Source organism: Cupriavidus sp. 207A1, from assembly GCF_057798955.1.
In genome coordinates, this window is the sequence record NZ_JBYOJO010000014.1 from 1 (window position 1) to 110336 (window position 110336).

102 protein-coding genes and 1 tRNA gene are annotated in these 110336 nt (G+C 68.6%); 46 read left to right on the forward strand and 57 right to left on the reverse strand.

The window, feature by feature from the left end:
* Positions 1 to 105: 105 nt before the first annotated feature.
* Positions 106 to 432 (reverse strand): ElaB/YgaM/YqjD family protein, encoded by a 327-nt coding sequence (locus AC3FMM_RS23405; RefSeq protein WP_010813729.1) that lies wholly within the window; start codon positions 430 to 432, stop codon positions 106 to 108.
* 276 nt (positions 433 to 708) lie between these two features.
* Between AC3FMM_RS23405 and AC3FMM_RS23410 the strand changes: the two genes are divergently transcribed.
* Entirely contained in the window at positions 709 to 1347 is a 639-nt protein-coding gene (locus tag AC3FMM_RS23410; protein ID WP_012353545.1) for a peroxiredoxin, read from the forward strand.
* Between the two features lie 121 nt (positions 1348 to 1468).
* Here the strand turns inward: AC3FMM_RS23410 and AC3FMM_RS23415 are convergent, their stop codons facing one another.
* Complete coding sequence (locus AC3FMM_RS23415; RefSeq protein WP_115704244.1) at positions 1469 to 2662, reverse strand: acyl-CoA dehydrogenase; 1194 nt, start codon at positions 2660 to 2662, stop codon at positions 1469 to 1471.
* 270 nt (positions 2663 to 2932) lie between these two features.
* Between AC3FMM_RS23415 and AC3FMM_RS23420 the strand changes: the two genes are divergently transcribed.
* Positions 2933 to 3763 (forward strand): IclR family transcriptional regulator, encoded by an 831-nt coding sequence (locus AC3FMM_RS23420; protein WP_488687554.1) that lies wholly within the window; start codon positions 2933 to 2935, stop codon positions 3761 to 3763.
* Positions 3764 to 3812: 49 nt separating this feature from the next.
* Here AC3FMM_RS23420 and kynA read toward each other — a convergent pair whose 3' ends face one another.
* The 3 genes from kynA to kynB are packed head-to-tail and all read right to left on the reverse strand — an operon-like array spanning position 3813 to position 6661.
* Complete coding sequence (gene kynA, locus AC3FMM_RS23425) at positions 3813 to 4703, reverse strand: tryptophan 2,3-dioxygenase (RefSeq protein ID WP_488687555.1); 891 nt, start codon at positions 4701 to 4703, stop codon at positions 3813 to 3815.
* A 13-nt stretch (positions 4704 to 4716) separates the two neighbouring features.
* Positions 4717 to 5973, reverse strand: coding sequence for a kynureninase (gene kynU / locus AC3FMM_RS23430; RefSeq protein ID WP_488687556.1), 1257 nt, complete (start codon positions 5971 to 5973; stop codon positions 4717 to 4719).
* A 37-nt stretch (positions 5974 to 6010) separates the two neighbouring features.
* The gene (gene kynB, locus AC3FMM_RS23435) at positions 6011 to 6661 is read right to left on the reverse strand and encodes an arylformamidase (protein ID WP_488687557.1); all 651 of its coding nucleotides are present in this window, start codon (positions 6659 to 6661) and stop codon (positions 6011 to 6013) included.
* 157 nt (positions 6662 to 6818) lie between these two features.
* Between kynB and AC3FMM_RS23440 the strand changes: the two genes are divergently transcribed.
* Positions 6819 to 7301, forward strand: a complete 483-nt coding sequence (locus AC3FMM_RS23440; RefSeq protein ID WP_115710414.1) for an Lrp/AsnC family transcriptional regulator — start codon at positions 6819 to 6821, stop codon at positions 7299 to 7301.
* On the opposite strand, the gene AC3FMM_RS23445 is transcribed toward AC3FMM_RS23440, so the two are convergent.
* A complete protein-coding gene (locus tag AC3FMM_RS23445) occupies positions 7298 to 7756 on the reverse strand; it encodes a MarR family winged helix-turn-helix transcriptional regulator (RefSeq protein ID WP_116312911.1) in 459 nt (152 codons plus the stop codon). The genes AC3FMM_RS23440 and AC3FMM_RS23445 overlap by 4 nt on opposite strands.
* Before the next feature lie 17 nt (positions 7757 to 7773).
* The gene (locus AC3FMM_RS23450) at positions 7774 to 8334 is read right to left on the reverse strand and encodes a flavin reductase family protein (protein ID WP_111519473.1); all 561 of its coding nucleotides are present in this window, start codon (positions 8332 to 8334) and stop codon (positions 7774 to 7776) included.
* Between the two features lie 165 nt (positions 8335 to 8499).
* Here AC3FMM_RS23450 and AC3FMM_RS23455 point away from each other — a divergent pair, with 165 nt between their 5' ends.
* The 5 genes from AC3FMM_RS23455 (at position 8500) to msrA (ending at position 13900) form a co-directional block, all read left to right on the forward strand.
* On the forward strand, positions 8500 to 9570 hold the full coding sequence (locus AC3FMM_RS23455; protein ID WP_116312910.1) for a 2,5-dihydroxypyridine 5,6-dioxygenase NicX family protein: 1071 nt from the start codon (positions 8500 to 8502) through the stop codon (positions 9568 to 9570).
* On the forward strand, positions 9567 to 10388 hold the full coding sequence (locus AC3FMM_RS23460; RefSeq protein WP_326346633.1) for an alpha/beta fold hydrolase: 822 nt from the start codon (positions 9567 to 9569) through the stop codon (positions 10386 to 10388). Before AC3FMM_RS23455 ends, AC3FMM_RS23460 begins: the two co-directional genes overlap by 4 nt.
* 91 nt (positions 10389 to 10479) lie before the next feature.
* Entirely contained in the window at positions 10480 to 11733 is a 1254-nt protein-coding gene (locus AC3FMM_RS23465; RefSeq protein WP_488687558.1) for an acyl-CoA dehydrogenase family protein, read from the forward strand.
* Positions 11730 to 13280: a class I adenylate-forming enzyme family protein gene (locus AC3FMM_RS23470; RefSeq protein ID WP_326346634.1), complete on the forward strand. Its 1551-nt coding sequence runs from the start codon at positions 11730 to 11732 to the stop codon at positions 13278 to 13280. The genes AC3FMM_RS23465 and AC3FMM_RS23470 overlap by 4 nt, the downstream gene beginning before the upstream one ends.
* 77 nt (positions 13281 to 13357) lie before the next feature.
* A complete protein-coding gene (msrA, locus tag AC3FMM_RS23475) occupies positions 13358 to 13900 on the forward strand; it encodes a peptide-methionine (S)-S-oxide reductase MsrA (RefSeq protein WP_326346635.1) in 543 nt (180 codons plus the stop codon).
* A 41-nt stretch (positions 13901 to 13941) separates the two neighbouring features.
* Here the strand turns inward: msrA and AC3FMM_RS23480 are convergent, their stop codons facing one another.
* The 5 genes from AC3FMM_RS23480 to AC3FMM_RS23500 form a co-directional block, all read right to left on the reverse strand.
* The gene (locus tag AC3FMM_RS23480) at positions 13942 to 15018 is read right to left on the reverse strand and encodes a DUF72 domain-containing protein (protein ID WP_488687560.1); all 1077 of its coding nucleotides are present in this window, start codon (positions 15016 to 15018) and stop codon (positions 13942 to 13944) included.
* A gap of 15 nt (positions 15019 to 15033) precedes the next feature.
* Positions 15034 to 16275 carry an SAM-dependent methyltransferase gene (locus AC3FMM_RS23485; protein ID WP_116312904.1) on the reverse strand — a complete coding sequence of 414 codons (1242 nt, stop codon included), beginning with the start codon at positions 16273 to 16275 and terminating at the stop codon, positions 15034 to 15036.
* Between the two features lie 241 nt (positions 16276 to 16516).
* Positions 16517 to 17155 carry a pyridoxamine 5'-phosphate oxidase gene (gene pdxH / locus AC3FMM_RS23490; RefSeq protein WP_115710396.1) on the reverse strand — a complete coding sequence of 213 codons (639 nt, stop codon included), beginning with the start codon at positions 17153 to 17155 and terminating at the stop codon, positions 16517 to 16519.
* Between the two features lie 138 nt (positions 17156 to 17293).
* Positions 17294 to 18505: an MFS transporter gene (locus AC3FMM_RS23495; RefSeq protein ID WP_115710395.1), complete on the reverse strand. Its 1212-nt coding sequence runs from the start codon at positions 18503 to 18505 to the stop codon at positions 17294 to 17296.
* 310 nt (positions 18506 to 18815) lie between these two features.
* Positions 18816 to 21209 (reverse strand): AsmA family protein, encoded by a 2394-nt coding sequence (locus tag AC3FMM_RS23500; RefSeq protein WP_116312901.1) that lies wholly within the window; start codon positions 21207 to 21209, stop codon positions 18816 to 18818.
* Between the two features lie 210 nt (positions 21210 to 21419).
* On the opposite strand from AC3FMM_RS23500, the gene tcdA reads away from it, so the two are divergent.
* Positions 21420 to 22289 (forward strand): tRNA cyclic N6-threonylcarbamoyladenosine(37) synthase TcdA, encoded by an 870-nt coding sequence (gene tcdA, locus AC3FMM_RS23505; protein ID WP_115710392.1) that lies wholly within the window; start codon positions 21420 to 21422, stop codon positions 22287 to 22289.
* A gap of 21 nt (positions 22290 to 22310) precedes the next feature.
* Here the strand turns inward: tcdA and AC3FMM_RS23510 are convergent, their stop codons facing one another.
* Positions 22311 to 22889, reverse strand: a complete 579-nt coding sequence (locus AC3FMM_RS23510) for a P-loop nucleotide/nucleoside kinase family protein (RefSeq protein WP_326346640.1) — start codon at positions 22887 to 22889, stop codon at positions 22311 to 22313.
* Positions 22890 to 23020: 131 nt separating this feature from the next.
* On the opposite strand from AC3FMM_RS23510, the gene AC3FMM_RS23515 reads away from it, so the two are divergent.
* Positions 23021 to 23461, forward strand: a complete 441-nt coding sequence (locus AC3FMM_RS23515) for a bacteriohemerythrin (RefSeq protein WP_488687561.1) — start codon at positions 23021 to 23023, stop codon at positions 23459 to 23461.
* Between the two features lie 18 nt (positions 23462 to 23479).
* On the opposite strand, the gene AC3FMM_RS23520 is transcribed toward AC3FMM_RS23515, so the two are convergent.
* Positions 23480 to 23857, reverse strand: a complete 378-nt coding sequence (locus tag AC3FMM_RS23520) for a cupin domain-containing protein (RefSeq protein ID WP_414247689.1) — start codon at positions 23855 to 23857, stop codon at positions 23480 to 23482.
* 72 nt (positions 23858 to 23929) lie between these two features.
* Entirely contained in the window at positions 23930 to 24775 is an 846-nt protein-coding gene (gene trxA / locus AC3FMM_RS23525) for a thioredoxin (RefSeq protein ID WP_326346642.1), read from the reverse strand.
* Between the two features lie 193 nt (positions 24776 to 24968).
* On the opposite strand from trxA, the gene AC3FMM_RS23530 reads away from it, so the two are divergent.
* Positions 24969 to 26663, forward strand: coding sequence for a long-chain fatty acid--CoA ligase (locus AC3FMM_RS23530; protein ID WP_414247690.1), 1695 nt, complete (start codon positions 24969 to 24971; stop codon positions 26661 to 26663).
* An 85-nt stretch (positions 26664 to 26748) separates the two neighbouring features.
* Here the strand turns inward: AC3FMM_RS23530 and AC3FMM_RS23535 are convergent, their stop codons facing one another.
* Together AC3FMM_RS23535 and AC3FMM_RS23540 are read right to left on the reverse strand one after the other, a co-directional pair.
* Entirely contained in the window at positions 26749 to 27549 is an 801-nt protein-coding gene (locus AC3FMM_RS23535; RefSeq protein WP_488687562.1) for an ankyrin repeat domain-containing protein, read from the reverse strand.
* Positions 27550 to 27566: 17 nt separating this feature from the next.
* Entirely contained in the window at positions 27567 to 28322 is a 756-nt protein-coding gene (locus tag AC3FMM_RS23540; protein ID WP_115710379.1) for a gamma-glutamylcyclotransferase, read from the reverse strand.
* Between the two features lie 267 nt (positions 28323 to 28589).
* Here AC3FMM_RS23540 and AC3FMM_RS23545 point away from each other — a divergent pair, with 267 nt between their 5' ends.
* Positions 28590 to 28910 carry a hypothetical protein gene (locus AC3FMM_RS23545; protein WP_062801360.1) on the forward strand — a complete coding sequence of 107 codons (321 nt, stop codon included), beginning with the start codon at positions 28590 to 28592 and terminating at the stop codon, positions 28908 to 28910.
* Positions 28911 to 28990: 80 nt separating this feature from the next.
* Here the strand turns inward: AC3FMM_RS23545 and AC3FMM_RS23550 are convergent, their stop codons facing one another.
* The 7 genes from AC3FMM_RS23550 to AC3FMM_RS23580 all read right to left on the reverse strand — a co-directional run bounded on the left by AC3FMM_RS23550 (position 28991) and on the right by AC3FMM_RS23580 (position 33510).
* A complete protein-coding gene (locus AC3FMM_RS23550; RefSeq protein WP_018008195.1) occupies positions 28991 to 29338 on the reverse strand; it encodes an FKBP-type peptidyl-prolyl cis-trans isomerase in 348 nt (115 codons plus the stop codon).
* Positions 29339 to 29400: 62 nt separating this feature from the next.
* A complete protein-coding gene (locus tag AC3FMM_RS23555) occupies positions 29401 to 29949 on the reverse strand; it encodes a YaeQ family protein (protein WP_115710377.1) in 549 nt (182 codons plus the stop codon).
* A gap of 97 nt (positions 29950 to 30046) precedes the next feature.
* Positions 30047 to 30355, reverse strand: a complete 309-nt coding sequence (locus tag AC3FMM_RS23560) for a hypothetical protein (protein WP_115680790.1) — start codon at positions 30353 to 30355, stop codon at positions 30047 to 30049.
* Positions 30356 to 30467: 112 nt separating this feature from the next.
* Positions 30468 to 31055 carry a YceI family protein gene (locus tag AC3FMM_RS23565; RefSeq protein WP_115710375.1) on the reverse strand — a complete coding sequence of 196 codons (588 nt, stop codon included), beginning with the start codon at positions 31053 to 31055 and terminating at the stop codon, positions 30468 to 30470.
* A 5-nt stretch (positions 31056 to 31060) separates the two neighbouring features.
* A complete protein-coding gene (locus tag AC3FMM_RS23570) occupies positions 31061 to 31444 on the reverse strand; it encodes an MAPEG family protein (RefSeq protein WP_115680788.1) in 384 nt (127 codons plus the stop codon).
* Positions 31445 to 31510: 66 nt separating this feature from the next.
* Positions 31511 to 31753 (reverse strand): RNA-binding S4 domain-containing protein, encoded by a 243-nt coding sequence (locus tag AC3FMM_RS23575; RefSeq protein ID WP_115680787.1) that lies wholly within the window; start codon positions 31751 to 31753, stop codon positions 31511 to 31513.
* A complete protein-coding gene (locus AC3FMM_RS23580; RefSeq protein WP_488687563.1) occupies positions 31753 to 33510 on the reverse strand; it encodes a glutamine--tRNA ligase/YqeY domain fusion protein in 1758 nt (585 codons plus the stop codon). Before AC3FMM_RS23580 ends, AC3FMM_RS23575 begins: the two co-directional genes overlap by 1 nt.
* Before the next feature lie 222 nt (positions 33511 to 33732).
* Between AC3FMM_RS23580 and AC3FMM_RS23585 the strand changes: the two genes are divergently transcribed.
* Positions 33733 to 35169: a CoA transferase gene (locus AC3FMM_RS23585; protein WP_473704030.1), complete on the forward strand. Its 1437-nt coding sequence runs from the start codon at positions 33733 to 33735 to the stop codon at positions 35167 to 35169.
* Here AC3FMM_RS23585 and AC3FMM_RS23590 read toward each other — a convergent pair.
* The 3 genes from AC3FMM_RS23590 to AC3FMM_RS23600 all read right to left on the reverse strand — a co-directional run bounded on the left by AC3FMM_RS23590 (position 35166) and on the right by AC3FMM_RS23600 (position 38726).
* Positions 35166 to 35783, reverse strand: coding sequence for a pyridoxamine 5'-phosphate oxidase family protein (locus AC3FMM_RS23590; protein WP_115710368.1), 618 nt, complete (start codon positions 35781 to 35783; stop codon positions 35166 to 35168). The genes AC3FMM_RS23585 and AC3FMM_RS23590 overlap by 4 nt on opposite strands.
* 291 nt (positions 35784 to 36074) lie before the next feature.
* The gene (gene ggt / locus AC3FMM_RS23595) at positions 36075 to 37700 is read right to left on the reverse strand and encodes a gamma-glutamyltransferase (RefSeq protein WP_115710364.1); all 1626 of its coding nucleotides are present in this window, start codon (positions 37698 to 37700) and stop codon (positions 36075 to 36077) included.
* A 48-nt stretch (positions 37701 to 37748) separates the two neighbouring features.
* Positions 37749 to 38726, reverse strand: coding sequence for a Bug family tripartite tricarboxylate transporter substrate binding protein (locus tag AC3FMM_RS23600; RefSeq protein WP_115680782.1), 978 nt, complete (start codon positions 38724 to 38726; stop codon positions 37749 to 37751).
* A 160-nt stretch (positions 38727 to 38886) separates the two neighbouring features.
* Between AC3FMM_RS23600 and AC3FMM_RS23605 the strand changes: the two genes are divergently transcribed.
* Positions 38887 to 39771: a LysR substrate-binding domain-containing protein gene (locus AC3FMM_RS23605; RefSeq protein WP_115710362.1), complete on the forward strand. Its 885-nt coding sequence runs from the start codon at positions 38887 to 38889 to the stop codon at positions 39769 to 39771.
* A gap of 95 nt (positions 39772 to 39866) precedes the next feature.
* Here AC3FMM_RS23605 and AC3FMM_RS23610 read toward each other — a convergent pair whose 3' ends face one another.
* Together AC3FMM_RS23610 and AC3FMM_RS23615 are read right to left on the reverse strand one after the other, a co-directional pair.
* Positions 39867 to 41369 (reverse strand): tripartite tricarboxylate transporter permease, encoded by a 1503-nt coding sequence (locus AC3FMM_RS23610; protein ID WP_115680780.1) that lies wholly within the window; start codon positions 41367 to 41369, stop codon positions 39867 to 39869.
* 13 nt (positions 41370 to 41382) lie between these two features.
* On the reverse strand, positions 41383 to 41844 hold the full coding sequence (locus AC3FMM_RS23615) for a tripartite tricarboxylate transporter TctB family protein (RefSeq protein ID WP_115710360.1): 462 nt from the start codon (positions 41842 to 41844) through the stop codon (positions 41383 to 41385).
* Between the two features lie 383 nt (positions 41845 to 42227).
* On the opposite strand from AC3FMM_RS23615, the gene AC3FMM_RS23620 reads away from it, so the two are divergent.
* Entirely contained in the window at positions 42228 to 44009 is a 1782-nt protein-coding gene (locus AC3FMM_RS23620) for a potassium/proton antiporter (RefSeq protein WP_414247696.1), read from the forward strand.
* A gap of 115 nt (positions 44010 to 44124) precedes the next feature.
* On the opposite strand, the gene AC3FMM_RS23625 is transcribed toward AC3FMM_RS23620, so the two are convergent.
* The 3 genes from AC3FMM_RS23625 to AC3FMM_RS23635 all read right to left on the reverse strand — a co-directional run bounded on the left by AC3FMM_RS23625 (position 44125) and on the right by AC3FMM_RS23635 (position 46950).
* Entirely contained in the window at positions 44125 to 45120 is a 996-nt protein-coding gene (locus tag AC3FMM_RS23625) for a tripartite tricarboxylate transporter substrate binding protein (protein WP_115680777.1), read from the reverse strand.
* Between the two features lie 29 nt (positions 45121 to 45149).
* The gene (locus AC3FMM_RS23630; protein ID WP_115680776.1) at positions 45150 to 45605 is read right to left on the reverse strand and encodes a DUF2214 family protein; all 456 of its coding nucleotides are present in this window, start codon (positions 45603 to 45605) and stop codon (positions 45150 to 45152) included.
* 124 nt (positions 45606 to 45729) lie between these two features.
* Positions 45730 to 46950 (reverse strand): CaiB/BaiF CoA transferase family protein, encoded by a 1221-nt coding sequence (locus tag AC3FMM_RS23635; protein WP_115710356.1) that lies wholly within the window; start codon positions 46948 to 46950, stop codon positions 45730 to 45732.
* 292 nt (positions 46951 to 47242) lie between these two features.
* Here AC3FMM_RS23635 and alaS point away from each other — a divergent pair, with 292 nt between their 5' ends.
* Positions 47243 to 49867, forward strand: a complete 2625-nt coding sequence (gene alaS, locus AC3FMM_RS23640; protein ID WP_115710355.1) for an alanine--tRNA ligase — start codon at positions 47243 to 47245, stop codon at positions 49865 to 49867.
* A 110-nt stretch (positions 49868 to 49977) separates the two neighbouring features.
* On the opposite strand, the gene AC3FMM_RS23645 is transcribed toward alaS, so the two are convergent.
* The 3 genes from AC3FMM_RS23645 to AC3FMM_RS23655 form a co-directional block, all read right to left on the reverse strand.
* Complete coding sequence (locus AC3FMM_RS23645) at positions 49978 to 50742, reverse strand: slipin family protein (protein ID WP_115710353.1); 765 nt, start codon at positions 50740 to 50742, stop codon at positions 49978 to 49980.
* A 2-nt stretch (positions 50743 to 50744) separates the two neighbouring features.
* Positions 50745 to 52199: an NfeD family protein gene (locus AC3FMM_RS23650; RefSeq protein WP_488687564.1), complete on the reverse strand. Its 1455-nt coding sequence runs from the start codon at positions 52197 to 52199 to the stop codon at positions 50745 to 50747.
* Between the two features lie 84 nt (positions 52200 to 52283).
* Positions 52284 to 53183: a LysR substrate-binding domain-containing protein gene (locus AC3FMM_RS23655; RefSeq protein ID WP_115680771.1), complete on the reverse strand. Its 900-nt coding sequence runs from the start codon at positions 53181 to 53183 to the stop codon at positions 52284 to 52286.
* Between the two features lie 126 nt (positions 53184 to 53309).
* On the opposite strand from AC3FMM_RS23655, the gene AC3FMM_RS23660 reads away from it, so the two are divergent.
* The 6 genes from AC3FMM_RS23660 (at position 53310) to AC3FMM_RS23685 (ending at position 57733) form a co-directional block, all read left to right on the forward strand.
* Positions 53310 to 54602 carry a YbfB/YjiJ family MFS transporter gene (locus tag AC3FMM_RS23660; protein ID WP_115710349.1) on the forward strand — a complete coding sequence of 431 codons (1293 nt, stop codon included), beginning with the start codon at positions 53310 to 53312 and terminating at the stop codon, positions 54600 to 54602.
* A gap of 134 nt (positions 54603 to 54736) precedes the next feature.
* Positions 54737 to 55510 (forward strand): class II aldolase/adducin family protein, encoded by a 774-nt coding sequence (locus tag AC3FMM_RS23665; protein ID WP_488687565.1) that lies wholly within the window; start codon positions 54737 to 54739, stop codon positions 55508 to 55510.
* Between the two features lie 56 nt (positions 55511 to 55566).
* Positions 55567 to 55755 (forward strand): 4-oxalocrotonate tautomerase, encoded by a 189-nt coding sequence (locus AC3FMM_RS23670; RefSeq protein WP_012353493.1) that lies wholly within the window; start codon positions 55567 to 55569, stop codon positions 55753 to 55755.
* A 28-nt stretch (positions 55756 to 55783) separates the two neighbouring features.
* Complete coding sequence (locus tag AC3FMM_RS23675; protein ID WP_115680769.1) at positions 55784 to 56815, forward strand: threonine aldolase family protein; 1032 nt, start codon at positions 55784 to 55786, stop codon at positions 56813 to 56815.
* Between the two features lie 54 nt (positions 56816 to 56869).
* A complete protein-coding gene (locus AC3FMM_RS23680; RefSeq protein ID WP_488687566.1) occupies positions 56870 to 57454 on the forward strand; it encodes an NUDIX domain-containing protein in 585 nt (194 codons plus the stop codon).
* Between the two features lie 51 nt (positions 57455 to 57505).
* Complete coding sequence (locus AC3FMM_RS23685) at positions 57506 to 57733, forward strand: sulfurtransferase TusA family protein (RefSeq protein ID WP_010813669.1); 228 nt, start codon at positions 57506 to 57508, stop codon at positions 57731 to 57733.
* 105 nt (positions 57734 to 57838) lie between these two features.
* Here AC3FMM_RS23685 and galU read toward each other — a convergent pair whose 3' ends face one another.
* Positions 57839 to 58729 carry a UTP--glucose-1-phosphate uridylyltransferase GalU gene (gene galU, locus AC3FMM_RS23690; RefSeq protein WP_488687567.1) on the reverse strand — a complete coding sequence of 297 codons (891 nt, stop codon included), beginning with the start codon at positions 58727 to 58729 and terminating at the stop codon, positions 57839 to 57841.
* 139 nt (positions 58730 to 58868) lie between these two features.
* Positions 58869 to 61736 (reverse strand): valine--tRNA ligase, encoded by a 2868-nt coding sequence (locus AC3FMM_RS23695; RefSeq protein ID WP_488687568.1) that lies wholly within the window; start codon positions 61734 to 61736, stop codon positions 58869 to 58871.
* Between the two features lie 255 nt (positions 61737 to 61991).
* Between AC3FMM_RS23695 and AC3FMM_RS23700 the strand changes: the two genes are divergently transcribed.
* Positions 61992 to 64340, forward strand: a complete 2349-nt coding sequence (locus tag AC3FMM_RS23700; RefSeq protein ID WP_116312889.1) for a UvrD-helicase domain-containing protein — start codon at positions 61992 to 61994, stop codon at positions 64338 to 64340.
* A gap of 90 nt (positions 64341 to 64430) precedes the next feature.
* On the opposite strand, the gene AC3FMM_RS23705 is transcribed toward AC3FMM_RS23700, so the two are convergent.
* From AC3FMM_RS23705 to AC3FMM_RS23720, 4 genes are all read right to left on the reverse strand, one after another.
* Entirely contained in the window at positions 64431 to 65237 is an 807-nt protein-coding gene (locus AC3FMM_RS23705) for a BPSS1780 family membrane protein (protein WP_092307039.1), read from the reverse strand.
* 5 nt (positions 65238 to 65242) lie between these two features.
* A complete protein-coding gene (locus tag AC3FMM_RS23710; protein ID WP_115680764.1) occupies positions 65243 to 66247 on the reverse strand; it encodes a homoserine kinase in 1005 nt (334 codons plus the stop codon).
* 128 nt (positions 66248 to 66375) lie between these two features.
* The gene (locus AC3FMM_RS23715; RefSeq protein WP_115711702.1) at positions 66376 to 66810 is read right to left on the reverse strand and encodes a hypothetical protein; all 435 of its coding nucleotides are present in this window, start codon (positions 66808 to 66810) and stop codon (positions 66376 to 66378) included.
* A 220-nt stretch (positions 66811 to 67030) separates the two neighbouring features.
* Positions 67031 to 67978: an LOG family protein gene (locus tag AC3FMM_RS23720; protein ID WP_231942137.1), complete on the reverse strand. Its 948-nt coding sequence runs from the start codon at positions 67976 to 67978 to the stop codon at positions 67031 to 67033.
* 4 nt (positions 67979 to 67982) lie between these two features.
* Here AC3FMM_RS23720 and polA point away from each other — a divergent pair, with 4 nt between their 5' ends.
* The 4 genes from polA (at position 67983) to AC3FMM_RS23740 (ending at position 74354) form a co-directional block, all read left to right on the forward strand.
* The gene (gene polA / locus AC3FMM_RS23725) at positions 67983 to 70802 is read left to right on the forward strand and encodes a DNA polymerase I (RefSeq protein ID WP_115710339.1); all 2820 of its coding nucleotides are present in this window, start codon (positions 67983 to 67985) and stop codon (positions 70800 to 70802) included.
* 187 nt (positions 70803 to 70989) lie between these two features.
* Complete coding sequence (locus AC3FMM_RS23730; protein ID WP_116312887.1) at positions 70990 to 72315, forward strand: NAD(P)/FAD-dependent oxidoreductase; 1326 nt, start codon at positions 70990 to 70992, stop codon at positions 72313 to 72315.
* A 133-nt stretch (positions 72316 to 72448) separates the two neighbouring features.
* Positions 72449 to 73327: a dienelactone hydrolase family protein gene (locus AC3FMM_RS23735; protein WP_116312886.1), complete on the forward strand. Its 879-nt coding sequence runs from the start codon at positions 72449 to 72451 to the stop codon at positions 73325 to 73327.
* A 118-nt stretch (positions 73328 to 73445) separates the two neighbouring features.
* Positions 73446 to 74354, forward strand: a complete 909-nt coding sequence (locus AC3FMM_RS23740) for a ZIP family metal transporter (protein WP_473703207.1) — start codon at positions 73446 to 73448, stop codon at positions 74352 to 74354.
* A 5-nt stretch (positions 74355 to 74359) separates the two neighbouring features.
* On the opposite strand, the gene AC3FMM_RS23745 is transcribed toward AC3FMM_RS23740, so the two are convergent.
* The 3 genes from AC3FMM_RS23745 to AC3FMM_RS23755 form a co-directional block, all read right to left on the reverse strand.
* Positions 74360 to 75226 (reverse strand): sulfurtransferase, encoded by an 867-nt coding sequence (locus tag AC3FMM_RS23745; RefSeq protein ID WP_116312885.1) that lies wholly within the window; start codon positions 75224 to 75226, stop codon positions 74360 to 74362.
* A gap of 55 nt (positions 75227 to 75281) precedes the next feature.
* The gene (locus AC3FMM_RS23750; protein ID WP_116312884.1) at positions 75282 to 76205 is read right to left on the reverse strand and encodes a DMT family transporter; all 924 of its coding nucleotides are present in this window, start codon (positions 76203 to 76205) and stop codon (positions 75282 to 75284) included.
* Between the two features lie 205 nt (positions 76206 to 76410).
* A complete protein-coding gene (locus AC3FMM_RS23755) occupies positions 76411 to 77514 on the reverse strand; it encodes an aromatic ring-hydroxylating oxygenase subunit alpha (RefSeq protein WP_115710327.1) in 1104 nt (367 codons plus the stop codon).
* A gap of 375 nt (positions 77515 to 77889) precedes the next feature.
* On the opposite strand from AC3FMM_RS23755, the gene AC3FMM_RS23760 reads away from it, so the two are divergent.
* The 4 genes from AC3FMM_RS23760 to folE2 all read left to right on the forward strand — a co-directional run bounded on the left by AC3FMM_RS23760 (position 77890) and on the right by folE2 (position 82029).
* Positions 77890 to 78195 carry an exodeoxyribonuclease VII small subunit gene (locus tag AC3FMM_RS23760; protein WP_115661532.1) on the forward strand — a complete coding sequence of 102 codons (306 nt, stop codon included), beginning with the start codon at positions 77890 to 77892 and terminating at the stop codon, positions 78193 to 78195.
* Complete coding sequence (locus AC3FMM_RS23765; protein WP_092307059.1) at positions 78192 to 79076, forward strand: polyprenyl synthetase family protein; 885 nt, start codon at positions 78192 to 78194, stop codon at positions 79074 to 79076. The genes AC3FMM_RS23760 and AC3FMM_RS23765 overlap by 4 nt, the downstream gene beginning before the upstream one ends.
* 24 nt (positions 79077 to 79100) lie before the next feature.
* Entirely contained in the window at positions 79101 to 81017 is a 1917-nt protein-coding gene (gene dxs / locus AC3FMM_RS23770) for a 1-deoxy-D-xylulose-5-phosphate synthase (protein ID WP_115710326.1), read from the forward strand.
* Positions 81018 to 81225: 208 nt separating this feature from the next.
* Positions 81226 to 82029, forward strand: a complete 804-nt coding sequence (gene folE2 / locus AC3FMM_RS23775) for a GTP cyclohydrolase FolE2 (RefSeq protein WP_116312883.1) — start codon at positions 81226 to 81228, stop codon at positions 82027 to 82029.
* A gap of 59 nt (positions 82030 to 82088) precedes the next feature.
* On the opposite strand, the gene tsaD is transcribed toward folE2, so the two are convergent.
* Positions 82089 to 83123, reverse strand: coding sequence for a tRNA (adenosine(37)-N6)-threonylcarbamoyltransferase complex transferase subunit TsaD (tsaD, locus tag AC3FMM_RS23780; protein ID WP_115681482.1), 1035 nt, complete (start codon positions 83121 to 83123; stop codon positions 82089 to 82091).
* A gap of 150 nt (positions 83124 to 83273) precedes the next feature.
* Between tsaD and AC3FMM_RS23785 the strand changes: the two genes are divergently transcribed.
* From AC3FMM_RS23785 to dnaG, 4 genes are all read left to right on the forward strand, one after another.
* Positions 83274 to 84533 carry a BaiN/RdsA family NAD(P)/FAD-dependent oxidoreductase gene (locus AC3FMM_RS23785; RefSeq protein WP_488687569.1) on the forward strand — a complete coding sequence of 420 codons (1260 nt, stop codon included), beginning with the start codon at positions 83274 to 83276 and terminating at the stop codon, positions 84531 to 84533.
* 135 nt (positions 84534 to 84668) lie between these two features.
* A complete protein-coding gene (rpsU, locus tag AC3FMM_RS23790; protein ID WP_326346735.1) occupies positions 84669 to 84881 on the forward strand; it encodes a 30S ribosomal protein S21 in 213 nt (70 codons plus the stop codon).
* 125 nt (positions 84882 to 85006) lie between these two features.
* Complete coding sequence (locus tag AC3FMM_RS23795; RefSeq protein ID WP_115681481.1) at positions 85007 to 85456, forward strand: GatB/YqeY domain-containing protein; 450 nt, start codon at positions 85007 to 85009, stop codon at positions 85454 to 85456.
* A gap of 199 nt (positions 85457 to 85655) precedes the next feature.
* Positions 85656 to 87467: a DNA primase gene (gene dnaG / locus AC3FMM_RS23800; RefSeq protein WP_115710321.1), complete on the forward strand. Its 1812-nt coding sequence runs from the start codon at positions 85656 to 85658 to the stop codon at positions 87465 to 87467.
* A gap of 106 nt (positions 87468 to 87573) precedes the next feature.
* On the opposite strand, the gene AC3FMM_RS23805 is transcribed toward dnaG, so the two are convergent.
* The gene (locus AC3FMM_RS23805; RefSeq protein WP_326346655.1) at positions 87574 to 87981 is read right to left on the reverse strand and encodes a hypothetical protein; all 408 of its coding nucleotides are present in this window, start codon (positions 87979 to 87981) and stop codon (positions 87574 to 87576) included.
* On the opposite strand from AC3FMM_RS23805, the gene rpoD reads away from it, so the two are divergent.
* On the forward strand, positions 87971 to 90244 hold the full coding sequence (gene rpoD / locus AC3FMM_RS23810; protein ID WP_172581750.1) for an RNA polymerase sigma factor RpoD: 2274 nt from the start codon (positions 87971 to 87973) through the stop codon (positions 90242 to 90244). The genes AC3FMM_RS23805 and rpoD overlap by 11 nt on opposite strands.
* 10 nt (positions 90245 to 90254) lie before the next feature.
* Positions 90255 to 90333: transfer RNA gene (locus AC3FMM_RS23815), tRNA-Ile, on the forward strand.
* 62 nt (positions 90334 to 90395) lie between these two features.
* Here AC3FMM_RS23815 and AC3FMM_RS23820 read toward each other — a convergent pair.
* The 5 genes from AC3FMM_RS23820 to AC3FMM_RS23840 form a co-directional block, all read right to left on the reverse strand.
* A complete protein-coding gene (locus tag AC3FMM_RS23820) occupies positions 90396 to 90935 on the reverse strand; it encodes a glycoside hydrolase family 19 protein (protein ID WP_115681480.1) in 540 nt (179 codons plus the stop codon).
* Between the two features lie 50 nt (positions 90936 to 90985).
* A complete protein-coding gene (locus AC3FMM_RS23825) occupies positions 90986 to 91816 on the reverse strand; it encodes a bestrophin-like domain (RefSeq protein WP_116312880.1) in 831 nt (276 codons plus the stop codon).
* A gap of 4 nt (positions 91817 to 91820) precedes the next feature.
* Positions 91821 to 92690: a hypothetical protein gene (locus AC3FMM_RS23830; RefSeq protein ID WP_240987684.1), complete on the reverse strand. Its 870-nt coding sequence runs from the start codon at positions 92688 to 92690 to the stop codon at positions 91821 to 91823.
* A 68-nt stretch (positions 92691 to 92758) separates the two neighbouring features.
* The gene (locus AC3FMM_RS23835) at positions 92759 to 94468 is read right to left on the reverse strand and encodes a S8 family serine peptidase (protein WP_326346657.1); all 1710 of its coding nucleotides are present in this window, start codon (positions 94466 to 94468) and stop codon (positions 92759 to 92761) included.
* 118 nt (positions 94469 to 94586) lie between these two features.
* A complete protein-coding gene (locus AC3FMM_RS23840; RefSeq protein WP_115710315.1) occupies positions 94587 to 95342 on the reverse strand; it encodes a hypothetical protein in 756 nt (251 codons plus the stop codon).
* A 507-nt stretch (positions 95343 to 95849) separates the two neighbouring features.
* Between AC3FMM_RS23840 and AC3FMM_RS23845 the strand changes: the two genes are divergently transcribed.
* The 4 genes from AC3FMM_RS23845 (at position 95850) to AC3FMM_RS23860 (ending at position 98150) form a co-directional block, all read left to right on the forward strand.
* Entirely contained in the window at positions 95850 to 96125 is a 276-nt protein-coding gene (locus AC3FMM_RS23845; protein ID WP_115710313.1) for a response regulator transcription factor, read from the forward strand.
* Positions 96122 to 96292, forward strand: a complete 171-nt coding sequence (locus AC3FMM_RS23850) for a LuxR C-terminal-related transcriptional regulator (RefSeq protein ID WP_414247730.1) — start codon at positions 96122 to 96124, stop codon at positions 96290 to 96292. The genes AC3FMM_RS23845 and AC3FMM_RS23850 overlap by 4 nt, the downstream gene beginning before the upstream one ends.
* Positions 96293 to 96450: 158 nt before the next feature.
* The gene (locus AC3FMM_RS23855) at positions 96451 to 97515 is read left to right on the forward strand and encodes an extracellular catalytic domain type 2 short-chain-length polyhydroxyalkanoate depolymerase (RefSeq protein ID WP_488687571.1); all 1065 of its coding nucleotides are present in this window, start codon (positions 96451 to 96453) and stop codon (positions 97513 to 97515) included.
* A 56-nt stretch (positions 97516 to 97571) separates the two neighbouring features.
* Entirely contained in the window at positions 97572 to 98150 is a 579-nt protein-coding gene (locus AC3FMM_RS23860; RefSeq protein ID WP_488687572.1) for a hypothetical protein, read from the forward strand.
* Between the two features lie 37 nt (positions 98151 to 98187).
* Here AC3FMM_RS23860 and AC3FMM_RS23865 read toward each other — a convergent pair whose 3' ends face one another.
* Together AC3FMM_RS23865 and AC3FMM_RS23870 are read right to left on the reverse strand one after the other, a co-directional pair.
* Positions 98188 to 100431 carry a phosphocholine-specific phospholipase C gene (locus AC3FMM_RS23865; protein WP_488687573.1) on the reverse strand — a complete coding sequence of 748 codons (2244 nt, stop codon included), beginning with the start codon at positions 100429 to 100431 and terminating at the stop codon, positions 98188 to 98190.
* Positions 100432 to 100467: 36 nt separating this feature from the next.
* On the reverse strand, positions 100468 to 100671 hold the full coding sequence (locus tag AC3FMM_RS23870; RefSeq protein ID WP_116312873.1) for a hypothetical protein: 204 nt from the start codon (positions 100669 to 100671) through the stop codon (positions 100468 to 100470).
* A gap of 216 nt (positions 100672 to 100887) precedes the next feature.
* On the opposite strand from AC3FMM_RS23870, the gene AC3FMM_RS23875 reads away from it, so the two are divergent.
* On the forward strand, positions 100888 to 101241 hold the full coding sequence (locus tag AC3FMM_RS23875) for a DUF1428 domain-containing protein (protein WP_488687574.1): 354 nt from the start codon (positions 100888 to 100890) through the stop codon (positions 101239 to 101241).
* Positions 101242 to 101761: 520 nt separating this feature from the next.
* On the opposite strand, the gene AC3FMM_RS23880 is transcribed toward AC3FMM_RS23875, so the two are convergent.
* The gene (locus AC3FMM_RS23880) at positions 101762 to 102541 is read right to left on the reverse strand and encodes an IclR family transcriptional regulator domain-containing protein (protein ID WP_116312871.1); all 780 of its coding nucleotides are present in this window, start codon (positions 102539 to 102541) and stop codon (positions 101762 to 101764) included.
* A gap of 191 nt (positions 102542 to 102732) precedes the next feature.
* Here AC3FMM_RS23880 and AC3FMM_RS23885 point away from each other — a divergent pair, with 191 nt between their 5' ends.
* Together AC3FMM_RS23885 and AC3FMM_RS23890 are read left to right on the forward strand one after the other, a co-directional pair.
* Positions 102733 to 104370, forward strand: a complete 1638-nt coding sequence (locus AC3FMM_RS23885; protein ID WP_116312870.1) for an acyl CoA:acetate/3-ketoacid CoA transferase — start codon at positions 102733 to 102735, stop codon at positions 104368 to 104370.
* Positions 104371 to 104543: 173 nt separating this feature from the next.
* Complete coding sequence (locus AC3FMM_RS23890; RefSeq protein WP_326346662.1) at positions 104544 to 105542, forward strand: Bug family tripartite tricarboxylate transporter substrate binding protein; 999 nt, start codon at positions 104544 to 104546, stop codon at positions 105540 to 105542.
* Positions 105543 to 105576: 34 nt separating this feature from the next.
* On the opposite strand, the gene AC3FMM_RS23895 is transcribed toward AC3FMM_RS23890, so the two are convergent.
* Positions 105577 to 105732: a hypothetical protein gene (locus tag AC3FMM_RS23895; RefSeq protein WP_172581749.1), complete on the reverse strand. Its 156-nt coding sequence runs from the start codon at positions 105730 to 105732 to the stop codon at positions 105577 to 105579.
* A gap of 325 nt (positions 105733 to 106057) precedes the next feature.
* Between AC3FMM_RS23895 and AC3FMM_RS23900 the strand changes: the two genes are divergently transcribed.
* Entirely contained in the window at positions 106058 to 107560 is a 1503-nt protein-coding gene (locus AC3FMM_RS23900) for a DEAD/DEAH box helicase (RefSeq protein WP_115680741.1), read from the forward strand.
* A gap of 57 nt (positions 107561 to 107617) precedes the next feature.
* On the opposite strand, the gene gluQRS is transcribed toward AC3FMM_RS23900, so the two are convergent.
* Both gluQRS and AC3FMM_RS23910 read right to left on the reverse strand, forming a co-directional pair.
* Complete coding sequence (gluQRS, locus tag AC3FMM_RS23905) at positions 107618 to 108544, reverse strand: tRNA glutamyl-Q(34) synthetase GluQRS (RefSeq protein WP_488687576.1); 927 nt, start codon at positions 108542 to 108544, stop codon at positions 107618 to 107620.
* A 10-nt stretch (positions 108545 to 108554) separates the two neighbouring features.
* The gene (locus AC3FMM_RS23910; RefSeq protein ID WP_414247708.1) at positions 108555 to 109475 is read right to left on the reverse strand and encodes a LysR family transcriptional regulator; all 921 of its coding nucleotides are present in this window, start codon (positions 109473 to 109475) and stop codon (positions 108555 to 108557) included.
* A gap of 152 nt (positions 109476 to 109627) precedes the next feature.
* Between AC3FMM_RS23910 and AC3FMM_RS23915 the strand changes: the two genes are divergently transcribed.
* On the forward strand, positions 109628 to 110326 hold the full coding sequence (locus AC3FMM_RS23915) for a pirin family protein (protein WP_115680739.1): 699 nt from the start codon (positions 109628 to 109630) through the stop codon (positions 110324 to 110326).
* Positions 110327 to 110336 lie beyond the last annotated feature (10 nt).

The following is a 110336-nucleotide window of genomic DNA, read 5'->3' on the forward strand; positions in this document are numbered from 1 at the left end:
CCGCGACAGCGTTACCGGCACACCGGGCGCCCCGGCCATTGGCAACCCGCCGGGCGGGGTGCCGCGATGGCGCGGCCTTGGCGTGCCGCGCCGGATTTGCAGCGCTTACTTGCGGTTGAGCAGCAGACCGATCAGCAGGCCCACGCCGGCCGCCACGCCCACGGCGCGCCACGGGTGGTCGTGCACGTAGTCGTCGGTGGCGCGCGCGGCGGCCTTGCTCTTGGTTACGACGGCGTCTTGCAGGTCCTGGGCCTTTTCCTTGGCTTGCTTGAGCAGGCCCATGCCACGCTCGCGCAGTTCGGCGGCCTTTTCCCCGGTGGTCGAGGCGGCTTGCTTCAGCAGTTCCTCGGCGTCGGACAGCACGGTCTTGACATCGCTCATCAGTTTCTCCTGTTTGCGGGCGGTTGGTTCGGTTTGTGCGGATTCTGACATTTTCTACGCTCCGAGGCTAACGGCATTTGTCGGTCTGATACTTAGCATATGTGGCGACACGTCGCCCTTTCAAGGCAACGCACCCGGAACGAGGTTCGCTGCAGGGTTGCTGCGGGGTCGGACGTCCAAGTATTGCCAGCATGCACGAAAGCGCGCGTGATGACTGTCAGAGAATGTCTATATGACTACGAGTGATTTTGTAGTGACTTTATATTCGTTTGGGTTGGATATCAATCCAGTTACTCTGGTTCCACCGTGAAATCAGGAGAACAGGACATGGCACTGCGACTTGGCGATATCGCGCCGGACTTCGAGCAGGATTCCAGCGAAGGCCGCATCCGCTTCCATGCGTGGCTTGGCGACAGCTGGGGCGTGCTGTTCTCGCACCCGGCCGACTATACCCCGGTGTGCACCACCGAACTGGGCCTCACCGCACGGCTGAAGGACGAATTCGCGCGCCGCGGCGTCAAGGCGATCGCGCTGTCGGTGGATACCGTCGACTCGCACCGCGGCTGGATCGCGGACATCAACGAGACCCAGTCGACCGAGGTCAACTTCCCGATCCTGGCCGACGCCGACCGCAAGGTGTCGCAGCTCTACGACATGATCCACCCGAACGCGAACGAAACCCTGACGGTGCGCTCGCTGTTCATCATCGACCCGAACAAGAAGGTGCGCCTGATCATCACCTATCCGGCCAGCACCGGACGCAACTTCAACGAGGTGCTGCGCGTGATCGACTCGCTGCAGCTGACCGACAGCCACAGCGTGGCGACGCCGGGCAACTGGCAGGACGGCGACGACGTCGTCATCGTGCCGTCGCTGAAGGATGAAGCCGTGCTGCGCGAGAAATTCCCCAAGGGCTACCAGGCGGTGCGTCCGTACCTGCGCCTGACGCCCCAGCCCAACAAATGAACACGGCCCCGCCAGGGCGGGGCCGTGTGCAAGGCAGCTGTTGTATCGACGGGGGCAGCCTCGTCGTCTCCTTGGTAGTGTGCTTGGCCCGGCTTCATCGCCGGGCTTTTTTATGCTGCGATCAGAAGAAGGCCTGCAGGCCGGTCTGGGCGCGGCCCAGGATCAGCGCGTGGATGTCGTGCGTGCCTTCGTAGGTGTTGACCACCTCCAGGTTGACCACATGGCGGATCACGCCGAACTCGTCCGAGATGCCGTTGCCGCCCAGCATGTCGCGCGCCACGCGGGCGATGTCGAGCGACTTGCCGCACGAATTGCGCTTCATGATCGAGGTGATCTCCACCGCCGCGGTGCCTTCGTCCTTCATGCGGCCCAGGCGCAGGCAGCCCTGCAGGCCCAGCGTGATCTCGGTCTGCATGTCGGCCAGCTTCTTCTGCACCAGCTGCGTCTGGGCCAGCGGGCGGCCGAACTGCTTGCGGTCCAGGGTGTACTGGCGCGCGGTGTGCCAGCAGAATTCGGCGGCGCCCAGCGCGCCCCAGGCGATGCCGTAGCGGGCCGAGTTCAGGCAGGTGAACGGACCCTTCAGGCCCTTCACGCCCGGCATGATGTTCTCTTCCGGCACGAACACCTGGTCGAGCACGATCTCGCCGGTAATCGAGGTGCGCAGGCCGACCTTGCCATGGATGGCCGGGGCGCTCAGACCCTTCCAGCCCTTTTCCAGGATGAAGCCGCGGATGTCTTCCTTGCCGTCTTCGCCCTGCAGCTTGGCCCAGACCACGAACACGTCGGCGATCGGCGAGTTGGTGATCCACATCTTGGCGCCGGTCAGCTCGTAGCCACCGTCGACTTTCTTGGCGCGGGTGACCATCGAGCCGGGGTCGGAGCCGTGGTTCGGCTCGGTCAGGCCGAAGCAGCCGATCCACTCGCCGGTGGCCAGCTTGGGCAGGTACTTCTGCTTCTGCGCCTCGGTGCCGAATTCGTAGATGGGAACCATCACCAGCGACGACTGCACGCTCATCATCGAGCGGTAGCCCGAATCGACGCGCTCGACTTCACGCGCGATCAGCCCGTAGCTGACATAGTTCAGGCCCGGGCCGCCGTATTGCTCGGGGATGGTCGGGCCGAGCAGGCCGAGTTCGCCCATCTCGCGGAAGATCTCGACGTCGGTCTTCTCGTTGCGGAACGACTGCAGCACGCGCGGCATCAGCTTGTCCTGGCAGTACGCCGCGGCGGCGTCGCGCACCATGCGCTCGTCGGCGCTCAGTTGCTGGTCCAGCAGCAGGGGGTCGGCCCAGTGGAATTCGGCGTTGGCAGCCATGCAGGTCTCCTTCGGTAGCGCAGGGGAAGCGCCGGGCGGGCGGCTGGTGTGCCACGGTCCGCGCCGGCGGATTCCGTCATTCGTAACGGGTTTGGTGATCGGTCGGTGATCCGTGCGGAGGATTTTTTCGGGATCCTTGATGTTCCGCATTGCGGAACTGTGTTCCGTTGAATTAGTATATCGCAATGGTCTTGCCACGCAACAGGCAAAACCCTGAACCTCCGCGCCTTTGTGCGATGAACGAACAAGCGCCGACTGGAGCCGCGAACCTTGGCCAACTTCAATCCCAACCCCCAGCCCGATCCGTCGCTTTCCCAGGAGCCTGCCGCGGCACCCGTGCGCGACAGCGACCCGAACTTCGTCACCGCGCTGGCACGCGGCCTGGAACTGCTGCGCTGCTTCCGCACCGGCGAGGCGATGCTGGGCAACCAGGAATTCGTGCGGCGCACCGGCTTTCCCAAGGCCACCGTGAGCCGGCTCGCGGGTACGCTGGTGCAGCTGGGCTACCTGCGCTATGACGAGAGCCTGGGCAAGTACGCGCTCGATGCCGGGGTGCTGGCGCTGGGCTATGCCTACCTGTCGGCGTCGGACGTGGTGTCGCTGGCGCGGCCGCACATGCTGGCGTTCGCGCAGTCGTACGGGGTCTCGGTGTCGCTCGGCAAGCGCGAGCGCATGGAGGTGATCTACCTGGAGTCGATCCGCAACGACGCCGGCGTGATGCTCGGGCTGGGTGTCGGCTCGCGACTGTCGCTGGTGTCGAGTTCGATGGGGCGGGCTTACCTGGCCGCCTTGCCGGCGTCGCGCCGCGAGCGCGTGATGGCCGAGTTCAGCCAGGCCTTCCCGGAGCAATGGAAGCAGCAGGAGGCCGCCACCCGCGCCGCGCTGGCCGAGGCGCAGCAGCGCGGCTATGCCGCGTCGTTTCGCGACTGGCATCCGGCCATCCATGCCTGTGCAGTGGCGTTCCGGCCGGTGGGGGAGAAGGAGCTGCACATGCTGAGCTGCAGCGCTTCCTACGGGGCGGTGGACGAGGCGGTGTTCCACCAGACGCTGGCGCCGGCGCTGCAGACGCTGGCGGCAAGGTTGTCCGAACCGGCGGGCTGAGGCAGCCCGCCGGTCGTAGCACGGTCCCTGCGCACAGGGACCGCGTGGATCAAAGATCGGTCCGCAACTTCCACAATTCCGGAAACAGCACCACGTCCAGCATCTTGCGCAGGTAGCTGACACCCTCGGTGCCCCCGGTGCCGCGCTTGAAGCCGATGACCCGCTCGACCGTGGTCACATGGCGGAAGCGCCATTGCCGGAATGCGTCTTCCAGGTCGACGAACTTCTCGCCCAGTTCATAGAGTTCCCAGTGCGCGCCGGGATTGCGATAGACCTCGAGCCACGCCGCCTCGACCGAGGCGTTGTACGCGGTCGGCTGGGTCCAGTCGCGCTCGACGCAATCCGCGTCGATGGCAAAGCCGCGCCGCGCCATCAGCCGGATCGCCTCGTCGTACAGCGACGGCGTCTTCAGCGCGGTTTCCACCAGCGCCAGATGCTCGGCCCGGTGCGCATGCGGCTTGAGCATGGCCGCGTTCTTGTTGCCCAGGATGAACTCGATCTCGCGGTACTGGTAGGACTGGAAGCCCGACGACATGCCCAGGTAGGGCCGCATCGTCGAATACTCAGGCGGCGTCATGGTGGCCAGCACGTTCCACGCCTGCACCAGCTGGTCCATGATGCGCGACACGCGGGTCAGCATCTTGAACGCAGGCGGCAGGCTGTCGGCCTTGACCGACTCGCGCGCCGCGCGCAGCTCGTGCAGCATCAGCTTCATCCACAGCTCGGTGGTCTGGTGCTGCACGATAAACAGCATCTCGTTGTGGTCCGGCGACAGCGGATGCTGCGCGCTCAGGATCTGGTCCAGGCCGAGGTAGTCGCCATAGCTCATGTCCCGGGCGAAATCCATCTGCGCGCCGTGCCAGCCGTCGCCTTGCGGGGTGGTTGCCGGCGTGGCTGCCGGCGCCGCGCCGGAGAAGGGGCATCCCTTGAAATCGCTCATGATGCGCTCCCGGTCAGGTCACCTGGCCGCGCGTCTGGAAGCGCGCGTCGCGATAGGCGCCGCTGTCCAGCACGTCGCGCAGGATTTCCACAGCATCCCACACCTCGGCGAAGCTGGTGTAGAGCGGCGTGAAGCCGAAGCGGGCGATGCGCGGCTCGCGGTAATCGCCGATCACGCCGCGCTCGATCAGGGCCTGCACCACGGCATAACCGTCCGGATGCTCCAGGCTCACCTGGCTGCCGCGGCGCGCATGCTCGCGCGGAGTCACCAGCGTCAGCGGGTGGTGGCCGCAGCGGGCTTCGAGCAGTTCGATGAACAGGTCGGTCAGCAGCAATGACTTGGCGCGCAGCACCTGCATGCTGGTCTGCGCGAAGATGTCCAGCCCGCACTCGACCATTGACAGCGACGTGACCGGCTGCGTGCCGCACAGGAAGCGGCGCACGCCCTCGACCGGCCGGTACTGCGGGTCCATCGCGAACGGCGCGGCATGGCCCCACCAGCCCGACAGCGGCTGCCAGAAGGCATCGCGCAGCGCGGGCGCGACCCAGACGAAGGCGGGCGAGCCGGGGCCGCCGTTCAGGTACTTGTAGGTGCAGCCGATGGCGTAGTCGGCCCCGGCCGCCTTCAGCTCGACCGGCACGGCGCCGGCCGAATGGCACAGGTCCCACACCGTCAGCGCGCCGCGCGCGTGGGCCAGCTCGGTGAGCCCGGCCATGTCGAGCATCTCGCCGGTCTTGTAGTTGACGTGGGTCAGCATCAGCACCGCGGTGTCGGCGCCAACGGCCGCGTCGATCTCGGCCGGCGAGTCCACCAGCCGCAGCGAATAGCCTTGCTGCAGCAGGTCGGCGAGGCCCTGGGCGATATACAGGTCCGTGGGGAAGTTGCTGGCCTCGGAGACGATCACCTTGCGCGCCGGGTCGCGCGTCTGCTGCACGCGCAGCGCCGCGGCCAGCACCTTGAACAGGTTGATCGAGGTGGTGTCGGTGACCACCACTTCATCGTGGCCCGCGCCGACCAGCGGTGCCAGCTTGTTGCCAAGACGCTGCGGCAGGTCGAACCAGCCGGCGGTGTTCCAGCTGCGGATCAGGCCGTCGCCCCATTCCTCGGCCACCACCTGCGCGGCGCGCGCGGCGGCGGCGCGCGGGCGGGCGCCGAGCGAGTTGCCGTCGAGGTAGATCACGCCCTGGGGCAGCGCGAACTGGTCGCGCAGCGGGCGCAGCGGGTCTTGCTGGTCGAGCCGGATACAGTGCTCGCGGTCAATGGTCGTCATGTCGTGCAGAAAGGCCAGGCGGGTTTCGGGAAAAGGTTCAGTCGAGGCTGCGCAGCACCGCGCGCACCGGGCTGGCATCCAGCGCGGCGAAGCGCAGCGGCAGCGCGATCAGTTCATAGTCGCCGGCATCGACCTGGTCCAGCACGATGCCTTCCAGGATTGCCAGGCCATGGCGGCGCACCGCGTTGTGCGCGTCCATGGTCTTGGAGTCCTGCGGATCGAGCGAGGGCGTGTCGATGCCGACCAGCTGCACGCCGTGCGCGGCCAGCAGCGCGATGGTGTCCGGCGACACCGCGCAAAAGGAGGGGTCCCACTGCGCCTGCGGCGCCTGCCGGTAGGTGCGCAGCAGCACCCGCGGCGGCAGCGCCTCGAGCGCGTGCGCGACATGATGGGGCTGCACCAGCGGGGTTGCGCCGATGCAGTGGATCACGCGGCAGCGGCCCAGGTAGGGCGCCAGCGGCACGGCGCCGATCGGGGCGCCGTCGGCGGTGTAATGCAGCGGTGCGTCCGCATGCGCGCCGGTGTGCGGCGATAGCGTGATGCGGCCGACATTGACCGGGCAATGTGCGTCGATCTGCCAGGCCGGCTGCTGCTGGAACGGCGTGTCGCCGGGCCACACCGGCGTGGCGGGCGACAGCGGCGGGCTGATGTCCCATAGTCGGCGCGGGTCGGGATTGGGGGCGGTCATGGGTTGCGCGGCGCCGTCTGCGGGCGCCGTTTCTGTGTGCGTCGATGTCGGGAATCATAGTCAAAATCGGCGGCAAGAGGCTTGCTAAATGGCCCGTCATCCGGTCTCTCTTTCGCATAGAATGCGAAAAAATGACAAATAATCGAAGGAAATTCGAATGAACCTCGATCCCACCGATCTGCGCATCCTGACCTGCCTGCAGGAGAACGGCCGCATCAGCAACCAGGACCTGGCCGACCGCGTGGCGCTGTCGCCGTCGGCGTGCCTGCGCCGGGTCCGGCTGCTGGAAGAGTCAGGGGTGATCGGCGGCTATCGCGCCTGGTTCGATGCCGAGCAACTGGGGCTGGAGCTGGAGGCGATCGTGCAGGTGTCGATGCGCCATGACGTCGAGGGCTGGCACGACACCTTCATTGCCGCGGTGCAGTCGTGGCCGGAAGTGCTGTCGGCGTACATCATCACCGGCGACAGCAACTACATCCTGCGCGTGCAGGCGCGCAACCTGAAGCACTACTCGGACTTCATCGTGAACCGCCTGTACCGCACCCCGGGCGTGATGGATATCCGCTCGAATATCGTGCTGCAGCGGATCAAGGTGGACAGTTCGCCGCTGGCGATCCTGAAGGTCGCTGAACAAGCCTAGCGCTGCGTGTGCAGCGCGATCAGCTGGCGCAGGGTTTCCTTCAGCTGCGCGCCCTGGCGGGCGCCAAAGTCGTCCAGCACCGCGCGCTCGTGCTGCGCGGCGCGCTCGAGCAGCGGCTGCACCAGCGCCAGGCCGCGCGGCGTGATCGACACCAGCGCCTGGCGGCGGTCGGTCTTGCCGGCGCGGCGCCGGACCAGGCCGTCGTGCGCCATGCGGTCGACCAGCTTGGTCAGCGTAGGCTGCTTGGTCAGCGTGATTTCCGCCAGCGCGCCGACGGTGCAGTCGGGACGGTCGGCCAGCGTCGCCAGCACGCGCCATTCCTGCACCGACAGGCCGCTGGCCTCGACCTCGCGATGGAATTCGCCCGAGATCAGATGGCTGGCGCGGGCCAGCAGGTAGGCCAGGTAGCCGTCGACGAAGGTTTGGGGCGAGGGCACTGCCGGCAGGTCCGCCATGATGGCTCAGTGGGTGTTCAGAGATCGAGCGGGGTGGTGGTGGTGAACTGGCCGCCCTGGAATATCAGCGGGCCGTCCTTGCCATCGAGCACGCCGCAGCGCTCCACCTCGCCGACAAAGATGACGTGGTCGCCCTCGTCGTAGCGGCTGCGGTTGTGGCATTCGAACCAGGCCAGCGCATTCGACAGGATCGGCAGGCCGGTGGCCGAGAGCCGGTAGTCGACACCGGCGAAACGGTCGCCCTTGAGCGTGGCGAAGCGCTGGCACAGGTCCAGCTGCGAGGCCGACAGCACATTGATGATGTAGTGGGTGCCGTCGCGGAACATCGGCAGGCTGTTGGCGCGCGTAGCCATGCTCCACAGCACCAGCGGCGGCTCCAGCGATACCGAGTTGAACGAGCTGGCGGTAATGCCGATAAAGGGCGGCGCGCCGGCCGCAACCGACTCGTTGCTGGCGCGCGTGGTGATCACCGTGACCCCGGTCGCGAACTGCGACAGGGTGCGGCGGAAGTGCATCGCATCGAAGTCCGGGGCGGCGGCTACGCTGGCGATCCGTGGCTGGGCCTCAGGCATGCCCATGGGGGCTCCACTGGAGTTCATGAAATTTCATATATATTATTCGCGCCAGGGGCGGCGAGTTCAAGTCCGGCGCCGCCGGCGCTGGCCGCTGCACAATGCGTGGGCGGCCCGGGCCCCATAGAACAAGAAGCCGATAACAAGCAACAAGCAGCAGGAGACAAGCGCATGCTCATCGAGCAGATCGAACACCGCTGGCTGGCGGCGTTCCGCCGCACGCTGGAACTCTGTGCCCTGCGGCACGGGGATGTCGTGGGAATTGTAACGGAGTCCCAATCCCGCCCTGTCAACGTGGCCTTGGCCGAATTGGCCGTGCAGGGCCTTGGCGCCACGCCGGTTCGGATCCAGGTGCCGAGCCCGGCGCTTGCGGCGCCAGCGCCGGTACGCTCGACCGGTGCCAGCGATGCCTTGCAGAATCTGGCTCCGGTGCTGGCGGCGTTGTCGCGCTGCCAGCTGGTGCTCGACTGCACCGTCGAAGGCCTGCTGCATGCGCCTGAGCTGCCGCAGATCCTGCGCGGCGCCGACGGCGTGGTGCCGCGCATGCTGATGGTCAGCAACGAGCACCCCGAGATCCTGGAGCGCTGCCAGCCCGACCCGTCGCTGGAGACCACTGTGCGCGCGGCGATGAAGCGCCTGCGCGGCGCGCGCGAGATGCGCGTGCATTCGGCCGCCGGCACCGAGCTGCGCATCGGCCTGGCCGAGGCGCGCGTGGGCGGTGTCTGGGGCTTCTGCAACAAGCCCGGCCAGGTCTCGCACTGGCCTGGCGGGCTGTGCCTGGCGTTCCCGGCCGGGCGCCAGGTCAACGGCACGCTGGTGCTGGCGCCGGGCGACGTCAACCTGACCTTCAAGACCTACCTGCGCGACACCGTGGTATGCCATATCGAGGACGACTACATCGTCGCGGTCGAGGGCCAGGGCGTCGACGCCGACATGATGCGCGGCTATTACCAGGCCTGGGCCGACCGCGAAGGCACGCGCGATGCCTATGCGGTCTCGCACGTGGGCTGGGGCCTGAACCGGATGGCGCGCTGGGACGCGATGACGTTCTACGACAAGCGCGATTGCAACGGCACCGAGCTGCGCGCGTTCGCCGGCAACTTCCTGTTCTCGACCGGCGCCAACGAGGTCGCCGGGCGGCATACGCTGGGCCATTTCGACCTGCCGCTGCGACACTGCACGGTTTCGCTCGACGGCCGCAACGAGGTCGAGGCCGGCACGCTGGTGGAGGTGGCCGCATGAGCGCCGCCGCGACGATGCAGCGCCACGCCAACGGCATCGCCACGCTGGCCTGGGGCGACGGGCCGGTGGCGGTGGTGATGCTGCATGGCATCGGCGGCGGCAAGACCGCCTGGCCCGCGCAGGGCGAGGCCCTGGCGCAGGCCGGCTACCGCGCCTTGGCGTGGGACATGCCGGGCTATGGCGACAGTGCCCTGATCGACCCGTATGACTTCGACGGACTGGCGCAGGCGCTGACGCCCGTGCTGCTGTTCGAACGCGACGCCGGCCGGCGTGTGGTGCTGCTGGGCCACAGCATGGGCGGCATGGTGGCGCAGCAGGCTTGCGCGGCCACGCCAGCGCTGGTCGACGGCATGGTGCTGTCCGGCACCTCGCCCGCCTTCGGCAAGGGCGATGGCCCGTGGCAGCGCGAGTTCATCGCCGCGCGCACCGCGCCGCTGGATGCCGGCAAGACCATGGCGCAGATGGCGGCCGGGCTGGTGCGCACCATGGTCGCGCCCGATGCCGACGCGCAGGCCGTGGCCTTCGCCACCGCGGTGATGGCGGCGGTGCCGGCACCGACCTACCGCGCCGCGCTGGGTGCGCTGGTGCGCTTCAACCAGCGCGACGCGCTGGCCCGCATCGCGGTGCCGGTGCTGGCGCTGGCCGGCCAGCACGACACCAACGCCGCGCCCGAGGTGATGCAGCGCATGGCGCAACGCATTGCCGGCGCCGAGTACCGCTGCCTGCCCGACGTGGGCCACCTGGCCTGCATGGAGCGCCCCGAGCTGTTCAACGACGCGGTGCTGGATTTCCTGCGCCGGCACTTTCCCGTGCACTGAAGCGCGCCGCTTTCCGGCCACGCCAACACAACAACCGCCGCGCCGCCCCCGTTCCCCATCCGGCGCGAGCAGGACAAAAAGGAGACGCGACATGCCATCCGGCCAGCTCGACTTCATTCCCGCCGTCGGTACGGCCGACTTCTCGCCGGAACAGGCGCAATGGCTGACGCTGGCCAACCGCCTGGGCCGCGAGCGCTTCGCGCCGCGCGCCGCCACCTGGGACCGTGAGGCCAGCTTCCCGTTCGCCAACTATGACGACCTGCGCGAGGCCGGCCTGCTGGCCTTGTGCGTGCCGCGGGCGTTTGGCGGCGCGGGCGCGGACTTTGCCACCTACTGCATGGTCGGCGCCGAGATCGGCCGCTTCTGCGGCGCCACCGCGCTCACCTACAACATGCATATCTGCTCGACCATGTGGACCGGCGTGCTGTCCGATGGCATCGACATGACCCCGGCACAGCGCGACGAACACCAGGCCCGCCGCGAGCTGCATTTCGCGCGGGTGGTGCGCGACGGCGCGGTCTACGCACAGCCGTTCTCCGAAGGCTCGGCGGCGGCCGCCGGCAAGGCGCCGTTCGGCACCACGGCGCGCAAGGTCGACGGCGGCTGGGTGCTGAACGGTCGCAAGATCTTCGCCTCGCTGTCCGGCGCGGCCGACTACTACGGCATCCTGTGCACCGAGGACCGCGGCGACCAGCATCCCGACATGCGCGACACGCTCTACATCGCCGTGCCCGGAAAGGCGGACGGGCTTACCGTGACCGGCGACTGGGACCCGATGGGCATGCGCGGCACGGTGTCGCGCACGCTGCTGCTCAAGGACGTGTTCGTGCCCGACCACGAGCAGCTGATGCCGCGCGGGGTCTACTACCGCGCCGCGCAGACCTGGCCGGCGATGTTCTTCACGCTGTCGCCGACCTACCTCGGGGTGGCGCAGGCGGCGTACGACTTCACCGTGCAGTACCTGCGCGGCGAGGTGCCGGGACAGCCGCCGGTCAAGCGGCGCATGTATCCAACCAAGCAGATCGCGGTGGCGCAGATGCGCATCCAGCTGGAGACCATGCGCTCGATCTTCTGGCGCGCGATCCACGAAGCGAAGCCCAATCCGTCCAAGGACGAGCGCCTGCGCCTGTACGCCGCGCACTACGCGGTGATGGAAGGCGCCAACGATATCGCCCGGCTGGCGATCCGCACCTGCGGCGGCCAGTCGATGCTCAAGGACCTGCCGCTGGAGCGGCTCTATCGCGATTCGCGCTGCGGCGCGCTGATGCTGCCGTGGACCGCCGAGCTGATCCTCGACCGCATGGGCCGCGAGACCCTGTACGAATCCGGCGAGCGCGACGAATGAGCGCCCCCCGCCGGGCCATCCGCGCCGGTGCCGCTGGCCTGGGCGCGCTGCCGGCCATGCTGCATGGCCATGCCGACGCGGCGCCGGGCCGGCCGGCGTTGCACTACCGGGGCCGGACCTTCACCTACGGCAAGCTGTGGCGGCGCGTGGAGCGCGCCAGCGCCCACCTGGCCGCGACCTGGGGCATCCGCCCCGGCGACCGGGTCGGCACGCTGTGCCTGAACCACGAGCTGCAACTGGTGCTGCTGTTCGCCTGCGCTCGCGTCGGCGCCATCTTTGCGCCGCTGAACTACCGGCTGGCGCCGGCCGAGTTGCGGGCGATCTGCGATCACGCGCAACTGGCCTTGCTGTTCCACGATGCGGACCATGAAGCGCTGGCGCGCGAGGCCTGTGGCGATGCCCGCGTGGCTGACCTCGACCGGCTGGTCGACTGTCCGGCGCCGTCCGGCGTGGTCCATGCCCCCGTGCCGGAGCATGCGCCGCTGCTGCTGGCCTATACCTCCGGCACCACCGGCAAGCCCAAGGGCGCGGTGCATACCCAGGCTGGCTTGCTGGCCAATGCGCGCGCCAGCTGGTGGGCGCACGGCATGAGCGCCGACGACCACGTGCTGTCGGTGCTGCCGCTGTTCCATGTCGGCGGGCTGTGCATCCAGACCCTGCCGGCGCTGCTGGCCGGCGCGCGCGTCACGCTGCATGACCGCTTCGCGCCGCAGGCCTGGCTGGACGCGGTGGCCGGGGCGCGGCCGAGCCTGTCGCTGATGGTGCCGGCGACGCTGCGCGCGGTGCTGGAGCACCCGGGCTGGGCCGATGCCGACCTGACGGCGCTGCGCGGGGTGATGGCCGGATCGTCGACCATCCCGCGCTCGTATATCGACGCCTTCCACGCCCGCGGCGTGCCGCTCGGGCAGGTCTATGGCGCCACCGAGACCGGGCCGGTGTCGGTGGTGCTGAAGCTGGAACAGGCCATGGCGCGTCCAGGCTACGCCGGCTGGCCGCAGCCCGAGGCCGAAGTGCGCCTGGCCGGCCCTGACGGGGCCGAGGTGGCGCAGGGCGCGGTGGGCGAGCTGTGGGTGCGCGGCGCCAACGTCATGGCGGGCTACTGGAACCAGCCCGAGAGTGGGCTGACCGACAACGGGTTGCCGGGGGGCTGGTTCCATTCCGGCGACCTCGGGCACCGCGATGCCGACGGCTGCATCGAGGTGGTGGGCCGCAGCAAGGACATGATCATCTCGGGCGGCGAGAACATCTATCCCGCCGAGATCGAGAACGTGCTGGCCGGCTTGCCCGGCGTGCAGGAATGCGCGGTGGTCGGCGTGGCCGATGCGCGCTGGGGCGAAGTGCCGGTGGCGGTGATCGTGCCGGCGCCGGGCGCGCCGCGCGGCGCGCTGGCGGCCGAGCCGCTGCGCGAGCTGCTGGCCGCGCGCATCGCCCGCTTCAAGCTGCCGCGCGAGGTGGTGCTGATGGAAGACCTGCCGCGCAGCGCGCTGGGCAAGGTGCTCAAGCCGCAATTGCGCGCGCTGCTGGAGGCGCGCCGCGAGCCCGGCTGAATCCGCTGCAAGCGCGTCGATCTGCGCTTATGCTTGAGGCCTGGCAAGACAGACGAATACGCAAGGGAGCGGCGCAAATGGAACATGGATTGGAAACCGCCACGCTGGGCGGCGGATGCTTCTGGTGCCTGGAGGCGGTCTACCAGCAGGTCGAAGGCGTGGTCGCGGTCGAGTCCGGCTATACCGGCGGGCATGTCGACCACCCGACCTACCAGCAGGTCTGCGCAGGCGATACCGGCCACGTCGAAGTGGTGCGCGTCAGCTTCGATCCGTCGGTGATCAGCTACCGCGAGATCCTCGAGATCTTCTTCGCCATCCACGACCCGACCACGCCGGACCGGCAGGGCAACGACGTCGGGCCGCAGTACCGCTCGGCCATCTTCACGCACTCGGAGGCGCAGCGCGCGACGGCCGAATACGTGATGCGCGAGCTGGTCGCCGCCAAGGCGTTCGACGCGCCGATCGTGACCCAGGTCGAGCCGGAGCAGCCGTACTGGCGCGCCGAGGCCGGCCACCAGAACTACTACCAGGACCATCCCAGCCAGGGCTACTGCGCGTTCGTGATCTCGCCCAAGCTGGCGAAATTCCGCAAGCAGTTCGGCGCGAAGGTGCGCAAGTAAGTCGTGCGCAAGTAAAGTCGTGCGCCGGCGCGGCGGCGGGCTCAGCGCTCCAGCCGCGCCACGATGGCCTCCGCCAGCCGCGCACAGCTCAGCGGCGCGCAGCCTTCGGCGTTGTTGCTGACGATGACGATGGCGGGCTGCCCGGCGCGCAGCGTGCGCGCCACCACGTCGGCAATCGCGTCGCGGGTGTCGGGATCGTCGTCGACGATGCGGTCGAACGGCGCATAGCGCTTCTCCGCATAGGCGTAGGGGCGGCCCGCATGCAGCATCCAGCGCAGTACCAGCGGGCCCGCCGCGGCCTCGTCCATCAGCGCCTGCGCCGCCGCCTGGCGCGGCACCGGCGGCAGCCGGTCGCGCGCCGACAGGCAGAAGCGCACGCCATGGTGGCGCAGCAGCCGGATATAGCGCGGCGTCAGCAGGGCCGGGTCGCGCAGCTCGACGGCATAGGCTGCGTGCGGCGTCAGCGCCGGATCGAGCGCCGGCAGTGCGCCGAGGAAGGCGTCGAGCCGCTCCAGGAATACCGCGCTGTCGGCGAGCGGCCCCATCGGCGACAGCTGAAACAGCAACGGCCCGCACTTGTGCCCCAGGCCGCTGGTGGCCGGCACGATGAAGTCGCGCGCCGCGATCTCCGCATCCAGGAAGGCGGCGTTGGCGAGCCGCCCGGCGCCGTCCGGGCCGCGCAGCCACGCGTCGCAGACGCTGGCCGGGGCCTTGACCAGGAAGCGGAAGCCCTCCGGCACCTGCGCCGCGTAGGACAGGTAATCGGCCAGCGGGATCGGGCCGTAGAAGCCGCGGTCGATGCCGGCGGCGCGCAGCAGCGGGTGGCGCGAATAGGCGGCCAGGCCCTTGCGCGACAGCAGGCTGTCGCTGTACTCGCCGTCGTAGACCAGCCCGTTCCAGCCGGGATAGGCCCAGGACGAGGTGCCGAAATACAGGTGGGGCGGCAGTTGCGCAGCAAGCGCCTGCAGCGCTGGCGCGGCCGGAAACGGCTGCACGCTCTTGCCGCGCGCCGGTCTGCCTGGGGAGTCGGGTCGGGCGGCGCCGGCTGGCGTCGCGGGCTGCCCGGGAGGGGCTGCGGGGGCGGGCATGGGCAGCCCGCCGAAGAGGTCTTCAGTCAATCGTTTCGGTTGCCTTCAGTCGTTGCGGCCGATGGGCTGCTCGTAGATATAGCGGCGCGACCACGGCAGCGAGTCGGCCTGCAGCCCGGACTTGTGGCACACCACCTGGTAGATCGACATCTTCTCGGTCTCGAAGGCGTGGGCGCAGCCGGCCAGGTACACGCGCCAGATGCGGTACTTCTTCTCGCCGACCATGCTGCGGATGGTGTCGCCGCGCGCCTCGAAGTTGTCGGCCCAGTGGTGCAGCGTGCGCGCGTAGTGCCGGCGCAGCAGCTCGACATCGAAGGCCTCCAGGCCGCCCTGCTGCAGCGTGCGCAGCACCAGCCCGATATGCGGCAGCTCACCCTGCGGGAACACGTAGCGGTCCATGAATTCGGCGCCGTCCATCGGCGTCGCCCCGTTGTCGGGGTCGGGCGAGGTGATGCCGTGGTTCATGGCAAAGCCGTCGTCGGCCAGCAGTTCGCGGATGCGGCCGAAATAGCCGGCCAGGTTGTTCTTGCCCACGTGCTCGAACATGCCGACGCTGGTGATGCGGTCGAAGGTGCCGGTGGTGTCGCGGTAGTCCTGCAGCCGGATCTCGATGCGGTCGGACAGGCCCGCGGCCCTGACGCGCTCGGTGGCCAGGTCGAACTGGTTCTGCGACAGCGTGATGCCCACGCAGCGCGCGCCGAACTTCTGCGCCGCGCGCAGCACCAGCGCGCCCCAGCCGCAGCCGATGTCGAGCAGGGTCTGGCCCGGCTGCAGCCGGATCTTGGTCAGGATGTGGTCGATCTTCTTGATCTGCGCGGTGGCCAGGTCTTCGTCGCCGTGCTCGAAGTAGGCGCAGGAATAGACCATGTTGGGGTCGAGCCAGAGCTGGTAGAAGTCGTTGGAGACGTCGTAGTGGTACTGGATCGATTCCCTGTCTTCCTGCTTGGAATGCGAGAAGTGCTGCGCCACCTTGTACAGGGCACCGCCGGCGCGGCGCGTGGCGGCGGCCGAGAAGCCGTAGCCCACCTTGATGATGTCCGCGAGCCGGCCGTCGAAATCGATCTTGCCCTGGACGTACGCCTCGCCCAGGTTGTCCAGGCTTGGGGTCAGCAACAGCGGCAGGGCCGCGGCTTCGCGCACGGTTAGCGTCACCACCGGCTTGTCGAATTGCCCCAACGGGTATTCGGTGCCATTCCACAGCCGCAGGCTGACCGGGAGATTGGCGTTCTCGCGCAGGTCGGCGATCCAGTTGTCGAGTTGCTTTTCCAGGGTTTGCTTGAAAAACATGCGCTTTACCTCCCGATGGTTGCGGCACACGCTTCGGCGGACGCATCCGGCAAGGAGAAACACCGCGCAAACCTTGCCCGATCCATCGCGAGCGCTGCAAGAAAAGAGTAGCCAAGCGACGCCTGTCTCACTTTAGTCCAATTCCGCAGCCCGTGCAGCGCACCCCCGGAAGACCCTGCCGTCGTCCCGGGAGAGGCGTAGACGCATCAGCGCGGACGCGCGTGGCGTCCGCCGGCCGGGCTCAGGGCGACAGCCGCACGATCTGCCAGCCCGTGCCCGGCTGAAGCCGGTAGGCGATGCGGTCGTGCAGACGCGACGGCCGCCCCTGCCAGAATTCCAGTGCGGTCGGCACCAGGCGGTAGCCGCCCCAGTAGGGCGGGCGCGGCGGGTTTTCGCCGAACTTGCTGCGGTATTCCTGCTCGCGCTGCTCCAGCACATCGCGGCCGGGAACCTCCCGGCTCTGCGCGGAAGCCCAGGCGCCCACCCGCGAGCCCAGCGGACGCGTGGCGAAATAGGCGTCGCTTTCGTCGTCGGAGACCTTCTCGACGCGGCCTTCGACGCGCACCTGGCGTTCCAGCTGGACCCAGTGGAACAGCAGCGCGGCGCGCGGGTTTGCCGCCAGGTCCAGGCCCTTGCGGCTTTCATAGTTGGTGAAGAAGGTGAAGCCGCGGTCGTCGATGCCCTTGAGCAGCACGATGCGCGCCGAGGGCTGGCCGTCGGCGTCGACCGTGGCCAGGGTCATGGCATTGGGCTCGGGCAGCTTGGCCGTGACCGCTTCGTCGAACCAGCGTCTGAACTGGCTCATGGGGTCGGGGGCCACGTCGGATTCGGACAGCGCGCCCAGCACATAGGTGCGGCGCAGGTCGGCAAGTTGGGTCATGTCGCAATCATCAGGGAATCGGTCCGGAAGCGCGGTGCGCCGGGGGGCGGGAGCGCGGGTCCGGCTGATTCGAGTATAGCGAATGCATCGGGGGCCGCATTTGCGTGGCGACAAGCCCAACCGGCGGTCCCGGGCGCGTCACCCGCCGGCGGTCGGCTGCGCCGGCGGCGCCAGCGCCTTGCGTCCCTGGCGCCGCGAATAGTAGCCGGCCGCGCCCATCGCCCCCGCCATCGACAGGAAGATCGGCAGCATGCCCAGCGCCGTGCCGACCACGCCGAAGGTGAGCGGCCAGACCACCTGGCTGGTGTTCAGCACCGCCGAGCGCAGGCCCAGCGCCTCGCCCGCGCGGCCGTGCGGCGACGCGGCGTGCAGGATGTTCATGACATTGGGCTGCGCGCTGCCCAGCGCCAGGCCCAGCACGAAGGCCAGTGCGCACATCAGCCAGAAGTGCGCGACGAAGGGGTAGGCCAGGTAGGCCAGCGCGCCCACCAGCAGGGCGGCGCGGATGATCTTCCATTCCGACAGCCGGCGCGACACCGCCGGCATCGCCACCCGGATGGCAAAGGTGGCGATGGCGAAAGCGCCCAGCACCCAGCCGATCGACGACGGCGACAGCCCGATGCGCGAGCCCTGGATCGGGATCAGGAACGCGTGCAGGTCCCACGCGGCCGACAGCACGGCGCTGGCGACGAAGACCGCGCGCAATTCGGGATGCTGCAGCAGGTCCAGCGTGGAATGGCGGGTGCCGTCCGCGATGGCGATGCGCCCGGCGTTGCCGCCGCGCGCGGGCAGCCGCGGCCGCACCCATTGCAGGCCGGCCTGACCCGCCAATGCCACCACCACCAGCACGGCGAAGGCGGGGCGGAAGCCCGCATGCTCGATCACGTAGCCCATCGCCACCGGCCCGAGCGTGCCGGACACCGACAGCCCGAGCGCATGCCAGGTGTAGTTGCGCAGCCGGGTGGCATCGGTCGAGACCTGTCCGATCAGCAGCTGCATCGCCACCTGGACCAGCATGAAGCCGACCCCGATCAGCGCGCACGACAGGTACAGCGCATCCAGCTCGTGCCACAGCGCCGGCAGGAGCGTGCCCGCCACCACCATCAGCGAGCCCGCCATCATCGGCTTGCGCGGGCCGATCTGGTCGATGCGCTTGCCGGCGCGGATCGCCAGCAGCATTGGCAGCAGCGCGTACAGCGACATCAGCACGCCCAGCGTGACGGTGGAGGCCTTGAGGGAAATCGCGAACAGCGACACCACCACGCGGCTGGCATTGAAGGCCACGTGGTTGCACACCGTCAGTGCGATCAGCCAGGTGATCGGCGGGACGGCGGCATGCGTCAGCGTCATGGGGCGGGGCGAAGCGTCGGTGAGGCGCGTCCGGTGCCGGCCGGGTGCCGTACCAGAGCGGTGAATCGGAAAATGGCCGCAAAACAGGCAGCAAAAACAAAGGGCGGCCGCAGCCGCACCTTCAAGGATGCCACACGGGCGAGCCCGCGTCGCAGCCAATGCTTGCCATGCTTGAGCTTCTTGTAAATGGCCGTTTAATTATGCGCCTGAGCGCGGCGCGGCACAACGACAACGTGCGTCAACTTGACGCAGCGGCGCCAAGTGTTGCGATTTTGTTTAAACGGCGAGGGGCCCGGTGTGGCGAGTGCATCTATCCGCCCTGGTAGAACGACCGGTCGTTGCCGGGGCGTTGCGGCGCGCGTTCGTTGGCCGGGCGCTGTGGCGGGCGCTGGGCGGCGGGCCGGGCCGGTTCTTGCCGACTGGCGGCGGGCGGCTTGCCGGCACGGGCTTCGGCCGCGGGCTGGCCAGGGCGCCTGGCCGTGGCCTCCGCGCCGGACCGGCTTGTGTCCGTCGCGCCGGTGGCGTCGGCGGGCGCCGCCGCGGCCTTCGGGTCCTTGTAGGTCTTGCCCGGCGGCGGGGCGGTGGGGCGCTTGCGGAGTTCGGCCAGCAATTTGGCGCACTGCGTGTCGTCGCCGCCCGGCGAGAGGTCGAGCAGCGGCAGCACCGCGGTGGCGACCGGCGCCAGCAGCGCCAGCGACAACGCGCCGCCGGCGCGCAGCGCCAGCACGCCGATATCGGGGCTGACGCGCGGGTTCTTCATGGTGCCGCCCACATACAGCGGCGAGCGCAGCGAGAAGACGCGCAGGCCCTTGGAGTCCGGGTGGATGGTCAGCGCCAGCCGCTCGCTGCGCAGGTCGATGCCGCCGGTGGTCTCGATCACCGCGTCCTGGGTGTCGAGCACGAAGGTGCGCGCGCGCGCCACGCCGTCGGTCATGGCGAAGTCGCTGACGCCGCAGTTGATCTGCACCGGCTTGTCGCCGAACAGCTTCGACACCACCAGGCTGCCGACATTGAGGCCGATCGCCTCGAGCAGGAACTTGCTGACCGTGCCGTTCTCGACCAGCAGCCGCGCCTCGCCGTTGGACGAGCCCAGCAGCGCCGCCACCGAATTGCCGGTGGCCGACAGCTTGGCGCTGCCGTTGAGTTCGCCGATGCTGGCGCGCATCAGGTCGATGGTCGGGAACAGCTGCTTGAGCTTCATGCGCCGCGCCTTCAGGTCGACCATCGCGCCCATGGGCTCGCGCTTGCCGTCGAGCCGCACCGTCGACACCAGGTTGCCGCCGGCCACGCCGAAGTTGAGCGGGTCGAGCAGCAGCACGCCGTCCTGCAGCTTCAGGTGCGTGACCAGGTCGGTGATCGGCAGCTCGGCGTCGCGGATGATGCGCTTGCCGGTGAAGTGAACGTCGGCGTCGATCTCGTCCCAGCGCTCGGTGCGGAACGGCGCCACCGGCAGCGCCTTGTCCGCCGGCTGGGCCACCGGGCTGTCCTTGGCCGGGCGGCCGGGCTTGGCGTCGGCGCCGATCAGCGGGGCCAGGTCGACAAAGCGGAGCTGGTTCGACACCAGGTTGCCGGCCAGCAGCGGGCGCGGGTCGCGCTTGGTGAAGGTGAGCGTGCCGGACAGGTCGCTGCCGCCGACGCGGCCGGTGAACTTCTGGTACTCGTAGATCGAGCCTTCCTTGCGCAGCGTCGCCATCAGCCGGCCGCGGGTCTGGTATGGCGGCGTCGACGGCAGCACCACGCCGGTCAGCGCGTAGAGCCTGGCCATGCTGTCGCCGGCCAGGGTCAGGTGCACGTCCAGCGCCGCCAGGTGCGCCGGATTGGTGACCGTGCCTTCGATCTGGGCGCGCGTGGTGCCCACGCGCACATCGGCCTGGATCGGGAACGGCACGTCGGTATTGCGCAGGCTCAGCACCGTGCCGGCCTTGCCGCTGGCGTTGATGGTGGCTTCGTTGTAGCGCCCGGTCGCTTTCCAGCGCACGCCATAGCGGCCGTCGCCGCCATTGGCGGGCGCCGCCGAGGCCGGGCCGCCGGCCCGCGGCGCCGAGGCCGCCTGGGCGGCGCTGCCCGGCGGCCCGGGTGGCACGGCCGAGGCTTGCGGCTCGACCAGCGCGCCATCGCGCGCCTTGTCATAGAGCGGCGCGTTGCCGATGGTGTCGAGTTCCGCCTGCAGCGAGATCTTCTTGAGCTGGTCGGTCAGCGCCAGGTTGCCGCGCGCCAGCACCACCTCGCCGACATCCAGCTGCCATTTCGAGGTGCCATTTTTTTTCGGGCCGGTGTCGAAGGTCCAGTTGTTGCGGCTGTCGGCCAGGCGTTCCAGCCATACCGCGGGGCTGTCGATGACGATGGTCGGCACCGCGATCTCGTTGGCCAGCAGCGGCAGCGGGCGCAGCACGAAGATCAGCTCGCGCACGGTCGCCATATGGGGCTGCGCGGCCCAGTCCGGGTTGCCGACGGTGATGTCGCGCGCCGACAGCCGCGGCCATGGCACCAGCGTGCGCCAGCCTTGCTCGCCCTCGCCGCGGCGCCAGGTCACGGTGAGGTCGCCATTGATGGCAAAGGGGCGGCCGATGGCTTCGGAGACGCGGTCGTTGAGCCAGGGCTTGATCCGGTTCCAGTCGAAGGTCAGGATCACGACCACCAGCAGCGCGATCAGCGCGACCGGTGTCAGGACACTCCACAGAACGACCTTGCGGCGCACGGGCATGAGGCGGGCTCCTGGCTGGCGGGGGCGAGGGCCCGCGGAACCCGCGCGGGGCGGCGCGGCGAACGGACCACTGCAGGTCTATTGTATAGTTGCGCGCTTCCCGTCCTTGTCGGGGACTGGCTGACATCGCCGCCGGAAAATGCCGGATTTTTTGCGCCGGCATTGGCGTGGGTGGCATGGCCACGCGTCCCCGGATCCGCTCCTTTCCGTATGAACGATGCCGCACACGAGCTGGCTGGCCTGCCCGAGCCGCTGACCCACGAAAGCCCGGCCGACGACGACTACCACCGCCGTTTCGGCGGCGTGGCGCGGCTGTACGGCGCCGCCGGGCTGGCGCGGCTGGAGTCGGCCAACGTGTGCGTGGTCGGCATCGGCGGGGTCGGCAGCTGGGCGGCCGAGGCGCTGGCACGCAACGCGGTGGGCCGCATCGCGCTGATCGACCTGGACCATATCGCGCTGTCCAACACCAACCGGCAGATCCATGCGCTGGGCGACGCCTACGGGCGTGCCAAGGTCGAGGCCATGGCCGAGCGCATCGTCGCCATCAACCCGCGTTGCCGCGTGACCCAGGTCGACGACTTTGTTACCGCCGACAACGTGCCGGACCTGCTCGGCGCCGGCTATGACTATGTGATCGACGCCATCGACGCGGTGCGGGTCAAGACCGCCATGCTGGGCTGGGCACGGCGTCAGGGCGTGCCGGTGATCACCTGCGGCGGCGCCGGCGGCCAGCTCGACCCCACGCGCGTGCGCATCGACGACCTCGCGCGCACGATCCAGGACCCGCTGCTGTCCAAGGTGCGCGCCGGCCTGCGCAAGCAGTGGGGCTTTACCCGCGACCCGAAAAAGAAGTTCGGCATCGCCGCAGTCTACTCCGACGAGCCGCTGCAATATCCGGAGCCCGAGCAGCAGGCCTGCGAGATCGACGAGGCGCCGCCGCTGGAGGTGCAGCCGGGCCAGCCCGCCGCGCGCGGGCCGCAAGGGCTGGCCTGCGCCGGCTTCGGCTCGTCGGTGGCGGTGACGGCGGTGTTCGGCTTTGTCGCGGCGTCGGCGGCGATCAGCGCGATCGCGCGCGGCTGAGGACTTGCGCCGCCGCGCCGTTCAGGCGCTCAGCGCGCGCAGCAGCGCGTCGATGTCGGCCTGCTCCGGTGCCCGGTTGTCGAAAAAGATCAGTTCCGGATAGTCGGCGGGCGCCGGCATGAAGCGCCGGGTCCGGTACGCGTCCCAGTGCGCCAGCTTGTAGGCGTCGTTGGGGTTGCCGCGCCGGATGATGCGCGCGTGGGCCTCGTCCTCGGGCAGGTGGACCCAGACCGTGCGCACCGTGGTGCCGGCGGGTACGTGCAGCCAGTCCGGGTCGTTCAGCAGGTGGGCGCGGACCTCGCGCGAAAGCGGCCCGATCACGATCGCGCTGATGCCCAGCGCCAGGTTCTCGCGCGCGGTGTCGAGCAGGCCCTGGTATTCGGGGTCGCGCAGGTGCTCCAGGTAGGCCGGGCTGTCGCGGTCGTTGGGATCGCCGGTGATGGCGGCCATGGCCGCGGCGCTGTAGCGGCCGTACAGCGTGTCCTTGTCGAGCAGGCAGAACGGCTCGCCGGTGGCCTGCATCAGCGGGCCGATCAGGCGGTGGGCCAGGGAGGTCTTGCCGGTGCCGGCATGGCCGCAGAAGAAGATCAGTCGTGGCATGAGCGTAAGACGGTAGGGTGACGGACCGGCCGCATTGCCCACAGCATACCCGCTCGCTTGCGCCAGATCAGGCCCGGGTCGCGCCGATTCGGTATCCTTGCCGTTTTTCTCCACGCTTGCCGCCCCTCCCCATGGACGCCAAAGACCAGCTTTCCTCCGCCGGCCTGCCGGACCACCTGCACCTGGGCGAACCGGTCACCGACGCCACCCACGCCGAGTTCGTGCAGCTGCTGGCGGCGGTCGCCAGCGCCGACGACGACGCCTTCCTGGCGGCGATGGACGCATGGATCGACCATACGCGCCATCATTTCGCCCAGGAGGAACAGTGGATGGAGGCCATGGGGTTCGGCCCGCGCCATTGCCACGCGGGCGAGCACCAGCAGGTGCTGGCGGTGGCGATCGCGGTGCGCGACAAGGTGCACAGCGAGGCGGAGTTCCAGCTTGGCCGCCGGCTGGTGGCCGAACTGTCAGGCTGGTTCGACCATCACGTCAAGTCGATGGACGCGATGATGGTCGAGCATATGCGCGAAAACGGCTTCACGCTGATCGAAGGTCCCGCCACGGCGGCGTGATCGCCGCGGGCCCGGCGCTCAGGCCTGGCGCGCCGCATCGCGGTCGATCACCACGAAGTATTTGCGCACCGGGTCCAGCACCTGGAACACACCGCTAAAGCCGCCCGGGATCACGCAGGCATCGCCGGGGCCGAATTCGCTGGCCTGGCCGCTGTCGTCGCTGATGCGGATGCGGCCGCTGATGACGTGGAAGAATTCTTCCTTTCCCGCCGGGAAGGCGATGCGCCACGCGCCCGGCTCGCACGCCCAGATTCCGCAATCGAAATCGCCATGCTGCGCGCTGTAGTGCGTCCAGGTGGTGCGGTCCGGATTGCCCGCCACCAGCCGGTCGGGGCGCGGCCGGTCGTGGCTGGGGGCGGGTGCGGTCTTGAAGTCGATCAGGCGGGGCGCGGTCATGTCAGCGGGGTGAATCGCGGAGGCGGCGGAACTGAGAATGCGCCAGTTTACCGCGCCGGGCCCGCGTCACCGTCAGTTCAGCGACGTGCTCAGCTGGCGGCGCCAGCGTGACACCACCTCGGGCCGGTCGGCCAGCATCTCGAATACCGACAGCATGGTGCGGCGGCCGATATCGTCGTCGAAGCCGCGGTCGGCGCGCACGATCGCCAGCAGCTGTTCCAGCGCCGGCTCGTATTGCTGCTGCGCGATCATCAGCCGAGCCAGGTCCAGGCGCGCGGCGAGGTCGCGCGGATCGGCTTCGATGCGCCCGGCCAGGGTGGCCGCATCGGGCAGCCCGGCGGCGTTCTCCATCGCATCGATGCGCGTGCGCAGCGCGCCATAGCCATCTTCCTGTTCCGCCCGTGGCGACAGCGCCGCGAACTCGGCCCGGGCCCGGTCGACGGCGTTGCCGTCCAGCAGGAAGCCGATATAGGCGAGGCGCGGGGCATCGGATTCCGGATCGGCTGCGATCGCATCGGCGAACAAGGTCTCGGCGCCGTCGCGGTTGCCGGCGGCCGCGAGTGCCAGCGCGTCGGCCAGCGGCGACCTGGCCTGGCCCGGCGCCAGCCGGCTCAGGAACTCGCGCAGGCCCGATTCCGGCAGCACGCCGGTGAACTGGTCCACCGCCTGGCCGTCGTCGATCGCCACCACATGGGGAATGCTGCGCACGCCGAAGTGCGCGGCCAGCTCCTGGTTCTCGTCGACATTGACCTTGACCAGCTTCCACTGGCCGTTCGCTTCGGCTTCCAGGCGCTCCAGCATCGGGCCCAGCGTGCGGCAGGGGCCGCACCACGGCGCCCAGAAATCGACCAGCACCGGCATCTGGCGCGAGGCGTCGATCACTTCGGTTTCGAAATTCTGCAGGGTGACGTCGCTCATGGGGAATCCTGGTCGGGAGAGAAAGGGGAATCGATACCCCTTATTGTGAGGGCGAAGGCGCCGATTGCAACGCCCGCGGCCGCCCTCGCACGCGCCGTGCGGGAAGTCACCGGTTGAAAATAGAACGATCGTTCGGTTATAGTCCTTGACCATACGACAGACCCGGTCCGCGAGACCGCACAGGAGACCCTTCATGCCGAACCCCGACCGCCCGCATTTCCAGTTCTGGCCAAAGCGCCTGCCGCCCGCCATCGTGCTGCCGGAAACATCGCTGTGGGCCAACCTGGAGGTCTCGGCGCTGCGCTATGCCGACAAGGCCGCGATCCGCTATTTCGGCAACGCCATCAGCTTCCGTGAGCTGCAAGACCAGGCCACCGCGCTGGCCGGCTGGCTGCAGCAGAAGGCGGGTGTGAAGAAGGGCGACCGGGTGCTGCTGTACATGCAGAACTGTCCGCAGTTCATCGTCAGCTACTACGCCATCCTGCGCGCCGACGCGGTGGTGGTGCCGGTCAACCCGATGAACCGCGCCGAGGAATTCAAGCACTACGTCACCGACGCCCAGGCGCGCGTGGCGATCTTCACCGCCGACCTCGCCGCCGGCGTCGAGCAGGCGCAGGCCGAGCTGGAGCCGGCGCAGCGCCTGCAGCACCTGCTGGTCACTCAATACGCCGACGCGCTGCCGCCGGCCCACGAACATCCGGAAGACGCGCCGCCGGCCTGGCTGACCACGCCGCATCCGTTGCCCGCCGGCGCCACCACGTGGGCCGACGCGCTCGGCGCGGGGCTGCAGCCGGGGCCGCATACCGCCGGCCCGGACGACATGGCGGTGATGCCGTACACCTCGGGCACCACCGGCTTCCCCAAGGGCTGCATCCACACCCACCGCTCGGTGATGCACAACATCGTCGGCGGCGCGACCTGGTCGGGCTCGGGCGCGGAGTCGGTGGTGCTGTCGGTGCTGCCGCTGTTCCACGTCACCGGCATGCAGTACGGCATGAACGGCCCGATCTACAGCGGCGCCACCGTGGTGATGCTGCCGCGCTGGGACCGCGAAGTGGCGGGGCGCCTGATCTCGCGCTACCAGGTCACGCACTGGACCAATATCCCGACCATGGTGATCGACTTCCTGGCCAGCCCCAACCTGGCCGAATTCGACCTGTCGAGCCTGCGCTATATCGGCGGCGGCGGCGCGGCCATGCCGCAGGCGGTGGCCGAGCGCCTGCGCGAGCAGTTCGGGCTGAATTACCTGGAGGGCTATGGCCTGTCCGAGACCATGGCGCCGACCCACAGCAACCCGTCGGACCGGCCCAAGCTGCAGTGCCTGGGCGTGCCGACCTTCAACACCGACGCGCGCGTGATCGACCCGGTCACGCTCAAGGAGCTGCCGCCCAACGAGATCGGCGAGATCATCGTCAGCGGCCCGCAGGTGTTCAAGGGCTACTGGGGCAAGGAGGATGCCACCCGCGAGGCCTTCATCGAGTTCGACGGCAAGACCTTCTTCCGCACCGGCGACCTGGGCCGCATGGACGAAGAGGGCTACTACTTCATCACTGACCGGCTCAAGCGCATGATCAATGCGTCGGGCTTCAAGGTGTGGCCGGCCGAGGTCGAGAACCTGCTGTACAAGCACCCGGACGTGCAGGAAGCCTGCATCATCGGCACCCGCGACCCATACCGCGGCGAGACCGTCAAGGCGGTGGTGGTGCTGCGCGCCCATGCCAGGGGCAAGACCACGCCCGAGCAGATCATCGACTGGGCCAAGGACAACATGGCCGCCTACAAGTACCCGCGCGTGGTGGAATTCGTCGAGGCGCTGCCGAAGTCGGGCACCGGCAAGGTGATGTGGCGGCAACTGCAGGAAAGCGAGAACGCACGGGCCGGCGCCTAGGCCAAGAGGCAGAAGGGGGTTCTCCCTCTCCCCTCATGGGGAGAGGGAGTACACAATCGCTGAGCGTGGTGGCGGGTGCGCAGCCTCAATGGCCGCGCACCCGCATCAGCATCTTCACCATGGTCTTGTAGCCGCGCTGGCGCGCATGGCGCGTTGGCGTCACGCCTTCGCGGTCGGCCAGGTTGGCGTCGGCGCCCGCGTCCAGCAGCAGCTGCACCGTATCCTCGTAGCGCGCGCTGCCGTCCCCCAGGATCACCGCCTCCAGCAGCGCGGTCCAGCCCAGGTCGTTGACGTGGTCGACGGCGATGCCGGCCTTGAGCAGCAGCTTCACAACTTCCACGTGGCCCTGCTGGCTGGCCACGATCAGCGCGGTGCCATGGTAGCGGTCGGTGCTGGCGAGGTCGGCGCCGTGCGCCAGCGCCAGCCGCACCATGTCGGCCTGGCCGCTGGCGGCCGCCAGCAGGAACGGGCTGTTGGCATCGGCATCCTTCAGGTTGACGTCGGCGCCGGCCAGCATCAGCGTGCGCGCGACCTCGGTGTGGCGGTTCTGCACGGCCGCCAGCAGCGCGCTGTGGCCACGTTCGTCGGCGGCGCGGGCCGAGGCGCCGGCGGCCAGCAGGCGCGCCACCAAGGCCTGGTCGCCGGCGCTGGCGGCGGTGATCAGGTTGCGGTCGAGCGTGCCGATGGCGTCGCGACGTGGCGGTGCCTGCGTGGCGGGGGCGCGCGGCGGGCGCGCCGCGTGCGGGTTGGCGGTGCCGCCGGCGGGACGCGCCGCCAGGGTCTGGCCGCCCTGCGCCGCCAGCAGGCCGCCGCCCATCAGCAAGCCCACCAGCCCCAGCAACTCATTGAGTGCCTGTCTGCGGGTGCGGGCGGCGGGGCGCGTCATGGCGGCAGCTCCTGGGCTCAGACGGTTTCGTGAGGGCTGGTCGGCAGCGTGGCGTGGTCCGGCACCTGGCCGCCGGCAGGTTCGGCGGCATCGGCGGCATCGCCCGCTTGCAACTGGCGCCAGAGCCGCCCGAGGTAGGGATCGTCGACGCCGTTGGTGGCCAGTCCCAGCAGGGTCTGTTGCAGGTACTCGCGTGCCGGCCCGTAGAGGCCGGTGGCGTGGCGCAGCCGCTCCACCACGCTGGTGTCCGGCAGCCGGCCGGCGTAGGCCTCGTGGGAGCGGTTCATGACGAAGGCCAGCGCGCGCTGCTCCGGCGCGCCGGCGGCGCCAACGCGGATGCGCAGCCAGCGCGGATGGTAGGCGCCGGTCAGCATCTCGCGGCGCCACAGCACGCGGAACTCCTGCTCGACCACATGGCTGGGCACGCGGAAGGCCATGCCGTGGCAGCAGCCGCCGCGGTCGAGGCCCAGCACCAGCCCGGGATTGTCCCAGGTGCCGCGGTTGATACGGGAATAGAGGTAGAAGCCGCGGTGGTAGCCGTGCACCGTGGCGCGCTGGCGCTCGGTGTGCACCACCATCGGGTTCCAGATCAGCGAGCCGTAGCCGAACACCCAGACATCGCCGCCCAGCGCGGGATCGTCGGGGCGGCGCGCCAGCGTATCGGCCAGCGACTGTTCCAGCGCGGCCTCGGGCAACAGCGAGGACGCAACCGGGGTGCTGCACAGCGAGGTGCGCAGCCGGTCGGATTCGAGGTCCTGTCGCGTGATGCCCATGCTGCAAGCATAAATCAAAGCGGCGTCCCGGGCGGGTCGCGGAAATGCCACAAGTGGCACTTTTACTCGGAATTGTCCGAGTCAGCGGTCGCGGTGTGGGCGCCAGACAACGGTCGCGGCCGCGTGTCGCCGTTGCCACGTGCGATGGCGGTGCGGCGGCGCGCCTTGTCGGTGGTCAGGCCGGCGCGAAATGCGGCGCAATGGCGCGCCGCTGGCGCCGCCGAGTCCTTACAATGGGGCCTCAATCCAACCCAGGGGGAACCTGCGATGGCACGTACGCTTACGGTGGTGTTCGGCAGCGGCAAGGAATATGACTTCACGATCGGCACGGACGAGCTGGCCGCGGTCACCGAGGATGCCGCCTGGCGCTGGTTCGACCGGGAATACACCGAGCTGGACTGCCAGGCCTCCAGCCCGGTGGGCAAGGTGCTGGTGATCGACAAGATCCTGAATGTCGCCAAGTTCTCTGGAGAAGCGCGCTTCTCCGGCGATGCTGCCTGGGCGCAGGACTATGCGCGCCATGCGGCGCGGCTGCTGGACCGGGACAAGGTCCGCGTCGATGTCGGCAACGCCGCCATCGGTTTCTGAGAGCGTCCGGGCTGAATGCTTCGGCCGGGACGCCGCTCCTGCTGACGCGGGAGCGGCGGCGCCGGCCTGAATCGCTAGCTTTAAACCGCCAGCAGTTCCACTTCAAACAGCAGCGTCGCGTTCGGCGGAATCACGCCGCCGGCGCCGCGCGCGCCATAGCCCAGGTCGGCCGGGATCACCAGGCGGCGCACGCCGCCGACCTTCATGCCTTGCACGCCCTCGTCCCAGCCGCGGATCACATGGCCGGCACCGAGCGGGAACACGAACGGGTCGTTGCGGTCCTTGCTCGAATCGAACTTGCGGCCGGCCTGGCCGTTCTCGTACAGCCAGCCGGTGTAGTGCACGGTGACGTGCTTGCCGGCGGTGGCTTCGGCGCCGGAGCCGACGGTGGTGTCTTCGTATTGCAGGCCAGAGGGCGTGGTTTGCATGGCGTGGTTTCCTTGCGATGGAAAAGACGTGGACAGGGAAGATGAGCGCAGCGCCGCTGCGCTCAGGCTTGGGCGCGCTGGAGCACTTCCAGCGTCAGTTGTACGTTGCGGTCGTCGTCGGCCACCCAGATATCGCCGTCCTGGATCGTCACCGACAGGCGCATGGCGCGCTGCGCCAGCGCGGCCAGCGCGTCGACGGCCTCCGCCGGGACATTGTAGATGGTCACATTGCGCAGCTTGCCGGCCTTGCCCGCCATGCCCTTCCACCATTCGCGCGCACTCGCGGCATTGTAGGTGTAGACGGTCACGCGCTCGGCGCGCGCCGCGGCGCGTTTCAGGCGGGCTTCGTCGGGCTGGCCCAGTTCGACCCAATGGGCGATGTCGCCGGTCAGGCGCTTGTCCCACAGGTCGGGCTCGTCGGGTTCGTCGAGGCCGCGGGTAAAGGCCAGGGTTTCGCTGGCTTCGCAGGCAAAGGCCAGCAGGCGCACCATCATGCGCGCGTCGTTCTCGGACGGGTGCTGGGCGATGGTCAGGCTGTGGCTGCCGTAGTAGGGCCGGTCCATGTCCGACACGGACAGTTCGGCCTTGAAGATGGTGGATTTGAGCGCCATGAGGTGAGGTAAGCGGCAGGCGCCCCGGGCTGGGGTGCGTACGACGCAAAAGGCCGCATCATACGCGATTCAACCCCGTCGATTCAAAGCCCGCGCCTCAGCGCTTGCGGTATTCCTTCAGGTAGAAGCGCAGCAGCGCCGACACCAGCAGGGTGCCGAGGAAGGCCGCCGCCACCAGCAGTGCCTGGCCCGGCGGGGTGTCGAGCTGGCCGGCCAGGCCGAGGCGAAACAGCCAGGTGCCGACCATCATCGCCAGGAACGGCATCAGCAGCGCGCCGCGCCCGTAGGTGCGTACTGCCCACAGCGGGAAGCGGCGCAGGAAGTCGCCCGGAATGCTGCAGGCCAGGCAGGCCCCGGCAGCCGCCAGCGCGGCGGCCACGATGTCGCCGGAATGAATCTCGAACATGGTCTCTGTCTCGCGTCGCCGCACACGCGGACGGGCGTGGCAGGGATTTTGCAAAGCGCTGATTCTACAAGAGAAATTTGTGGCGCAGGTGACGAGTAGGGTAAGCGCGGAGTCAGCGCGGAAGGCTTGCGGCAGGCGATGCCTCGACCGCCACTTGCAGCGTAACGATGTCGCCGACCTCAGGGAGAAACCGGGTCATGCCAAAGGCACTGCGCGGCACTTCGGCGCGGAAGTCGCCCCCGCAGACTTGGCGGCGCACGCCGAACAGCGTGACCTCGCCGCAGCGGAAACGCTCGGCCGTGAGGCGCACGGGCCGGGTCACGCCGTGCAGCGTCAGCTCGCCCTCCACGGCGACAAGGCGGCCGGCTTCCGTCAGGAACCGGTCAGCACGCAGCCGCGCCACCGGATGCTCGGCAATATCGAAGAACTGTGGCGAGCGCAGCACGCCATCCAGCGTACGGTTGCCGGTATCGACCGAGCCCAGGTCCACGGTCACGTCGATTGCGCCGGCGCCGCTGTCCGCGTCATAGAGCAGGCGCCCGTCGAGCTTGCCGAAGCGCCCGCGCACCGAGCTGCGCTCGAAATGGCTGGCGGAGAAATAGACGGTGGTATGGGCCGGATCCAGGGTGTACTCGACCGGCGCCGCGTGGGCGGCGGTGATGCCGATGGCGGCCATGAGCACCAGCGCGCGCAGGCCCATGGGCGTCAGTGGACAAAGACCGGCAGCAGGAAGATCCCCACCACGGTCAGGTAGCCGATGGTCCAGCACAGCGTGCGCAGGGTGGCGCGGTCGGTGATGTAGCACAGGGTGTAGAGCAGGCGCACCGCGATGAAGGCCATCGCCAGTTCGTCGATGCGGGCCTGCGGCGCCTGCAGCAAGGTGGCGCTCAGCACCGCCGCGGCAAAGAAGGGGAAGGCTTCGAAATGGTTGCGGTGCGCCAGGTCGGCGCGGCGCGCGCGGCCGGATTGCCGTTCCAGCCAGCCGCGCGGGTCATGGTTGTCGTAGCCCGGCGCGCTGGCCTTGGCGATGGCCACCGTCGCCAGCGGCAGCACGCCGGCCAGCAGCACGCACCAGAAAGCGATCGGCATAGTCGTCCTTTCGGTTGCTGTGCCGGCGCTGGCCGCCTGGGGCGGCGCGCCGGCTGGTCCGCGCGTTCAGGCGGCGACCACGCGGATCTCGATGCCCGCCAGGCCCACCACCTGCCCGGCGCGGATCTTGGCAGTCTTGCGCGATTCGGGCGCGCCGTCCACCGAGACTTCGCCGGCCGCGACCAGCGCCTTGCCGGCGCCGCCGCTGTCGCACACGCCCGCCAGCTTGAGCAGGTCATTGAGCGCGATGAACTCGCCCTCGAGCGGGAAGGTGATGGTCTGCACGGCTGCCTTGCCAGGTCTGCCCATTACTTGCCCCAGCTGTCTTTGAGGCCGACGATGCGGTTGAACACCGGCTTGCCCGGCGTCGAATCGCTGCGGTCGGCGACAAAGTAGCCATGGCGCTCGAACTGGAAGCGGTCTTCCGGCTGCGCCTCGCGCAGGCCCGGCTCCAGATAGGCGGTGATCACCTGCTTGGAATCCGGGTTGAGCGCATCGAGGAAGTTCTTGCCGCCGGCATCCGGGTTGGGATCGCTGAACAGGCGGTCGTACAGGCGCACCTCGGCTTCATACGCATGCGCCGCGCTGACCCAGTGGATCACGCCCTTGACCTTGACGCTGTCGGCGCCCGGCGTGCCGCTCTTGGTGTCGGGCAGATAGTTGGCGTGCACCGCCACGACGTTGCCGTCGGCGTCCTTGTCCACGCCGGTGCACTCGATCACATAGCCGTACTTCAGGCGCACCTTGTTGCCGGGGAACAGGCGGAAGTAGCCCTTGGGCGGCGCCTCGTTGAAGTCCTCGCGCTCGATCCACAGCTCGCGCGACAGCGGGAACACCCGCTTGCCCAGTTCCGGCTTCTTGGGGTGGACCGGCGCCGAGCATTCCTCGCTCTGGCCTTCGGGGTAGTTGTCGATGATCAGCCTGAGCGGGTCCAGCACGGCCACGCCACGGGCGGCACGGCCGTCGAGGTCGTCGCGCACCGAGCCTTCGAGCGTGCTCATGTCGATCCAGCTGTCGGCCTTGGCCACGCCGACGCGGTCGCAGAACAGCTGGATCGATTCCGGGGTGTAGCCGCGGCGGCGCACGCCCACCAGCGTGGGCATGCGCGGATCGTCCCAGCCATCGACGCGCTTTTCGTCGACCAGCTGCTTGAGCTTGCGCTTGCTGGTGATGGCGTAGGTCAGGTTCAGCCGTGCGAACTCATACTGGTGCGGCAGCGGGTCGCGGAACACGCCGCTGTCGCGCAGGTGCTCCAGCACCCAGTCGTACAGCGGGCGGTTGTTCTCGAACTCCAGCGTGCACAGCGAGTGGGTGATGTTCTCCAGCGCGTCCGAGATGCAGTGCGTGAAGTCGTACATCGGGTAGATGCACCACTTGTCGCCGGTGCGGTGGTGATGCGCGTGGCGGATGCGGTAGAGCACCGGGTCGCGCATGACGATATTGGGCGCGGCCATGTCGATCTTGGCGCGCAGCACGTGCTCGCCGTCGCCGTACTTGCCGGCGCGCATGTCGCGGAACAGCTGCAGGTTTTCCTCGACGCTGCGGTCGCGGAAGGGCGAGGCCTTGCCCGGCGCGGAGAAATTGCCGCGGCTGGCGGCGATCTGCTCGGCCGACTGGCTGTCGACGTAGGCGGCGCCGCGCTCGATCAGCGTCTCGGCAAAGGCGTAGAGCTGGTCGAAGTAGTCGCTGGCGTAGTACAGGTGCGGCTGCGCGGCGCCGTCCTTGCCGGTGCTGTCCCAGGAGAAGCCGAGCCAGTGCACGGCGTCGATGATGGAGTCGACGTATTCGGTGTCTTCCTTGACCGGGTTGGTGTCGTCGAAGCGCAGGTGGCAGCGGCCGCCGTAGTCGCGCGCCAGCCCGAAGTTCAGGCAGATGCTCTTGGCGTGGCCGATATGCAGGTAGCCGTTGGGCTCCGGCGGGAAGCGGGTGATGACGGCCGGCAGCGGCTCGCCCTGCTGGTCCTGGCGCCCGGCGTAGGTGCCGGCGGCGAGGTCCTGGTCGATGATGCTGCGCAGGAAGTTGGAGGCGGCTGGGGTGCTGTCGGTAGGCTTGTTGTCGTGGCTCATGATGGCGCCGGTTGGCCGGCCGCAAGCGCCTGCAAGGCGTGGGGCCGGGTCGTCGGATTGCGTGGCGGAATGCCAATAGCGGGATTTTACCGTGCCGGCGGCGCCGCACGCCTTGAGCACCGGCTCATTTGTGGTCTTGTCCGTTGCCGCGCGCCGGCCGCCGCACCGCAAAGTGATGTGTCGGAGTAGCATGGAGCGTGACCCATCGCATCAGGAACGCCCATGAATGCCCCCACCGTTGCGGCACAAGTGCCGCCCATGCCCCACGATGTCGTTGCCGCGCTATGGCGCGATGCCGGCCTGCCCGCCGGGGCGCTGGCCCACCTGCGCCTGGATGGCGCCGAGCCGGTGCTGCCTTCGAGCTTTGCCGTGGGCACCGCGGCGCAGGCCAGCCTGGCCGCGTCGGCGCTGGCCGCCGCCACGCTGTGGCAAGGGCGCAGCGGCCGCTGGCAGCAGGTCAGCGTCGACATGCGCCACGCCATCACCGAGTTCCGCAGCGAGCGCTACCTGCGCGTCGATGGCGGCCCGGCACCGGAGCTGTGGGACCGGATCGCCGGCATCTACCGTTGCGGCGACGGCCGCTGGGTCCGCCTGCACACCAATTTCCCGCATCACCGCGACGGCGTGCTGCGCCTGCTCGGATGCGCCTATGACAAGGACGCGGTACAGGCGGCGCTGGAAAAATGGGAAGCCGAGGCGTTCGAAACGGCTGCGTCCGACGCCGGCCTGGTCGTGGCTGCGCTGCGCAGCTTCGACGCATGGGACCGCCATCCGCAAGCCGCGGCGCTGCGCGGCCTGCCGCCGGTAACACTGGAGCGGATCGGCGACGCCCCGCCGCAGCCGCTGCCGGCGCCGCTGTCCGCGGACGCGCAGCCACTGTCGGGCGTGCGCGTGCTCGACTTCACCCGCATCATCGCCGGCCCGGTGGCGGGCCGCACGCTGGCCGCGCATGGCGCCGACGTGCTGCTGGTGACCGCGCCGCACCTGCCGTCGATCGCACCGCTGGTGATCGACACCGGCCGCGGCAAGCGCAGCTGCCAGCTGGACCTGCGCGATGCCGACGACAAGCGCACGCTGCACAAGCTGCTGCACGGCGCCGACGTGCTGGTGCAAGGCTACCGGCCCGGCGGCCTGGCCGAACTGGGCGCCGGCCCGGAGGCCGCCGCGCGCGCCCGTCCGGGCATCATCTATGTGTCGCTGAGCGCGTATGGCCACGTCGGGCCGTGGGCGCACAAGCGCGGCTTCGATTCGCTGGTGCAGACCGCCACCGGCTTCAACCACGCCGAGGCGGAAGCCGCGGGCAGTGACACGCCGCGGCCGTTGCCAGCCCAGGTGCTGGACCACGCCGCGGGCTACCTGCTGGCGTTCGGCGCCATGGCCGCGCTGCACCGGCGCGCGGTGGAGGGCGGCAGCTGGCATGTGCGCGTGTCGCTGGCGCAGGTGGGGCAGTGGCTGCGCGGGCTGGGGCGCGTGACGGACGGGCTCAAGGCGCCAGAGCAGAAGATCGACGACGTGGCCGACCTGCTCGAAGCGGTGCCGTCCGGCTTCGGCATGCTGACGGTGGTGCGCCACGCCGCGCAGCTGTCCGGGACGCCGGCGCGCTGGACGCTGCCGTCCGAGCCGCTCGGCACGCATGCGCCGGAGTGGCTGCCGCGCTAGTAGAGCGTGGTGCGCTGCCGCTCGGGCAGCTCGCGATCATAGGCGGCGCCGTCGATGGCGTTGCCGCTCAGCGTGGCCAGGATCTCGCCGTTGCTCGGCAGGGTCTGGCGCGCGACCTGCGACTGCGCGGCCCACAGGCGCGAGCGGATCAGCGCGCGGGCGCACTGGAAGAACACCGCCTGCACCGTGATCACCAGCACCGTGGTCGGCGCCTTGCCGTCGACCACGCAGCGCGCGATCAGCGCCGGATCGACGCTGATCTGCGCGGTGCCGTTGACGCGGATGGTCTCGTTGATGCCGGGAATCACGAACAGCAGGCCCACGCGCGGATCGGCAACGATATTGCGCAGGCTGTCGATGCGGTTGTTGCCGCGCCGGTCCGGCAGCAGCAGCGTGCGCTCGTCCAGCACCTGGACGAAGCCGGGCGCGTCGCCGCGCGGCGAGCATTCGGCCCAGTCCTGGCCCACCGTCGACAGCAGGCAGAACGGCGCCGCCTCGATAAAGGCCTGGTAGTGCGGGTGCAGGTAATCGACTTGCTTGGACAGCGAGGGCGCCGCCGGTTGCGCGTAGAGCGCTTCCAGTTCGGCCAGCGTGGTGATGGCGTGCGGGGTCATGGCAGGCTGGGCAGTGGGGCTGGGAGGCGAAAGCGTCAATGTAGCGCACAATTCTCGCGCTGCCGCTTGCAGCAAGCTCCCCTCGCCCGCTTGCGGGAGAGGGGCGGGGGAGAGGGCCGGCGGGTCAAAGGCTGACGCCCGTGGGTGAAAACCAAAGGCTTCGCTCCGTTTGGTACCTTGCTAGCCCACCGCTCACCCCGGTCCCTCTCCCCATGAGGGGAGAGGGAGAACACCTTGCTTGGGCGAGTTCGGGCGGCGTTGGCGCACCCAAAACCGCGCTTTTTTTTTGCCTTAGAACCCCACCGCCTGCCCGTCGCGCCGGCTGTCGCTGGCGGCGACGTAGCCGTGCTCGGCGTCGTCCGACATTCGCCAGATGAACTGGCCCGAGCCGAAGTCCATGTACGGATCGTCCACCGACTTGAGCTGGTGGCCGCGCGCCTTCAGGCCCTCGACCGTGGCCGGGTCCATGGTGCCTTCCACGTCCAGCGTGAAGTCGCGGTTGACCTTCCAGCGCGGCGCGCAGCAGGCCGCCTGCGGCTGCTGGTTGTAGTCGAGCATGCGCACCACGGTCTGCACGTGGCCCTGCGGCTGCATGTCGCCGCCCATCACGCCGAAGCTCATCACCGGCTGGCCGTTCTTGGTCAGGAAGGCCGGGATGATGGTGTGGAACGGACGCTTGCCGCCCGCGACCACGTTGGCGGACCTGGGATCCATCGAGAAGCCGACGCCGCGGTTCTGCAGGCTGATGCCGGTGCCCGGCACCACCACGCCCGAGCCGAAGCCCATGTAGTTCGACTGGATGAACGAGATCATCATGCCGTTCTCGTCCGCCGCGGTCAGGTAGATGGTGCCGCCGACCTTGGGCATGCCGAAGTTGAAATGCGTGGCGCGCCGCATGTCGATCAGTTTGGCGCGCGACTTCAGGTAGGCGTCGTCCAGCATCTGTTCGGGCGTGACTTCCATGCTGCGCGGATCGGCCACGTACTGATACAGGTCGGCGAAGGCCAGCTTCATGGCTTCGATCTGCAGGTGCTGCGAATCGACCGAATCCACCGGGATCGAGGCCAGGTCGAACTGGTCGAGGATGCCCAGCGCGATCAGCGCGGCGATGCCCTGGCCATTGGGCGGGATCTCGTGCAGTTCATAGCCGCGGTAGGACTTGCTGATCGGCTTGACCCAGTCGGGCTGGTAGTTGCGCAGGTCGTCGAGCGTCATCGCGCCGCCGCACTGCTTGCTGAAGGCGGCGATCTTCTCGGCGATCGCGCCTTCGTAGTAGGCGCGGCCGCGGGTCGCGCCGATCTGGCGCAGGGTCTCGGCGGCGTCCTTCATGGTGAACTTCTCGCCCACCGCCGGGGCGCGGCCGTTGGGCATGAAGGTCTCGGCGTAGCCGGGCTGGTCCTTCAGCTCAGGCACCGCGGCGGCCCACTTGTGCGCCACCACCGGCGGCACGGCGTAGCCGCGCTCTGCGATCTCGATCGCGGGTTCCATCAGATCCGCGAACGGCAGCTTGCCGAAACGCTCGTGCAGCGCGGCCCAGCCGGCGACCACGCCGGGGACGGTGACCGAGTCCCAGCCGCGGATCGGGCGGTTGGCGAGGCCGTTGGCGTCGGTGCCGTATTTGGCCTTGAAGTATTCCGGGCTCCATGCCGCCGGCGCCACGCCCGACGAGTTCAGGCCATGCAGCGACTTGCCATCCCACAGGATGGCAAAGGCGTCGCTGCCCAGGCCGCACGACACCGGCTCGACGATAGTGATGGCGGCGGCCGCGGCGATGGCGGCATCGACGGCATTGCCGCCCTTGAGCAGCATGCGCAGGCCGGCCTGCGCGGCCAGCGGGTGCGAGGTCGAGACCACGTTGCGCGCAAACAGCGGAATGCGCACGGACGGGTAGGGGTTGGTCCAGTTGAAGTTCTGCATGGGTATGTCCTTTGTGCTCGGTGCGCGCGGGGGCGCTCGGTGGCGTATTTATTCTGCCGTGATCTTGCGATCCCTGATCAGCTTGCCCCAGCGCGCGCTGTCCTGCTTCACCATGGCGGCGAACTGGGCGGGCGTGCCGCCGACCGGTTCGGCGCCCAGCTTGGCCAGCCGTTCCTTCACCTCGGGCGACTGGATGGCCTTGTTGAACTCGGCATTGAGGCGGTTGACGATATCGGCCGGCATGCCCTTGGGGCCATAGATGCCGAACCAGGTATCGGAGACGAAGCCTGGCAGGCCCGATTCGCTGACGGTGGGGATTTCCGGCGCCAGCGGCGAGCGTTTGGCGCTGGTCACCGCCAGCGCCTTGAGCTTGCCGTCCTTCACATGCGGCAGGCCCGAGACGATGCTGTCGAACAGCACCTGCACCTTGCCCGAGATCAGGTCAGGCACGGCCAGCGCGGTGCCGCGGTAGGGGATGTGGGTGATGAACACGCCCGCCTGCGTCTTGAACGCCTCGGTGGTCAGGTGCACCACGGTGCCATTGCCGCTCGAGGCGTAGTTCAGCTCGCCGGGATGCTTCTTGGCGTAGTCGACCAGCTCGCGCACGTTCTTTACCGGCAGGCTGTTGGGCACCACCAGCACGTTGGTGGCGATCGCGACCTGGCCCACCGGCGTGAAGTCGGTCTCGGTCTGGTACGGCAGCCGGGGATTGATATGCGGACCGATCGCATGCGTGCTGGTGGTGGCGATCAGCAGCGTATAGCCATCGGGCGCGGCCTTGGCGGCCATGTCGGAGCCGATCGCGCCGCCCGCGCCGGGACGGTTGTCGACCACGATCTGCTGGCCCATGTTGCTGCCCACCTTCTGCGCGATGGCGCGGGCCAGCAGATCGGTCGCGCCGCTGGCGGGGAAAGGCACGAGCAGCCGGATCGGCTTGCTCGGGTAGCTGTCGGCCAGTGCGGGGGTGGCGGCCAGGCACAGGCCGATGCCGAGGCCGGTGCCGAGGCGGCGCAGCCAGGATGTCATGGGTGTCTCCGAGAATCAGGCGCAGGGCGGATTGATGATCGGCCTTCATTATTCCGTGCCGCCGGTCACAAAGAAAGCTAATATTTCTTTCCGATGTCGCAAGAATTTTTTAAGTATCGAACGCCATGGCGACACCGGCGTTCCTTGCCTGGTGTGCAGCATGAGCACTGTCCGTTTCCTCCGAACCTTCGTCGCCGTGGCCGAGCACGGCTCGTTCGCCGCCGCCGCGGCGCAGGTGGCCCTGACCCAGGCCGCAGTCAGCCTGCAGATGCGTGCGCTGGAGACCGAGCTGCGCCGCGAGCTGTTCGACCGCAACGGCCGCGTGGCGGTGCTTAATGCGGATGGCCGCGCGCTGCTGCCGCAAGCGCGCAAGCTGCTGGCGCTGTATGACGAGATGCGGCTGCCGCTGGCGTCGGCCGAAGCCATGGCGGGCGCGGTCGCGGTGGGCGCGGTGGTGTCGGTGATGGGCGGCCTGTCGCACGCGGTGGCGCGCATGAAGCGCACCTATCCGGCCCTCGATGTGAGACTGGTCGGCGCCAAGTCGATCGAGCTGGCGGCGCAGGTGGAAGCCGGGGAACTCGACGCCGCCATCCTGGTGGAAGGCGCGGCACGCGTGCCGGGCACGCTGCGCTGGACGCCGCTGTACCAGGAGCCGCTGGTGGCCATCGCCGCGCGCGGCAGCCCGGGCCGCGACGCGCGCGAGGCGCTGGCGGCCAACCCCTACCTGCGCTTCGACCGCAGCCAGCGCACCGGCGTGCTGGTGGAGCGCGCGCTGCGCCGCGCCCACCTGAAGGTCAATGAGTTCCTGGAGCTGAACGCGATCGAGGCGCTGGTCGAACTGGTGCGGCAGGAGGTGGGGGTGACGGTGGTGCCGCTGCTGCGGCGCGCGCGCTGGCGCGACGACGACGCCTTGCGCGTGCTGCCGCTGCTGGTCAACGGCGCGCCGGTGATGCGCCAGATCGGCATGCTGGAGCGGCGCGACCACGGCCGCGGGCAGGTCACGGCGGCGGTGCGGGCGGCCTGCAGCGAACTGTTCGGGGCCTAGCGGCCACTGGCGACGGACGGTGGACGAAAAAAAGGGCACCTTGCGGTGCCCTTCAGCTTTGTTGCCGCCGGCGCCAGGCCGGCGATGTTCCCTGCTTATTCTTCCTGGAACGCTTCTTCGCGCTTGGCCTTGATCGACGGCAGCGCCACGATCACGACCAGCACCGCGGCGGCGATCAGCAGGCCCAGCGACAGCGGGCGCGTCACGAACACGCTGAAGTCACCACGCGACAGCAGCAGCGAGCGGCGGAAGTTCTCTTCCATCATCGGCCCCAGCACGAAGCCGAGCAGCAGCGGAGCGGGTTCGCAGCGCAGCTTGATGAACAGGTAGCCGATCACGCCGAAGGCAGCGGTCTGGAACACGTCGAAGGTAGTGTTCTGGACCGAGTACACGCCGATGCAGCAGAAGGTCAGGATGGCCGGGTACAGGTAGCGGTAGGGCACCTTCAGCAGCTTCACCCAGATGCCGATCAGCGGCAGGTTCAGCACGATCAGCATCAGGTTGCCGATCCACATCGAGGCGATCAGGCCCCAGAACAGCGCCGGGTTGCTGGTCATCACCTGCGGGCCGGGCTGGATGTTGTGGATGGTCATCGCCCCAACCATCAGCGCCATCACCGCGTTGGGCGGAATGCCCAGCGTCAGCAGCGGGATGAACGAGGTCTGCGAAGCCGCGTTGTTGGCCGATTCGGGACCCGCCACGCCTTCGATCGCGCCCTTGCCGAATTCCTGCGGATACTTGGAGGTCTTCTTCTCCAGCGAGTATGCCGCGAACGAGGCCAGCGAGGCGCCGCCGCCCGGCAGGATGCCCAGCGCCGAGCCCAGCGCCGTGCCGCGCAGCACGGCCGGGATCATGCGCTTGAAGTCGTCCTTGGTCGGGAACAGGTTGGTGATGTGGTCGGTGAAGGTCTCGCGGTGTTCCTTCTGCTCCAGGTTGGCGATGATCTCAGCAAAGCCGAAGATACCCATTGCCACCGAGACGAAGTTCAGGCCGTCGGTCAGTTCCGGCACGTCGAACGAGAAGCGCGCGGCGCCCGAGTTGACGTCGGTACCGACCAGGCCCAGCAGCAGGCCCAGCACGATCATGGCGATGGCCTTGACCAGCGAACCCGAGGCCAGCACCACGGCGCCGATCAGGCCCAGCACCATCAGCGAGAAGTACTCGGCCGGGCCGAACTTGAACGCCAGTTCCGACAGTGGCGCGGCAAACGCGGCCAGGATCATGGTGGCGACGCAGCCGGCGAAGAACGAGCCCAGGCCCGCGGTCGCCAGCGCCACCCCCGCTCGCCCTCGCCTGGCCATCTGGTAGCCATCGATGGTGGTCACCACCGACGACGATTCACCGGGCAGGTTCACCAGGATGGCGGTGGTCGAACCGCCGTACTGGGCGCCGTAGTAGATGCCGGCCAGCATGATCAGCGCGGCCACCGGCGGCAGCGTGTAGGTCACCGGCAGCAGCATGGCGATGGTGGCCAGCGGCCCCAGGCCCGGCAGCACGCCGATCAGGGTGCCCAGCACGCAGCCCAGGAAGGCGTACGCGAGGTTCTGGAAGGTCAGGGCGGTGGAGAAGCCCAGACCCAGGTTGGTGAGTAGTTCCATGTTGGCGGCCTCCTTAGCTTGCCAGGAAAGCCGGCCACACCGGCATCTGCAGGTTGATGCCGTACACGAACGCGCCCAGGCTGATCAGCACCAGGATGACCGCGTTCAGGATGGCACCCTTCCAGCTGAACTCGTGGCTGGCCATCGACGACACCAGCACCAGCACCAGCACCGACAGCACCATGCCCAGCGGCTTCAGCAGCAGGCCGAACAGCACCACCGAACCGAGGATCCACAACAGCGTCTTGATGTCCCAGCGGGCCAGGCTGTCTTCTTCCGACTTGGACGACAGCGAGCCGAACAGCACCAGCACGCCCAGCAGGGCGAGCACGATGCCGAGCCAGAACGGGAAGTATCCCGGTCCCATTTTTGCGGCGGTTCCCATGGAATAACCGCGCGCGACCCAGGAAAAGCCGAATCCGACCAGGATGAACATCAGGCCGGAGGCAAAGTCCTTTTGGCTACGTATGCGCAAAGTGAATCTCCTCGATAAGACTGCTTGAAATCTGCGGCGGGCCTCTTTGCTGGTTTTGTTGCATTGCATCAATGCAGCGAATTCCGGAGGCCTTCCGACGGGCAGGGTGGAAGGTAAGGGGGCGACCTTTCAGCTACCTTTCAGATGTCTGCAAATGGGGTCATGGTTCGGGTATCCCCTAGTGAGAGCCCGCTTAAAAGTGCCGCTGCGCCAGGCTGCAGGCGGCCTGGCGGGTTGCGGCCCGGGCCGCTGCGCTATCATCCGGAACGGTCTTGCGCGCCATGGCGGCCCACCGTGCCGGCAGGGTTCTGAAAGGTTCTGAAAGTTTCTGAAAGGTCCTGAAAGCTTCCGCAGGCGAATCCCCAGGCAACACAAGGAGCGTTTTGGAAAGCATCGACCATGTCATCCTGCTCGGCGCCGTCGTGATGTCGCTGGGCATCGTGCTGGGCGCGTTCTCGGCGCGCTTTGGCGTGCCGGTCCTGCTGGTGTTTCTGGCCGTGGGCATGCTGGCCGGCGTGGACGGCCCCGGCGGCATCCGTTTCTCCGATACCTGGCTCAGCTTCCTGGTCGGCAACCTGGCGCTGGCCATCATCCTGCTCGACGGCGGGCTGCGCACCCGCTTCGCCACCTTTCGCGTCGCGCTCAAGCCGTCTCTGTCGCTGGCCACGGTCGGGGTGCTGGTGACCGCCGCGCTGGTGGGGATATTCGCCGCCTGGCTGCTGGGCATCGACTGGCGGCTGGGGCTGCTGCTGGGGGCCATCGTCGGCTCGACCGATGCCGCCGCGGTGTTCTCGACGCTCAACAGCAGCGGCATCCGGCTCAAGGACCGGGTCGCGAGCGTGCTGGAGATCGAGTCCGGCATCAACGACCCGATGGCGATCTTCCTGACGCTGACGCTGATCGAATGGCTGACCGCGCCCGAGGGCCTGACGCCGCTGGGGCTGGTGCTGCGCCTGCTGGTGCAGTTCGGCGTGGGCGGCGTGCTGGGGCTCGGGCTTGGTTATTGCCTGGCCAATGTGCTGGAGCGCACGCGCGTGGCTGAAGGGCTGCAGTCGATCCTGCTGTGCTCGGGCGGCGCGATGGTCTTTGCCATCGTGCAGAGCGCCGGCGGCAGCGGCTTCCTGGCGGTGTACCTGACCGGCATGCTGATCGGCAACCGCGAGCGCGCCGTCACCGCCGACACCATGCGCGCCATGGACGGCATGGCGTGGCTGGCGCAGTCCGCCATGTTCCTGCTGCTGGGCCTGCTGGTGGCGCCGCACCGGATCTGGGAAGTCGCCGGCCCCGCGGTGGCGGTGGCGGCCTTCCTGATGCTGGTGGCGCGGCCGGTGGCGGTATGGCTGGCGCTGCTGCCGTTCCGTTTCAACGCGCGCGAGACCGGCTTTATCGCCTGGATGGGCCTGCGCGGCGCGGTGCCGATCGTGCTGGCGCTGTTCCCGCTGCTGCGCGAGGTGCCGCAGTCGGGCCTGCTGTTCCGCATTGCCTTCGCGGTGGTGCTGGCCAGCCTGCTGTTCCAGGGCACCACCGTGGCGGTGGCGGCGCGGCTGGCACGCGTGCTGCGCCCCGGCTATCCCGAGCCGCTGGCGCGCTCGCGCCTGCGGGGCACGCGCGCGCCGATCCTGGAAGTGATGCAGTTCGAGGTCGGGCCCAACGCGCCGGTCGAGAACGTGCGCGCCGACCAGCTGGAGCTGCCGCCGCGCTGCCGGCTGCTGACGGTGGCCCGCGATGACGCGCTGGCCGAGCCCGGCCAGACGGTATTGCGCGCCGGCGATGCAGTCTGCGTGCTGGGACCGACGGTCTCGTTGCCGCTGCTGTCGGCGCTGTTCCAGACGCCGGGCCGGGCCCCCACCTGGGAACAGGTCTCGCACGATTTCCTGCTGTCGGGCGACGCGCCGTTGCGCGACGTGGCCGCGCTCTACGGCACGCGCGAACTGACCGCTGACGAGGAGCCATTGACGCTGGAAAGCGCGATGCAGCGCGCGTTCACGTCGCCACCGGTAGAGGGCGACAGCGTCGTGATCGCGGGGCTGCCGCTGACGGTAACGCGCATGGAAGGTGCGCAGATCGTGCAGGTGGGGTTGCTGCTGCCGCGGCTGGAGGGGGATTCGGGCGGGAAGTTGTGGGTGCGGCGGCGCAAGGGGGGCGAGAGCCGCGAAGGTGTGTAATCGCTGCCGGTTTGCGCCCCTCTCCCCGTGAGGGGAGAGGGAGAACACCTCTTGCTAAGGCTAGCTCGTGCGGCTTGGGAGCACCAGAACCGCTCTTCCTCTCGCTGTTTGGGGGTCAGTCGACCTTCGCCCCAGACACCTTCACGATCTGCGCATACTTCTTCAGTTCCTTCTGGATCAGCGCCGCGAACTGCTCCGGCGTGGTCGGCGCCGGCTGGGCGCCGATGCGGGCCAGGCGGGCCTTCATGTCGTCGGTCTTCAGGATCGCCACGATCTCGTGGTTCAGCTTTTCCACGATCTCGCGCGGCGTGTTGGCCGGCGCGAACACGCCAAACCACGTCGAGATGTCGAAGCCTTCCAGCCCCAGTCCCTTGCCGGCCTCGGCAATGGTCGGCAGGTCCGGGAAGGATGCGGCGCGGCCGGCGGTGGTGACGGCGAAGGCCTTGAGCTTGCCCGCCTTGATATTGGCCGACGCCGACGCCAGGTTGTCGAAGATCAGGTCGGTCTGGCCCGACAGCACCGACAACTGCGCGGGCGACGCGCCGTTGTAGGGGATATGGACCATGCTGACTTTCGCCATGCTCTTGAACAGCTCGCCCGACAGGTGGCCGGCGCTGCCGTTGCCGCCCGAGGCGTAGTCCAGCTTGCCCGGGTTCTTGCGCGCGTAGGCGACCAGGTCGCGCACGTTGTCGATATGCAGCTCGGCGGCCTTGCCCGGGTGCATCACCAGCACGTTGGGCACGTCGGCGACCAGCGTGATCGGCGCGAAATCCTTGACCGGGTCATACGGCATCTTGCTGAACAGGGTCGGGTTGATCGCGTGCGTGGCCACCGCGCCCATGACGATGGTGTAGCCGTCGGCCGGCTGCTTCGCAACGTAGTCCGCACCCAGGTTGCCGCCGGCGCCCGGCTTGTTTTCCACGATCACGGGCTGGCCCAGGCTGTCGCGCAGCTTGTCGCCGATGGCGCGCGCCACGGTGTCGAGCGGGCCGCCGGCCGGGTAAGGCACGACGAAACGGACCGGCTTGGTCGGGTAGGCGTTGGTGGCGGCAACGGCGGCGGCCGGCACCAGGGCCGCGGTCAGCGCGGCGGCGAGCAGTTTCTTCAGCATGTTGCGGAGGACAAAAGGGATAGGGATTCTCAGCGGGCCCCGATGCCGCGCGCCATCATCACGGCGCACAGCGGCAGCAGGATCACCAGGTGCGATTCGATCATGACCCAGCGCCGCGCCGCCTTGATCTCGGACGGCGGCGGCACGTAATCGGGCAGCCTGCGCGCCTGCTTGCGCCAGCGCGCGATGGCGAGGGTCGGCGGCAGCGAGCACAGCGCGATCAGCACGAACACCCCCATCTTGGCGTGGAACCACGGGTTGTGCAGGTAGAAGTCCGCGCCCTTGGCGCCGTAGAACAGGCGCAGCAGGCCGGTGGCCAGCGCCAGCATCGCCGACAGGAAATAGAACAGGTCGTACAGCGACAGGCGCCGCACGGTGGCCGGGGTCAGGTCCGGGCGCAGCGCCACGGCCTCGGCGGCCATCAGCGTGATCAGGACAAAGATCGCCAGGAAATGCAGGAAGGCGAGGATGGCGTCGGTCAGCATGGGTTCTCCTTCGCTTTGCACGGGCGCGCGCAAAGGCGCGGGCCCGGGGAAAGTACTTCAGTGGGGACTGAACTTCCGGAAAGCACCCGCGGCCGGCTGGCCCGCCGCGGGCAGGAGGAGAATCTTACAGCACACCTTTTGCACGAAGTGCGGCGATCTGCGCAGGGCTGTAGCCCAGGGTCTGGGCCAGCACCGTGTCGGTGTGCTCGCCCAGCAGCGGCGGGTGGCGCAGCGCCTGCGGCGGGGTCGCGCTCATCTTGATCGGGCTGCCGACCAGCCTGACCTCGCCCGCGCTCGGGTGGGGCAGGTCCACGCGCAGGCCGCGCGCCTTGACCTGGTCGTCCTCGAACACGTCGTCGAGCGTGTTGATCGGGCCGCACGGCACGCCCGCGGCTTCCAGGTCGCGGATCCACTGGGCGCGCGTGCGCGGGCGCACCATCTCGGCCAGGATCGGCACCAGCACGTCGCGGTTGGCCACGCGCTGCGGATTGGTGGCAAAGCGCGGGTCGTCGGCCAGCTCGGGCTTGCCGCCGTCGGTGACGAACTTGCGGAACTGCCCGTCGTTGCCGACCGCGACGATGATCCAGCCGTCGGCGGCCTGGAAGGTCTGGTAGGGCACGATATTCGGATGCGCGTTACCCCAGCGGCGCGGCGCCTCGCCGCTGGCGAGGTAATTCGTGTTCATGTTGGCGAGCATGGCCACCTGCACGTCGAGCAGCGCCATGTCGATGTACTGGCCCTCGCCGGTGCGGTCGCGGTGGGCGAGTGCCGCCAGCACCGCGATGGTGGCGTACTGGCCCGTCATCAGGTCGGAAATCGCCACGCCGGCCTTCTGCGGGCCCCCGCCGGGCAGGTCGTCGCGCTCGCCGGTCAGGCTCATGAAGCCGCCCATGCCCTGGATGATGAAGTCGTAGCCCGGGCGCGCGGCGTACGGGCCGGTCTGGCCGAAGCCGGTGACCGAGCAATAGATCAGGTCGGGCCTGACCTGCTTCAGCGAGTCGTAGTCCAGGCCATATTTCTTCAGCTGGCCGACCTTGTAGTTCTCCAGCACCACGTCGCTCTGCGCGGCCAGGTCGCGCACGATCTGCTGGCCTTCCGGGGTGCTGATGTCGCACGTGACCGAGCGCTTGTTGCGGTTGGCAGCCAGGTAGTAGGCGGCCTCGGCGGTGTCGCGGCCGTCTTCGTCCTTGAGCCAGGGCGGGCCCCAGGTGCGGGTGTCGTCGCCGGCGCCGGGGCGCTCGATCTTGATCACATCGGCGCCGAAGTCGGCAAGGTTCTGGGCGCACCACGGCCCGGCGAGGACGCGGGTGAGGTCGAGGACGCGGAGATGGCTCAAGGCTCCCATGGCGGTATTCAAGGCAGAGGTAAGGCGGGATCGGATCCGGAATGCGGGGTCGGCACGCCCCGGAAACAGGGCGGCGCGGGCTGGCTGCACTGTACCACCGGCCAACCGCCGTTGCCGTTATAAGTGATTTATGCGTATCTCGATGCGGTGGGATTCAGGGCGATAGCCGGCCGCGTCCCGGGCCCCGTGGCTGACCTGCCCGGCGGCCTGCCTTGCCCGTATAATCAACGGTTTGCAAATCCCATACTGATTCGTCGCGCCCGGCCACGCCAGGGCAAGCGTCCGCCATCCCATGAAAGTCTCAGACATTCGCAGCAAGTTCCTGCAGTTCTTCGAATCGAAGGGCCATACCGTGGTCCGCTCGTCCAGCCTGGTGCCGGCGAACGACCCGACGCTGCTGTTCACCAACTCCGGCATGGTGCAGTTCAAGGACGTGTTCCTCGGCACCGACAAGCGCCCGTACAGCCGCGCCACCTCGGCGCAGCGCTCGGTGCGCGCCGGCGGCAAGCACAACGACCTCGAGAACGTGGGCTACACCGCCCGCCACCACACCTTCTTCGAGATGCTGGGCAACTTCTCGTTTGGCGACTACTTCAAGCGCGAAGCCATCCAGTACGCATGGGAACTGCTGACCAAGACCTACCAGCTGCCGGCCGAGAAGCTGTGGGTCACGGTCTACGCCGAAGACGACGAGGCCTACGACATCTGGGCCAGGGAAGTCGGCGTGCCGGCCGAGCGCATCGTGCGCATCGGCGACAACAAGGGCGCGCGCTATGCCTCGGACAACTTCTGGCAGATGGCCGACACCGGCCCGTGCGGCCCGTGCTCGGAAATCTTCTATGACCACGGCCCCGACGTATGGGGCGGCCCGCCGGGATCGCCCGAGGAAGACGGCGACCGCTACATCGAGGTCTGGAACCTGGTGTTCATGCAGTTCAACCGCGACGAGCAGGGCAACATGACGCCGCTGCCCAAGCCGTGCGTCGACACCGGCATGGGCCTGGAGCGCATCGCCGCGGTGCTGCAGCACGTGCACAGCAACTACGAGATCGACCTGTTCCAGGCGCTGATCAAGGCCGCCGCGCGCGAGACCCATATCGACAACCTGAACCAGAACTCGCTGAAGGTCATCGCCGACCATATCCGTGCGTGCGCGTTCCTGATCGTCGATGGCGTGATCCCCGGCAACGAAGGCCGCGGCTACGTGCTGCGCCGGATCATCCGCCGCGCCATCCGCCATGGCTACAAGCTGGGCCAGAAGACCCCGTTCTTCCACAAGCTGGTGCCGGACCTGGTCGAGCAGATGGGCCAGGCCTATCCGGAGCTGGCCGAGGCGCAGTCGCGCGTGACCGAAGTGCTGAAGGCCGAGGAAGAGCGCTTCTTCGAGACCATCGAGAACGGCATGGCCATCCTCGACGCCGCGCTGGCCGAGCTCAAGCTCAAGGGCGGCAAGACGCTGGACGGCGAACTCGCCTTCAAGCTGCACGACACCTTCGGCTTCCCGCTGGACCTGACCCAGGACGTGTGCCGCGAGCAGGAAATCGGCGTGGACGAGGCCGCCTTCGACGCCGCCATGAACCGCCAGCGCGAACAGGCGCGCGCCGCCGGCAAGTTCAAGATGGCCGCCGGCCTCGAGTACACCGGCGACAAGACCGTGTTCCACGGCTACGAGAAGCTGGAGCTGCCGCAGGCCAGGGTCACCGCGCTGTACGTGGATGGCGCCGCAGTGCAATCCATGCAGCCGGGCCAGACCGGCGTGGTGGTGCTCGACAACACCCCGTTCTACGCCGAGTCCGGCGGCCAGGCCGGCGACCAGGGCGTGCTGCAGGCCGGCAATGCCACCTTCGCCGTGGCCGATACCACCAAGATCCAGGCCGACGTGTTCGGCCACCAGGGCACGCTGCAGGGCGGCGCGCTCAAGGTGGGCGATGCCGTGTCGGCGCAAGTCGACGCACTGCGCCGCGCGCGCACCGTGCGCAACCACTCGGCCACCCACCTGATGCACAAGGCCCTGCGCGAAGTGCTGGGCAGCCACGTGCAGCAGAAGGGCTCGCTGGTGGACGCGGACAAGACCCGCTTCGATTTCTCGCATAACGCCGCGCTGACCGACGCGCAGATCCGCCAGGTCGAAGAGATCGTCAACGCCGAGATCCTGCGCAACGAAGACACCCACGCCGAGATCATGCCGTTCGACGACGCGGTCAAGAGCGGCGCGATGGCACTGTTCGGCGAGAAGTACGCCGACGACGTGCGCGTGCTGTCGATCGGCACCTCGAAGGAACTGTGCGGCGGCACCCACGTGCACCGCACCGGCGATATCGGCCTGTTCAAGATCGTGATGGAAGGCGGCGTCGCCGCCGGCATCCGCCGCGTCGAAGCCATCACCGGCGACAACGCGCTGCATTACCTGCAGGGCCTGGACGCCAGGCTGAACGAAGCCGCCGCCGTGCTGAAGGCGCAGCCGTCCGAGCTGGTGCCGCGCATCGGCCAGGTGCAGGAGCAGGTGCGCGCGCTGGAAAAGGAGCTGGAGCGCCTGAAGAGCAAGCTGGCCGCGTCGCAGGGCGACGAGCTGGCGGCGCAGGCGGTCGACGTGAAGGGCCTGAAGGTGCTGGCCGCGCAGCTGGACGGCGCCGACGTGAAGACCCTGCGCGAGACCATGGACAAGCTCAAGGACAAGCTGCAGAGCGCCGCCATCGTGCTGGGTGCGGTGGCCGACGGCAAGGTCAGCCTGATCGCCGGCGTCACCGCCGATGCCACGGGCAAGGTCAAGGCCGGCGAGCTGGTCAATTTTGTCGCCCAGCAGGTGGGCGGCAAGGGCGGCGGCCGTCCCGACATGGCCCAGGCCGGCGGCACCGAGCCGGCCAAGCTGCCGCAGGCGCTGGCGGGTGTCAGCGAGTGGGTGGCTGGCAAGGTCTGAACGGCTAAGGGTTTGCTCCCCTCTCCCGCATGCGGGAGAGGGAGTACACAATTGGTCGAGGCCACGTTGTCATAAAAGCAGGAAGGGCGCCCCGGCGCCCTTCCTGCTTTTTATTTTTCCGGCGTTCCCTTGCCGCCGCCCAGCGTCGTCAATAAATCGATCGGCAGCGGAAACACGATGGTCGAGCTCTTGTCCCCCGCGATCTGCGTCAGCGTCTGCATGTAGCGCAGCTGCATCGCCTGCGGCTGCCGCGCCAGCATCTGCGCCGCTTCCAGCAGCTTCTCCGAGGCCTGCAGTTCGCCTTCGGCGTGGATCACCTTGGCGCGCCGCTCGCGTTCGGCCTCGGCCTGGCGGGCGATGGCGCGGACCATGGTCTCGTTCAGGTCGACATGCTTGATCTCGACGTTCGAGACCTTGATGCCCCAGCCGTCGGTCTGCGCGTCCAGCGCCTGCTGGATGTCGAGGTTGAGCTTCTCGCGCTCGGCCAGCATCTCGTCCAGCTCATGCTTGCCCAGTACCGAGCGCAGCGTGGTCTGCGCCAGCTGGCTGGTGGCTTCGAGGAAGTTCGCCACCTGGATGATGGCGCGTTCGGGATCGACCACGCGGAAATACACCACCGCATTGACCTTGACCGAGACGTTGTCGCGCGAGATCACGTCCTGCGGCGGCACGTCCATCACCACCGTGCGCAGGTCGACCCGGACCATCTGCTGCACCGCCGGGATCAGCAGCACCAGGCCCGGGCCCTTGACCTTCCAGAACCGCCCGAGCATGAACACCACGCCGCGTTCGTATTCGCGCAGCACGCGGAACGAGGTGATCACCAGCAGTGCCAGCAGGAAGATCACACCGCCGAAGCTGAATCCGTAGGCCATGGTCAGGCTCCCTTGTCGGGGGTCGGTTGGGAAGAGGAGGCCGGCGCGCTGCCGGCGGCGATCACTTCGAGCAGCAGGCCGCTGCGTCCAGTGACCAGCACCGGCGTGCCACGCGCCAGCGGGGTGGCGCTGCGCACGCGCCAGGTCTCGCCGCGCACGCTGGCCCAGCCTTCTTCGCGCAGGTCGTCGAGCAGCTCGCCGCGGCTGCCGACCAGTGTGTCGGCACCGCTGACCACCGGCCGCTTGCGCGAGCGCATCAGCATCGCCGACATGCCGAACACGAACACCGCCGACAGCGCCGACATCGCCGCCACCATCGGCAGCGGCACGCCAAAGCCGGGCACGTCGGTATCGATCAGCATCACCGCGCCGAAGGCGAAGGCGATGATGCCGCCGACGCCCAGCGCGCCGAAGGTGGGCAGGAACAGCTCCGCCACCATGCAGCCGATGCCCAGCGCCACCAGCGCCAGCCCGGCGTAGTTCACCGGCAGCATGTGCAGCGCGAACAGCGCCAGCAGCAGGCAGATCGCGCCGACGATGCCGGGCACCACCATGCCCGGCGTGGAGAACTCGAAGATCAGCGCGTAGATGCCGATCATCATCAGCAGCAGCGCGACGCTGGGCTCGGTGATCACGGCCAGGAAGCGGTTGCGCCAGTCCGGCTCCAGCGTCACCGAAGGCGCGTTGCGCGTGTGCAGCGTGCTGGCCTTGCCGCCGGCGGTGGTCAGCTTGCGTCCGTCGAGCTGGCGCAGCAGCGCGGGCAGGTCGGCCGCGACCACATCGATCACGCGCTGCGCCAGCGCTTCGTCGGCCGACAGGCTGACCGATTCGCGCACCGCGCGCTCGGCCCATTCGGCGTTGCGACCGCGCAGCTGCGCCAGGCCGCGGATATAGGCCGAGGCGTCATGCATCTGCTTGCGCGCCATGGTGTCGCCCGCCGCGGGCGCGCTGGCCGGGGCCGAGGCCGGGCTGGCGCCGGGCAGGGCGTCGGGCTTCTGCGGGCCGCCGATGCCGACCTGCACGGGCGTCGCCGCGCCCAGGTTGGTGCCCGGCGCCATGGCTGCGATATGGCTGGCATAGAGGATGTAGGTGCCGGCGCTGGCCGCGCGGGCGCCGCCGGGAGAAACATAGCTGGCCACCGGCACCGGCGAGGCCAGGATCGCCTGGATGATGTCGCGCATCGACGCATCCAGCCCGCCGGGCGTGTCCATTTCCAGCACCACCAGTTGCGCGCCGGCTTCGCGGGCGCGCGTCATGCCGCGCAGGATAAAGCTGGCGCTGGCCGGGCTGACCGCGCCTTTCAGCGGGATCACGTACACCGGTGCAGTGGCGGTGGCGGTGGCCGTGCCCGCCGGCGGCGCCGCGGCGCCGCTGCCGCCGAAGGCAAGCGCGCAGCATGCCAGCGCCAGGCTGGACAGCAGCCGGAAGGCCCGCAGCAACGCGGAAGCAGGGTTCATGGCAGGAGCAGGGCAGGCAAGGTGCCTTGGTGGCGCCACTTCAAGTGTAGGCCACCGGGCACATCTTGCACGCAACCCCGCGGGTCAGGCCGCCGCCAGTTCGGGACCCGCCGAGCCGGGCGGTGCGGGCGTGAGTTCGGGCAGGGCCTCGACCAGCGCATGCAGCGCGGCGCTGGCCATCGACGGCTGCCACGCCAGCAGCGTGCGCACCCGGCCCGCCGCGCCCAGGCTGTGCTGCCGGATGGCGGGCAGGTCGCGGTACAGGCCCAGCACCGAACGCGGCACGATCGCCGCGCCGATGCCGGCCGCGACGCAGGCGACGATGGCATGGTAGGAGCTGAGCTGCAGCACGCGCGGCGTCGGCGCCGGGCCGGTCCCGTACCAGGTCTCGAGCCGCGCGCGGTAGTTGCAGCCCGGCTCGAACGCCAGCAGCGTCGGCACCTCCAGGTCGGCCGCGCTGTGCACCGGGCGGTGGTGCTCGCGCGTGATCACCACCAGCTCTTCCTCGAACACCGGCACCGCGCGCAACGCCGGATCCGCCAGCGGCTCGGCGACGAAGGCGCAGTCCACCTCGAAGCGCGCCAGCGCGTCGAACGCCTGCCGCGTTGCCAGCGTCACCAGTTCCAGCTGCACCTCGGGCCAGGCCTGGTGATACGCGGCCAGCACCCCGGGCAGGCGGCTCGCGGCGGTGCTCTCCATCGAGGCAATGCGCAGCCGGCCATGCGGCCGCGCCGGCAACACCGCGTGGCGCGCCTCTTCGGTCAGGGTCAGGATGCGGCAGGCGTAGTCGAAGAGGGTCTGGCCGGACGGGGTCAGCACCATGCGCCGCCCGTCGCGCACGAACAGCTCGACGCCCAGCGACTGCTCCAGCTGGCGGATGCGGGTGGTGACATTGGATTGCACCCGGTGCAGCCGCTCGGCTGCGCGGGTGATGCCGCCGGCTTCGACGACGGCACGGAAAATTTCGAGCGCGGCAAGGTCCATGACGAGGCTCCGGCGTTATTCATCTGAATTCAAGATGCATGACATCTTGATAATTCATTTTTCGGGATGATGATGGCAGCGTAGCATACAGGGATCGCAATGCAACCGCTGCCCCCAGCCACCATCATGCCGACCCCCCACAGCCTGGAGACCAAGCCCCCTGCCGCGTGCGTAGCGGCCGCGTCCCGGCCGGGCCATGCAGCCGGCCCGTTCGCGGTGGCGCTGGCGGGCCTGGTGTCGCTGGCGGTGGTGATGGGCATCGGCCGCTTCGCCTTCACGCCGCTGCTGCCGATGATGTTGCATGACGGCACCGTCACGCTGGAACAGGGCGGGTGGCTGGCCACGGTGAACTACATCGGCTATTTCGCCGGCGCCGCGGTCTGCATGTTTATCCAGCCCGATGCGGTGCGCATGGTGCGCTGGGGCCTGGTGGCCACCGTGCTGCTGACGCTGGGCATGGCCCTGCCGGGCGGCATGCCGGCGTGGTCGCTGTGGCGCGCCGCCGCGGGCGTGGCCAGCGCCGTGGTGATGGTCTACACCGCCGGCTGGTGCCTGCAGCGCCTGGCCGAGCTGGGCCGGCCCGAGCTGGCCGGGCTGATCTTCTGCGGCCCGGGCCTGGGCATCGTGGTCACCGGACTGGGCGCATCCGGCATGGTCGCAGCGGGCTGGCATGCCGACCACGGCTGGCTGGCATTCGCCGCGCTGGCGGCGGTGCTGGCGGCGGCGGTCTGGCGGGTCTTCGCCGCGCCGTCCGCCGTGGCGGCAGCGGCACCGTCGCCGGGTACCGCGGATGCCGGGCCCGGCGCCGCGCGGCTCGATGCCCAGACCTGGGTACTGACCCTGGCATACGGCCTGGCCGGCTTCGGCTACATCATCACCGCGACCTTCCTGCCGGTGATCGCGCGCGCAGCGCTGCCCGGCACGGTGTGGGCTGACCTGTTCTGGCCGGTCTTCGGCGCAGGCGTGGCGGTGGGCGCGTTCCTGGCAACGCGGGTCGGCATGGCGCACGACAACCGCAAGCTGCTGGCGCTGCTGTACGGCATGCAGGCGCTGGGCGTGGCGATTGCGGTGGTGTTGCCGAGCGTCGCCGGCTTTGCCCTCAGCAGCCTGCTGGCGGGCCTGCCGTTCACCGCGCTGGTGGCGTTCGCGATGCGCGAGGCGCGGCGGCTGTGGGGCCCGCAGGCACCGCGGCTGATGGGCCTGATGACCGCGTCCTACGGCCTGGGCCAGATCGCCGGCCCGCCGCTGGCGACCGCGCTGGTGGCGCGCAGCGGCGGCTTCGCCGGTTCGCTGGCGTGTGCCGCCGGGGCACTGGCGCTGGGCGCGCTGGTATTCGCCTGGATGCGCCGCGCGTGGCCGCTGCCGGCGGCCGGGGAGTCGGCAAGCAGCGGCCCGAGCCCGGCCGCCAAGGTGCGCTAAAGTATTGCCTTTGCCGTCCGGCGCGCCGCGCGAGGGATTGCGGGGCCGGTCAGCCGGCATCGCGGTCCCGCGGCGCGGCACAGAAGGCCGGGCCGTACCCGGCACGCCAGACCGGGCGGCGCAGGAGCGACCCCATGTCTTTTGCCTTGCAGCCCGCGCGTGCCGCGGGCGCTTCCCATCCCGTCTCAGCCGAAGAGCAGCGCGTGCGCGTCGACCTGGCCGCGGCCTATCGCCTGGCCGCGCGCGAGCGCTGGGATGACCTGATCTACACCCATATCTCGGCCACGGTGCCGGGCGAGCCGGAACACTTCCTGATCAACCCTTTCGGCTTTGCCTTCGACGAGATCCGCGCCAGCGACCTGGTCAAGATCAACGGCCGCGGCGAGGTGGTTGGCGAGACCGTGCATCCGGTCAACGTGACCGGCTTCGCGCTGCACGCCGCGGTGCATGCCGCGCGCGCCGACGCGATGTGCGTGATGCACCTGCATAACACCGCCGGCATCGCGGTGTCGGCGCTGGCGGCGGGGCTGCTGCCGCTGTCGCAGCACGCCATGCGCTTCCATGGCCGCATCGCCTGCCACGACTACGAGGGCCTGGCCTTCACCCCGGCCGAGGGCGCGCGACTGACCGCATCGCTGGGCACGCATCCGGCCATGCTGTTGCGCAACCACGGCACGCTGACGGTGGGCCGCACCGTGGCCGAAGCCTATGTGCTGATGGCGACGCTGATCAAGGCCTGCGAAATCCAGATCGCGGCGCAGGCGGGCGGCGCGCTGGTGCAGCCCGACGCCGCCGTCGCGGACAAGACCTCGGCGCAGCTCTATGACGATGGCGCGGTCGAGGGCGTGCTGGAATGGCCCGCGCTGCTGCGCAAACTGGATAGAATCGATCCTTCCTACCGGGACTGAAGGCAAGCGCCGTCCCCGCCCGGACGACAACAATCAATCAAGCACAGGAGCAATGTATGCCGACTTTCCACGTCGAAATGTTTGAAGGCCGCACCATCGAGCAGAAGCGCAAGTTTGTCGAGGAAGTGACCCGCGTCAGCTGCGAAACGCTGGGCTGCTCGCCGTCGGCGGTCGACATCATCATTACCGATATCAAGCGCGAGAACTGGGCCACCGGCGGCGAGCTGTGGGCCGACAAGAAGTAAGGCGCCAGGCCGCTCCACACTGAACACCATGCAGCACTTCGCCTCCGACAACTACGCCGGCTTCTGCCCGGAATCGCTCAAGTATTTCCTGGAAGCCAATGGCAGCGGCCACGAGCAGGCCTATGGCGACGACAGCTGGACGCAGAAGGTCTGCGACCGCATCCGCGACCTGTTCCAGACTGATTGCGAAGTGTTCTTCGTGTTCAACGGCACCGCGGCCAACTCGCTGGCGCTGTCGGCGCTGTGCCAGTCGTACCACTCGGTGATCTGCCACGAGCTGGCGCATATCGAGACCGACGAATGCGGCGGGCCGGAGTTCTTCTCCAACGGCTCCAAGCTGCTGACCGCGCCGGGCGAGCACGGCAAACTCACCCCCGATGCGGTCGAGGCGCTGGTCACGCGCCGCGCCGACATCCATTACCCCAAGCCCAAGGTGGTGTCGCTGACGCAGTCGACCGAAGTCGGCACCGTCTACAGCGTGGAAGAAGTGCGCGCCATCGCCGCCATCGCCAAGCGCCGCCAGCTGCGCGTGCACATGGACGGCGCGCGCTTTGCCAACGCGGTGGCGTCGCTGGGCGTGCATCCTTCCGAGATCACCTGGCGCGCCGGCGTCGACGTGCTGTGCTTCGGTGGCACCAAGAACGGCCTGCCGGTGGGCGAGGCGGTGGTGTTCTTCGACCGCCGCCTGGCCGAGGACTTTGCCTACCGCGTCAAGCAGGCCGGGCAACTGGCGTCGAAGATGCGCTTCATCTCGGCGCCGTGGCTGGGTTTGCTCGAGAACGACGTGTGGCTGGCCAACGCGCGCCATGCCAATGCGATGGCGCAACTGCTGCAGCAGCGCATCCGCGACATCCCCGGTGTGCGCATCATGTTCCCGACCCAATCCAACGCGGTCTTCGCCGAGCTGCCGCTGCCGGCGATCGAGGCGCTGCGCGCAAAGGGCTGGCGCTTCTACACCTTTATCGGCGCGGGCGGCTGCCGTTTCATGTGCGCCTGGGACTTGCAGCCGCAGACCGTGGAGGCGCTGGCCGCCGACATGCGCGCTGCTTGCGGCGCATAGCGGGACCAAATTCCGCATATTCATACTGATAACGACGAGACTTCAGGAGCCCCCATGTCATACCGATTCTGCCCGCAGTGCGGCGCGCCGCTCGAGGTGCTGCCGCTGTCCGGGCGCGAACGCCACGCCTGCGTGCAGCAGGACTGCGGCTTCGTGCACTGGAACAACCCGCTGCCGGTGCTGGCGGCGGTGGTGGAGTACCAGGACAAGCTGCTGCTGGCGCGCAACGCCGCGTGGCCGGAAAAGATGTTTGCGCTGGTGACGGGCTTCCTGGAGCGCGACGAGCCGCCCGAGCTGGGCGTGGCGCGCGAACTGAAGGAAGAGACCAACCTCGATACCGAGTCGGTCGCGCTGATCGGCGTCTACGAGTTCATGCGCAAGAACGAGCTGATCATCGCCTATCACGTCAAGGCGACCGGCACCGTCGAACTGTCCGAGGAACTGGCCGAATACAAGCTGGTGGCGCCAGAGGACGTGCGGGTGTGGTCGGCCGGAACCGGCTTCGCGGTGGCAGACTGGCTTGCCGCGGGCGGCTACCCGGTGCGCTTCTTCGATCGCCAGACCGGCGCCGACATTGCGGACCCGCGCCGACCCCACGACTTCAGCCAGGTCGGGGCTTCGCTACAATACCGCTGGTAAGGCCGGTTTTTCAGCCAGCCTCCAGCCCCCAAGCATCAGAGGAAGAGACGAATGGAGTTCCAGAAAGAAGTGGACGCGCGCGGCCTGAACTGCCCGCTGCCGATCCTGCGCACCAAGAAGGCCCTGGCCGACATGGCCAGCGGCGACGTGCTCAAGGTGCTGGCCACAGATCCCGGCGCCACGCGCGATTTCCAGGCCTTTGCCAAGCAGACCGGCAACGAGCTGCTGTCGCACTCGGAAGTGGACAAGGTGTTCGTGTTCTACATGCGCCGTCGCTGATGGATTGCTCCCGTTCCCGCCCGCGGGGCAGGGGAGGGTTCATCCGTCCGAAAAGGAAAAAGCCGCTCGAAAGCGGCTTTTTCTTCGTAACCCGTCCGGGCGAGCTCAGCGGCTCAGGCCGTTCAGGTGTTCGCGCGATTCCAGGTAGGCGCTGAAATCGTTGCCCACTTCGGGGTGCTTCAGCGCGAACTCGACGGTCGCCTTGAGGTAGCCCAGCTTGCTGCCGCAGTCATAGCGGCGGCCCTGGTAGCGGTACGCCAGCACCTGCTCCTGGCCCAGCAGCGACTGGATCGCGTCGGTCAGCTGCAGTTCGCCGCCGGCGCCGGGCTTGAGCTCGCGCAGGTGGTCGAAGATGCGCGGCGTCAGGATGTAGCGGCCGACCACGCCAAGGTTGGACGGCGCATCTTCCGGCGCCGGCTTCTCGACGATGCCCGAGACCTTGATCACGTCCTCGTCCCATTCGCGGCCATCGATCACGCCGTAGGAACGGCTCTGCTCGGGCGTGATTTCCTCGACGCCCAGCACCGAGCAGTTGTAGTGGTTGAAGGCATCCACCATCTGCTTCATCACCGGCGGGTTGCCGTCGATCAGGTCGTCGGCCAGCATCACCGCGAACGGGGTGTCGCCGACCAGCTTGGCCGCGCACAGCACCGCGTGGCCCAGGCCCAGCGCCTCGGGCTGGCGCACGTAGTAGCACTCGACGTTGGCCGGCTTGATCGAGCGCACCACGTCCAGCAGCGCCTGCTTGTTCTTGGCCTCGAGCTCCACTTCCAGTTCGAAGGCCTTGTCGAAATGGTCCTCGATGGCACGTTTGGAGCGGCCCGTGACGAAGATCATCTCGGTAATGCCGGCGGCCATGGCTTCTTCCACGGCGTACTGGATCAGCGGCTTGTCCACCACCGGAAGCATTTCCTTGGGGCTGGCCTTGGTGGCTGGCAGGAAGCGGGTGCCCAGGCCCGCAACCGGGAACACAGCCTTGGTGACGCGATTTTCCATATCAGGTGTACCTCTCAGATTCCAGTCCATAACCCTGCCAGCCAGCGTGGGCGCCGTCTGTCCGGTTCTGTCCGACGATGCCGCACAGAACCCCCGGCTGGCAGGGGCGTGATGCAGGCCGCCTGACTGACCCCTCGGGTCAGGCCGGCAGCCGCTGCAGCTGGCCCTGCAGCTTGGCCAGCGTCTGCTCGAAATCGGACAGGCGCTGCGTCTCTTGCGCCACCACCGCCGGCGGTGCCTTGGCGACAAAGCTCTCGTTCGACAGCTTGGCGCGGCACTTGCCGATTTCGCCACCGATGCGTTCGACTTCCTTCGACAGGCGCGCGCGCTCGGCGGCGACATCGATCTCGATCTTCAGCAGCAGGTGGTTGCCCCCGGCAATGGCGACCGGCGCACCGGCGCCCTCCGCTTGCAGGGAGGCTTCATCTTCGAAGACCCGCACCTCCGAAAGTTTCGCCAGCGCCTGGATATGTGCGCTCGCCGCCTTCAGGAAGGCGCTGTCGCCCTCCGCATAGAGCGGGATGCGCTGGGCCGGCGAGATGTTCATCTCGCCGCGCAGGTTCCGGCAGGCATCGATCACTTCCTTCAGGCGCGCGACCCACTGCTCGGCATTCTCGTCGATCTTGGCGACGGCGGGCAGCGGATACGGCTGCAATGCGATGGTTTCCGCACCATCGCCGCTGGCGCGCCCCGCCAGCGGGGCCACCTTCTGCCACAGTTCCTCGGTAATGAACGGGATCACCGGATGCGCCAGCCGCAGCACGGTCTCGAGCACGCGCAGCAGCGTGCGGCGGGTGGCGCGCTGCTGCGCTTCGGTGCCGTTCTGGATCTGCACCTTGGCCAGTTCCAGGTACCAGTCGCAGTACTCGTCCCAGACGAACTTGTAGATGGCGTTGGCGATATTGTCGAAGCGGTACTCGGCGAAGCCCTTTTCGACCTCGGCCTCCACGCGCTGCAGCAGCGACACGATCCAGCGGTCCGACTGCGAGAAATCGAGGTAGCCGTCCGGGCCGCAGTCCTGGTTGCACGGACCCATGCCGCAGTCATGGCCCTCGGTGTTCATCAGCACGAAGCGGGTCGCATTCCACAGCTTGTTGCAGAAATTGCGGTAGCCCTCGCAGCGGCCGGTATCGAAGTTGATGTTGCGCCCGAGCGTGGCCAGCGAGGCGAAGGTGAAGCGCAGCGCGTCGGCGCCGAAGGCCGGAATGCCCTCGGGGAATTCCTTCTTCGTCTTCTTCTCGATCTTGGGCGCATCCTTGGGCCGGCGCAGTCCGGTGGTGCGCTTCTTGAGCAGCGTGTCGAGGTCGATACCGTCGATCAGGTCGACCGGGTCGAGCGTGTTGCCCTCGGACTTGCTCATCTTCTTGCCTTCCGAATCGCGCACCAGGCCATGCACGTAGACGGTGTGGAAGGGCACCTTGCCGGTGAAGTGCTTGGTCATCATGACCATGCGCGCCACCCAGAAGAAGATGATGTCGTAGCCGGTGACCAGCACCGACGACGGCAGGAAGTGCTTCAGCTCAGGCGTTTCCTCGGGCCAGCCCAGCGAGGAGAACGGCACCAGCGCCGACGAGAACCAGGTGTCGAGCACGTCTTCCTCGCGGCGCAGCGCGCCGGTGCTGCCGGCGGCCTTCGCCTTGGCGGCAGCTTCTTCTTCGGTGCGGCCGACATAGCAGTTGCCGGCATCGTCGTACCACGCCGGGATCTGGTGGCCCCACCACAGCTGGCGCGAGATGCACCAGTCCTGGATATTGCCCAGCCACTGGTTGTAGGTGCTGATCCAGTTTTCCGGCACCAGCTTGATCTCGCCGCTCTGCACGGCCTCGAGCGCGACTTCGGCGATCGAGCGGCCCGGGTAGAAGGTGCCTTCCGGCGCCGGCTTGCTCATGGCGACGAACCACTGGTCGGTCAGCATCGGCTCGATCGCGCTGCCGGTGCGCTCGCTGCGCGGGGTCATCAGCTTGTGCTTCTTGACGTCTTCCAGCAGGCCCTGCTTGTCGAGGTCGTCGACAATGGCCTTGCGCGCATCGAAGCGGTCCAGGCCGGCATAGGCGGCGGGCGCGTCGGCAACGATCTTCGCGTCGAGGGTCAGGATCGACAGCTGCGGCAGGTTGTGGCGCAGGCCCACGGCATAGTCGTTGAAGTCATGGCCCGGGGTCACCTTGACCACGCCGGTGCCGAACTCGCGGTCGACGTATTCGTCGGCGATCACCGGAATCTGGCGGCCGGTCAGCGGCAGGTGCACCGACTTGCCGATCAGGTGCGCGTAGCGCTCGTCTTCCGGATGCACCATCACGGCGACGTCGCCCAGCATGGTTTCCGGACGCGTGGTGGCCACGGTCAGGTGGGTCAGCCCGCCCTTGGCGTCGGCCTCGACCAGCGGATAGCGGATATGCCACAGCGAGCCTTCTTCCTCGACGCTGTCGACTTCCAGGTCCGACACCGCGGTGCCCAGCACCGGGTCCCAGTTGACCAGGCGCTTGCCGCGGTAGATCAGGCCTTGTTCGTACAGCCGCACGAAGACTTCGGTGACCGCCTTCGACATCTCGGGCGACATGGTGAAGTACTCGCGGCTCCAGTCGATCGACGCGCCCATGCGCCGCACCTGGCGCGTGATGGTCGAGCCCGACTCTTCCTTCCAGGCCCACACCTTCTCGGTGAACTTCTCGCGGCCGAGGTCGTGGCGCGACACGCCCTGGCCCTCGAGCTGGCGCTCCACCACGATCTGGGTGGCGATGCCGGCGTGGTCGGTGCCCGGGACCCACAGCGTATTGGCGCCCTGCATGCGCGCGTGGCGCGCCAGGCCGTCCATGATGGTCTGGTTGAAGGCATGGCCCATGTGCAGCGTGCCGGTCACATTCGGCGGCGGCAGCTGGATCGCGAAGTCCGGGCGGGCTGGGTCGAAGGTCGGCTTGGCGATGCCGCGCTTCTCCCACTCGGGGCCCCATTTCGCCTCGATGGCGGCGGGTTCGAAGCTCTTGGCAAGCGATTGGTCTTGGGCGGTCATGCTGGGATGTCGAGGTTGGCGTCTGGATGCGTGGCAGGTGCGGTGCCCTGCGCCTGGCGGTCGCTGGCGGCCTGTGATGGCCGGCCTGGCGCCAGTGAAACCACAAATTATACGGGGGCGGGCGCGTGGTGCCTATTTCGTGGCCGGCGGCGCCCGGTCCGCGACCCGTGCGCGCGCCTTGGCGGCGGGGCCGGATGTGATTCATGCAACAGGGGCCCCCGGTATAATTGCGGGCGATTCCATTAGGCCTTTCCGATGCCCGACCTGCTTGCCAACCTGAACGCCGAACAACTAGCCGCCGTCACCCTGCCCGACGAACCGGCGCTGATCCTGGCGGGCGCGGGCAGCGGCAAGACGCGCGTGCTGACCACGCGCATTGCCTGGCTGATCCAGAACGGCCATGTCTCGCCGGCGGGCATCCTGGCGGTGACCTTCACCAACAAGGCCGCCAAGGAAATGCAGACCCGGCTGGCGTCGATGCTGCCGATCAACACCCGCGGCATGTGGATCGGCACCTTCCACGGCCTGTGCAATCGCATGCTGCGCGCGCATTTCCGCGACGCCGGGCTGCCCCAGACCTTCGCCATCCTGGACAGCCAGGACCAGCTCTCGGCGCTCAAGCGGCTGCTCAAGTCGCTCAACGTCGACGACGAGAAGTACCCGGCCAAGAACCTGCAGTACTTCATCAACAACGCCAAGGAGCAGGGCCTGCGCCCGGCCGACGTCGAGGCCAACGACGACTTCAACAAGCGCTTCGTCGACCTCTACGCCGCCTACGACATGCAATGCCAGCGCGAGGGCGTGGTCGACTTCGCCGAGCTGCTGCTGCGCTGCTACGAGCTGCTGCGCTACAACGACGCCATCCGCCAGCACTACCAGCACCGCTTCCGCCACGTGCTGGTCGACGAGTTCCAGGACACCAACGTGCTGCAGTACCAGTGGCTCAAGCTGCTGGCCGGCCACGGCACGCACAACCCGGCCGCGGTCTTTGCGGTGGGCGACGACGACCAGAGCATCTACGCCTTCCGCGGCGCCAATGTCGGCAACATGCGCGACTTCGAGCATGAGTTCCGCGTGCGCCGGATGATCAAGCTGGAGCAGAACTACCGCTCGCACGGGCATATCCTGGATTCGGCCAACCACCTGATCTCGCACAACGCGCGCCGCCTCGGCAAGAACCTGCGCACCGACGCCGGCCACGGCGAGCCGGTGCGCGTGTTCCAGGGCGGCTCCGACGGGCAGGAAGCCGCCTGGATCATCGAGGAGATCCGCGACCAGATCGCGCAGGGCGCCAGCCGCGCCGAGATCGCGATCCTGTACCGCAGCAACGCGCAGTCGCGCGTGATCGAGCACGCGCTGTTCTCGGCCGGCATCCCGTACCGCGTGTATGGCGGCCTGCGCTTCTTCGAGCGCGCCGAAATCAAGCACGCGCTGGCCTACCTGCAACTGCTGGAGAACCCGCGCAACGACGCCGCCTTCGGCCGCGTGGTCAACTTCCCGGCGCGCGGCATCGGCGCGCGCTCGCTGGAAGTGCTGCAGGACATGGCGCGCCAGTATGACTGCGCGCTGGCCGAGGCGGTGGCCTACGTGCCCGGCGCGGCCGGCAGCAAGCTGGCCGCGTTCACGCGGCTGATCGACCAGATGCGCGCGGACACGCGCCGCCTGACGCTGGCCGAGACCGTCGAATACGTGATCAACCACAGCGGCCTGATCACGCATTACCAGGGCGAGAAGGAAGGCCAGGACCGCATCGAGAACTTGCAGGAACTGGTCACCGCGGCGCAGGCCTTCGTGGTCGAGGAAGGCTACGGCCTGGAAGCGCTGGCCGCGGTGATCCCGGCCGAGCGCGGCCCCGCCACGCCGGTGCTGGCCGACGGCGACCAGTCACAGCAGCTGCTCGATCCCGAAGCGCTGCCGGTGGTGATGACGCCGCTGGTCGCGTTCCTGACCCACGCCTCGCTCGAGGCCGGCGACAACCAGGCCCAGGCCGGCCAGGACGCGGTGCAGATGATGACCGTGCACGCAGCCAAGGGGCTGGAGTTCGATGTGGTCTTCATCAGCGGCCTGGAGGAAGGACTGTTCCCGCACGAGAACAGCATGATGGATCCCGACGGCCTGGAGGAAGAGCGCCGGCTGATGTACGTGGCGATCACGCGCGCGCGCAAGCGCCTCTACATGTCGTTCGCGCAAAGCCGCATGCTGCACGGCCAGACCCGCTACCACGTGCGCTCGCGCTTCTTCGAGGAACTGCCCGAGACCTCGCTCAAATGGCTGACCCCGCCGGCGCAGAGCTACGGCGGCGTGCGCCGCCAGGAACGCGACAATGCCTGGGGCCGCGACTGGTTCCGCAAGCCGGAGGACGTGCCCTATACCGGCACCCGGCCCACCGGCGGCATGGACAACGGCAACGGCTATGCCGATGCCAAACGCGAAGCCGGCAGCGGATTCCGCGTCGGCCAGTCGGTGTTCCACAACAAGTTCGGCGAAGGCGTGATCACCGCGCTGGAAGGCGAGGGCGCCGATGCGCGCGCCAATATCAACTTCAAGCGGCATGGCGCCAAGTGGCTGGCGCTGGCGGTGGCGAAGCTGGACGCGATCGATTGAGGTAGCGAGCGCCGTCTCGCGTCATGCTGGTTTGCTCCCTCTCCCGCGCGCGGGAGAGGGAGCAAACCATCGGGTAGCAAGCGCTTGTGGTCAGGCGCCCGGCGTCGCCGGCGCAGCCGGCTCGACCCCCGGCGGGGTCACGTTAAAGCAGCCGCGGTACGTCGCATAGAACGAGCAGTACAAGATCGCCAGCATCAGCAGCGAATACGGCGTGACCAGGAACGACAGCACCGTCTCGGCGCCGAAGGCGCTGAACACCGCCTCCAGGAAGAACGGGATCGCCACCAGCAGCATCGCGAACAGCACCGCGTAGGTGAAGAACGCGCCGCGGTTGCGCCAGCATGCGGTCCAGCTGAAGAACAGCGCCTTGACCGGCGGCACGCCGTGCCAGGCCGCCAGCAGCGGTGCGAACCAGAACATCATCGCGATCGGGGTGTACAGCAGCGCGCCGATCAGCATGGCGTAGTACAGCTGGCGCACCGCCTCGGCGGTCGGCGCTTCTTCCTTCAGCACGATCGGCACCAGCGCGCTCATGTCGACCACCGCGCCAGCGATCAGCCCCAGTATGAAGACCAGCCCGGCGTAGATGCCGCCCAGCACCAGCAGGTTGCGCGTGGCTTCCTTGCCGTTGGCGCGGAAGCCCGCCAGCAGCACGGTGGGCAGCACCCGCTTGTTCTGAATCACGTCGCGGCACGCGGTCATCACGCCGACCGACAGGCCCGGGGTGACCACCAGCAGCGCGATGATGCCGATCAGCGGCACCACGATGGCTAGCTGCGCGGCGATCAGGTAGACGAACAGCAGCATCAGGAAGGTCAGCGGGTTCTTGCGGAACAGCCAGATGCCCTGGCGGAACCAGGTGTAGCCTTCCTTGGCAGGGACTTCCAGTAGTTGCATACGGGTCAGATCCAGGGGAGCGGGGCGCTCTCGGGGTTCGCGGGTTGTGCGTCCAGGCGCCGGCGCAGGATGCGTTCGAAATGGGTCGGATCGTGCGGCTGCAGCATGTCGGCTTCGCGCGGCAGGTAGAAGTCCCACAGGCGCGACACCCAGAAGCGCAGCGCGCCCGCGCGCAGCATGTCCTGCCAGTGCGCGGCCTCGGTCCCGGTCAGCGGCCTGACCGCATGATAAGCCCGCAGCAGCGCCTGCGCGCGCGCGGGGTCGAGTTCGCCGCTGGCGAGGTCGATGCACCAGTCGTTGACGGTGACCGCCAGGTCGAACAGCCACTTGTCGTTGCCGGCGAAGTAGAAATCGAAGAAGCCGCCCAGCCGGTGGCGGCCGCTGGGGTCTTCCTCGAACAGCGCGTTGTCGCGGAACAGGTCGCAGTGACACGGGCCTTCGCCCAGGCTGGCGTACGCCGCGCTGGCGAAGAACGCTGCCTGGTGGGCGATTTCCCGTTGCAGCAGCGCGCGCTGGCCGGCATCGAGGAAGGGCAGGATCTCGCGCTCGGTCTGCTGCCACCATGGCAGGCTGCGCAGGTTGGGCTGGCGGCGCGGGTAATCGGCGCCGGCCAGGTGCATGCGCGCCAGCATGTCGCCGACCTCGGCGCAGTGCTGCGCGTCGGGGGCCAGCTGCGACGCGCCGGGCAGGCGCGTGACGATGGTGGCGGGCTTGCCCTTGAGCGGGCGCAGGATCTCGCCGTCGCGCGCCGGGATCGGCGCGGGCACGCGGATGCCGCGCTCGGCCAGATGCGCCATCAGGTGCAGGTAATAGGGCAACTGCGCGAACGACAGCCGCTCGAAGATGGTCAGCACGTACTGGCGCGTCTGGCCCTCGTGCTCCATGGTGAGGAAGAAATTGCTGTTCTCGATGCCCGAGGCGATGCCGCGCAGGTCGCGCACTTCGCCAAGGTCGAAATCCAGCAGCCAGCGTGCGATCTCGTCCTGCGAGACCGTGGTGAATACGGCCATACTTGTTGTGTGAAGCGAATCGGAAAGCGGCGGCGCCAGTTGCGGACAAAGTCCGGGCCGTCGCCGCGGCATGACTGCCGGAGGGCCGGCGCGGCCTGGCGCTCAGGCCAGGCCGTGGGCAAGCGGGTTCAGAACTTCAGGTTGACCGATGGCACGCGGTTGACGTCGTGCTCGCGGATCTTGGGCGAGCTGTCTTCCGGCTTGCTCATCTCGTACCTGGTGCCGAAGCCCGACTTGACCTGGATGTCGGTGGCGCGTCCCTTGTCGCGGTACTCGCGCACCTGGGTGCCATCGCGTTCGTTCAGCTGGAAGCTCGGCTCGCGCGGCTGGTTCAGCTGCGACCTGGCGGCCGGGGCGATCGGCTGGTTGTTGATCTGGTTCAGTTCCTGCTGGGTCAGCGCATTGCTTTCCTGCGCGACGGCCCAGCCGGACGCCAGCGCCAGTGTGGCGGCCGCTGCCGCGGCCAGGCCGGACACGGACCGCCTGGCAGGCGATTCAGGCTCGCCGGCCACGGCGGCGGCGCGCGTGGACCGGACCGGGCGGACGGGAGAAGGGGAGGTCATCAGATGCTCCTGTGCGGGCTGCGGCGCAAGCGGCACGCAGCGCCGCGGCATGCGGCGGTTGGTCTGCAACCCGGCGGCGCCGGGCTTGGCAGACGGACAGGTTCCATTCTAGCAATTCCTGCCCCGCACAGGCCGCCGCCGTGCCCCGGGGGGCACCTGCGCCACGGCGCCGGGTGGCGCATGCGTGGCGCGGTGCCGCGGCGATCCCCGGATCCCGGCCTTACAGGTAGAACATCTCTTCCTTCGGCGGGATCGGCTTGTCGCCGCCGCGCTGTTCGTAATAGTCGTAGACCGCTTCCAGCACTTCGTGCGGCTCGTCGACGATCTTCATCAGGTCCAGGTCGTGCTCGGCGATCAGGCCCATCGGCAGCAGCGTGAAGCGGAACCAGTCCAGCAGGCCCTTCCAGAAGCGGCTGCCGAACATGATCACCGGCACCGAGCGCGACTTGCCGGTCTGCACCAGCGTCAGCACCTCGGCCAGTTCGTCGAGCGTGCCGAAACCGCCCGGCATCACGATAAAGGCGTCGGAATTCTTGACGAAGGTGACCTTGCGGGTGAAGAAGTGGCGGAAGCGCATGGCAATGTCCTGGTACGGATTGCCCTGCTGCTCGTGCGGCAGTTCAATGTTCAGGCCCACGCTGGCCGACTTGCCGGCATGCGCGCCCTTGTTGGCGGCCTCCATGATGCCGGGGCCGCCGCCGGAGATCACGGCAAAGCCGGCGTCGGAGAACAGCCGCGCGATCTCGATGGTGCGCTGGTAGTAGGGCGAGTCCTCGCGCAGGCGCGCGCTGCCGTAGATCGACACCGCCGGGCGGATCTCGGACAGGTACTCGGTGGCCTCGATGAACTCTGCCATAATCGTGAACATTTGCCACGAGGCGCGCGCCTTCTTAGCGGTCGCGCGGTCTTCGTCGGCCAGCGCACGCAGGCTGGGGATCATCTTGCGCGGATTGGCGCGCGCCGCCGCCGCCGCAGCCTTTTCAGCAGCAACTTCAGGCGGATGACCCGCGGCAGCAGCATCGGCGGCCGCGGCAATGGCCGCGGCGTGCTCGGAGGCAGCTTCCGGCGGGGGTTGCACGGTATCGCCGGAGATATCAGCAACATCCGGGTCAGCAAGGGGGGCGGTCGAGGCACCGCCTGCAGCGGCACCAGTCAATTTTGAGTCCATGGGAATGTCGGATAGTCCAAAAACACTCTTGCTCGTCGATGGATCGAGCTATCTGTATCGCGCTTATCACGCTTTGCCGGACCTGAGGAATGGGGAGGGTCTGCCCACAGGGGCAATCTACGGCATGATCAACATGCTGCGCAAGTTGCGCAACGACTACCCGGCAGAGTATACCGCTTGCGTGTTCGACGCGAAGGGCAAGACCTTCCGCGACGACCTGTACCCGGCCTACAAGGAGCACCGCCCGTCGATGCCCGAGGACCTGGCGCGCCAGATCGAGCCGATCCACGAGGCCGTGCGCGCGCTGGGCTGGCCGATCGTGGTGGTCGACGGCGTCGAGGCCGACGACGTGATCGGCACATTGTCGCGCCAGGCCATGGAGCAGGGCGTGCGCACGGTGGTGTCCACCGGCGACAAGGACCTGGCGCAGCTGGTCAACGAGCACGTCACGCTGGTCAATACCATGAGCGGCGAGGTGCTCGATCCTCCCGGCGTGGTGGCCAAGTTCGGCGTGCCGCCCGAGCGCATCATCGACTATCTGTCGCTGATCGGCGATGCGGTCGACAATGTGCCGGGCGTGCCCAAGGTCGGCCCCAAGACCGCGGTCAAATGGCTGGCCGAGCATGGCTCGCTCGACGGCGTGATCGCGGCCGCGCCCGGCATCAAGGGCGTGGTGGGCGAGAACCTGCGCAACACGCTGGAATGGCTGCCGATGGCGCGCCGGCTGGTGACGGTCAAGACCGACTGCGACCTGAGCAAGTCGGTCGCGGACTTCCACGCGCTGCGCGAGACCGGCGAGGACAAGGAACAGCTGGTGGCGTTCTTCCAGCGCTATGGCTTCAAGACCTGGCTGCGCGAAGCCACCGGCGAAAGCCTGCCCGACGCGCGCGCCCAGGCCCGTGCCCGCGCCGCGGCCAGCGCGCCCGCGCAGGGTGGCCTGTTCGATGCGCCCACACCGTCGGCCGAGGCCGGCGCGGCGCCGGCCGAGGACGCGGCGCCCACCGAGATCCGCTACGAGACCGTCACCACCGCGGGCATGCTGGAAGACTGGCTGCGGCGTATCGAATCGGCGCCGCTGGTGGCGATCGATACCGAGACCACCTCGCTCGATCCGATGCAGGCGCAGCTGGTCGGCATCTCGCTGTCGGCGGCGCCGGGCGAGGCCTGCTATATCCCGGTGGCGCACCGCGGCCCTGACGTGGCCGGCCTGCCCGAGCACGGCCAGCTTGCACGCGAGTTCGTGCTGGAACGCATGCGTGCCTGGCTGGAAGACGCCAGCCGCCCCAAGCTCGGCCAGAACCTGAAGTACGACGTCCATGTGTTCGCCAACCACGGCATCAAGCTGCGCGGCATTGCACACGACACCATGCTGCAGAGTTACGTGCTGGCCTCGCACCGCAACCATGGCATGGACAGCCTGGCCGAGCGCCTGCTGAGCCTGAAGACCATCACCTATGAAGAGGTGTGCGGCAAGGGCGCGAGCCAGATCGGCTTCGACCAGATCGACCTGGCGCGCGCCACCGAGTACGCCGCCGAGGATGCCGACGTGACGCTGCGCCTGCATCGCAGGATGTTCCCGCAAGTGGAAGCCGCGGCCGGGCTGCGCCGGGTCTATGAAGAGATCGAGATGCCGGTCTCGGTGGTGCTGCAGAAGGTCGAGCGCAACGGCGTGCTGATCGACGCCGAACGCCTGGCCGCGCAGAGCGCCGAGCTGGGCCAGCGCATGCTGGCGCTGGAGCAGTCGGCCTACGAGGCCGCCGGGCAGCCGTTCAACCTGGGCTCGCCCAAGCAGATCGGCGAGATCCTGTTCAACCAGATGAAGCTGCCGGTGGTGAAGAAGACCGCCAGCGGCGCGCCGTCGACCGACGAAGAGGTGCTGCAGAAGCTGGCCGAGGACTACCCGCTGCCCAAGCTGCTGCTGGACTACCGCGGCCTGTCCAAGCTCAAGTCCACCTATACCGACAAGCTGCCGAAGATGGTCAACCCGCGGACCGGACGGGTGCACACCAGCTACGGCCAGGCCACCGCGGTGACCGGGCGGCTGGCGTCGACCGAGCCCAACCTGCAGAACATCCCGGTGCGCACCGAGGAAGGCCGCCGCATCCGCGAAGCCTTTATCGCCGAGCCGGGCAGCGTGATCGTGTCGGCGGACTATTCGCAGATCGAGCTGCGCATCATGGCCCATATCTCGGGCGACGAGAACCTGCTGCGCGCCTTTGCCAACGGCGAGGACATCCACCGCGCCACCGCCGCCGAGATCTTCGGCGTCGAGCGCGAGGCCGTCAGCAGCGAGCAGCGCCGCTACGCCAAGGTCATCAACTTCGGCCTGATCTACGGCATGAGCGCGTTCGGGCTGGCCAGCAACCTGGGCATCGAGCGCGAGGCCGCCAAGCACTACATCGACCGCTACTTCATGCGCTATCCAGGCGTGGCGCACTACATGGAAGAGACCCGCCAGACCGCGCGCGAGCAGGGCTATGTCGAGACCGTGTTCGGCCGGCGGCTGTGGCTGCCCGACATCAACGGCGGCAGCGGCCCGCGCCGCCAGGCCGCCGAGCGCGCCGCCATCAATGCGCCGATGCAGGGCACCGCGGCCGACCTGATCAAGCTGTCGATGATCGCGGTGCAGGACTGGCTGGAGCGCGACGGCCTGCAGACGCGCCAGATCATGCAGGTGCACGATGAACTGGTGCTGGAAGTGCCCGAGCACGAGCTGGAACTGGTCAAGGCGCGCCTGCCCGAACTGATGTGCGCGGTGGCCGAGCTGCGCGTGCCGCTGGTGGCCGAAGTCGGCAGCGGCGCCAACTGGGAAGAAGCGCACTGAGGCTGCACTGGCCCCCTGGCGAGCCGGCGCCCCGGCCGGCTCGCTGCCCCTGCGTGGTGGTATCGAATGAAGCGACTGCTGAGTCAGCGTGCGGCGCTTGCCAGCCATGCTGCAATGCAGCAGACTGTGGCAAACGCCTCGGCAAGCGCTTCAGGCAAAGAATTTACAAAAACGCAGCAGGTAGACCATGACAGAAACAAGGACGCACCGCATCGTCGTCGTCGGCGGCGGAGCAGGGGGGCTGGAACTGGTAACGAAGCTGGGCGACAAGCTCGGCCGCAAGGGCGCGGCGCAGGTGGTGCTGGTGGACCGCCTGCCCACCCATATCTGGAAACCGCTGCTGCATGAAGTCGCCGCCGGCAGCATGGATCCCAACACCCATCAGCTGGAATACGCAGCGCAGGCGCGCTGGCATCATTTCGAGTTCCAGCAGGGCGAGCTGACCGGCATCGACCGCAGCCGCAAGACCATTTCGGTATCGGCCTGCGTCGACCAGGACGGCGCCGAACTGCTGCCCGCGCGCGAACTGCCGTACGACACGCTGGTGCTGGCGATCGGCTGCGTCACGCATTTCTTCGGCGTGCCGGGCGCCGCCGAGCACGCCATTGCGCTGGACACCGTGGCCCAGGCCGAGCGCTTCCGCAAGCGGCTGATCGCGGCCTGCGTGCGTGCCCAGAACGGGCGCGGCCGCGTCGGCGAGGACGGCCGTCCGCGCGTGGACGTGGCCATCATCGGCGCCGGCGCCACCGGCGTGGAGCTGTCGGCGGAGCTGCGCAACACCGCGCACGTGCTCAGCGCCTATGGCCTGCACCGGCTCGATCCGCGCCGCGACGTGCGCATCCATGTGATCGAGGCCGGTCCGCGCATCCTGCCGGCGCTGTCCGAGCGGGTCTCGGCCGAGACCGCCAAGCTGCTCAGGAAGCTGGATGTCGACGTCTTCACCAGCGAACGCGTGACCGAAGTCACGCCGCAGGCCGTGCTGACCGCCAGCGGCAAGACCATCGACGCCGACCTGACGGTGTGGGCGGCCGGCATCACCGCGCCCGCGGTGCTAGCCAGCCTGGGCCTGCCGGTCAGCCGCCAGGGCCAGGTCGTGGTCGGCCCGACGCTGCAGAGCGAGGGCGACCCGGACATCTTCGCCTTCGGCGATTGCGCCAGCTGCCCGTGGCCGGAGAAGCAGACCTCGGTGCCGCCGCGCGCGCAGGCCGCGCACCAGCAGGCCGTCTTCCTGTACAACACGCTGCGCGCCCGGCTGGCGGGGCGGCCGCTGCAGGCGTTCGCTTTCAAGGACCTTGGCTCGCTGGTGTCGCTGGGCCATTTCAGCGCGGTGGGCAGCCTGATGGGCGGACTGATCGGCGGCTCGATGTTTATCGAAGGGCTGCTGGCGCGCGTCATGTACACCTCGCTGTACCGGATGCACGTGATGGCGCTGCACGGCGCCGTGGGGATGGCGCTGCATACCGTCTCGCACTGGCTGCGCAGCAAGACCAGTCCGCGCGTCAAGCTGCACTGACGCATGGCCCCGGCCCCCCGCTTGTGGGTGGGGGCGCCGGAGGGCTTGCGCCGCCATGTTTTCTCCATGTCTGCTTAAAATCGGGCGCGGGCGCCGCGTGGCGGCCCAGCCACCAACGATCCTGGAGACAAGCATGCTCAAACCAGAAGTGGACAGCCTGGTCCCCGGCCAGACCTTCGACCGCCGCGGCTTCGTCAAGACCGCGCTGGGTTCGGCCTTTGCGGCCGCGGCGCTGCCGGTGATGGCCCAGCAGGCGATCAAGACCGATTTTGCCGGCCTGAACGCGGGCGAGGTCACCATCCCGTCGGGCGGCTTCAGCATGCCGGCCTACCGCGCCCAGCCGGAAGGCAAGAAAAGCCTGCCGGTGGTGCTGGTGATCAGCGAGATCTTCGGCGTGCACGAGCATATCGCCGATGTGTGCCGGCGCTTTGCCAAGCAGGGCTACCTGGCGATCGCACCCGAACTGTTCGCGCGCCAGGGCGATCCGCAGAGCTTCGGCACGATCCAGGAACTGCAGCGCGAGGTGATCGCCAAGGTGCCCGACGCGCAGGTGATGGGCGACCTGGATGCCGCGGTGGCCTGGGCCGGCGCCAACGGCGGCGACGTCTCGCGCCTGGCCATCACCGGGTTCTGCTGGGGCGGCCGCATAACCTGGCTCTACGCCGCGCACAGCCAGCGCCTGAAGGCCGGCGTGGCCTGGTACGGCCAGCTGGCGCCCGAGCCGACGCCGATCAAGCCGAAGAATCCCATCGACCTGGTCGGCCAGCTCCATGCGCCGGTGCTCGGCCTGTACGGCGGCAAGGACACCGGCATCCCGCTGGAGCAGGTGGACCGGATGAAGGCCGCGCTGGCGTCGTCGTCCGACCCGGACGCCAAGCGCTCGCGCTTTATCGTCTATCCCGAGTCCGGTCACGCCTTCCACGCGGACTACCGGCCCAGCTACCGCGAAGCCGACGCCAGGGACGGCTGGCAGAAATGCCTGGACTGGTTCCGGCAGTACGGCGTCGCCTGACCTGGCGCGCGGCCCCCGCCCGTGGGGCCGGCCGACGGCAGGATTGCAAAGTCCCGGCGGATACGTACAATGCGGCCTTTGAGTTATTGCAACATTGTTGCGTTTGCCGCCCGGCGCGATGCGGGCGGAACGGCGGGGCCGCCCGGCACCGCTACCCCGGGAGCCCATCATCCATTCGACGCTTTTGTATATCCTGCTCGCCGCCACGATTTCGGGCGTGGGCAGCATCTTCGGGGCGGCGCTGCTGTCGCTGACGGTGGCGTCCCGCGTGGTCGAGCGCATGGTGAGCTTCTCGGTGGGCGTGCTGCTGGCCACCGCGCTGCTGCATTCGCTGCCCGAGGCGTTCGAGTCCGGCGCCGATCCGCGCGCGCTGTTCGGCACCTTGCTGGCCGGGCTGCTGGGTTTCTTCCTGCTGGAAAAGCTGTCGCTGCTGCGCCATTCGCACCATCACGAGGGCGACGGGCACCACCACCACCACGGCCATGACCGCGAGGAAGCGGGCCGCAGCGGCCTGACCATCCTGGTCGGCGACACCTTCCACAACTTCGCCGACGGCATCGTGATCGCGGCGGCGTTCCTGGCCGATCCGCATATCGGCGTGGTCACCGCGCTGGCGATCGCGGCGCACGAGATCCCGCAGGAGGTGGGCGACTTTATCGTGCTGCTCAACGCCGGCTTCTCCAAGGCGCGCGCCTTTGCCTTCAACCTGGTGTCGAGCCTGGCGGCGATCGCCGGCGGGGTGGTCGGGTACTTCCTGCTCGACCAGCTGGGCGGGTGGATCCCCTACGTGCTGGTGATCGCGGCCAGCAGCTTTATCTATATCGCCGTCAGCGACCTGATGCCGCAGATGCAGCGCAAGCCGCGCTGGCGCGAGTCGGCGATCCAGGTGGTGCTGGTGGCCGCGGGGATCTCGGCCATCGTCTTCATCACCAACGGCGTGCACGAAAGCCACAGCCACGGCGCTCACGGCGCTCAGGGCCGCGACGGCCACAGCCACGCCGCGCCCGTGGCGTCGTCGTCACGCTAGCCGGCTCAGGCCGCCCCGGTGGCCCCGGTAGCAACCGGGCGCGCCGGATCCGCGCACCACTCGCTCCACGATCCGGGATACAGCGCCGCGCCGCCCAGGCCGGCGGCTTCCAGCGCCAGCAGGTTGTGGCAGGCCGTGACGCCCGAGCCGCACTGCATCACCGCCTGGGCGGCGGCGTGCGTGCCCAGCACCGCGCCGAATTCGGCGCGCAGGGTCGCGGCCGGCTTGAAGCGGCCTTCCGCGTCCAGGTTGTCCTTGAAGAATCGATTGACCGCGCCCGGGATATGGCCGCCGACCGGGTCCAGGGTCTCGTTCTCGCCGCGGAAACGGTCGGGCGCGCGCGCATCGACCACCAGCAGCCGGCCCTGGCCGAGATTGTCGACCAGTGCGTCCGCATCGACGGTTGGCACCAGTGACTTGCCGCGGCGGATCGTGCCCGGAACCTCGGGCTCTGCCGCGGCATCGTGCTCCAGCGGCAGGCCGGCCTTGACCCAGGCGTCCTTGCCGCCATCGAGCACGGCCACGGCATCGTGGCCGATCCAGCGCAGCAGCCACCACAGCCGCGCGGCGAACATGCCGCCCTGGGCGTCGTAGGCGATCACCGGGGTGTCGTCGTCGATGCCGAGTGCCTGCAGGCGCGCGACCAGGTCGTCGGCGTCCGGCAGCGGATGGCGGCCGTTGCGGCCGGTCTTGGGACCGGACAGTTCGTTGTCCAGGTGCAGGTAGAAGGCGCCGGGCAGGTGGCCGGTGCGGTAGGCTTCGCGGCCGGCGGCCGGGTCGGCCAGGTCGAAGCTGCAGTCGACGACGACGCAGCGGCCGGGGCCGGCCAGCAGAGACTGCAGTGCGGTGACGGAAATCAGCGGTTTCTGCATGGGAATCCTGTAGCGAGCGGAGAAAGAAATCCGGGGCGGTCGGGCTTACCGAATGCTACACCTCGGGGTGCACTTCCGCCTCCGGCGACTTGACCGGGGTGGCGGGCGTGGGCTTGGCGTCGGTGCCCTGGCGCGCGCGCATCAGCGTGGTGGCGATGCCGCTGGCGATGATCAGCCCCATGCCCAGCCACGACAGCCAGTTCAGGCGGTCGGACCAGATCAGCATGCCCCACACGCTGGAGAAGACGATGCCGGCGTATTGCAGGTTGGCGGTCAGCAGGGTGTTGCCGCGCTTGTAGGCGCGCGTCATCGCGGTCTGGCCCAGCGTGGCCAGGATGCCGATCGCCAGCAGCAGGCCGGCGCCGTACCAGGTATGCGGGCTGGTGCCGCCCAGCAGCATCCACACCAGCCCGGCGATCATGCCGACCAGCGAGAAATAGAACACGATGCGGCCTTCGGGCTCGCCCAGCTGGCCGAGCTGGCGCACCTCGACATAGGCCAATGCGGTGAACATGCCCGAAATCAGCCCGACCAGGCCGCCGGTCAGCTGGTCCTTGCCGACTGACGGCTGCAGCAGGCAGATCACGCCGGCAAAGGACAGCAGGATCGCCAGCACCAGGCGCCGGTCGGCATTGCCGCCGGTGCCGGCCAGCGCCGCGCTGGCGCCCAGGATCAGCGCGATCCACACCGGCGACATGTAGTTCAGTGTCATCGCGGTGGCCAGCGGCAGCAGCGAGATCGAGGTGAACCACAGCATCAGCGAGGTCACGCCGAACACGCTGCGCTTGATATGCGACAGCATGTACGGAGTGCGCACCGAGACCCCGCGCGAGGACAGCAGCACCCACATGATCACCACGCTGATCAGGCCGCGGTAGAACACGATCTCGCCGGTGGTGTACAGGTCGGACGCCAGCTTGACGCCAACCCCCATCAGCGAAAAAGCGAAGGCGGCGAACAGCATCCAGAGCGATTGCATGGCGAGGGCGCGGTGAAGCGGGCAGGAGCGAAGGAGAGGAGGCCGGCACGCGAGCGGGGCTCTGAGGCCCCGCGTCGCGCATGCGGTCCGGCGCGGCGGCGGGAACCGCCGCGCCGGACAAAGATTCTAGCAGCGCACATCGCCACCCAAAGCAAAACGGACCGCCGTGGCGGTCCGTTGCAGCTTGCGTTGTGCGCTGATCGCACTAGCCCGTGTAGGCCATGGCGCGGCGGTACCACTCGTGGAAGTGCTGCATGCCGTCTTCCATCGGCGACTGGTACGGGCCGACCTCGCTGGTGCCGCGCTTGAGCAGCGCCAGCCGGCCGGCGTCCATGCGTTCGGCGATCTCGTCGTCCTCGATGCAGGTTTCCATGTAGGCGGCACGCTCGGCCTCGACGAACTCGCGCTCGAACAGCGCGATTTCCTCGGGGTAGTAGAACTCCACCACGTTGCGGGTCTTGCGCGGGCCGATCGGGTGCAGCGTCGAGATCACCAGCACGTTCGGGTACCACTCCACCATGATGTTGGGGTAGTAGGTCAGCCAGATCGCGCCGTGCTTGGGCAGCACGCCGTTGTTGAAGCGCAGCACCGCGTCATGCCATTTCTGGTACGTCGGGCTGCCGGGGCGCTTCAGGCCGGCGTGCAGGCCGACGGTCTGCACGCTGTGCCATTCGCCGAACTCCCACTTGAGGTCGTCGCACGAGACGAAGCTGCCCAGCCCCGGGTGGAACGGCACCACGTGGTAGTCCTCGAGGTAGACCTCGATAAAGGTCTTCCAGTTGTAGTCGCACTCGTGCACCTCGACGTGGTCGAGCATGTAGCCGTCGAAGTTCAGGTCCTGCGCCACGCCCAGCCGCGCCAGGTCGGCGCGCACGTCGCGCGGGCCCTCGAACAGCAGGCCGTTCCAGTTCTGCAGCGGCGAGCGCTTCAGGTGCAGGCAGGGTTGCTGGTCGAAATGCGGCGCGCCGAGCAGTTCGCCCTTCAGGTCGTAGGTCCAGCGGTGCAGGGGGCAGACGATGTTCTGCTTGTTGCCGCGGCCGTTCAGCATGATGGCCTGGCGGTGGCGGCAGACGTTGGACATCAGCTCGACGCCGGCGGCGTTGCGCACCAGCATGCGGCCCTCGTCCTCGGCCTTGAGCGTGTGGTAGTCGCCGGTTTCCGGGACCATCAGTTCATGGCCGACATAGCCCGGGCCATTGCTGAACAGCAGTTCGAGTTCTTGTTGATGCAGCGCTTCGTCGAAGTAGACGCCGACGGGCAGTTGCGTATCAGCCGGCGCCAGGTTGAGCGCGGTGCTGAGATTGGACATTATCCCCACTCCCAGATGAACAGGTGAAAGCAGTGAACAACCCAACCATCGAAAATGGAATCGATTTGGGAAAGACTTCCGCCCGGCGGGATGCGCTGGCAACCCCCGGCGGCGAACGGAAGATTGTACCCGACCCAAAAAGTTAAGGGACTGATTTTTTTGCCTTTTTAGCGAAAAAGTCGACCCGGGTCGTCATCGGGGTGCCGTAGCGGCCGCATTCGGAAAGACGACCCGAGCGCACAAGTCACTTCTGCATCGGAAGCACCCGATCGGGGCACGGTATCCCCCTGCGAGATGGGGGCAGGCCCGCGCTTTGGCGTAAAATCCGGGCTTCCCCATCCGGGTTTCCCCCGGTTCCAGCTTCCAGGGCCTGATATGCCAAAAACGACGACCGCTCCGGTCCAGACCGACAACACCGCCGACGCCGCCTCGGCGCCGCCCGCCTCCTACGAGGCGGCGATGGCCGAACTGGAGACGCTGGTGGCCAGCATGGAAAGCGGCGAGCTGCCGCTCGAGGCCTCGCTGGCAGCGTACCGCCGCGGCGCCGAGCTGGTGCGCTACTGCCAGCAGAAGCTGGAGCGGGTCGAGCAGCAGGTGCGGGTATTGGAGGGCGACGCGCTCAGGCCGCTGGCGGGCGAAGGCAACGGTGCCAATGGAGCACAGGGGACGGACGAGGCATGAGCGACTTCGCACAATGGATGCAGGCGCAGGGCGTGCGCACCGAGGCCGCCCTGCAGGCCGCGCTGCCCGATGCCGGCACGGTGCCGCATACGCTGCACGAAGCGATGCGCTATGCTGCGCTGGGCGGCGGCAAGCGCGTGCGCCCGCTGCTGGTCCATGCCGCCGGCGAGGTCAGCGGCGCGGCCCCGGCGGCCTGCGACGCGGCCGCCTGCGCGGTGGAGATGATCCACGCCTATTCGCTGGTCCACGACGACATGCCGTGCATGGACGACGACGACCTGCGCCGCGGCCGCCCCACTGTGCACAAGGCCTATGACGAGGCCACCGCGCTGCTGGTAGGCGATGCGCTGCAGACCCAGGCCTTCATCGTGCTGGCGGAAGCCGGGCCGATCGCGCCCGCGGTGCGGCTGCAGCTGGTGGCGGAGCTGGCGCGGGCGTCGGGCTCGGCCGGCATGGCCGGCGGCCAGGCGATCGACCTGCAGAACGTGGGCCGGGCCATGACGCGCGACGCGCTCGAGGCCATGCACCGCATGAAGACCGGCGCGCTGCTGCGCGCCAGCGTGCGCATGGGCGCGCTGTGTGGCGAGATCGATGCTCAGGGCCTGGCCGCGCTGGACCGCTACGCGGCGGCGGTGGGATTGGCGTTCCAGGTGGTAGACGATATTCTGGACGTCACCGCGGACACCGCGACGCTGGGCAAGACCGCCGGCAAGGACGCCGCCCATGACAAGCCGACCTACGTGTCACTGCTGGGGCTGGACGCGGCCCGCGAACTGGCCGGGTCGCTGCGCGCCGAGGCGTACGAGGCGCTGGCCGGCTTCGGCGAGCGCGCCGCGCGCCTGCGCGACCTGGCGGACCTGATCGTGCTGCGCACGCATTAAACTAGAGCCGGCCGAACGGACATCATGACCTACGCACTCCTCAACAAGATTGACGCCCCCGCGGACCTGCGCAAGCTCGACCGGCGCGAGCTCCAGACCCTGGCCGACGAACTGCGCGCCTACGTGCTGGAATCGGTCTCGCAGACCGGCGGCCACCTGTCGTCCAACCTGGGCACGGTCGAACTGACCATCGCGCTGCACTACGTCTTCAACACCCCCGATGACCGGCTGGTGTGGGACGTGGGCCACCAGAGCTATCCGCACAAGATCCTGACCGGGCGCCGCGAGCGCATGCGCACGCTGCGCCAGTGGGGCGGCATCTCGGGCTTCCCGCGCCGCAGCGAGAGCGAATACGACACCTTCGGCACCGCGCACTCGTCGACTTCGATCTCGGCCGCGCTGGGCATGGCGCTGGGCGCGCGCACGCTGGGCCAGAAGCGGGTCTCGGTGGCGGTGATCGGCGACGGCGCGATGACCGCGGGCATGGCCTTCGAGGCGCTGAACAACGCCGGCGTCTACAAGGACCTGCCGCTGCTGGTGGTGCTCAACGACAACGACATGTCGATCTCGCCGCCGGTGGGCGCGCTCAACCGGCATCTGGCGCGGCTGCTGAGCGGCCAGTTCTACGCCGCCACCAAGAAGGGCATCGAGAAGGTGCTGTCGGTGGCGCCGCCGGTGCTGGAGTTCGCCAAGCGCTTCGAGGAACATGCCAAGGGCATGATGGTGCCGGCCACGCTGTTCGAGGAGTTCGGCTTCAACTACATCGGCCCGATCGACGGCCACGACCTGAATTCGCTGGTGCCGACGCTGCAGAATATCCGCGAGCGCGCGCTCGAAGGCGGCGGCCCGCAGTTCCTGCACGTGGTCACCAAGAAGGGCCAGGGCTACAAGCTGGCCGAGGCCGACCCGATCCTGTACCACGGCCCGGGCAAGTTCAATCCGGCCGAAGGCATCCGCCCGGCCGCCAAGCCGGCGCGCAAGACCTACACCCAGGTGTTCGGCGACTGGCTGTGCGACATGGCCGCGGCCGACAAGCGCCTGGTCGGCATCACCCCGGCCATGCGCGAGGGCTCGGGCATGGTCGAGTTCGAGCAGCGCTTCCCGGAGCGCTACTACGACGTCGGCATCGCCGAGCAGCATGCGGTGACCTTCGCCGGCGGCCTGGCGTGCGAAGGGCTGAAGCCGGTGGTGGCGATCTACTCGACCTTCCTGCAGCGCGGCTACGACCAGCTCATCCACGACGTGGCGCTGCAGAACCTGCCGGTGGTGTTCGCGCTGGACCGCGCCGGCCTGGTCGGCGCCGACGGCGCGACTCACGCGGGCGCCTACGATATCGCCTACCTGCGCTGCATCCCCAACATGATGGTGATGACGCCGTCCGACGAAAACGAGTGCCGCCAGCTGCTGACCACGGCGTTCCAGCAGGACTGCCCGAGCGCGGTGCGCTATCCGCGCGGCTCCGGCCCGGGCGCGGCGATCGCCGCCGACCTGGCGCCGGTGCCGGTGGGCAAGGGCGTGGTGCGCCGCGAGGGCGGCGCGCGCGCCGGGCATCGCGTCGGCATGCTGGCGTTCGGCTCGATGGTGCAGCCGGCGCTGGGCGCGGCGCAGGCGCTGGACGCCACCGTGGCCGACATGCGCTTCGTCAAGCCGCTCGACGTCGCGCTGGTCAAGCGCCTGGCCGCCGACCACGACTACCTGGTGACGGTGGAAGAGGGCAGCGTGATGGGCGGCGCCGGCAGCGCCGTGCTCGAGGCCCTGGCCGAGGCCGGCATCGACAAGCCGGTGCTGACGCTGGGCCTGCCCGACCGCTTCGTCGACCATGGCGACCCGGCCTACCTGCTGCAGCAATGCGGCCTGGATGCGGCCGGCATCGAGCGCTCGGTGCGCGAGCGTTTCGGGCTCGACCAGCCGCAGGTCACGGTCGCCTCGCGCGTGGCCTGATCACCTGCCATCCCGAGGGGATTCGGGCCGCCGCGCCACGGGTGCGTCCGAATTCCCTTACACTCCGATTTTTGTGTTCGCAGCTGCGGGTCGGCACGCCAGTGCCGGGTCCCGTGGTTTCACACTCGTTGCGCGGCATGAGGGACTGCGAAAATGCCGCGACCGTAAGGGCTTGCGCCAGGCTGCGCAACCCTGGAGGAAACCGTAGATGAATGACATCAACCCCGCCTTCATCATGCCCGACGTCCAGTCGAGCCCCGACACCCGCCAGATCCCGATCCAGCGAGTCGGCGTGAAGGGCGTGCGCTATCCCGTGACCCTGAAGACCCCGACCGGCGTCGTGCCGACCGTCGGCACCTTCAACCTCGACGTGCACCTGCCCGCCGACCAGAAGGGCACGCATATGTCGCGCTTCGTGGCGCTGCTGGAAGAAGAGCGGGCGCCGCTGGAGCTGGCCAGCTTCCGGCTGATGCTGGACAAGATGCTGGAGAAGCTCGAAGCCGAGGCCGGCCGCATCGAGGTCACGTTCCCGTACTTCATCAGCAAGATCGCGCCGGTGTCCGGCGTGGAGTCGCTGCTGGACTACGAGGTCACGCTGACCGGTGAAGTGCGCAACGGCGCCACGCGGGTGTTCCTGAAGGCGCTGGTGCCGGTGACCAGCCTGTGCCCGTGCTCGAAGAAGATCTCGCAGTATGGCGCGCACAACCAGCGCTCGCATATCACCATGAACGTGGAGCTGGCCGGCGAGCTGCCGGTGGAGGCGCTGGTGCGCATGGCCGAGGAAGAGGCGTCGTGCGAGCTGTGGGGGCTGCTCAAGCGGCCCGACGAGAAGTTCGTCACCGAGCGTGCCTACGAGAATCCCAAGTTCGTCGAGGACCTGGTGCGCGACATCGCCATGCGGCTGAATGCGGACGACCGCATCGTGGCCTATGTGCTCGAGGCGGAGAACTTCGAGTCGATCCACAACCACAGCGCGTATGCGGTGATCGAGCGGGACAAGCGCGTCGACTGACCGCGTTGTCGCTGCAATGGAAATAGCCACCGCATGCGGTGGCTATTTTTTCGGTCCGGTTAGGCCGCGGAAGGCAGGCGGATATCCGCCAGGTCCCAGCGCGGCGTCACGCCGTAACCATACTCGTGCCGCGCCAGTTCGGGCGCGGCCTGCAAGCGCATCGCGCCGGCAAACGCGATCATCGCGCCGTTGTCGGTGCAGAACGCCAGGTCAGGATAGTAGACCTCGAGCTTGCGCTGCCTGCCAACCTGGTCCAGCCGTTCGCGCAGCTGCCGGTTGGCGCCGACGCCGCCGGCTACCACCAGCCGCTTGTGGCCGGTTTGCTTGAGCGCCGCCATCGACTTGGCCGCCAGCACGTCGACGATCGCATCGACAAAGGCGCGCGCGAGGTTGGCGCGGTCCTGCTCGCAGGTATTGGCGAGCTTGCGGGTTTGCGTCAGCACCGCGGTCTTCAGGCCGGCAAAGGAAAAATCCAGGTTGCCGGAATGCAGCATCGGCCGCGGCAGCTCGAACGCGCCGGGCACGCCGAACTCGGCCAGGCGCGACACTTCCGGCCCACCCGGGTAGCCCAGGCCGAGCAGCTTGGCGGTCTTGTCGAACGCTTCGCCGGCGGCATCGTCCAGGGTTTCGCCCAGCAGCGCGTAGTCGCCGATGCCGCGCACTTCCATCAGCTGCGTATGCCCGCCCGATACCAGCAGCGCCACGAACGGGAACGGCGGCGGCTCGCGCGTCAGCAGCGGCGACAGCAGGTGGCCTTCGAGGTGGTGCACGCCCACCATCGGCACGTTCAGCGCGAAGCCGAGCGCATTGGCCACCGAGGCGCCGACCAGCAGCGCGCCGGCCAGTCCGGGGCCCTGGGTGAAGGCAATGGCGTCGATGTCCTGGCGGGTGCGGCCGGCGTCGGCCAGCACCTGCTCCAGCAGCGGCAGCACGCGGCGGATATGGTCGCGCGAGGCCAGTTCGGGGACCACGCCGCCATAGTCGCGATGCATGGCGATCTGCGAGTGCAGCGCATGCGCGAGCAGGCCGGCGCCGGTGTCATAGAGCGCGAGGCCGGTTTCGTCGCAGGAAGATTCAATGCCGAGGACAAGCATGGGAGCCATGACGCCGTCTCCGGGAAACGGCGGTCGAAACAAGGGTGTGCGGGAAGCGCGCAGGGTAGCACAGCGGCGCGCGGCGCGCTTTTCGCTACAATCTGCCCTTTCTCAGGCGGTGGCAAGACACATGGATTCGCGAGGCGTGCAATGAGCGGGGCAGCCCAGGCCCGGACCGGCCGGTATGACGTGGCGGTACTGGGCGCCGGCGCCGCGGGCATGATGTGCGCCGCGGTGGCGGGCCAGAACGGCGCGCGCGTGGTGCTGATCGACCATGCCACCCGGCTCGCCGAGAAAATCCGCATCTCGGGCGGCGGCCGCTGCAATTTCACCAACCTGCAGGCCGGCCCCGCCAACTACCTGTCGTCCAATCCGCACTTCTGCCGCTCGGCGCTGGCGCGCTACACGCCGCAGGATTTCCTGGCGCTGATGCGCCGCCATGGCATCGCCTGGCACGAGAAGCACCGTGGCCAGCTGTTCTGCAACGACAGCGCCGAAGACGTGATCGCCATGCTGCGCGCCGAATGCGACGCGGGGCAGGTGCGCTGGCAGACCGGCTGCACGGTGGCGGAGATCCGGCGCGAGGGCGATGACTTCCTGCTGCTGACCGCCGCGGGCACGGTGCGGGCCGGAGCGCTGGTGGTGGCCACGGGCGGCCTGTCGATCCCGAAGATCGGCCCTACGGACTTTGGCTACCGCATTGCGCGGCAGTTCGGGCTGGGCATCGTCGAGACCCGCCCGGCGCTGGTGCCGCTGACCTTCGATGGCAAGGACTGGGCGCCGTTCGTGCCGTTGGCGGGGGTCTCGCTGGAAGTGGACATCGCTACCGGCAGCGGCAAGGCCGCGGGCGCCTTCCGCGAGGACCTGCTGTGGACGCACCGTGGCCTGTCCGGCCCGGCGGTGCTGCAGATCTCCAGCTACTGGCATCCCGGCACGCCGGTCGCCATCGACCTGTTCGATGGCGAGGACGCCGCCGCCTGGCTGCTCGAGCAGAAGGCCGGCAGCCGCAAGCACCTGGGCAACCTGCTGGCGCAACGGCTGCCGTCGCGGCTGGCCGAGGCGTGGTGCGCGGCTGCGGGCGTGGCGGCGACGATGCCGCTGCATGACGTGACCGACAAGGCCCTGCGCAAGCTCGGCGGCGCGCTCAACGACTGGCGCATCGTGCCGTCCGGCACCGAGGGCTACCGCAAGGCCGAGGTCACGCTGGGCGGGGTGGATACGCGCGCGCTGTCGTCGGCCACCATGATGGCCCGCGACGTACCGGGCCTGTATTTCATCGGCGAAGTGGTCGACGTGACCGGCTGGCTGGGGGGCTACAACTTCCAGTGGGCCTGGGCCTCCGCGGTGGCGGCGGGGCAGGCCGCGGCGGAGGCGGCACGGCAGGCCCGCGCCGGGCAATCGGCAGCTTAGAGCCAGGCTGTATCGTGCTGCGTGAATCACACGCGGCGACGCCAGTCGCACGCCACTTCCGCGCCGGATTGTTGGTGCTACAATCCAGAGCTTCGTAACGCCGCCATCCCGAAAATACTTTCATTTTCCGGCCAAATGACTACGATCCGCCTCAAGGAAAACGAGCCTTTTGAAGTTGCCCTGCGCCGATTCAAGCGCACCATCGAGAAGAACGGGCTGCTCCCGGAACTGCGGGCCCGCGAGTTTTACGAAAAACCCACCGCCGAGCGCAAGCGCAAGAAGGCTGCGGCAGAGAAGCGCCATTACAAGCGCATCCGCAGCCAGATGCTGCCGAAGAAGCTGTACTGACACCGGCTTCGCGCTTGCCCATCACCCGCTGTGGCGTATGCTCGGCGGGTTTTTGCGTTATGGGCCTTGCAGGAACGGCATCCGCCGCCATGTGTAAGTGCCTGCCCACTTTCTGGAAGATCACGATGTCCCTCAAAGCCCGTATCAGCGAAGACATGAAGACCGCCATGCGCGCCCGCGAGACCGAGCGCCTTGGCACCATCCGCTTGCTGCTGGCGGCGATCAAGCAGCGCGAAGTCGACGAGCGCGTCGAGCTGGACGATACCGCCGTGCTGGCCGTGGTCGAAAAGCTGATCAAGCAGCGCAAGGACTCTATCGCGCAGTTCCAGCAGGCCGGCCGCAACGACCTCGCAGACAAGGAGCTGGCCGAGGTCGAGGTGCTGAAGGTCTACATGCCGGCCGCGCTGTCGGACGAGGAGGTGGCCGCCGAGGTACAGCAAGCCGTGACCGCCACCGGCGCTGCGGGCCCGCAGGACATGGGCAAGGTCATGGGCGTGCTGAAGGGCAAGCTGGCCGGCCGTGCCGACATGACCGCGGTATCGGCCCTGGTCAAGGCCGCGTTGGCGCCAAAGTAAGTACTGATTTAAACGATTGCCGACATGATGCGCGCAATCTCACCGCGGATAGCGGAGGTTGCGCGCAGAAGTGAAGCAATCCGGGCGGCCGTTCCGTGCTGCACTACAATATTCCGATAGCAGCCGGGCGCCGCACCGGTCACGCATTCCTAAAAGGGCCGCCCGCCAGGGACGGCCAAGCCTCAGGACGGTCAGTCGGGTGATTCCGCAATCCTTTATTCAGGACCTGCTCAACCGTGTCGACATTGTCGATGTGGTGGGCAAGTATGTGCAGCTGAAGAAGGGCGGCGCCAATTTCATGGGACTTTGCCCGTTCCATAACGAGAAATCCCCGTCGTTCACGGTGTCGCCGACCAAGCAGTTCTACCACTGCTTCGGCTGCGGCGCGCATGGCTCGGCCATCGGCTTCCTGATGGAGTTTTCCGGCCAGTCCTATCCGGAGGCGGTGCGCGAGCTGGCGCAGTCGGTCGGCATGACCGTGCCGGAAGAGCGCGACCGCCTGCCCCCCGGCCAGCGCGCCGAGCAACAGGCGCGCTCGGTGGCGCTGTCCGACGCCATGACCCGCGCCACCGATTTCTACCGCCGCCAGTTGCGCGGCGCTCCCCAGGCGATCCAGTACCTGAAGGGGCGGGGGCTGACCGGCGAGATCGCCGGTCAGTTCGGACTTGGCTATGCGCCCGATGACTGGCAGGGCCTGGAAGCGGTGTTCGGCAGCTACCGCGACGACAACGTGGCCGCGCCGCTCGTCGAGGCCGGCCTGCTGATCGAAAGCGACAAACGCGACGCCGACGGCAAGCCGCGGCGCTACGACCGATTCCGCGACCGCATCATGTTCCCGATCCGCAACACCAAAGGCGCGGTAATCGGCTTCGGCGGCCGCGTCATGGGGCAGGGCGAGCCCAAGTACCTGAATTCGCCCGAGACCCCGCTGTTCAGCAAGGGCACCGAACTGTATGGCTTGTTCGAGGCCCGCCATGCGATCCGGGAAACCGGCTATGTGCTGGTGGTCGAAGGGTATATGGACGTCGTGGCACTGGCCCAGCTCGGTTTTGCCAACGCCGTCGCCACCCTGGGCACGGCGTGTACGCCCGTGCACGTGCAGAAGCTGCTGCGCCAGGCCGACGCGGTGGTGTTCTCGTTCGACGGCGATTCGGCAGGGCGGCGCGCCGCCAGGCGGGCGCTCGAAGCCTGCCTGCCGCACGTGGCCGACAACAAGACCATCCGCTTCCTGTTCCTGCCGGCCGAGCACGACCCCGACAGCTATGTGCGCGAAGAGGGCACCGAAGCCTTCGCCGCGCAGGTGCGCAATGCCATGCCGCTGTCGCGCTTCCTGCTGCAGTCGGTGACCGAGGAACTGGACCTGCGCCAGCCCGAGGGCCGCGCCCGCGCCCAGTACGACGCCAAGCCGCTGCTGCAGGCGATGCCGGCGGGCGGGCTGCGGCTACAGATCGTGCGCGAACTTGCCGATGCCACTGGTACGACACCCGCGGAGATCGAGGCGATCTGCGGCCTGCGCAGTGATCCGGCACGGGTCGGGCGCTTCGCCCAGCCGCGCCCGCGCGCGCGCCGCCAGGCCCCGACCGGGCTGGAGCAGCGGGTGATCCAGTTGCTGATGTGCTACCCGACGCTGTCGGCACGGCTGGACGAGGATGCGCGGGCGTTGCTGCTGGAAGGCGAAGGTGGCGACAGCGAAGTGCTGGCGCACCTGGTCAGCGCGTGCGACGGCGTCCAGGGCGAAGTGAATTTCGCGGCCTTCAGCGAGCATTTGGCCCAGTCGCCGTATGCCGAGGTCTATGCCGCGGCGCGCACGGCGGTATTGCGCGAAGAGATTGAAGAGGCACCTGCAACACAGGAATTCGATGCGGCCATCACCAAGCTGCTGGCCGAGCCGCTGCGGCGCGAACTTGACAGCCTGCAGGCGGAGGTGGTCGCCGGCACGGCCGACGAGGCGGCCAAGCAGCGCATGCGCTGGCTGGTGGGCGAAATCCACCGGCGGCGCCAACTGGGCTGAGGCGCCGGCGGGCGCCCTGGCCTTCAACCGGGAGGCGGCATCAAGCGTTGGACAAGCAGTGGATCAGGGACCGGGCCCGGCCGCGCCGAGCTTAAGCCTTGATTTTTCAGGTGAAAACCTCACCTGACAGGGAGCCGGCTATGCGTGGCGTGCTACAATAGCCGGTTTGGATTGCGAAATCTTTCTCTCCAGTTCTGGTGAAAGTGAGCGTGCCAATGGCAAAGGCCAAAGCAACCGAAAGGGTTACCTCGAAAGCTCCCCAATCAGGGAGCGGCAAGGCGTCTGTGAAAACCACGGCGGCGAAGACATCGACCGCGACCGTCAAGACGCCAGCCCGGTCTGCGCCATCAAAGTCCGTGCGCCGCGCGCAAGCGCCCGCCGTGACGACTCCCACCAGAACCCGCACATCCGAAAAGACAAAGGCCTCGACTTCGGCACGCGAGAGCGGCAAGAGCGCCAGTACGAGCGGCAAGGTCGCCGCATCTGCAGCAGCATCTGCACCAGTGAAAGGCAAGAGTATCACCGTGGCGAAACAGCAGAATACCGAAGTCGAGAGCAAGCGAGCGGCAGCCGCCGGCGCCAAGAGCGGAGGCGCCAAGCAAGGCGCGGCCGCGACGGCCGCCAAGGCGCGTGCCGCGACACCTGCATCCGTTGCATCCGAGCGTCCCGCTGCGCCGGCAATCAAGCCGGAGCCGAAAAAGCGTGGCCGCAAGCCCAAGGCCGAGATGCAGCACGACGACAGCACAACAGACGACGTGACCGAAGAGTTTTACGAGAACGATACGCGCGCGCCGGCAACCCCGGCGGCGCCGAAGACCGAAAAGCAGAAAGCCAAGGACCGCAAGGCCAAGGAAAAGGCCCTGCTCAAGGAGTTCGCCTCGACCCAGCAAGGCACCGAGGAAGAGCTCGAGCTGCGTCGCCAGAAGCTCAAGGCGCTGATCAAGCTGGGCAAGTCGCGCGGCTACCTGACCTACGCGGAAATCAACGATCACCTGCCGGACGACATGGTCGATTCGGAAACGATCGACACCCTGGTCGCGACGCTGAACGACATCGGCATCGCCGTCTATGAACAGGCGCCGGATGCCGAGACGTTGCTGCTCAACGACAACGCCCCGTCCGCCACCAGCGAGGAAGAAGCCGAGGAAGAGGCCGAGGCGGCCCTGTCCACGGTCGACTCCGAGTTTGGCCGCACCACCGACCCGGTGCGCATGTACATGCGCGAGATGGGCACGGTGGAGCTGCTGACGCGCGAAGGCGAAATCGAGATCGCCAAGCGCATCGAGGCCGGCCTGAAGGACATGGTGATGGCGATCTCGGCGTGCCCGGTCACCATCTCCGAGATCCTGGCCCATGCCGAGCGCGTCGCCAACGACGAGATCAAGATCGACGAGTTCGTCGACGGCCTGATCGACCCGAACGCCGACGAAACCCCGGAAGCCCCGTCGGCCCCGGCCGCGGCGGCCGACGACGAGGACCTCGAGTCCGACGAAGACGAGGAAGGCGACGAGGACGATGACGACGAAGGCGGCGCCGGCGCCGGCGCGTCCGCGCGCCAGCTGGAAGAACTGAAGCAGAACGCGCTGGAGAAATTCCGCGTGATCGCCGAGCAGTTCGACAAGATGCGTCGTGCGTTCGAGAAGGAAGGCTACAAGTCCAAGCCCTACGTCAAGGCGCAGGAAGCGATCCAGGCCGAGCTGATGGGCATCCGCTTCACCGCGCGCAATGTCGAGCGCCTGTGCGACACGCTGCGCGGCCAGGTCGACGAAGTGCGCAAGCTCGAGCGGGCCATCCTGAACATCGTGGTCGACAAGTGCGGCATGCCGCGCTCGGACTTCGTCGCCCGCTTCCCGGGCAACGAGACCAACCTCGAGTGGATCCACACCGTGGTGGCCGACGGCAAGGGCTACAGCACCATCGTCGAGCGCAACGTGCCGGCCGTGCACGAGCTGCAGCAGAAGCTGATCGACCTGCAGGCGCGCGTGGTGCTGCCGCTGAAGGAACTGAAGGACGTCAACCGCAAGATGTCGGAAGGCGAGCGCCGCGCCCGCGAAGCCAAGCGCGAGATGACCGAGGCCAACCTGCGCCTGGTGATCTCGATCGCCAAGAAGTACACCAACCGCGGCCTGCAGTTCCTCGACCTGATCCAGGAAGGCAACATCGGCCTGATGAAGGCGGTGGACAAGTTCGAATACCGTCGCGGCTACAAGTTCTCGACCTATGCCACGTGGTGGATCCGCCAGGCCATCACGCGCTCGATCGCCGACCAGGCGCGCACCATCCGTATTCCGGTGCACATGATCGAGACCATCAACAAGATGAACCGCATCTCGCGCCAGATCCTGCAGGAAACCGGCAACGAGCCGGATCCGGCAACGCTGGCCGAGAAGATGGAGATGCCGGAAGACAAGATCCGCAAGATCATGAAGATCGCCAAGGAACCGATCTCCATGGAAACGCCGATCGGTGACGACGACGACTCCCATCTGGGCGACTTCATCGAGGACACCAACACGCTGGCCCCGGCCGAAGCGGCGCTGCACGGTTCCATGCGCGACGTCGTCAAGGACGTGCTGGACTCGCTCACGCCGCGCGAAGCCAAGGTGCTGCGCATGCGCTTCGGCATCGAAATGAGCACCGACCACACGCTGGAAGAGGTCGGCAAGCAGTTCGACGTCACGCGTGAACGGATCCGCCAGATCGAGGCCAAGGCGCTGCGCAAGCTGCGCCACCCGAGCCGCTCCGACAAGCTGAAGAGTTTCCTGGAAGGCAACTAAACGCTTCCAAGGGCCTCTAGCTCATGCCTGGTTAGAGCAGCGGACTCATAATCCGTTGGTGCCGTGTTCGACTCACGGGAGGCCCACCAATGCAGTGAAAAAGGGGTTACGGTAAATGCCGTAGCCCCTTTTTTCATGGTGCCGTGTCGCTTCAGGCCAGCGCCGCGGTGGCGACCTTCCAGCGGCGCAGGCGGTCCTCGAGTCCGTTGGTGCCACCATTGATGCGCCGCGTCAGCGCGATGAAGTCGCCGCTGTCGGCCAGCGCATTGCAGCCGTGCGTGCGCCACCACCATGCCGCCGAGCGCGCGGCCCAGGCGTCCTGTTCCAGCAGTTCGGGGGTGCCGGTCAGGTCGGCGCCGAGCGCGGCGCCGCATGCCGCATAGTTGGCGCGGCCGGTAATCTGGATCAGGCCCCGGCCGCGGAAGCGCTTGCCATCGCCCGGCCGCACATTGCCGAGCGCCATGGCCTTGCGCGACGGCGGCTCGTACAGCGCCTGCGCCGGCGTCGGCCCCCACAGCTCATGCGTGAACTGGTAGCCGAGCGACTCGTGCCCGGTCTGCGCCAGGAACGCGGCCATGCGCGCCGCGCCGGTGATGTCGTACGCCTGCATCGCTTCGCACAGGCGCGCGAACCAGCGCTCGCATTGCGGCTCGCTCAGTCCGGTGGCGGCGCGGAATTGCTCCGGGGTCATCTGCATCTTGTGTCTCCTTGTTGTGATTTGGCGACCGTTGCGGCGTGCCGTTATGGCGCTGGGTATGGCATCGGCTGTGACGCTGGTTGCGACTCCGGCCATGTGCCATTGGCCACCAGGGTGTCGATGGTGTGCTGCAGCGGGTCGGCGCTGACGCTGAATTCGCCGGCGAAGGGCCGGTCGACCGCGAGCAGGAAGAAGAACGCCAGGCCGATGGTGATGGCCCACGCGGTGATCAGCGCCAGGTTGAAGGGCGTTGCCGGCAGCACGTACAGCAACGCGAACGACAGGGCGCTGACAATCAGGATCACGCCCCACAAGGTGTTCGGCATCGCCGCATGCAGCGTCAGGATCCGTTGCTGGCGGTACTTGACCATCTCGTTGACGCGCATCAGCACTTCGCCCAGCAGCACGGTCTGGCGGCTGTCGAGCGGACGGATCCGGTTGGCCAGATCGAACATCGCGTCGAAGCGCTGTTCGGTGTGCGCATCGGGCCTGCCCAGGCGCTGCATGCGCGGCCATTCCTCATGCACCACCATTACCAGGTAGGTGCGCAATGCCGCCGCGGCGGCATCGGCGGCGCTGCTGTCGAATGCGGCCAGGTCGCGCGCGAGTTCGCCCGCGGCGGTGGCTTCCGCGGCGACGGTGCGGTCGGCGGCGTTGTAGGTGTCCCAGACGTTGATCGCGGCAAAGGCGACCAGCAGCGAGTTGATGGTGGTGATGATCGAGACCATCGACACCGCCATTGCGCGCTGCTCGGCATCGAGCTCGATCAGCGCGAAGCGGCGCGCGACCGCATAGCCGGCCAGCACCACCGCGACGATGGCCGTGACCACGATGGCGGCCATGCCGGTGCTGGGCAGGCTGTAGAGGAACAGCATGGCGCTACTCCTTGCGCGGCTCGCGTGGCGTGCTGCCGCGCACCGCGGTCTCGACGATCTCGACGATGCGCTGCAGCAGGCGATGCACCGCGGTGGCGGAGAAGCCGCCCAGCATCGACAAGGCCGGCTTGCCGAAGCTGCGCATGCCGGCCGAATCGAACAACTGCGGCGGCAGCATCTCGACCAGGATCAGCCCGGACATGATGCCAAGGATCAGTTGCGCGGCGTAGGCGGCGTCGTACTTGGGGTCATAGGTACCCCGGGCGATGTAGCCGTGCACCTGGAACAGCGACGCAAACGAGGCCCCCAGCCCGGCGCAGAACAGCAGGAACAGCATGTTGAACAGCAGCGTGCGGCCCGACGAGGCCAGGATGCCGGCGCGCATGTTCTCCATCGACACCTCTGCCGGCAAGCCGGTCAGCACCACCGCCAGCAGGCAGCACACCGCGGTGCCGGTCAATGCGCGCACCAGCGGCACGGGCCCCAGGCAGGCCAGCGGATGCGCGCGGCGGCGCTCATCGTCAAGCAGCGTGATGCATTGCGGCGTGGCGGGCGCGATGGCGCGGGCCAGGTCCTGGTGGAGTTGTGCGAGCTGCTGCGCGGCAAGGCCCGTCCCGGCATGCTGCTGCGACGAAGCCGATGATGCCGGGCCCGCTTCGTGATCGCTGCCGAGCAGCATGGTCCAGCCGGCAGGCATGGCGATGCCGAGCCGCAGTGCATGGCTGGCCATGGCCTCGCATTCGCGGCGCAGCTGGCCATCGAGCGGCAACGGGGCAGCCGTCGCCGCGGCAAGCCGGGGCGTTGCCGCGACGGGTTCGGCGGCCGCGGCAGCGGCGCGCCGCAACGGCGCGGCGGTGAAGTCGAGCGTGCGCATGATCTGTGGAAGAAGTAGGGCGGCCCGGTGGCCCGGGCCGCGTTGTTTCCCGCGCGGCGGGCGGCGCGCTACTGCGGCCGGCCCAGCAGGCGCTGCAGGTTCTGCAGCTGCGGCAGTCCGCTGCCGAAGCGGTTCTCGGGATCGTGCGCAACGACCGGCGAACTGATGGCGCGGATCAGCTGGAACAGCGCCGCGACGCGGCGCGGTCCGCGCGGACCCATCCACGCCGCCAGCTGCGGATCGGACAGCAGCAGCGCGGCCAGCCCGGCGATATGCGGCGCGGCCATCGAGGTGCCGGAGTCGGGCATGAAGGCGGCGCCCGGCACGGTCGAGATGATTCCCACACCGGGGCCGCACACCGCAATCTGCGGGCCGAAGCACGAGAACGTCGGCGCGAACAGCCCGGCGCGCGTGGCCGCGTGCTGCACTACCTGGGTTCGTTCCCACACGTCGTGCGGCAGTTCGCTCTGCAGGCCCAGCGCCGAGACCGCCAGCACCGAGGCGGAGGCCGCCGGGTACTGCACCGGTCCGCCCGAGTTGCCGGCAGCGACAATGCAGGCCACGCCGCTGTGCACGGCTTCGATCAGCTTCTGCTCGACCGCCTGCGATGGCTGGGGCGCGCCCAGGCTCAGGTTGACCACGTCGACGTCGTGGTCGATGCAGTAGTCCAGCGCGCGCAGCAGCGTGCTGAACTGCCCGCCAGGAAAGATCTTGAGCGCATGCATTTCCGCCTCGGGTGCGAAGCCGAGCATGGTGGCCTGGGCCTCTGCGCTGGCAGAGGCCGGCGCACCCGGCTGCGGCCGCGCGCCGACCACGCCGGCGCAGTGCGAGCCGTGGCCGATGGTGTCGAGGCGCCAGGTGTCGTTGGCGTTGGTGCCGGCGTCGGCGCCGGTGCCGGTCAAGTCCATGCCATGACGGATATGCGCCAGCAGCGGGTGCGCGGCATCGGCGCCCGAGTCGACCACCGCCACGCGCACGCCGCGGCCGCCGAAGCTGCGCGTGAGCCGGTCCAGCCCCATCAGCCGCTGGCCCCAGCCGAAGCGCCCGTGCGGCGGCACGTCCGGATTCGGCTGCGACAGCGGCGTCACGCGTATCACATTGGCCTGGCCGGAAACGACATTGGGCGACAGCAAATATTTGTTCCAGTAGCCGCTGAGCGGCCGCACGAACAGCGAGCGCGCCGGGCCGGGCTGCTGCTGCACCAGCGTCAGCGTTGCTTCGCCGCTGGCATCGGTGGTGGCGGTTGCGGGGAAGCCATCGCCCGCCAGCGTGATGGCCACGCCCGGCAGCGGCGTGTCGCCGGTGCCCAGCACCCGCACCAGCACCTCGCGCGATAACGGACCATCGAATGCCGATTGCGGATGCAGCCGGTCCGAGGTCTCGATTTCGGCCTTGCGGCCATAGCCGAGGGGATGGTCTTCCTCGACGATCATGTGCGGCGGCGCCGTGGCCTGCAGCATCTGCGCGTGCGCGGCGTCGAGCTTGACCACATAGGTGTGGGCGGCCTCGTCGGGCCGTACCGAATGCAGGTGCGTGTTCTTGTGGCCTTCGACCACATGCACCACTTCAACGCCGGGCAGCTGCGTCACCGTGCTGTGCAGTTCGCTGGCCGACATCGGTGCCACGCCCGCCTGCCGGGCCAGTACGTGGCGCCGCGGCGCGATCAGGTATTGCTTGCGGCCGGCGTCCAGCGCCACGGCCTCGCGGCTGCCCGCGCCGGGCGTGGCGGCGCGGTCTGCGCCGGCGCGCGTGGCCTCGCCTTTCTTGTCTCGTTCCATTTGCTATCTCCACCGCGGCGCCAGGCGGCGCGCGCATCGATTCGGGCGGGCCGGCGCGTACGCCGGCCCGCGGCGGCGCCGTCGAGCGCCACGGTCATGCCCAGGACGTCATGCGCCTTCAGGCATAGACCACTTGCGGCTGCGCCGAGAACGGCAGCAGGCCGCCGAGGTGGCCGGCCACGGTGCCGATCTGCTGGCCCACGTTGGCATTGCCCAGCAGGCCGCCGACGGCATGGCCCAGGGTCGGTGCCACCGCGCCGATCAGCGAACCGAACACGCCCTGCGGGGCCAGCGCAACCTGCGGCTGCGCGGAGAACGGCAGCAGGCCGCCGAGGTGGCCGGCCACGGTGCCGATCTGCTGGCCCACGTTGGCATTGCCCAGCAGGCCGCCGACGGCATGGCCCAGGGTCGGTGCCACCGCGCCGATCAGCGAACCGAACACGCCCTGGGGTGCCAGCGTGACCGCGGGCATGGCCGAGAACGGCAGGTAGCGCGCGCCTTCGCGAACGATGTTGGCGCCATGGATGGCGATGGTCGGATAGCCCGCGGCGGTGCCCGCCGCCTGGATGAATCCCGGTGCGTGCGCCGAGATCGCGTTGCCGATCGGGCCGGTATGCCCGGGCTCGGGGAACGGAAGATGCTGCGCCAGCGCGCCGGCGGCGGCGCCGGCCGCATGGCCGATCACCGGGTTCACGTAGTGCGTGACCACGGCCTGCACGCCGTCCCGCACCGCCGGAGCGACCGCGTCGGTCATCGCGCTTTGGGGCACCAGCATCGGCTGCGCGGCGAACGGCAGCAGGCTGCCGATACCGCTGACGAGATTGCCGAGCACGCCTTGCGGCGCCAGGACGGCGGCGTGGATGGGGTAGGTCATGATGACTCCTTTGAATGACTGCGTGGATTGAGGAAGCTAGGGCGGCGGGCCGCGCAGGGCTGGCTCCGGATGCCGCGCCTGCCGCGTTGCTGCGCCATGGCGCGGCACCGGACAGGTGGAATCATTCTTGGTTTTTCCGGCACGCCGTCGCCATTGGGCAAATGCGGTATTGGCAGTGGATAATGCCGGACAACAATCAGAGTTAAATATCGCGCAGCATGAATGGGCTTTTAAATATAAAAACCAGCACCTAGAATTCGCCTCTGCTGCCGGCATCCGGAAATCCGGAACGCACCGTCGGGTAGTGCGCAATCCATGCCGGCGCAACACCGCAAGAGTTTGAAAACAAAAGCAGTGATCTGGAGCCCGGCCGGGCTGTCCCCGGTTCCGCTCGTAGGTCCGCACTAGCCTTGCACGAAGGGTCCTGTGATGCACTGATGCACAGATAGACGCGCGGCTGCCGCTCCTGCGACGGAACCACTCGTTCCATCGCATGGAGTCCTCCGCATGAACCTCACCACTCGGGAAGAGACGGTGCTCGCCTTTATTGCGCGCGGCATGAGCGATCGCGAGATCGCCGCACGTCTCGCATTTTCCGTATCCACGGCGCGAAAGCACCGTGAGCATTTGCTCGCGAAAATGCAATTGCGAAAATCCTCGCAATTGACCCTGTACTATCTCGCGCGCCAGCATGAGCCGTTTAAAAAAGCGGGCCGGCAGCCGCGGATAATCCATTCTCGCAACGCGAGCGCGAATATCTGGAATGGCTCGGGCGCGGCCTGAGCGACAAGGAAATCGCGCGCGCGCTCGGCATCAGCGACCAGACCGCGCGCACGCATCGGGCCCGGCTGCTGCAGAAGGCGGGCGCCAGCAATGTGTGCGCCCTGCTGTTCCTGAGCGTGCAGCAGGGATGGCTGGAGTTGCCGCCGCAGCAGGCCTTCGAGGCATAGCGGGTGCGTGGCAGTGTGGCGCGCTACCGCATTTGCCCAATGGCCCGGCGTGGCGGTGGCTCCCGACAATGGTCCACGCAGCCGCCGCATGGCGACCAGCGTGCTGCCTGCCGCGATCCGCGCGGCGCTCCGATTCCCGTCGCCGTGCTGGAGCCATCATGATTCGATGCAAGCCAACCGCCCGCTACCGGGCACTTGCCGCAGCGTGCGCGCTCGGCGTCAGCGGCGGCGTCGCCGCGCAGGCGCTGCCCGCGCTGGGCGCGGACCTGGCGCAGACCTCGGTGTCGGGGCTGTCGTCCGGTGCGTTCATGGCCGCGCAGTTCCACGTCGCGTATTCCGGCACCATGGTCGGCGCCGGCGTGGTCGCGGGCGGACCGTTCTACTGCGCCGGCCTGTTCGCGCCCACGCCGCCCGCGACCGCCGCAGCGACCCAGTGCATGCAGCCGGTCGGCGATACCGGCCCCGACGCGCAGGCGGCGCTGGACGCGGCGCGCACCTTTGCCCGCGATGGCCGCATCGACCCGGTGCAGAACCTCGCGCGGCAGCGCGTCTACGTGTTTTCCGGCACGCGCGACCAGACCGTGCTGCCACGCGTCGCAGCGCAGGTGGGGCGGTTCTATACCCTGGCCGGTGTGCCGGCGTCGCAGCTGCAGTATGTGGCCGATGTCGCGGCCGGCCATGCCTTCATCACCAGCCAGGCGGGCGACGCCGCCTGCGCGGTGAGCGCATCGCCCTACATCAACAACTGCGGGCTCGAGCAGGCGCGGCAGATCCTGCAGTGGATCTATGGTGCGCTGAAGCCGGCGGCGCGGCCGGCGGGCGAGTTGCTGCGCTTTGACCAGCGCGCGTTCGATCCCGGCGGCAAGGCGCTGCTGGCCGACAGCGGTTATGCCTACGTGCCGCGCGAGTGCGGCGCGGGCGGCACCGACGGCGGTGCTGCGGCTTGCCGCGTGCACGTGGCCTTCCATGGCTGCCTGCAGGGCGAGGGCACCATCGGCGAACGCTTCGTCCGTGGCGCCGGCTACCTGGAGAGTGCCGAGGCCAACCGCATCGTGGTGCTGTTTCCGCAGGTCGTGGCGTCGCGGCATAACCCGCTCGGGTGCTGGGATTTCTGGGGCTATACCAGCGACGATCCGGCCCAGCCGGACTTCTTCTCGCGCGAGGCGCCGCAGATGGCCGCGGTCATGCGCATGGTCCGCCGGCTCGGCGCCGCGCCGCAGTGAGCGCTGCCGCGCCGGCCCCTTCCGATCCACTGCTCCAATCCGCAAGGAGATCCGCCATGCTTTCGATTCTGCAAGCCCAATGGGCAAGCGCCAGCCGTACGGCGCTGGACCTGACCCTGTGCCAGCTGCAAGCCGCCACCGTGCTGGCGCAGTCACCCTTCAGCGCCGCCGATCCTGCCGCGGCCCGGGCGCCGGCGCGCCAGGCGCTGGCCGTGCTGAACCGCTATGCCGAAGAACGCGCCGCGCAGCAAGCGCAATGGTGGCGCGCGCAGCGCGACCGCCTCGACCTGGCCGGCGTCGCGCACGCGTGGCGCTGTCTCGATGCCATCGAGGCCGACCTGGCCGCGCGCGCGTCGCAGGCCAGGTCCAGCTACAACGATGCCGTGCGCGAAGCCCTGGCGCGCTGCCTCGAAGACGTGGGCGAGGCGCGCGACGGCAACGACCTCGGCCTGGCGCTGCTGCGCGCGCTGACCGACTGGCAGGAGGCTGGCAAGACCTGCGCCGGGCAAGTCGCGGCAATGAGTGCCGCGATGATGCCGGCGTGGACGCAGTGGCTGCAGTCGGCGCTGGCCGAGCCGGGCGCGTCGCGCGCCGTCGCGGGCGCGGCGGGACCGCGCGCGGCGCAGGACGGTTGAACCCCGCGCAGTGCCCGCGCAGCGGGGGCCCGCTGCCTCAGCCCTGCGTCGCCGTCCCCATGGCCGGGTCGCTCACCGTATGCCGGCCGGTCTCGACCCGGCCGGCAAAGCGGCGGTAGAAGGCCGGATCGGCGTCGCAGGTCACCGCGAAGTCATACCATTGGCCGCTCTGCTCCAGCTGCCAGTGCTGCGACTTGCTGCCGTTGGCACCGACGCTGGCTTTCCATGGGCCATCGCCGCGGTAGGCCAGCGGCTCGATGTGGAAGTGGCAGGCGCGGCCGCCGGCCTTGATCAGGTCGACATAGACGTCGCCGTTGGCAATGTCGTAGCAGACGCGGATCTCGGGGGCGATGCCGGTCTCGCCGATGCGGCGGGTGTCGCCGCGGAAATGGCGATGGAAGCCGTTGGGGCCGAGCACCCACAGGTCGTATTGCCCGCCATTGTCCTGGAAGGCATTCCAGGTATCGCTGAGCGACTTGCCGGCTTCGACCATATAGCGGCGCGGAATGCGTTCCAGGTGAAGGCGGTCGTAGACGTGGAACACCGCGGCCTGGGTGCCGGTGTTGGCGAACACCAGTTCGACCTGGCCCACGGCGCTGCAGCGCGCGCTGGTGTGCAGCTCATACGGCAGCGCGCGCGACGGGCGCGTGCCGGGGGCCTGCTGCGGCAGTTGCATGTCGGCGGGCAGCGGCACCGCGGGCAGCGCCTGCTGCGCGCGGCGCAGCTGGTCGGCGTCGCTGCGCGTGGTGCGGCCGCCGAGCGTGGGCAGCGCCTCGTGGTTGGGCGTCTTGAAATTGAAGGCGCTGGTCAGGTCGCCGCACACGGCCCGGCGGAACGGGCTGATATGGGGCTCGGCCACGCCGAAGCGCGCCTCCAGGAAGCGCAGCACGGAGGTGTGGTCGAACACCTGCGAGTTGACCCAGCCGCCGCGGCTCCACGGCGAGATCGCGTACAGCGGCACGCGCGGCCCCGGGCCGTAGACGCGGCCGTCCGCCGCGGGCTGGGTGCGGCTGCCCGGCGGCGCCGGCTGGTTGAAGTACTCGGCCAGCATCTCGGCATCGCTCAGCGTCGACTTGCCGGCGAAGGTCTTGTCGGGATTCAGCGACGGCGCCGAGGGCGAGGGCACGTGGTCGAAATAGCCGTCGTTCTCGTCGAAGTTGACCAGCAGCACGGTCTTGCTCCAGACCTCGGGCACCGCGGTCAGCGCGTCCAGCACCTCCTGCAGGAACCAGGCGCCCTGCACCGGGCTGGAGGGCCCGGGATGCTCGCAGTAGATCGACGGCGCGTTGATCCACGACACCTGCGGCAGCCTGCCCTCGCGGATGTCGCGGCGGAAGGCATCGAGATACTCGTCGGGCCGGCTGCCGGGCAGGGTGTTGGCCACGCCCTTGTACAGCGGGTTGCCGGGGTTGTCGGTGGCGGCATCGTAGGCGTGGTACGGCAGCGGCTGGCCGGTGTTGGCATAGGGCGCGCCCGGCGCGCCGCCGCTGGAGACCGGATAGCCCGACGCCAGGTTGGCCTTGCGGAACTGCTGGAACGCGCCCAGCATGTTGTCGCCCCATTCGTCCGGCATGTTCTGGTAGCAGATCCAGCTGATGCCCGCGTCTTCCAGGCGTTCGGCATAGGTCTTCCAGGTGTAGCCGGTGTTGGCCGAGGCCGGCAGGCCGTCGATCGCGTCCCACTCGTTGTTGACGAAAGCGACGTTGGCCGCGGTCGGGCCGTTGGTGCCGGTCAGGTGGAAGGCGCGGTTGGCATCGGTGCCGGTATGCATCGAGCAGTGGTACGCGTCGCACAGCGTGAAGGCGTTGGCCAGCGCGAACTGGAACGGGATCTCCTGCTCCCTGAAATAGCCCATCGAGGTGCTGGTCTTGTACGTCGGCCAGTTGGCCATGCGGCCGTGGTCCCAGGCCTGCTGGCTGTCCAGCCATGCATGCGGGGTGCCGGCGGCGCGCTGCGCGTTGTTGCTGGTGCCGTCGAGGTGGTACGGCGTCAGCACCGCGCCGCTGGCGCGCTGTTGCTGCCATACCTGGCGCGCGCCGGGCAGCGGGATGGTAAAGCGGTCGCCGAAGCCGCGCACGCCGTGCAGCGTGCCGAAGTAGTGGTCGAAGGAACGGTTCTCCTGCATCAGGATCACCACGTGCTCGACATCCTGGATGGTGCCGGTGGCATTGTTGGCCGGGATGGCCAGGGCCTTGCGGATGCTGGGCGGAAACGCGGCCAGCGCGGCGGCGGCGAAGCCGGTGCCGGCTGCGGCCTGCAGGAAATTGCGGCGAGAGACCATGGTCTTGTCGGAATGTGCGTGGGACTGGCGGAAGGTTCAGGGCGCGCAGCGGATCACCGGATCGGGCCGCTGGTCTGGCTTGCCGGGCTGCCCCGGCTGTCCCGGCTTGTGCGACTGCGCGCTCGGCGCCAGCGTTGCAGTGGGCGACAGGGTGGGGCCGCCGTCGCCGCCGCAGGCGGCGAGCAAGGCCGCCGCGATCAGCATCGCGGCCAGGGTGGTGGGCAGTCTGCGGGGAAGCATGGAGTCACCTGGCTGGTTGGGGTGGCGGCTGCTGCGAGCCGGAGCCAGGCGAGTGTAGGAAGGGGTGGTGACGTGCCGATGACAGAACTTTGATGCCTGCAGTTGCCCGTCAATGCCATGCCGTCCGGGAAGGACCGCGGCGATGGACTATGGTAGTCAGGTGCATTCGGCGTCCGGCCGGACGCGACCGCTCTACCCTGAACAGGAGTGATGCCCATGTCCTATATCGACGGATTCGTTCTCGCCGTTTCCCAGGCCAATCGCGACCGCTATCGCCAGGTAGCGCAAAAGGCCGCCGCCGTGTTCAAGGAATACGGCGCACTGCAGGTGGTGGAATGCTGGGGAGACGATGTGCCGGAAGGCAAGGTCACGTCCTTTACGATGGCGGTGCAACGCAAGGACGACGAAGCCGTGGTGTTCTCGTGGATCATGTGGCCGTCACGCGAAAAGCGCGACACCGGCATGAAGGCGGCGATGGCAGACCCGGGGCTGAAGGAGGGCATGGACCCGATGCCGTTCGACGGGCAGCGGATGATCTTTGGCGGCTTCGAGGTGATTGTCGACGAATGATCCGGTCCGGCGCCGGCCGGGCGCCGGACCCGTGCTTCAGATCAGGTGGAAGACCATGCTCAGGGCAATCGCGCCGCCCACGGTTTCCACCGCGGCAAGGGCGAGAAGGTTCTTCAGTACGAATGCCTCTTCTTTCTTCGTCACCATGGTCTGTCTCCCGGTCAGTGGACTAGTTTTACAGCACCATCGGCGGTGGCAAGCCGGCGTGGGCGGTGCCAGGGGCGTCGATGTGAGACCAGTAGACCGCATCCGGCGGCCGGCCGGAAGCTGGCGAAAACCCGCTCGGCGAAAACCCGGATTCCTACGAGCGTGTGACAGGGCCATGATTGACTCGCTTTGCCGGGCGCGCCTGCAGTCCGCCAGCCACGGCGCATGCAATGGCCCGCATTTGGGGGATGCCCGAGTCGGCGCGATGCGCCAAGATCGACGGCGTGGGTGGTCAAACCGATTGCCCCGCTACCGCTTGAGCCCCGCTGCCTCCCCGGCACGCGGGGCTTTTCTACTTGGGCCGGGCCGCGGCTCAGCGCGCCTGCAGGATGGCTTCGATGCGGGCGGCGGCCTCGCGCAGCGGCGCCAGGAAGCGCGTTTCCAGGTGGGCCCGGTCGCGGCTGCCCAGGACCATGCTGAAGCCCAGCCCGGCCACCACCTCGCCGGCCTGGTCGCGCAGCGGCACCGAGATCCCGGCGTAGCCGTCGACCAGTTCGCTGACCAGCACGCAATAGCCATCGGCGCGCACCTGGCGCAGCGTGCGCGCCAGCGTGGTGCGCGAGCTGACCGTGAACGGCGTCAGCTTGCGCAGCGTCGCGCCCGCCAGGTAGGCCTCCAGCGCGCTGTCGTCCAGGCCGGCCAGCAGCACCCGGCCGAGCGAATGCGCATAGGCCGGCATCCGCCGCCCCAGCGCCATGTCCACGCGCAGCAGCTGGCGCGGCTCCTCGCGCGCCACCAGCACCACCGATTCGGCATCGAGCACGCCCAGCGAGCAGCTTTCGCCCAGGGACTCGCACAGCTGCTGCAGGTAGGGCCGCGCCACCTGCGGCAGGCTCATCGAGGCAAAGTAGGCGTAGCCCAGTTCCATCACCCGCGGCGTCAGCGCAAAGTGGCGGCCGTCCTGCGCCACGTAGCCGTTGTGCTCCAGCGTCAGCAGCAGCCGGCGCGCGGCGGCGCGGGTCACGTCGAGCTGGTCGGCGACCTCCTGCATGGTCAGCCGCTCCGCGCCCGCACCCAGCAGGCGCAGCAGCGCCAGGCCCTTGCTCAGCGATTCCAGCAGTTCTTCCTTCTTGGCGGTTTCGGCTTGCGGCATGGGGCGTCTGGCAGAGAGCAGTGGTGAAATGAACGATCAGGCACGTGCCGGTCGATGCCTTTGCGGAGGACTTGCGCCGACCGGCAGCATCTCCGTATGATAGCGTTTTCCGAACAAATGTTCGCAAAACGAATTCACGGAAAGCGTGCCGCCAGCGATGCGGGACGGTACGACCGGAAACGGAGGCAGCGATGAAGGTAATCACCGCGCGTGAAGCGGCGGCGCTCGTGCAGGATGGCTGGACCGTGGCCAGCGCGGGCTTTGTCGGCGCCGGCCACGCCGAGGCCGTGACCGAGGCGCTGGAGCAGCGCTTCCTGCAGCACGGCCTGCCGCGCGACCTGACGCTGGTGTACTCGGCCGGGCAGGGCGACCGCGGCGCGCGCGGCGTGAACCATTTCGGCAACGCCGGCATGACTGCCACCGTGGTCGGCGGCCACTGGCGCTCGGCCACGCGGCTGGCCACGCTGGCGATGGCCGAGCAGTGCGAGGGCTACAACCTGCCGCAGGGCGTGCTGACCCACCTGTACCGGGCCATTGCCGGCGGCAAGCCCGGCGTGATGACGAAAATTGGCCTGCACACCTTTGTCGACCCGCGCACCGCGCAGGACGCGCGCTACCACGGCGGCGCCGTCAACCAGCGCGCGCGCCGCGCCATCGCCGAGGGCAAGGCGTGCTGGGTCGATGCGGTCGAGTTCCGCGGCGACGAATACCTGTTCTACCCCAGCTTCCCGATCGACTGCGCACTGATCCGCTGCACCGCCGCCGACGCGCGCGGCAATCTCAGCACCCATCGCGAAGCTTTCCACCATGAACTGCTGGCACTGGCGCAGGCGGCGCACAACTCGGGCGGCATCGTCATCGCGCAGGTCGAAAGCCTGGTCGATCACCACGAGATCCTGCAGGCCATCCACGTGCCCGGCATCCTGGTCGACTACGTAGTGGTCTGCGACAACCCCGCCAACCACCAGATGACGTTCGCGGAATCCTTCAACCCGGCCTACGTCACGCCGTGGCAGGGCGAGGGCGCTGCCGATGACGCAGATGATGCCGCCGCTCCGTCGCCCGAGGCCGTGCCGCTCGACGCGCGCACCATCGTGCAGCGCCGCGCGGTGATGGAACTGGCGCGGCGCGCGCCGCGCGTGGTCAACCTGGGGGTCGGCATGCCGGCCGCGGTGGGGATGCTCGCGCACCAGGCCGGGCTGGACGGCTTCACGCTGACGGTCGAAGCCGGCCCCATCGGCGGCACCCCCGCGGATGGCCTCAGCTTCGGTGCCTCGGCCTACCCGGAGGCGGTGGTGGACCAGCCCGCGCAGTTCGATTTCTACGAAGGCGGCGGCATCGACCTGGCGGTCCTCGGCCTGGCCGAACTGGATGGCCAGGGCAACGTCAATGTCAGCAAGTTCGGTGAAGGCGAGGGCGCGCTGATTGCCGGCGTCGGCGGCTTCATCAACATCACCCAGAGCGCGCGTGCCGTGGTGTTCATGGGCACGCTGACGGCGGGCGGCCTCGAAGTGAGCGCCGGTGACGGCAGCCTGCGGATCGTGCGCGAAGGCCGCGTGAAAAAGATCGTGCCGGAGGTGTCGCACCTGAGCTTCAACGGCCCCTACGTGGCATCGCTGGGCATCCCGGTGGTGTACATCACCGAACGCGCGGTATTCGAGATGCGCGCCGGCGAAGGCGGCGAAGCGCGCCTCACGCTGGTCGAGATCGCTCCCGGCGTCGACCTGCAGCGCGATGTGCTCGACCAGTGCGCCACGCCGGTGGCGGTGGCGCCCGACCTGCGCCAGATGGATGCACGCCTGTTCCAGGCCGGCACCATGCGCCTGTAACGGCCGCCGCACCAGAAAACCATTCCATCGGACGGGCCGGCCACGACCGGTTCGCAAGGAGGCACGCCAGATCTGTCATGACGTTACGCAACCGCAGTCGCCTCATCCCGGCGCGGCCTGGGCCGCGCATCGATTCTGATTCACCGCGATTCACCGCAGGACACAGTCACACCATGCAGAACACCAGCCGCCGTACCTTCCAGCGCCGCCTGGGCGCCGTGCTCCTGAGCGCCACGCTGCCGCTCGCCGCCGCACCGGCTTTGGCCGAGACCTACCCCAGCAAGCCGATCCGGCTGGTGGTGCCGTTCCCGCCGGGCGGCCCGACCGACACCGCCGCGCGCATCATCGGCCAGAAGATGAGCGAAACGCTGAAGCAGCCGGTGGTGGTGGACAACCGCCCCGGCGCCTCCGGCACCATCGGCGCCGAGAACGTCGCCAAGAGCCCCGCCGACGGCTACACGCTGCTGGTGCTGGCCACGCCCACGCTGCTGGCGCCGCACCTGATCAACCGCAAGGGCTACGACATCTTCAAGGATTTCGCGCCGATCGGCGCCGCCTATGACCTGCCGATCGTGATGGTGGTCAATCCCCAGGCGATGCCGGACGTGACCAGCCTGCAGCAATACATCGCCAAGGCCAAGGCCAGGCCGGGCGCGCTCAACTACACCAGCGCCGGCAACGGCAGCTTCGGCCACCTGTCGACCGAGCTGCTGAAGAACCTGGGCAACTTCGACGTGCAGCACGTGCCCTACAAGGGCAGCGCACCGGCGATCTCAGACCTGCTGGCGGGCCAGGTGCCGATGATGTTCTCGGACATGATCGCGGCGCTGCCGCATATCAAGGCCGGCAAGCTGCGCCCGATCGCGGTCGGCTCGAACAAGCGCGTCAGCTTTACGCCGGAGGTCAAGACGGTGGCCGAGCAGGGCTTCCCGGGCTTCGACGCCACCGCATGGGGCGGGCTGCTGGCGCCGGCCGGCACGCCCAAGGAAGTGGTGGCGACATTGTCGGCCGAGCTGAAGAAGGCGCTGGCCGATCCGACCGTGCAGCAGAAGATGCTGGGCGCCGGCACGGTGGCCGCCTATATGCCGCCCGAGCAGCTGGCCGCGCGCATGAAGGCCGACTACAGCAAGTGGGGCAAGGTGATCCAGGACAACGGCATCCGCGGCGACTGAGCGTGCGGATGACGAGCCGGCGGCCCGCTCCGGTTCAGGCGGGCTGCTGGCCCTGGGACTGGCTCGCCGGCAGCGTCGGTAGCGCCGGCATCGGCAGCGTGGCCTGGCGCCCGGCCGCGGCCAGTCCCAGGAACTGGCTGGAGGTGCGCAGGAATTGCTGGCAGGTCTGGCGAAACAGCTCGAAGTCCATGTCGGTCTCGATGTGAAGAAGGCGCGCGGTCCGGCATGGCCGCCGCGCCGCCGGCATCTTGCTTGGCCGATATGACAATGTCTTGACAATGTGCGCGTGCGCAAGCCGCTGGCGCCGGCTTGTCGCGCCCTGCGCACGGCGGCGCCGGAGCGCCCACTGCGCGGGCAGAGATGCTAAAATCTAAGTCTTTGATTCTCTTGGCCAAATGCTGTAGCCAGCAGGGCCGCGCCGGAAACTCCCCGGCGCCAGGCGAGATTCAGGGCGAGATGAGTTCCAGACGCGTATCCGTTTGTGCCGGGTTCGCCTCCCGCCAATACCGATACCCATGACCACTACGAACGCACCAGAACCTACCACCGCGGTTGCGACCGCTGTGCAGACCTTCGACAGCTTCGGCCTGGACGCGCGCATCCTGCGGGCCTTGTCCGAGCAGGGCTATACCTCTCCCACGCCGATCCAGGCGCAGGCCATTCCGGTCGTGCTGCTGGGCAAGGACGTGATGGGCGCCGCGCAGACCGGCACCGGCAAGACCGCCGGCTTCGCGCTGCCGATCATCCAGCGCCTGCTGCCGCTGGCCAATGCCAGTGCCTCGCCGGCGCGCCACCCGGTGCGCGCGCTGATGCTGACCCCGACGCGCGAGCTGGCCGACCAGGTCTACGACAACGTCGCCCGCTATGCCAAGCACACCGACCTGCGCAGCACGGTGGTGTTCGGCGGCGTCGACATGAACCCGCAGACCGACGCGCTGCGCCGCGGCGTCGAGATCCTGGTGGCCACCCCCGGCCGCCTGCTCGACCACGTGCAGCAGAAGTCGGTGAACCTGTCGCAGGTGCAAATGCTGGTGCTGGACGAAGCCGACCGCATGCTCGACATGGGCTTCCTGCCGGACCTGCAGCGCATCATCAACCTGCTGCCGGCGCAGCGCCAGACGCTGCTGTTCTCGGCCACGTTCTCGCCGGAAATCAAGCGGCTGGCCTCCAGCTACCTCAAGCAGCCGGTCACCATCGAAGTGGCACGCAGCAACTCGACCAACGAGAACGTGCGCCAGGCGGTGTACCAGGTCGAGGACGGTCACAAGCAGGCCGCGGTGGTGCACCTGCTCAAGCAGCGCGCGGCGCAGGGCATGTCGCGCCAGTGCATCGTCTTCGTCAACAGCAAGATTGGCTGCTCGCGGCTGGCGCGCCACCTGGAGCGCGAGGGCATCAACGCCGCCGCGATCCATGGCGACAAGACCCAGACCGAGCGCATGCAAACGCTCGACGGCTTCAAGAGCGGCACCATCGATGCGCTGGTCGCCACCGATGTGGCGGCGCGCGGGCTGGATATCCCCGACATGCCGTGCGTGATCAACTTCGACGTGCCGTACAGCGCCGAGGATTACGTGCATCGCATCGGCCGGACCGGCCGCGCCGGCGCCAGCGGCGATGCGCTGTCGATCTACGTGCCGGGCAATGACGAGCGCCTGCTGTCCGATATCGAAAAGCTGATCAAGCGCAGCATCCCGCGCGGCAAGCTGGAGGGCTTCGATCCCACCGGCGAGCGTGCCCGCCAGGCCGACGGCGAGCGCCGCCGCGAGCGCAGCGACGTGCGCCGCGCGCGCGGCAGCGCCGACAGCGAAGACCGTCCGCGCCGCCACGACCACGGCGCCAGCCGCCAGGCCTTCCGCGCTTCGGACGACCCGTTCTTCTCGCGCCCGTATGAGCCCAGCCCCGCCAGCGCGGCGCAGGCCAAGGCCGCCGACGAAGTCGCCGCCGCGCTCACGCGCGGGCGCCAGGCGCCCAAGCGGCCTGTGGCGGCCTTGCTCGGCGGTGTGCCGCGCAAGTCCTGAACGGATTGTCGTTCCGATGAATGGCCCGCCTGCGCGGGCCATTTGTTTTTGCGGCGGCTAGACCGATGCCGGCAGCGTGGCCAGCCGCTCGCGCCAGCCGTCGGTGGCCCGCGCCAGCCAGTCCTGGACCGTGCCGGCGGGATTCGACAGTCCCAGGTGCGCGCCGGCCTCGCGCAGCGCGTCCAGCGGGGCGCTGGTGTCGATCGGCTGCGCGCCGCTCTGCTTGCTGAGCTTCTCGCCGGCCTGGTTCACCACCACCGGCACGTGCAGGTAGGCCGGCGTGGGCAGCCCCAGCAGGTGCTGCAGGTGGATCTGCCGCGGCGTGGAGTCGAGCAGGTCGGCGCCGCGCACGATATGCGTGATGCCCTGCAGTCCGTCGTCGACCACCACCGCCAGCTGGTAGGCCCACAGCCCGTCGGCGCGGCGCAGCACGAAGTCGCCCAGCTCGGTTTCCAGGTTCTGGCACTGGCGTCCCTGCCAGCGGTCGTCGAAGCACACGACGGCGGCCGGCCCGTCCGGCACGCGCACGCGCCATGCGCGCGGCAGCTTGCCGTTCAGGCCGTGGCGGCAGGTGCCGGGATAGCCCAGGGTCTGGTGGCGCTCGCGCACGTGCACCAGCGAATCGGCGATCTCCTTGCGCGAGCAGCCGCACGGGTAGAGCTGCCCCGCGGCATCGAGCCGGCGCAGCGCCTCGGCATAGTGCGGCTCGCGCCGGCTCTGCCACACCGGCGGCTCGTCGGGCGTCATGCCGACGCGCTCCAGTGTGCGCAGGATGTCGTGGTCCGCGTCACGCACGCAGCGCGGCGTGTCGATGTCCTCGATGCGCACCAGCCATTGCCCGCCATGCGCGCGCGCATCCAGCCAGCTGGCCAGCGCGGTCACCAGCGAGCCCATGTGCAGCGGCCCGGTGGGCGAGGGCGCGAAGCGGCCGCGATAGCCGCACGCGGCGCTCTCCTGCACTGCGGTTGCAGCCCGCTCTGCCATCAGCCCGCCCTCAGCCGGCGAAGTCAGATTGCTGCAGCAGCGCCTGCGCCAGGCGCGGGTCTTCCAGCTTGCCGGCCCACCACTGCAGCGCCTTGCCGCGGTTGCTGGTGCGCCATGCCACCTTGAAGTTGCCCGGCGCGCGCACCTCGACGGTTTCGCGCGCCTGCAGCACGCCGCTTTCGATGTGCGGCTGCGCCATCGGTGCCGGCAGCCAGCCGCAGCCGAGGCCGCGGATCTGCGCTTCGAGCTTGTCGCGCATGGTCGGCACCACCAGCACGTCCTGGCCGGCCAGCACGCCATGGGTGCGGGCCGGCAGGTTGCGCGAGGTATCGCCCACCGCGACGATGCGGTGCTTGGCGATCTGGATGGTGGTGAGCGGGCCTTCCTCGGTGGCGAGCGGGTGGTGCGCGGCCACGGCGAAGACAAAGGGCACCGACCCCAGCGGTCGGATCTGGAAGCCCTGCGTGCTGGGCGCGTCGTAGGCGCCGCCGATCACCAGGTCGGCGCGGTTGCTGACCAGCGCGTCCCACGCGCCGCCCAGCACTTCCTTGGAAAAGCGCAGCCGGGTGGCGGTGTTTTCGGCGTAGAAGTCGTGGATCACCGGCAGCAGCGCGCGGAAATTGATCAGGTCGTCGACCACGATGGTGAGGGTGGCCTCCCAGCCGGTGGCCAGGCGCTTGACGCGCCGCGCCAGGTCGTCGGCGGCGTGCAGCAGGTGGCGGCCCTCGTCGAGCAGGGCGCGGCCGGCGGGCGTCAGTTCGGCGCGATGGCGGCGCCGGTCGAACAGCAGCACGTCGAGGTCTTCTTCCAGCTTGCGCACCACGTAGGTCAGCGCGGAGGGGACCTTGCCCATCTCGTGGGCGGCGGCGGCAAAGCTGCCTTTGCGTTCGATGGCGTCGAGGACTTCGAGGGATTCTAGCGAGAGGGCCATGTTCAGAAATTCTGAATGACTGCTTCTAAGGTGGTCCCCGTCAATATACGCCTGAAGGCCTAAACTGCCTAGCATCCAAAGCGAAAACACATGCCGCGACACGGTTAGCCAGACGGTGCTGTCGGCGAAAAGGCTCAAGGAGGGCCATCAAAATGATTGAAATCAGAAAGTCCGCAGAGCGTGGGTACGCCGATCACGGCTGGCTGAAGTCCTATCATTCGTTCTCATTCGCCGACTACTACGACCCGCAGCATGTGCAGTACGGGCCGCTGCGCGTGATCAATGAAGACCGCGTCGCGCCGGGCATGGGCTTTGGCACCCATGGCCACCGCGACATGGAGATCATCAGTTACGTGCTCGAAGGCGAGCTGGCGCACAAGGACAGCATGGGCAACGGCAGCGTGATCCGCCCGGGCGACGTGCAGCGCATGAGCGCCGGCACCGGCGTGCGCCATTCGGAATACAACCACGCCGCGCACGACACCACCCACTTCCTGCAGATCTGGATCATCCCGGCCGAAAACGGCATCGATCCCGGCTACGAGGAAAAGCACTTCGACGCGGCCGACAAGCGCGGCAAGCTGCGCCTGGTGGCAAGCGCCGACGGCGCCGACGGCTCGGTGCTGGTGCACCAGGACATCCGGCTCTACGCCGGCCTGTTCGACGGCGACGAGGCCGCCACGCTGGCGCTGGCGCCGGGGCGCCGCGCCTATGTGCACGTGGCGCGCGGCCGGGTCACGGTCAACGGCAAGGCGCTCGAGGCCGGCGACGCCGCCCGGCTGGAAGACGTGGCCGAGGTCGCGCTGTCCGGCGGCGATGGCGCCGAAGTGCTGGTGTTCGACCTGCCCTGAGGATCGCTTG

What these genes read in the sequence shown, in the direction of transcription:
- AC3FMM_RS23410 (WP_012353545.1), top strand. Translation starts at nt 709, where the DNA reads ATGGCACTGCGACTTGGCGATATCGCGCCGGACTTCGAGCAGGATTCC.
- tcdA (WP_115710392.1), top strand. Translation starts at nt 21,420, where the DNA reads ATGAACGATGCCGCACACGAGCTGGCTGGCCTGCCCGAGCCGCTGACC.
- AC3FMM_RS23900 (WP_115680741.1), top strand. Translation starts at nt 106,058, where the DNA reads ATGACCACTACGAACGCACCAGAACCTACCACCGCGGTTGCGACCGCT.
- AC3FMM_RS23870 (WP_116312873.1), bottom strand. Translation starts at nt 100,671, where the DNA reads ATGCTTCCCCGCAGACTGCCCACCACCCTGGCCGCGATGCTGATCGCG.
- polA (WP_115710339.1), top strand. Translation starts at nt 67,983, where the DNA reads ATGTCGGATAGTCCAAAAACACTCTTGCTCGTCGATGGATCGAGCTAT.
- AC3FMM_RS23895 (WP_172581749.1), bottom strand. Translation starts at nt 105,732, where the DNA reads ATGGACTTCGAGCTGTTTCGCCAGACCTGCCAGCAATTCCTGCGCACC.
- AC3FMM_RS23530 (WP_414247690.1), top strand. Translation starts at nt 24,969, where the DNA reads ATGCCGAACCCCGACCGCCCGCATTTCCAGTTCTGGCCAAAGCGCCTG.
- AC3FMM_RS23680 (WP_488687566.1), top strand. Translation starts at nt 56,870, where the DNA reads ATGTCATACCGATTCTGCCCGCAGTGCGGCGCGCCGCTCGAGGTGCTG.
- AC3FMM_RS23750 (WP_116312884.1), bottom strand. Translation starts at nt 76,205, where the DNA reads ATGCAATCGCTCTGGATGCTGTTCGCCGCCTTCGCTTTTTCGCTGATG.
- AC3FMM_RS23450 (WP_111519473.1), bottom strand. Translation starts at nt 8,334, where the DNA reads ATGGGCATGCCTGAGGCCCAGCCACGGATCGCCAGCGTAGCCGCCGCC.
- AC3FMM_RS23795 (WP_115681481.1), top strand. Translation starts at nt 85,007, where the DNA reads ATGTCCCTCAAAGCCCGTATCAGCGAAGACATGAAGACCGCCATGCGC.
- AC3FMM_RS23540 (WP_115710379.1), bottom strand. Translation starts at nt 28,322, where the DNA reads ATGGGCATCACGCGACAGGACCTCGAATCCGACCGGCTGCGCACCTCG.
- AC3FMM_RS23590 (WP_115710368.1), bottom strand. Translation starts at nt 35,783, where the DNA reads ATGACCCCGCACGCCATCACCACGCTGGCCGAACTGGAAGCGCTCTAC.
- AC3FMM_RS23460 (WP_326346633.1), top strand. Translation starts at nt 9,567, where the DNA reads ATGAGCGCCGCCGCGACGATGCAGCGCCACGCCAACGGCATCGCCACG.
- AC3FMM_RS23600 (WP_115680782.1), bottom strand. Translation starts at nt 38,726, where the DNA reads ATGACATCCTGGCTGCGCCGCCTCGGCACCGGCCTCGGCATCGGCCTG.
- AC3FMM_RS23650 (WP_488687564.1), bottom strand. Translation starts at nt 52,199, where the DNA reads ATGAACCCTGCTTCCGCGTTGCTGCGGGCCTTCCGGCTGCTGTCCAGC.
- kynB (WP_488687557.1), bottom strand. Translation starts at nt 6,661, where the DNA reads ATGACCGCCCCCAATCCCGACCCGCGCCGACTATGGGACATCAGCCCG.
- gluQRS (WP_488687576.1), bottom strand. Translation starts at nt 108,544, where the DNA reads ATGGCAGAGCGGGCTGCAACCGCAGTGCAGGAGAGCGCCGCGTGCGGC.
- AC3FMM_RS23455 (WP_116312910.1), top strand. Translation starts at nt 8,500, where the DNA reads ATGCTCATCGAGCAGATCGAACACCGCTGGCTGGCGGCGTTCCGCCGC.
- AC3FMM_RS23765 (WP_092307059.1), top strand. Translation starts at nt 78,192, where the DNA reads ATGAGCGACTTCGCACAATGGATGCAGGCGCAGGGCGTGCGCACCGAG.
- tsaD (WP_115681482.1), bottom strand. Translation starts at nt 83,123, where the DNA reads ATGCTTGTCCTCGGCATTGAATCTTCCTGCGACGAAACCGGCCTCGCG.
- AC3FMM_RS23470 (WP_326346634.1), top strand. Translation starts at nt 11,730, where the DNA reads ATGAGCGCCCCCCGCCGGGCCATCCGCGCCGGTGCCGCTGGCCTGGGC.
- kynU (WP_488687556.1), bottom strand. Translation starts at nt 5,973, where the DNA reads ATGACGACCATTGACCGCGAGCACTGTATCCGGCTCGACCAGCAAGAC.
- AC3FMM_RS23880 (WP_116312871.1), bottom strand. Translation starts at nt 102,541, where the DNA reads ATGCCGCAAGCCGAAACCGCCAAGAAGGAAGAACTGCTGGAATCGCTG.
- AC3FMM_RS23560 (WP_115680790.1), bottom strand. Translation starts at nt 30,355, where the DNA reads ATGTTCGAGATTCATTCCGGCGACATCGTGGCCGCCGCGCTGGCGGCT.
- pdxH (WP_115710396.1), bottom strand. Translation starts at nt 17,155, where the DNA reads ATGACCCAACTTGCCGACCTGCGCCGCACCTATGTGCTGGGCGCGCTG.
- AC3FMM_RS23555 (WP_115710377.1), bottom strand. Translation starts at nt 29,949, where the DNA reads ATGGCGCTCAAATCCACCATCTTCAAGGCCGAACTGTCCGTGTCGGAC.
- AC3FMM_RS23465 (WP_488687558.1), top strand. Translation starts at nt 10,480, where the DNA reads ATGCCATCCGGCCAGCTCGACTTCATTCCCGCCGTCGGTACGGCCGAC.
- AC3FMM_RS23700 (WP_116312889.1), top strand. Translation starts at nt 61,992, where the DNA reads ATGCCCGACCTGCTTGCCAACCTGAACGCCGAACAACTAGCCGCCGTC.
- AC3FMM_RS23860 (WP_488687572.1), top strand. Translation starts at nt 97,572, where the DNA reads ATGCTTTCGATTCTGCAAGCCCAATGGGCAAGCGCCAGCCGTACGGCG.
- AC3FMM_RS23645 (WP_115710353.1), bottom strand. Translation starts at nt 50,742, where the DNA reads ATGGCCTACGGATTCAGCTTCGGCGGTGTGATCTTCCTGCTGGCACTG.
- AC3FMM_RS23710 (WP_115680764.1), bottom strand. Translation starts at nt 66,247, where the DNA reads ATGGCCGTATTCACCACGGTCTCGCAGGACGAGATCGCACGCTGGCTG.
- AC3FMM_RS23610 (WP_115680780.1), bottom strand. Translation starts at nt 41,369, where the DNA reads ATGGAACTACTCACCAACCTGGGTCTGGGCTTCTCCACCGCCCTGACC.
- AC3FMM_RS23585 (WP_473704030.1), top strand. Translation starts at nt 33,733, where the DNA reads ATGAATGCCCCCACCGTTGCGGCACAAGTGCCGCCCATGCCCCACGAT.
- trxA (WP_326346642.1), bottom strand. Translation starts at nt 24,775, where the DNA reads ATGAGCGACGTCACCCTGCAGAATTTCGAAACCGAAGTGATCGACGCC.
- AC3FMM_RS23495 (WP_115710395.1), bottom strand. Translation starts at nt 18,505, where the DNA reads ATGACGCTGACGCATGCCGCCGTCCCGCCGATCACCTGGCTGATCGCA.
- AC3FMM_RS23655 (WP_115680771.1), bottom strand. Translation starts at nt 53,183, where the DNA reads ATGGACCTTGCCGCGCTCGAAATTTTCCGTGCCGTCGTCGAAGCCGGC.
- AC3FMM_RS23865 (WP_488687573.1), bottom strand. Translation starts at nt 100,431, where the DNA reads ATGGTCTCTCGCCGCAATTTCCTGCAGGCCGCAGCCGGCACCGGCTTC.
- AC3FMM_RS23890 (WP_326346662.1), top strand. Translation starts at nt 104,544, where the DNA reads ATGCAGAACACCAGCCGCCGTACCTTCCAGCGCCGCCTGGGCGCCGTG.
- AC3FMM_RS23835 (WP_326346657.1), bottom strand. Translation starts at nt 94,468, where the DNA reads ATGGAACGAGACAAGAAAGGCGAGGCCACGCGCGCCGGCGCAGACCGC.
- folE2 (WP_116312883.1), top strand. Translation starts at nt 81,226, where the DNA reads ATGAATGACATCAACCCCGCCTTCATCATGCCCGACGTCCAGTCGAGC.
- AC3FMM_RS23755 (WP_115710327.1), bottom strand. Translation starts at nt 77,514, where the DNA reads ATGTCCAATCTCAGCACCGCGCTCAACCTGGCGCCGGCTGATACGCAA.
- AC3FMM_RS23580 (WP_488687563.1), bottom strand. Translation starts at nt 33,510, where the DNA reads ATGAGCCACGACAACAAGCCTACCGACAGCACCCCAGCCGCCTCCAAC.
- AC3FMM_RS23520 (WP_414247689.1), bottom strand. Translation starts at nt 23,857, where the DNA reads ATGACCGCGCCCCGCCTGATCGACTTCAAGACCGCACCCGCCCCCAGC.
- AC3FMM_RS23745 (WP_116312885.1), bottom strand. Translation starts at nt 75,226, where the DNA reads ATGCAGAAACCGCTGATTTCCGTCACCGCACTGCAGTCTCTGCTGGCC.
- AC3FMM_RS23735 (WP_116312886.1), top strand. Translation starts at nt 72,449, where the DNA reads ATGCTCAAACCAGAAGTGGACAGCCTGGTCCCCGGCCAGACCTTCGAC.
- AC3FMM_RS23670 (WP_012353493.1), top strand. Translation starts at nt 55,567, where the DNA reads ATGCCGACTTTCCACGTCGAAATGTTTGAAGGCCGCACCATCGAGCAG.
- AC3FMM_RS23825 (WP_116312880.1), bottom strand. Translation starts at nt 91,816, where the DNA reads ATGCTGTTCCTCTACAGCCTGCCCAGCACCGGCATGGCCGCCATCGTG.
- AC3FMM_RS23415 (WP_115704244.1), bottom strand. Translation starts at nt 2,662, where the DNA reads ATGGCTGCCAACGCCGAATTCCACTGGGCCGACCCCCTGCTGCTGGAC.
- AC3FMM_RS23705 (WP_092307039.1), bottom strand. Translation starts at nt 65,237, where the DNA reads ATGCAACTACTGGAAGTCCCTGCCAAGGAAGGCTACACCTGGTTCCGC.
- msrA (WP_326346635.1), top strand. Translation starts at nt 13,358, where the DNA reads ATGGAACATGGATTGGAAACCGCCACGCTGGGCGGCGGATGCTTCTGG.
- AC3FMM_RS23740 (WP_473703207.1), top strand. Translation starts at nt 73,446, where the DNA reads ATGCGGGCGGAACGGCGGGGCCGCCCGGCACCGCTACCCCGGGAGCCC.
- kynA (WP_488687555.1), bottom strand. Translation starts at nt 4,703, where the DNA reads ATGAGCGATTTCAAGGGATGCCCCTTCTCCGGCGCGGCGCCGGCAGCC.
- AC3FMM_RS23715 (WP_115711702.1), bottom strand. Translation starts at nt 66,810, where the DNA reads ATGACCTCCCCTTCTCCCGTCCGCCCGGTCCGGTCCACGCGCGCCGCC.
- AC3FMM_RS23685 (WP_010813669.1), top strand. Translation starts at nt 57,506, where the DNA reads ATGGAGTTCCAGAAAGAAGTGGACGCGCGCGGCCTGAACTGCCCGCTG.
- AC3FMM_RS23605 (WP_115710362.1), top strand. Translation starts at nt 38,887, where the DNA reads ATGAGCACTGTCCGTTTCCTCCGAACCTTCGTCGCCGTGGCCGAGCAC.
- AC3FMM_RS23625 (WP_115680777.1), bottom strand. Translation starts at nt 45,120, where the DNA reads ATGCTGAAGAAACTGCTCGCCGCCGCGCTGACCGCGGCCCTGGTGCCG.
- AC3FMM_RS23545 (WP_062801360.1), top strand. Translation starts at nt 28,590, where the DNA reads ATGGCACGTACGCTTACGGTGGTGTTCGGCAGCGGCAAGGAATATGAC.
- AC3FMM_RS23915 (WP_115680739.1), top strand. Translation starts at nt 109,628, where the DNA reads ATGATTGAAATCAGAAAGTCCGCAGAGCGTGGGTACGCCGATCACGGC.
- AC3FMM_RS23820 (WP_115681480.1), bottom strand. Translation starts at nt 90,935, where the DNA reads ATGACCCCGGAGCAATTCCGCGCCGCCACCGGACTGAGCGAGCCGCAA.
- AC3FMM_RS23500 (WP_116312901.1), bottom strand. Translation starts at nt 21,209, where the DNA reads ATGCCCGTGCGCCGCAAGGTCGTTCTGTGGAGTGTCCTGACACCGGTC.
- AC3FMM_RS23660 (WP_115710349.1), top strand. Translation starts at nt 53,310, where the DNA reads ATGCCGACCCCCCACAGCCTGGAGACCAAGCCCCCTGCCGCGTGCGTA.
- AC3FMM_RS23575 (WP_115680787.1), bottom strand. Translation starts at nt 31,753, where the DNA reads ATGGGCAGACCTGGCAAGGCAGCCGTGCAGACCATCACCTTCCCGCTC.
- AC3FMM_RS23630 (WP_115680776.1), bottom strand. Translation starts at nt 45,605, where the DNA reads ATGCTGACCGACGCCATCCTCGCCTTCCTGCATTTCCTGGCGATCTTT.
- AC3FMM_RS23885 (WP_116312870.1), top strand. Translation starts at nt 102,733, where the DNA reads ATGAAGGTAATCACCGCGCGTGAAGCGGCGGCGCTCGTGCAGGATGGC.
- galU (WP_488687567.1), bottom strand. Translation starts at nt 58,729, where the DNA reads ATGGAAAATCGCGTCACCAAGGCTGTGTTCCCGGTTGCGGGCCTGGGC.
- AC3FMM_RS23565 (WP_115710375.1), bottom strand. Translation starts at nt 31,055, where the DNA reads ATGGGCCTGCGCGCGCTGGTGCTCATGGCCGCCATCGGCATCACCGCC.
- AC3FMM_RS23665 (WP_488687565.1), top strand. Translation starts at nt 54,737, where the DNA reads ATGTCTTTTGCCTTGCAGCCCGCGCGTGCCGCGGGCGCTTCCCATCCC.
- AC3FMM_RS23855 (WP_488687571.1), top strand. Translation starts at nt 96,451, where the DNA reads ATGATTCGATGCAAGCCAACCGCCCGCTACCGGGCACTTGCCGCAGCG.
- AC3FMM_RS23785 (WP_488687569.1), top strand. Translation starts at nt 83,274, where the DNA reads ATGAGCGGGGCAGCCCAGGCCCGGACCGGCCGGTATGACGTGGCGGTA.
- AC3FMM_RS23550 (WP_018008195.1), bottom strand. Translation starts at nt 29,338, where the DNA reads ATGCAAACCACGCCCTCTGGCCTGCAATACGAAGACACCACCGTCGGC.
- AC3FMM_RS23675 (WP_115680769.1), top strand. Translation starts at nt 55,784, where the DNA reads ATGCAGCACTTCGCCTCCGACAACTACGCCGGCTTCTGCCCGGAATCG.
- AC3FMM_RS23405 (WP_010813729.1), bottom strand. Translation starts at nt 432, where the DNA reads ATGTCAGAATCCGCACAAACCGAACCAACCGCCCGCAAACAGGAGAAA.
- dxs (WP_115710326.1), top strand. Translation starts at nt 79,101, where the DNA reads ATGACCTACGCACTCCTCAACAAGATTGACGCCCCCGCGGACCTGCGC.
- AC3FMM_RS23570 (WP_115680788.1), bottom strand. Translation starts at nt 31,444, where the DNA reads ATGCCGATCGCTTTCTGGTGCGTGCTGCTGGCCGGCGTGCTGCCGCTG.
- AC3FMM_RS23830 (WP_240987684.1), bottom strand. Translation starts at nt 92,690, where the DNA reads ATGCGCACGCTCGACTTCACCGCCGCGCCGTTGCGGCGCGCCGCTGCC.
- AC3FMM_RS23515 (WP_488687561.1), top strand. Translation starts at nt 23,021, where the DNA reads ATGGACGCCAAAGACCAGCTTTCCTCCGCCGGCCTGCCGGACCACCTG.
- ggt (WP_115710364.1), bottom strand. Translation starts at nt 37,700, where the DNA reads ATGCAGAACTTCAACTGGACCAACCCCTACCCGTCCGTGCGCATTCCG.
- AC3FMM_RS23695 (WP_488687568.1), bottom strand. Translation starts at nt 61,736, where the DNA reads ATGACCGCCCAAGACCAATCGCTTGCCAAGAGCTTCGAACCCGCCGCC.
- AC3FMM_RS23840 (WP_115710315.1), bottom strand. Translation starts at nt 95,342, where the DNA reads ATGACCTACCCCATCCACGCCGCCGTCCTGGCGCCGCAAGGCGTGCTC.
- AC3FMM_RS23875 (WP_488687574.1), top strand. Translation starts at nt 100,888, where the DNA reads ATGTCCTATATCGACGGATTCGTTCTCGCCGTTTCCCAGGCCAATCGC.
- AC3FMM_RS23485 (WP_116312904.1), bottom strand. Translation starts at nt 16,275, where the DNA reads ATGTTTTTCAAGCAAACCCTGGAAAAGCAACTCGACAACTGGATCGCC.
- AC3FMM_RS23440 (WP_115710414.1), top strand. Translation starts at nt 6,819, where the DNA reads ATGAACCTCGATCCCACCGATCTGCGCATCCTGACCTGCCTGCAGGAG.
- AC3FMM_RS23445 (WP_116312911.1), bottom strand. Translation starts at nt 7,756, where the DNA reads ATGGCGGACCTGCCGGCAGTGCCCTCGCCCCAAACCTTCGTCGACGGC.
- AC3FMM_RS23510 (WP_326346640.1), bottom strand. Translation starts at nt 22,889, where the DNA reads ATGCCACGACTGATCTTCTTCTGCGGCCATGCCGGCACCGGCAAGACC.
- AC3FMM_RS23535 (WP_488687562.1), bottom strand. Translation starts at nt 27,549, where the DNA reads ATGACGCGCCCCGCCGCCCGCACCCGCAGACAGGCACTCAATGAGTTG.
- AC3FMM_RS23720 (WP_231942137.1), bottom strand. Translation starts at nt 67,978, where the DNA reads ATGGACTCAAAATTGACTGGTGCCGCTGCAGGCGGTGCCTCGACCGCC.
- AC3FMM_RS23635 (WP_115710356.1), bottom strand. Translation starts at nt 46,950, where the DNA reads ATGGGAGCCTTGAGCCATCTCCGCGTCCTCGACCTCACCCGCGTCCTC.
- AC3FMM_RS23910 (WP_414247708.1), bottom strand. Translation starts at nt 109,475, where the DNA reads ATGGCCCTCTCGCTAGAATCCCTCGAAGTCCTCGACGCCATCGAACGC.
- AC3FMM_RS23760 (WP_115661532.1), top strand. Translation starts at nt 77,890, where the DNA reads ATGCCAAAAACGACGACCGCTCCGGTCCAGACCGACAACACCGCCGAC.
- rpsU (WP_326346735.1), top strand. Translation starts at nt 84,669, where the DNA reads ATGACTACGATCCGCCTCAAGGAAAACGAGCCTTTTGAAGTTGCCCTG.
- AC3FMM_RS23845 (WP_115710313.1), top strand. Translation starts at nt 95,850, where the DNA reads ATGAACCTCACCACTCGGGAAGAGACGGTGCTCGCCTTTATTGCGCGC.
- AC3FMM_RS23730 (WP_116312887.1), top strand. Translation starts at nt 70,990, where the DNA reads ATGACAGAAACAAGGACGCACCGCATCGTCGTCGTCGGCGGCGGAGCA.
- alaS (WP_115710355.1), top strand. Translation starts at nt 47,243, where the DNA reads ATGAAAGTCTCAGACATTCGCAGCAAGTTCCTGCAGTTCTTCGAATCG.